Source organism: Salinivibrio sp. MA607 (genome assembly GCF_001996245.1).
Lineage (GTDB): Bacteria > Pseudomonadota > Gammaproteobacteria > Enterobacterales > Vibrionaceae > Salinivibrio > Salinivibrio costicola.
Window position 1 is genome coordinate 1 of the sequence record NZ_MUFJ01000005.1, and the last position, 115,343, is coordinate 115,343.

General features: G+C 49.2%; 108 protein-coding genes, 3 tRNA genes, 1 pseudogene and 1 riboswitch (1 of these 113 running past the window's edge). Of the genes and pseudogenes, 53 read left to right on the forward strand and 59 right to left on the reverse strand.

Translation table 11 applies throughout. The features are described 5' to 3' along the window. Positions 1–309 (reverse strand): hypothetical protein (locus BZG81_RS15755; protein WP_206744318.1); only part of this gene is annotated, 309 nt, incomplete at its 3' end. Positions 310–537: 228 nt separating this feature from the next. Here BZG81_RS15755 and BZG81_RS03585 point away from each other — a divergent pair. Beyond that, a complete protein-coding gene (locus BZG81_RS03585; protein ID WP_077676752.1) occupies positions 538–1,047 on the forward strand; it encodes a GNAT family N-acetyltransferase in 510 nt (169 codons plus the stop codon). A gap of 13 nt (positions 1,048–1,060) precedes the next feature. Here the strand turns inward: BZG81_RS03585 and BZG81_RS03590 are convergent, their stop codons facing one another. From BZG81_RS03590 to BZG81_RS03605, 4 genes are all read right to left on the reverse strand, one after another. Further along, positions 1,061–1,888, reverse strand: a complete 828-nt coding sequence (locus BZG81_RS03590; RefSeq protein WP_077676753.1) for a TauD/TfdA dioxygenase family protein — start codon at positions 1,886–1,888, stop codon at positions 1,061–1,063. Further along, positions 1,885–2,136 (reverse strand): hypothetical protein, encoded by a 252-nt coding sequence (locus BZG81_RS03595; protein WP_077461101.1) that lies wholly within the window; start codon positions 2,134–2,136, stop codon positions 1,885–1,887. Before BZG81_RS03595 ends, BZG81_RS03590 begins: the two co-directional genes overlap by 4 nt. A gap of 198 nt (positions 2,137–2,334) precedes the next feature. Further along, positions 2,335–2,571 (reverse strand): RNA recognition motif domain-containing protein, encoded by a 237-nt coding sequence (locus BZG81_RS03600; protein ID WP_021023687.1) that lies wholly within the window; start codon positions 2,569–2,571, stop codon positions 2,335–2,337. 117 nt (positions 2,572–2,688) lie between these two features. Then, positions 2,689–3,132 carry a MarR family winged helix-turn-helix transcriptional regulator gene (locus tag BZG81_RS03605; protein ID WP_077669911.1) on the reverse strand — a complete coding sequence of 148 codons (444 nt, stop codon included), beginning with the start codon at positions 3,130–3,132 and terminating at the stop codon, positions 2,689–2,691. Between the two features lie 181 nt (positions 3,133–3,313). Between BZG81_RS03605 and BZG81_RS03610 the strand changes: the two genes are divergently transcribed. The 7 genes from BZG81_RS03610 to BZG81_RS03640 all read left to right on the forward strand — a co-directional run bounded on the left by BZG81_RS03610 (position 3,314) and on the right by BZG81_RS03640 (position 7,358). Continuing rightward, a complete protein-coding gene (locus BZG81_RS03610; RefSeq protein ID WP_021023689.1) occupies positions 3,314–3,742 on the forward strand; it encodes an organic hydroperoxide resistance protein in 429 nt (142 codons plus the stop codon). A 184-nt stretch (positions 3,743–3,926) separates the two neighbouring features. Continuing rightward, complete coding sequence (locus tag BZG81_RS03615) at positions 3,927–4,451, forward strand: GNAT family N-acetyltransferase (protein WP_108743396.1); 525 nt, start codon at positions 3,927–3,929, stop codon at positions 4,449–4,451. A 92-nt stretch (positions 4,452–4,543) separates the two neighbouring features. Beyond that, positions 4,544–5,266: a hypothetical protein gene (locus tag BZG81_RS03620; protein ID WP_131826425.1), complete on the forward strand. Its 723-nt coding sequence runs from the start codon at positions 4,544–4,546 to the stop codon at positions 5,264–5,266. A 14-nt stretch (positions 5,267–5,280) separates the two neighbouring features. Further along, on the forward strand, positions 5,281–5,868 hold the full coding sequence (locus BZG81_RS03625) for a GNAT family N-acetyltransferase (protein WP_077676755.1): 588 nt from the start codon (positions 5,281–5,283) through the stop codon (positions 5,866–5,868). 80 nt (positions 5,869–5,948) lie between these two features. Beyond that, positions 5,949–6,470 (forward strand): GNAT family N-acetyltransferase, encoded by a 522-nt coding sequence (locus BZG81_RS03630; RefSeq protein WP_077676756.1) that lies wholly within the window; start codon positions 5,949–5,951, stop codon positions 6,468–6,470. After that, positions 6,463–7,035: a GNAT family N-acetyltransferase gene (locus tag BZG81_RS03635; RefSeq protein WP_241827345.1), complete on the forward strand. Its 573-nt coding sequence runs from the start codon at positions 6,463–6,465 to the stop codon at positions 7,033–7,035. Before BZG81_RS03630 ends, BZG81_RS03635 begins: the two co-directional genes overlap by 8 nt. A gap of 107 nt (positions 7,036–7,142) precedes the next feature. Further along, a complete protein-coding gene (locus tag BZG81_RS03640; protein ID WP_077676757.1) occupies positions 7,143–7,358 on the forward strand; it encodes a VF530 family DNA-binding protein in 216 nt (71 codons plus the stop codon). Positions 7,359–7,426: 68 nt separating this feature from the next. Here BZG81_RS03640 and BZG81_RS03645 read toward each other — a convergent pair whose 3' ends face one another. The 3 genes from BZG81_RS03645 to BZG81_RS03655 all read right to left on the reverse strand — a co-directional run bounded on the left by BZG81_RS03645 (position 7,427) and on the right by BZG81_RS03655 (position 11,194). Further along, positions 7,427–8,125 carry a gamma-glutamyl-gamma-aminobutyrate hydrolase family protein gene (locus tag BZG81_RS03645; protein ID WP_021023696.1) on the reverse strand — a complete coding sequence of 233 codons (699 nt, stop codon included), beginning with the start codon at positions 8,123–8,125 and terminating at the stop codon, positions 7,427–7,429. Then, positions 8,101–9,108 (reverse strand): amidoligase family protein, encoded by a 1,008-nt coding sequence (locus tag BZG81_RS03650; protein ID WP_077676758.1) that lies wholly within the window; start codon positions 9,106–9,108, stop codon positions 8,101–8,103. Before BZG81_RS03650 ends, BZG81_RS03645 begins: the two co-directional genes overlap by 25 nt. Before the next feature lie 133 nt (positions 9,109–9,241). Then, entirely contained in the window at positions 9,242–11,194 is a 1,953-nt protein-coding gene (locus tag BZG81_RS03655; RefSeq protein WP_077676759.1) for a hypothetical protein, read from the reverse strand. A gap of 270 nt (positions 11,195–11,464) precedes the next feature. On the opposite strand from BZG81_RS03655, the gene BZG81_RS03660 reads away from it, so the two are divergent. Together BZG81_RS03660 and BZG81_RS03665 are read left to right on the forward strand one after the other, a co-directional pair. Further along, positions 11,465–12,706 carry an NAD(P)/FAD-dependent oxidoreductase gene (locus BZG81_RS03660; protein ID WP_077676760.1) on the forward strand — a complete coding sequence of 414 codons (1,242 nt, stop codon included), beginning with the start codon at positions 11,465–11,467 and terminating at the stop codon, positions 12,704–12,706. Between the two features lie 193 nt (positions 12,707–12,899). Then, a complete protein-coding gene (locus BZG81_RS03665; RefSeq protein ID WP_077676761.1) occupies positions 12,900–13,592 on the forward strand; it encodes a winged helix-turn-helix transcriptional regulator in 693 nt (230 codons plus the stop codon). On the opposite strand, the gene BZG81_RS03670 is transcribed toward BZG81_RS03665, so the two are convergent. Then, positions 13,589–14,533, reverse strand: a complete 945-nt coding sequence (locus BZG81_RS03670) for a DMT family transporter (protein WP_077676762.1) — start codon at positions 14,531–14,533, stop codon at positions 13,589–13,591. The genes BZG81_RS03665 and BZG81_RS03670 overlap by 4 nt on opposite strands. A gap of 90 nt (positions 14,534–14,623) precedes the next feature. On the opposite strand from BZG81_RS03670, the gene BZG81_RS03675 reads away from it, so the two are divergent. Beyond that, positions 14,624–15,514, forward strand: a complete 891-nt coding sequence (locus BZG81_RS03675) for a LysR family transcriptional regulator (protein ID WP_077461120.1) — start codon at positions 14,624–14,626, stop codon at positions 15,512–15,514. Positions 15,515–15,560: 46 nt separating this feature from the next. Here the strand turns inward: BZG81_RS03675 and BZG81_RS03680 are convergent, their stop codons facing one another. Together BZG81_RS03680 and BZG81_RS03685 are read right to left on the reverse strand one after the other, a co-directional pair. Continuing rightward, positions 15,561–18,656 (reverse strand): efflux RND transporter permease subunit, encoded by a 3,096-nt coding sequence (locus tag BZG81_RS03680; protein ID WP_077676763.1) that lies wholly within the window; start codon positions 18,654–18,656, stop codon positions 15,561–15,563. A 10-nt stretch (positions 18,657–18,666) separates the two neighbouring features. Further along, complete coding sequence (locus BZG81_RS03685) at positions 18,667–19,788, reverse strand: efflux RND transporter periplasmic adaptor subunit (protein WP_077669922.1); 1,122 nt, start codon at positions 19,786–19,788, stop codon at positions 18,667–18,669. Positions 19,789–19,993: 205 nt separating this feature from the next. On the opposite strand from BZG81_RS03685, the gene BZG81_RS03690 reads away from it, so the two are divergent. Next, the gene (locus tag BZG81_RS03690) at positions 19,994–20,566 is read left to right on the forward strand and encodes a nucleoside deaminase (protein ID WP_108743465.1); all 573 of its coding nucleotides are present in this window, start codon (positions 19,994–19,996) and stop codon (positions 20,564–20,566) included. A gap of 142 nt (positions 20,567–20,708) precedes the next feature. Beyond that, positions 20,709–22,343 carry an acyl-CoA synthetase gene (locus tag BZG81_RS03695; protein ID WP_077669924.1) on the forward strand — a complete coding sequence of 545 codons (1,635 nt, stop codon included), beginning with the start codon at positions 20,709–20,711 and terminating at the stop codon, positions 22,341–22,343. A gap of 89 nt (positions 22,344–22,432) precedes the next feature. On the opposite strand, the gene BZG81_RS03700 is transcribed toward BZG81_RS03695, so the two are convergent. Then, positions 22,433–22,906, reverse strand: coding sequence for a peroxiredoxin (locus tag BZG81_RS03700; RefSeq protein ID WP_077676764.1), 474 nt, complete (start codon positions 22,904–22,906; stop codon positions 22,433–22,435). A 168-nt stretch (positions 22,907–23,074) separates the two neighbouring features. On the opposite strand from BZG81_RS03700, the gene BZG81_RS03705 reads away from it, so the two are divergent. From BZG81_RS03705 to BZG81_RS03725, 5 genes are read left to right on the forward strand one after another with little or no spacing between them, the layout of a single operon-like run. Then, complete coding sequence (locus BZG81_RS03705) at positions 23,075–23,437, forward strand: DOPA 4,5-dioxygenase family protein (RefSeq protein ID WP_077676765.1); 363 nt, start codon at positions 23,075–23,077, stop codon at positions 23,435–23,437. Beyond that, the gene (locus tag BZG81_RS03710; protein ID WP_077576047.1) at positions 23,434–23,751 is read left to right on the forward strand and encodes a DUF4144 family protein; all 318 of its coding nucleotides are present in this window, start codon (positions 23,434–23,436) and stop codon (positions 23,749–23,751) included. Before BZG81_RS03705 ends, BZG81_RS03710 begins: the two co-directional genes overlap by 4 nt. Before the next feature lie 28 nt (positions 23,752–23,779). After that, on the forward strand, positions 23,780–24,331 hold the full coding sequence (locus tag BZG81_RS03715) for a lipocalin family protein (protein ID WP_077676766.1): 552 nt from the start codon (positions 23,780–23,782) through the stop codon (positions 24,329–24,331). Between the two features lie 55 nt (positions 24,332–24,386). Then, the gene (locus tag BZG81_RS03720; protein WP_077676767.1) at positions 24,387–24,680 is read left to right on the forward strand and encodes a hypothetical protein; all 294 of its coding nucleotides are present in this window, start codon (positions 24,387–24,389) and stop codon (positions 24,678–24,680) included. Between the two features lie 42 nt (positions 24,681–24,722). Then, complete coding sequence (locus BZG81_RS03725; protein WP_077669925.1) at positions 24,723–25,151, forward strand: VOC family protein; 429 nt, start codon at positions 24,723–24,725, stop codon at positions 25,149–25,151. Positions 25,152–25,303: 152 nt separating this feature from the next. On the opposite strand, the gene punC is transcribed toward BZG81_RS03725, so the two are convergent. Then, positions 25,304–26,509 (reverse strand): purine nucleoside transporter PunC, encoded by a 1,206-nt coding sequence (gene punC, locus BZG81_RS03730; RefSeq protein ID WP_077676768.1) that lies wholly within the window; start codon positions 26,507–26,509, stop codon positions 25,304–25,306. Positions 26,510–26,615: 106 nt separating this feature from the next. On the opposite strand from punC, the gene punR reads away from it, so the two are divergent. After that, positions 26,616–27,515 carry a DNA-binding transcriptional activator PunR gene (gene punR / locus BZG81_RS03735; RefSeq protein ID WP_077676769.1) on the forward strand — a complete coding sequence of 300 codons (900 nt, stop codon included), beginning with the start codon at positions 26,616–26,618 and terminating at the stop codon, positions 27,513–27,515. Between the two features lie 25 nt (positions 27,516–27,540). Here punR and BZG81_RS03740 read toward each other — a convergent pair whose 3' ends face one another. From BZG81_RS03740 to BZG81_RS03785, 10 genes are all read right to left on the reverse strand, one after another. Next, positions 27,541–28,161, reverse strand: a complete 621-nt coding sequence (locus tag BZG81_RS03740) for a CDP-alcohol phosphatidyltransferase family protein (RefSeq protein ID WP_077461132.1) — start codon at positions 28,159–28,161, stop codon at positions 27,541–27,543. After that, positions 28,154–28,825 carry an ATP-binding cassette domain-containing protein gene (locus tag BZG81_RS03745; RefSeq protein WP_077676770.1) on the reverse strand — a complete coding sequence of 224 codons (672 nt, stop codon included), beginning with the start codon at positions 28,823–28,825 and terminating at the stop codon, positions 28,154–28,156. Before BZG81_RS03745 ends, BZG81_RS03740 begins: the two co-directional genes overlap by 8 nt. Continuing rightward, complete coding sequence (locus BZG81_RS03750; protein ID WP_077676771.1) at positions 28,785–30,500, reverse strand: ABC transporter permease; 1,716 nt, start codon at positions 30,498–30,500, stop codon at positions 28,785–28,787. Before BZG81_RS03750 ends, BZG81_RS03745 begins: the two co-directional genes overlap by 41 nt. Before the next feature lie 11 nt (positions 30,501–30,511). Then, a complete protein-coding gene (locus BZG81_RS03755) occupies positions 30,512–31,651 on the reverse strand; it encodes an ABC transporter substrate-binding protein (RefSeq protein ID WP_077676772.1) in 1,140 nt (379 codons plus the stop codon). A gap of 16 nt (positions 31,652–31,667) precedes the next feature. After that, positions 31,668–33,803: a dihydrolipoyl dehydrogenase gene (gene lpdA / locus BZG81_RS03760; RefSeq protein ID WP_077661008.1), complete on the reverse strand. Its 2,136-nt coding sequence runs from the start codon at positions 33,801–33,803 to the stop codon at positions 31,668–31,670. 381 nt (positions 33,804–34,184) lie between these two features. Then, positions 34,185–34,778, reverse strand: coding sequence for a TfoX/Sxy family DNA transformation protein (locus tag BZG81_RS03765; protein WP_077676773.1), 594 nt, complete (start codon positions 34,776–34,778; stop codon positions 34,185–34,187). 145 nt (positions 34,779–34,923) lie between these two features. After that, positions 34,924–35,025: riboswitch (cyclic di-GMP riboswitch) on the reverse strand. 178 nt (positions 35,026–35,203) lie between these two features. Further along, positions 35,204–36,208, reverse strand: a complete 1,005-nt coding sequence (locus BZG81_RS03770; protein WP_077461138.1) for a substrate-binding domain-containing protein — start codon at positions 36,206–36,208, stop codon at positions 35,204–35,206. Between the two features lie 315 nt (positions 36,209–36,523). Then, on the reverse strand, positions 36,524–37,300 hold the full coding sequence (locus BZG81_RS03775; protein ID WP_158011794.1) for a heme ABC transporter ATP-binding protein: 777 nt from the start codon (positions 37,298–37,300) through the stop codon (positions 36,524–36,526). Continuing rightward, a complete protein-coding gene (locus BZG81_RS03780) occupies positions 37,300–38,334 on the reverse strand; it encodes a FecCD family ABC transporter permease (protein ID WP_077676774.1) in 1,035 nt (344 codons plus the stop codon). Before BZG81_RS03780 ends, BZG81_RS03775 begins: the two co-directional genes overlap by 1 nt. 2 nt (positions 38,335–38,336) lie before the next feature. Further along, on the reverse strand, positions 38,337–39,191 hold the full coding sequence (locus tag BZG81_RS03785; RefSeq protein WP_077676775.1) for a heme/hemin ABC transporter substrate-binding protein: 855 nt from the start codon (positions 39,189–39,191) through the stop codon (positions 38,337–38,339). A 209-nt stretch (positions 39,192–39,400) separates the two neighbouring features. On the opposite strand from BZG81_RS03785, the gene BZG81_RS03790 reads away from it, so the two are divergent. From BZG81_RS03790 to BZG81_RS03810, 5 genes are all read left to right on the forward strand, one after another. Beyond that, complete coding sequence (locus BZG81_RS03790) at positions 39,401–41,458, forward strand: TonB-dependent hemoglobin/transferrin/lactoferrin family receptor (protein ID WP_077676776.1); 2,058 nt, start codon at positions 39,401–39,403, stop codon at positions 41,456–41,458. A 95-nt stretch (positions 41,459–41,553) separates the two neighbouring features. Beyond that, positions 41,554–42,090, forward strand: coding sequence for a heme utilization cystosolic carrier protein HutX (gene hutX, locus BZG81_RS03795; protein WP_077676777.1), 537 nt, complete (start codon positions 41,554–41,556; stop codon positions 42,088–42,090). A 2-nt stretch (positions 42,091–42,092) separates the two neighbouring features. Then, the gene (hutZ, locus tag BZG81_RS03800) at positions 42,093–42,662 is read left to right on the forward strand and encodes a heme utilization protein HutZ (RefSeq protein WP_077461144.1); all 570 of its coding nucleotides are present in this window, start codon (positions 42,093–42,095) and stop codon (positions 42,660–42,662) included. Positions 42,663–42,799: 137 nt separating this feature from the next. Further along, positions 42,800–43,270 (forward strand): DUF2947 domain-containing protein, encoded by a 471-nt coding sequence (locus BZG81_RS03805; RefSeq protein ID WP_077461145.1) that lies wholly within the window; start codon positions 42,800–42,802, stop codon positions 43,268–43,270. 83 nt (positions 43,271–43,353) lie between these two features. Then, complete coding sequence (locus BZG81_RS03810; RefSeq protein ID WP_021023734.1) at positions 43,354–43,797, forward strand: hypothetical protein; 444 nt, start codon at positions 43,354–43,356, stop codon at positions 43,795–43,797. 47 nt (positions 43,798–43,844) lie between these two features. Here the strand turns inward: BZG81_RS03810 and panP are convergent, their stop codons facing one another. The 7 genes from panP to ugpB all read right to left on the reverse strand — a co-directional run bounded on the left by panP (position 43,845) and on the right by ugpB (position 51,492). Continuing rightward, positions 43,845–45,491, reverse strand: coding sequence for a pyridoxal-dependent aspartate 1-decarboxylase PanP (gene panP, locus BZG81_RS03815; protein WP_077676778.1), 1,647 nt, complete (start codon positions 45,489–45,491; stop codon positions 43,845–43,847). Positions 45,492–45,711: 220 nt separating this feature from the next. Next, a complete protein-coding gene (locus BZG81_RS03820) occupies positions 45,712–46,233 on the reverse strand; it encodes a hypothetical protein (RefSeq protein ID WP_077676779.1) in 522 nt (173 codons plus the stop codon). 233 nt (positions 46,234–46,466) lie between these two features. Beyond that, a complete protein-coding gene (locus BZG81_RS03825) occupies positions 46,467–47,264 on the reverse strand; it encodes an HAD family hydrolase (RefSeq protein ID WP_077676780.1) in 798 nt (265 codons plus the stop codon). A gap of 32 nt (positions 47,265–47,296) precedes the next feature. Next, on the reverse strand, positions 47,297–48,400 hold the full coding sequence (locus BZG81_RS03830) for a sn-glycerol-3-phosphate import ATP-binding protein UgpC (RefSeq protein WP_077676781.1): 1,104 nt from the start codon (positions 48,398–48,400) through the stop codon (positions 47,297–47,299). Further along, complete coding sequence (ugpE, locus tag BZG81_RS03835) at positions 48,401–49,249, reverse strand: sn-glycerol-3-phosphate ABC transporter permease UgpE (protein ID WP_077670077.1); 849 nt, start codon at positions 49,247–49,249, stop codon at positions 48,401–48,403. Then, complete coding sequence (ugpA, locus tag BZG81_RS03840) at positions 49,249–50,130, reverse strand: sn-glycerol-3-phosphate ABC transporter permease UgpA (RefSeq protein ID WP_077646739.1); 882 nt, start codon at positions 50,128–50,130, stop codon at positions 49,249–49,251. The genes ugpE and ugpA overlap by 1 nt, the downstream gene beginning before the upstream one ends. Before the next feature lie 57 nt (positions 50,131–50,187). Further along, complete coding sequence (gene ugpB / locus BZG81_RS03845) at positions 50,188–51,492, reverse strand: sn-glycerol-3-phosphate ABC transporter substrate-binding protein UgpB (protein ID WP_077576035.1); 1,305 nt, start codon at positions 51,490–51,492, stop codon at positions 50,188–50,190. Between the two features lie 277 nt (positions 51,493–51,769). On the opposite strand from ugpB, the gene BZG81_RS03850 reads away from it, so the two are divergent. Both BZG81_RS03850 and BZG81_RS03855 read left to right on the forward strand, forming a co-directional pair. Further along, entirely contained in the window at positions 51,770–52,537 is a 768-nt protein-coding gene (locus tag BZG81_RS03850) for a glycerophosphodiester phosphodiesterase family protein (RefSeq protein WP_077676782.1), read from the forward strand. A 47-nt stretch (positions 52,538–52,584) separates the two neighbouring features. Next, positions 52,585–53,325, forward strand: a complete 741-nt coding sequence (locus tag BZG81_RS03855) for a DeoR/GlpR family DNA-binding transcription regulator (RefSeq protein ID WP_077676815.1) — start codon at positions 52,585–52,587, stop codon at positions 53,323–53,325. 28 nt (positions 53,326–53,353) lie between these two features. Here the strand turns inward: BZG81_RS03855 and BZG81_RS03860 are convergent, their stop codons facing one another. From BZG81_RS03860 to BZG81_RS03875, 5 genes are all read right to left on the reverse strand, one after another. Continuing rightward, positions 53,354–54,619: an ABC transporter substrate-binding protein gene (locus BZG81_RS03860; protein WP_077676783.1), complete on the reverse strand. Its 1,266-nt coding sequence runs from the start codon at positions 54,617–54,619 to the stop codon at positions 53,354–53,356. Continuing rightward, positions 54,619–56,067, reverse strand: a complete 1,449-nt coding sequence (locus BZG81_RS03865) for an ATP-binding protein (protein WP_077676784.1) — start codon at positions 56,065–56,067, stop codon at positions 54,619–54,621. The genes BZG81_RS03860 and BZG81_RS03865 overlap by 1 nt, the downstream gene beginning before the upstream one ends. Then, on the reverse strand, positions 56,057–56,776 hold the full coding sequence (locus BZG81_RS03870) for a response regulator (protein ID WP_021023747.1): 720 nt from the start codon (positions 56,774–56,776) through the stop codon (positions 56,057–56,059). The genes BZG81_RS03865 and BZG81_RS03870 overlap by 11 nt, the downstream gene beginning before the upstream one ends. Positions 56,777–56,972: 196 nt before the next feature. Beyond that, positions 56,973–57,074, reverse strand: a complete 102-nt coding sequence (locus BZG81_RS15455) for a MetS family NSS transporter small subunit (protein WP_021023748.1) — start codon at positions 57,072–57,074, stop codon at positions 56,973–56,975. Next, on the reverse strand, positions 57,071–58,558 hold the full coding sequence (locus BZG81_RS03875; protein WP_077461155.1) for a sodium-dependent transporter: 1,488 nt from the start codon (positions 58,556–58,558) through the stop codon (positions 57,071–57,073). The genes BZG81_RS15455 and BZG81_RS03875 overlap by 4 nt, the downstream gene beginning before the upstream one ends. A gap of 798 nt (positions 58,559–59,356) precedes the next feature. Between BZG81_RS03875 and BZG81_RS03880 the strand changes: the two genes are divergently transcribed. From BZG81_RS03880 to emrD, 5 genes are all read left to right on the forward strand, one after another. Then, on the forward strand, positions 59,357–60,631 hold the full coding sequence (locus BZG81_RS03880; RefSeq protein WP_236719571.1) for a patatin-like phospholipase family protein: 1,275 nt from the start codon (positions 59,357–59,359) through the stop codon (positions 60,629–60,631). 4 nt (positions 60,632–60,635) lie between these two features. Continuing rightward, complete coding sequence (locus BZG81_RS03885) at positions 60,636–61,193, forward strand: sugar O-acetyltransferase (protein ID WP_077670086.1); 558 nt, start codon at positions 60,636–60,638, stop codon at positions 61,191–61,193. Between the two features lie 141 nt (positions 61,194–61,334). Continuing rightward, positions 61,335–61,940 (forward strand): GTP cyclohydrolase II, encoded by a 606-nt coding sequence (locus tag BZG81_RS03890; protein WP_021023753.1) that lies wholly within the window; start codon positions 61,335–61,337, stop codon positions 61,938–61,940. A 105-nt stretch (positions 61,941–62,045) separates the two neighbouring features. Beyond that, complete coding sequence (locus BZG81_RS03895; protein WP_077461157.1) at positions 62,046–62,507, forward strand: methyltransferase family protein; 462 nt, start codon at positions 62,046–62,048, stop codon at positions 62,505–62,507. Between the two features lie 191 nt (positions 62,508–62,698). Next, entirely contained in the window at positions 62,699–63,910 is a 1,212-nt protein-coding gene (emrD, locus tag BZG81_RS03900; protein WP_021023755.1) for a multidrug efflux MFS transporter EmrD, read from the forward strand. A gap of 111 nt (positions 63,911–64,021) precedes the next feature. Here emrD and BZG81_RS03905 read toward each other — a convergent pair whose 3' ends face one another. Next, positions 64,022–64,357: an HI1450 family dsDNA-mimic protein gene (locus BZG81_RS03905; protein ID WP_077661023.1), complete on the reverse strand. Its 336-nt coding sequence runs from the start codon at positions 64,355–64,357 to the stop codon at positions 64,022–64,024. 250 nt (positions 64,358–64,607) lie between these two features. On the opposite strand from BZG81_RS03905, the gene BZG81_RS03910 reads away from it, so the two are divergent. The 3 genes from BZG81_RS03910 (at position 64,608) to BZG81_RS03920 (ending at position 67,848) form a co-directional block, all read left to right on the forward strand. Further along, entirely contained in the window at positions 64,608–65,402 is a 795-nt protein-coding gene (locus BZG81_RS03910; RefSeq protein WP_131826356.1) for a hypothetical protein, read from the forward strand. A 401-nt stretch (positions 65,403–65,803) separates the two neighbouring features. Beyond that, positions 65,804–67,120 carry a YjiH family protein gene (locus tag BZG81_RS03915; protein ID WP_077661025.1) on the forward strand — a complete coding sequence of 439 codons (1,317 nt, stop codon included), beginning with the start codon at positions 65,804–65,806 and terminating at the stop codon, positions 67,118–67,120. Between the two features lie 80 nt (positions 67,121–67,200). Then, positions 67,201–67,848, forward strand: coding sequence for an esterase/lipase family protein (locus tag BZG81_RS03920; RefSeq protein ID WP_077461160.1), 648 nt, complete (start codon positions 67,201–67,203; stop codon positions 67,846–67,848). A gap of 94 nt (positions 67,849–67,942) precedes the next feature. On the opposite strand, the gene BZG81_RS03925 is transcribed toward BZG81_RS03920, so the two are convergent. Then, the gene (locus tag BZG81_RS03925) at positions 67,943–69,214 is read right to left on the reverse strand and encodes a DASH family cryptochrome (protein ID WP_077676785.1); all 1,272 of its coding nucleotides are present in this window, start codon (positions 69,212–69,214) and stop codon (positions 67,943–67,945) included. Positions 69,215–69,354: 140 nt separating this feature from the next. After that, positions 69,355–69,687 (reverse strand): DUF3392 domain-containing protein, encoded by a 333-nt coding sequence (locus tag BZG81_RS03930; RefSeq protein ID WP_021024518.1) that lies wholly within the window; start codon positions 69,685–69,687, stop codon positions 69,355–69,357. A 135-nt stretch (positions 69,688–69,822) separates the two neighbouring features. Between BZG81_RS03930 and BZG81_RS03935 the strand changes: the two genes are divergently transcribed. Beyond that, positions 69,823–70,764 (forward strand): Gfo/Idh/MocA family protein, encoded by a 942-nt coding sequence (locus tag BZG81_RS03935; protein ID WP_077676786.1) that lies wholly within the window; start codon positions 69,823–69,825, stop codon positions 70,762–70,764. 32 nt (positions 70,765–70,796) lie between these two features. On the opposite strand, the gene BZG81_RS03940 is transcribed toward BZG81_RS03935, so the two are convergent. Together BZG81_RS03940 and BZG81_RS03945 are read right to left on the reverse strand one after the other, a co-directional pair. Continuing rightward, positions 70,797–72,137: an ABC1 kinase family protein gene (locus BZG81_RS03940; RefSeq protein WP_077676787.1), complete on the reverse strand. Its 1,341-nt coding sequence runs from the start codon at positions 72,135–72,137 to the stop codon at positions 70,797–70,799. Between the two features lie 61 nt (positions 72,138–72,198). After that, a complete protein-coding gene (locus BZG81_RS03945) occupies positions 72,199–74,664 on the reverse strand; it encodes a DEAD/DEAH box helicase family protein (protein ID WP_077676788.1) in 2,466 nt (821 codons plus the stop codon). A gap of 55 nt (positions 74,665–74,719) precedes the next feature. On the opposite strand from BZG81_RS03945, the gene BZG81_RS03950 reads away from it, so the two are divergent. The 5 genes from BZG81_RS03950 (at position 74,720) to BZG81_RS03970 (ending at position 79,514) form a co-directional block, all read left to right on the forward strand. Continuing rightward, positions 74,720–75,277: a class I SAM-dependent methyltransferase gene (locus tag BZG81_RS03950; RefSeq protein WP_241827347.1), complete on the forward strand. Its 558-nt coding sequence runs from the start codon at positions 74,720–74,722 to the stop codon at positions 75,275–75,277. Between the two features lie 200 nt (positions 75,278–75,477). Then, complete coding sequence (locus BZG81_RS03955) at positions 75,478–75,789, forward strand: hypothetical protein (RefSeq protein ID WP_131826426.1); 312 nt, start codon at positions 75,478–75,480, stop codon at positions 75,787–75,789. Positions 75,790–76,268: 479 nt separating this feature from the next. Continuing rightward, positions 76,269–78,017 (forward strand): formate--tetrahydrofolate ligase, encoded by a 1,749-nt coding sequence (locus BZG81_RS03960; protein WP_077676791.1) that lies wholly within the window; start codon positions 76,269–76,271, stop codon positions 78,015–78,017. Between the two features lie 138 nt (positions 78,018–78,155). Continuing rightward, a complete protein-coding gene (locus BZG81_RS03965; protein ID WP_077676792.1) occupies positions 78,156–78,629 on the forward strand; it encodes an NYN domain-containing protein in 474 nt (157 codons plus the stop codon). A gap of 60 nt (positions 78,630–78,689) precedes the next feature. Then, positions 78,690–79,514, forward strand: coding sequence for a Cof-type HAD-IIB family hydrolase (locus BZG81_RS03970; protein WP_077676793.1), 825 nt, complete (start codon positions 78,690–78,692; stop codon positions 79,512–79,514). 136 nt (positions 79,515–79,650) lie between these two features. On the opposite strand, the gene BZG81_RS03975 is transcribed toward BZG81_RS03970, so the two are convergent. From BZG81_RS03975 to hutC, 15 genes and pseudogenes are all read right to left on the reverse strand, one after another. Beyond that, positions 79,651–79,727: transfer RNA gene (locus BZG81_RS03975), tRNA-Val, on the reverse strand. Positions 79,728–79,740: 13 nt separating this feature from the next. Further along, positions 79,741–79,817 (reverse strand) — tRNA-Val (locus BZG81_RS03980). A gap of 64 nt (positions 79,818–79,881) precedes the next feature. Then, positions 79,882–79,958 (reverse strand) — tRNA-Val (locus BZG81_RS03985). Positions 79,959–80,105: 147 nt separating this feature from the next. Further along, positions 80,106–81,110, reverse strand: a complete 1,005-nt coding sequence (locus BZG81_RS03990) for a DUF3080 domain-containing protein (RefSeq protein ID WP_077676794.1) — start codon at positions 81,108–81,110, stop codon at positions 80,106–80,108. 107 nt (positions 81,111–81,217) lie between these two features. Beyond that, positions 81,218–82,006 (reverse strand): methyl-accepting chemotaxis protein, encoded by a 789-nt coding sequence (locus tag BZG81_RS15895; RefSeq protein WP_443216216.1) that lies wholly within the window; start codon positions 82,004–82,006, stop codon positions 81,218–81,220. 48 nt (positions 82,007–82,054) lie between these two features. Then, positions 82,055–83,251, reverse strand: a pseudogene (locus BZG81_RS15900) (FIST signal transduction protein); the annotation flags it as partial. 195 nt (positions 83,252–83,446) lie between these two features. Further along, the gene (locus BZG81_RS04000; protein WP_077676795.1) at positions 83,447–84,817 is read right to left on the reverse strand and encodes an MATE family efflux transporter; all 1,371 of its coding nucleotides are present in this window, start codon (positions 84,815–84,817) and stop codon (positions 83,447–83,449) included. 260 nt (positions 84,818–85,077) lie between these two features. Then, positions 85,078–85,281 carry a CPXCG motif-containing cysteine-rich protein gene (locus BZG81_RS04005; protein ID WP_021023665.1) on the reverse strand — a complete coding sequence of 68 codons (204 nt, stop codon included), beginning with the start codon at positions 85,279–85,281 and terminating at the stop codon, positions 85,078–85,080. 136 nt (positions 85,282–85,417) lie between these two features. Then, positions 85,418–86,071 carry a hexitol phosphatase HxpB gene (hxpB, locus tag BZG81_RS04010; RefSeq protein WP_021023666.1) on the reverse strand — a complete coding sequence of 218 codons (654 nt, stop codon included), beginning with the start codon at positions 86,069–86,071 and terminating at the stop codon, positions 85,418–85,420. 35 nt (positions 86,072–86,106) lie between these two features. Beyond that, positions 86,107–86,976 (reverse strand): fructosamine kinase family protein, encoded by an 870-nt coding sequence (locus tag BZG81_RS04015; RefSeq protein WP_077576020.1) that lies wholly within the window; start codon positions 86,974–86,976, stop codon positions 86,107–86,109. A 136-nt stretch (positions 86,977–87,112) separates the two neighbouring features. Continuing rightward, positions 87,113–88,645 carry a histidine ammonia-lyase gene (gene hutH, locus BZG81_RS04020; protein ID WP_077460498.1) on the reverse strand — a complete coding sequence of 511 codons (1,533 nt, stop codon included), beginning with the start codon at positions 88,643–88,645 and terminating at the stop codon, positions 87,113–87,115. A gap of 10 nt (positions 88,646–88,655) precedes the next feature. After that, positions 88,656–90,344 (reverse strand): urocanate hydratase, encoded by a 1,689-nt coding sequence (gene hutU, locus BZG81_RS04025; RefSeq protein WP_077576018.1) that lies wholly within the window; start codon positions 90,342–90,344, stop codon positions 88,656–88,658. A gap of 2 nt (positions 90,345–90,346) precedes the next feature. Continuing rightward, positions 90,347–91,399 (reverse strand): formimidoylglutamase, encoded by a 1,053-nt coding sequence (gene hutG, locus BZG81_RS04030; RefSeq protein WP_077676796.1) that lies wholly within the window; start codon positions 91,397–91,399, stop codon positions 90,347–90,349. Further along, a complete protein-coding gene (gene hutI / locus BZG81_RS04035; protein WP_077676797.1) occupies positions 91,396–92,646 on the reverse strand; it encodes an imidazolonepropionase in 1,251 nt (416 codons plus the stop codon). Before hutI ends, hutG begins: the two co-directional genes overlap by 4 nt. A gap of 119 nt (positions 92,647–92,765) precedes the next feature. Further along, entirely contained in the window at positions 92,766–93,470 is a 705-nt protein-coding gene (gene hutC / locus BZG81_RS04040) for a histidine utilization repressor (RefSeq protein WP_077676798.1), read from the reverse strand. A gap of 252 nt (positions 93,471–93,722) precedes the next feature. Here hutC and thrS point away from each other — a divergent pair, with 252 nt between their 5' ends. From thrS to rplT, 4 genes are all read left to right on the forward strand, one after another. Further along, on the forward strand, positions 93,723–95,651 hold the full coding sequence (gene thrS / locus BZG81_RS04045; protein WP_077576016.1) for a threonine--tRNA ligase: 1,929 nt from the start codon (positions 93,723–93,725) through the stop codon (positions 95,649–95,651). 3 nt (positions 95,652–95,654) lie between these two features. Next, positions 95,655–96,200: a translation initiation factor IF-3 gene (gene infC / locus BZG81_RS04050; RefSeq protein WP_077460504.1), complete on the forward strand. Its 546-nt coding sequence runs from the start codon at positions 95,655–95,657 to the stop codon at positions 96,198–96,200. 95 nt (positions 96,201–96,295) lie between these two features. Continuing rightward, positions 96,296–96,490 (forward strand): 50S ribosomal protein L35, encoded by a 195-nt coding sequence (gene rpmI, locus BZG81_RS04055; protein WP_025673304.1) that lies wholly within the window; start codon positions 96,296–96,298, stop codon positions 96,488–96,490. 36 nt (positions 96,491–96,526) lie between these two features. Next, positions 96,527–96,880: a 50S ribosomal protein L20 gene (gene rplT / locus BZG81_RS04060; protein WP_025673305.1), complete on the forward strand. Its 354-nt coding sequence runs from the start codon at positions 96,527–96,529 to the stop codon at positions 96,878–96,880. Positions 96,881–97,076: 196 nt separating this feature from the next. Here the strand turns inward: rplT and BZG81_RS04065 are convergent, their stop codons facing one another. Together BZG81_RS04065 and BZG81_RS04070 are read right to left on the reverse strand one after the other, a co-directional pair. After that, positions 97,077–98,465 carry a peptide MFS transporter gene (locus BZG81_RS04065; RefSeq protein WP_077676799.1) on the reverse strand — a complete coding sequence of 463 codons (1,389 nt, stop codon included), beginning with the start codon at positions 98,463–98,465 and terminating at the stop codon, positions 97,077–97,079. A gap of 323 nt (positions 98,466–98,788) precedes the next feature. Then, positions 98,789–99,817 (reverse strand): lipoate--protein ligase, encoded by a 1,029-nt coding sequence (locus tag BZG81_RS04070; protein ID WP_077676800.1) that lies wholly within the window; start codon positions 99,815–99,817, stop codon positions 98,789–98,791. Between the two features lie 310 nt (positions 99,818–100,127). On the opposite strand from BZG81_RS04070, the gene pheS reads away from it, so the two are divergent. The 6 genes from pheS to BZG81_RS04100 all read left to right on the forward strand — a co-directional run bounded on the left by pheS (position 100,128) and on the right by BZG81_RS04100 (position 107,341). Continuing rightward, entirely contained in the window at positions 100,128–101,111 is a 984-nt protein-coding gene (gene pheS / locus BZG81_RS04075; RefSeq protein ID WP_077676801.1) for a phenylalanine--tRNA ligase subunit alpha, read from the forward strand. A 19-nt stretch (positions 101,112–101,130) separates the two neighbouring features. After that, on the forward strand, positions 101,131–103,533 hold the full coding sequence (gene pheT / locus BZG81_RS04080) for a phenylalanine--tRNA ligase subunit beta (protein WP_077676802.1): 2,403 nt from the start codon (positions 101,131–101,133) through the stop codon (positions 103,531–103,533). A 403-nt stretch (positions 103,534–103,936) separates the two neighbouring features. Beyond that, positions 103,937–104,233, forward strand: coding sequence for an integration host factor subunit alpha (gene ihfA, locus BZG81_RS04085; RefSeq protein WP_077460508.1), 297 nt, complete (start codon positions 103,937–103,939; stop codon positions 104,231–104,233). A 170-nt stretch (positions 104,234–104,403) separates the two neighbouring features. Next, complete coding sequence (locus BZG81_RS04090) at positions 104,404–105,435, forward strand: succinylglutamate desuccinylase (RefSeq protein ID WP_077676803.1); 1,032 nt, start codon at positions 104,404–104,406, stop codon at positions 105,433–105,435. Between the two features lie 104 nt (positions 105,436–105,539). Next, a complete protein-coding gene (gene btuC, locus BZG81_RS04095; RefSeq protein ID WP_077676816.1) occupies positions 105,540–106,523 on the forward strand; it encodes a vitamin B12 ABC transporter permease BtuC in 984 nt (327 codons plus the stop codon). Further along, positions 106,523–107,341, forward strand: a complete 819-nt coding sequence (locus BZG81_RS04100; RefSeq protein ID WP_077676804.1) for an ATP-binding cassette domain-containing protein — start codon at positions 106,523–106,525, stop codon at positions 107,339–107,341. The genes btuC and BZG81_RS04100 overlap by 1 nt, the downstream gene beginning before the upstream one ends. A gap of 13 nt (positions 107,342–107,354) precedes the next feature. Here BZG81_RS04100 and BZG81_RS04105 read toward each other — a convergent pair whose 3' ends face one another. After that, positions 107,355–107,819: a tellurite resistance TerB family protein gene (locus tag BZG81_RS04105; RefSeq protein ID WP_077676805.1), complete on the reverse strand. Its 465-nt coding sequence runs from the start codon at positions 107,817–107,819 to the stop codon at positions 107,355–107,357. 228 nt (positions 107,820–108,047) lie between these two features. Here BZG81_RS04105 and hrpA point away from each other — a divergent pair, with 228 nt between their 5' ends. From hrpA to BZG81_RS04120, 3 genes are all read left to right on the forward strand, one after another. After that, positions 108,048–111,884 carry an ATP-dependent RNA helicase HrpA gene (gene hrpA, locus BZG81_RS04110; protein ID WP_077676817.1) on the forward strand — a complete coding sequence of 1,279 codons (3,837 nt, stop codon included), beginning with the start codon at positions 108,048–108,050 and terminating at the stop codon, positions 111,882–111,884. A 181-nt stretch (positions 111,885–112,065) separates the two neighbouring features. Continuing rightward, on the forward strand, positions 112,066–112,701 hold the full coding sequence (locus BZG81_RS04115; protein WP_236719505.1) for a murein L,D-transpeptidase catalytic domain family protein: 636 nt from the start codon (positions 112,066–112,068) through the stop codon (positions 112,699–112,701). 149 nt (positions 112,702–112,850) lie between these two features. Further along, positions 112,851–113,702: a DNA ligase gene (locus tag BZG81_RS04120; protein WP_198533624.1), complete on the forward strand. Its 852-nt coding sequence runs from the start codon at positions 112,851–112,853 to the stop codon at positions 113,700–113,702. A gap of 30 nt (positions 113,703–113,732) precedes the next feature. Here the strand turns inward: BZG81_RS04120 and dld are convergent, their stop codons facing one another. Continuing rightward, a protein-coding gene (dld, locus tag BZG81_RS04125; protein WP_077676807.1) for a D-lactate dehydrogenase crosses the window boundary here: on the reverse strand, positions 113,733–115,343 show its 3' portion. Its footprint extends 201 nt past the window's final position; the window shows 1,611 of its 1,812 coding nt (coding positions 202–1,812); the start codon falls outside the window, past its right edge; it ends in the stop codon at positions 113,733–113,735.

Below are 115,343 nucleotides of genomic sequence, written 5' to 3' on the forward strand. Positions count from 1 at the left end.
GTTATATATACTAATATTAATACCTGTGGATACTACTGATGCTGAACCCTCAATAATAACTGAACCATTTGCACTTCTTGATGCAAATAGTTGAAATAGTGGAACACCAGATAAGACTGCTTCAAGTACATGGGCAGTATCGATTATCCTGTTCATTTCCTTGATTCCATCAAAGCTATCTATTATTGCAAAAATCACCTTTAAAGCTTGATACTGGCATACCTGTTCCCTGTGAGTCATTATCTCGGTATTTAAAAGTAAATACTTACAATAGTCGCAGAAAGCCTTATGATATTGGAGCATCATCACGTAAATATCAATTTTTGGGATACACCCATGCACCTGACTTTCTGTCCCATCAATCTTGAAACCGATTTTGCTTATTGCGTGGCTGCACGTCGGGACGCTTTTGTGTGTAGCTTTGGCTCCGATGAGGGGGGGGGAAGATTTTTATCAGTGTTGGCTGCCAGCCTAAATACTTATTCGTGCCAATATGCGATTATGGCGCGATAGGATGTTTCAGTAGGTAGATGGTTTATGACACTGATATGCCGGTCAAAAAGGCTCAATGTGCGACAGTTTATACTCGACGATGCGCCGTTTATTGTGGAGCTGCTTAATGATGCGTCGTTTATACGCTATATCGCGGATAAAAAGGTGCGCACTGAACAAGATGCGATCGAGTATCTCCGTCACGGGCCGCTTGCGAGTTATCAAGTATATGGTTTTGGGTTAAATCTGGTAGAGCGGCGGGAAGATGGTGAGCCCATCGGTATGTGCGGTGTGCTCAAGCGCGATGAGTTGGCATATCCAGATTTAGGCTACGCGTTTTTATCGCGTTACACCGGGCAAGGATACGCCACAGAAGCCGCCGAGGCGGTGCTTGAGGCAACCTTATTAGCAAGCGGACTGAACACCGTTCAAGCAGTGACCTTACCGGACAACCAACCCTCCAACCGCTTGCTCGAAAAGCTAGGGTTTCAGCTACAACGCCAAATCATGCTTTATGGGCATAGCAACAATCTGTATGAAAATACCCGCGTCTGAGCGCCATAAGATGTTACTGAGCACTGTCACCCTGAACGGTGACGCGGTGCAATCGTCTGGGCGCGTCACCATAATCGGTTACTGCGTAGTGTTGGGTGGCGCGATTATCCCAGATCGCCACCGAATGCTTTTGCCAGCGAAAACGAACGTGATATTTCGATTGGCGTGCTTGACTAAACAGTGTCGCCAGCCGTTGTTGGCTATCAGCCTCTGGCCAGTCGGCAATCGCGCGAGTAAATTGCTCGTTAATAAATAGCACTTCTTGGCCGGTTTCTGGGTGGGTTTGCACCATGGCACGGCAAATAGGCGGGTAGTCTTGAGCGCGTTTCGAAACCACACTCTGGCCGTCGGCGTCTTGATGATCGTAACGGCTACCTTCAAAGGCGTGCAGTGCGTGAATGGTGTCGAGCTCGCGTAGCTCGGTTTTGTCTTCCTCGGTTAGATCGGCCCATACTGCTGCCATGTCACACCAAATCGTATCTCCGCCATGTTCTGGCACATATTGCGCGTGTAAAACCGAGCATTTGGGCGGCACCGCTTGCCATGTCATGTCGGTGTGCCAATAGCTTTGGCTGGGTGGATTGCCGCGGCTGGTTTCAATCACGACCACTTGGTCATTGTCGGGCAGATGTGGGAAAAACGGGTGAGGTGGCTCAAGCTCGCCGAAGCGTTTTGCCAGTGCGACATGGTTGTCGGTTGATAAAGGCTGATCGCAAAAGAAAAGCACTTTATAGCGTAAAAATGCTTGGTATAGCGCCGCAAACTCAGTGTCTGACAGCTGGGATAAATCGATATTATCGACTTGCGCCCCTAACGTATTGCCTAAAGGGGTTATCTTCATTTGAACCATACCTTACCGCCAATGAATTTGTAGGCTGGTGTGCCTCGCATTAGGGTGTCACGCGCAAAGGGCTGTTGGCACTGAGGGCAGTGACACGGCGTGGTGGTGGCATCCTCAACAATCCTTTCTTTAAAGCACTTTACCAAAGCGCCTTTACCGCCTTTGCGATATTTAAATAGTGGCGCATTACAGCGTTTACAGAAAATATCGATGGTTTTAGTGGGGCCTTTTTTATTCGGTTTTGCCATTTTGATTGCTCGAGCGTCACTACATGCCGAAAGCTTGATAGTGACGAGTCGGGCGTAGGCTGTCAATCAGCTATCGTTTAATGACGCTTTACGTTATTAACGCTTGGCAACCATAAACAAAAGCCAACACGGGTGATCGTGCTGGCTATCGTTCCCGCCTCACAGCCAATGAATGTAAGTGCAAAGGGCTTTTTTTGCTTAGTTCGCGATTTTCACGCGGATTTTGCTCTTTGCAACGCTGGCCAAGTTCAGTGCGGCAATTGCAGCGTTGGCCTGGGCATCGTCAGGCATAGTCACAAAAGCAAAGCCTTTGGATTCGCCAGTCTCTTGATCCAGCACCAGATTGCAGTCGGTGACGTCGCCGTGTTCAGAAAACAGCTGACGGAGTTCTTGTTCGGTGGTGGTGCGTGCAAGGTTGCGAGCTAAAAGTTTCATTGTTGTCCGTTAATATCGAGGTAACAACACCGATTGTCTCAGTAAAGGATGCCACGACCAAGTAATAGTTTGGCTTTCTTATCGATACGTTAGCCTTGAGTGCTGCTCAGCCGACGTTTATGCGTCACTTTCTCCTAAGTCATGATTGATTTTATCCAGCAGCGCAATAAGTTGCTGGGCTTGCTGATCATCAATGCTAGGAAACTTACAACGAATCTTTTCAGGAATTTCCGCTGCTTGGTGCTGCAGCTCAATGCCTTTGCCCGTCAATGTTACCCACCGCTTTCGCTTATCGTCTTCGTCTTTCACTATGGTGAGCAAGCCTTTATCGCTCATCTTTTTCAAAATCTGCGTCATCGCGCCACCATCAATGCCGGTTTTCTCAACCAGATTTGCGATCGCGAGTCGGTCAGTTTCCCACAGCGCCATCATCACTACATATTGCGGGTAGGTGAGATCAAGCTCGGTCAACCAGGTTCGGTAGGCGCGCGAAATACCGTTGGAGGCCTTGTATAAGCGGTGACAGATTTGGCTATTGAGCTTCAATTGGGGATAGGTCATGGGTTTTCATTTTCAATGTGTCTGAGCGCTATTTTATTTTGTGCGCAAAGTATTTGCAATGCTGGGTCATGCGATCTATTGTTTTGCATGCAAAATAAATAAACCTGATGCAAGCGGCTTCATCGCACCTGCTGAGTGCGAAGCAGTGAGCCGCACGCGGACTGAAACACAGGAGAGTGAAATGAAAGAGCTACAAAGTGTTGCCTATACAGCAAAAGCCACCGCTACCGGAGGCCGCGAAGGGTCTGCAAAATCCGATGACGGACGTTTAGATGTGGCGCTTTCCACGCCTAAAGGTTTGGGCGGAAACGATGGCGAAGGCACTAACCCTGAGCAGCTTTTTGCTGCCGGCTATGCGGCGTGTTTTATTGGTGCGCTGCGTTTGGTGGCCGGTAAAGCAGGCGTGACCTTGCCCGAAGACACCCACATTAACTCAGAAGTGTCGATTGGCCCCATTGATGGCGGTTTTGGCATTGCCGTGAAGTTGGCAGTATCTGTTGGCGATCTGGATAAAGACACCGCGCATTCATTGGTCGAGCAAGCGCACCAAGTCTGCCCGTATTCCAATGCCACGCGTGGCAATATTAAGGTCGAGCTGTCAGTGATTTAACATCGCTAGCACGCTATGATAGGGAGCGCTGTCAATCAGGGCTCCCTTTTTTATGTCCGTTCTTTAAGGGAGCAGCGCGTTGTTGGGGGCTCCCTGACTAGAAGTGCTCAGCATTGACCGCTCAGACTAACCACTAAAACTAGCGCACAGCCCTATACCAATAACAAGGATGATGAGAACTGGTATGTTAGAAACCACCACTAGTCAGCTTACCGAGATAAATGTCGCTCCACTAACGAATGCAGATATAGAGGGTGTTCGCCAGGTATCGTTACCTGACCAACAAGTGAAATTTGCGGGGACCGCAGACGAATTTCTTGCTGAGGACAGTGAGACTATTCACCGCCATGTGATCAAACGAGCGGGCGAGACGGTAGGCTTTTTTAAACTCGATACCGACTATACGTCTCAGTATGACTTTTGCCCGCCAAAGACGTTAGGCCTGCGCATGTTTGTAGTGGATGCGCGTTATCAAGGGCAAGGCCTAGGCACCGGTGCGGTTAAAGCCTTGCTTGAGTATTTGCCCGTTGATTATCATGATTTCAATTGGGTGTATCTCACTGTGAACTGTCAAAACCCGGCCGCTAAAGCCTGTTACCAAAAAGGCGGCTTTACTGATACAGGCGAGCTGTACTGGGGCGGCGCGGCAGGGCCTCAGCATATTATGTATGCTGCGATTGACGCTGATAATAAGGGCAAAGCGCAATGAGAAAGGGCAGAACCACAACGTTTGGTCATATGCGACAATGGCTTAGGGCAGGCTTAGACTTGCACACGATGTGCCAACAGACAGCTCGAATCATGAGTGTGTTGTTTGTCGGGGGGCTATCAACGGGGGCCTACGCGCAAGGGTTGGATTTTCGCGTTGAAACCGGCGGGGTGACGTTTAGCAAAAATGATGTCAGCATCCCCGGAGATACCGGCACTCGCTTTGATATGACCGATTTAACCGGCCGAACCGCAACGCCTTACTTGCGTTTGTATGGCACGTATCAGTTCAATCCCCAGCACGCGGTACGCCTAACCTTTGCGCCTCTCTCTGTCGATGGTCGTGGCACGCTGTCAAAAAGCATCCAGTTTCAGGATCAGCGCTTTGCCGATGGGCAAGCGATTGACGCGGATTATCAATTCAATACCTATCGTGCGACATACCGCTGGACGTTTTACGATCAAGGCCCTTGGCAGTGGGGCGTCGGTGCCGCCGCCTTGGTGAGAGATGCTGAAATCACCCTCGCGCAAGGTGAAACAAAAGCAACGAAGTCCAACGTTGGCGTGGTGCCCTTGTTGCATGGGTATGGTCAATATCGTCTATCCGATCGCGCGGCGTTGATCTTGGATGTGGAAGGCGCGTGGTCACCCATGGGACGAGCGGTTGATGCGGCGCTGATGTTGGAGTATCACCTTGGCGATGGCTGGTATGGCGCTCTGGGGTATCGCACCCTAGAAGGTGGGGCTGACAACGATGAAGTCTATAACTTTTCTTGGCTTCACTATGGCCTAGCCAGCCTCCGGTACCGGTTTTAACTGCGAGGGAAGAAATGGAGATAGCGATCCAGCAAGGATGGCCGCTTGAGCAAGCACAACACGTCGCAGAGTTATATGAGCAGGCGTTTGGAATGAAGTTCGCACGGGCAATCCCTAATCAGGCAGCGCGCGTGGCTGTGTTGTCTCAGTGTTTTGTCCCAGACTTTTCGTTTGCCGCTATGCAAAACGGCAAGGTGGTGGGGTTAGCTGGGTTTCAAACCCAAGCCGGCGCATTGACACAGGGCATGGGCGCGAAACAGTTGATCGATAGTTTGGGGACCATCAAAGGCATTTGGGCCTGCGCGATATTGGCGCTGTTTGAGCGTAAAGCGGCACACAATGAATTGGTGATGGATGGCATTGCTGTTGATAGCGCGATACGAGGTCAGGGGATTGGTTCCCAATTACTGGATGCCATTCTCGATTATGCCCAAGCACATGGCTTTGAAAGCGTTCGATTAGATGTCATTGATAGCAACCCCAGAGCCCGCAAGCTTTATCAAGCCAAAGGCTTTGTCGCTACCAAAGAAGAGCGCTTTCCGCACCTAAAATGGTTAGTCGGCTTTTCAGGCGCCACCACCATGGTCAAGGCGCTGAACTAAAACAACAAGAGAGACAAGGATGTTTATTTCTCAATATCAATGAGATAGCCTAGTTCTATGATAGGAATAGGAACAAGCACATGGAATTAGTCGTCCCCACACTCAATCACCAAGCAGCCTTTACGCGCTTTTATGATGATTTTGCTCAGTTTGATCCCGAGAATGCCGATTACTATCGGCCGGGAAAAGATGATTTCGCCACTTACGTGACTCGGTTAACGGATGAGTCATTGGGTAAAAACCTTCGTAAAGGTTATGTGCCGTGTAGTCATTTTTGGCTGCTTGATGCTGAGCAACAAATCATTGGCGCGATTCGGATCCGCCATCACATCAATACGCCATTTCTATCTCAAGAAGCCGGACACATTGGTTACGATATTGCGCCGTCATATCGTGGACGTGGATATGGCAAGCAAATGTTAGCCTTAGCGCTGCCCAAGGCGAGCGAGCTAGGGATCACTCGCGCCCTAATTACCGCGAATGAAGACAATATGGCATCGCGCAAAGTAATTGAAGCTAATGGCGGCACGTTGGAAAACATCATTAATGGCGAAGTGTTCAATGAATCATTGGCGCGGTACTGGGTGGACATTAATGGATGATTCCCCGCGCGTGGACCAACTGGACAGTGACCGTCTGTTGCTGGTGGCGCCTAATATGGCCCATCAGCCTTTAATTTTAGAAGCCGTGTTGGAAAGCCAGCACACCCTTGCTCCTTTTATGGATTGGCTTCCGCACGCGCTGACCGAATCGAGCTCGATTGAAAACACCCAACAAGCGATTGATGACTTCGACATGTTTATTAATGAGCTACGCTACTCGATTTTTGAAAAGTCGACGGGGCAACTGGTGGGTGTGATCAGCTTAATGATCCGTAATATCGCGATTCCTTACTTTGAAATAGGCTATTGGCTGCGGAGCTCTAAAGAAGGCCTTGGCTATATGAGCGAAGCGGTGAGGACGCTAGAGCGGTATGCGTTTAATGACCTTAATGCCAAGCGTGTCGAAATCAAAACCGCCTACGAAAACACCCGCAGCCGCGCGGTAGCCGAGCGTTGTGGGTATCATCAAGAAGCGATGCTTACCAACGACCGTATCCTACCTAGCGGCACGATTTCTAGTACTGTGGTATACGCCAAAGTGGCGGAATGCAATAAGACTGAGTGAGTCAGTTAATCTCGCCTTTTTTTTCATCGTCACGTAAAGTAGCGCTTTTATTGGCTAGCGAGGCTAGTCGTGTACGTTGTGCGCCCAACCAAAACGTGAGAACGAGTATGCAAGAACAACCGAATAACCCACTTCACGGACTTAGCTTACAAACCATTTTAACGCGACTGGTAGAACACTATAGCTGGTCCGGTCTTTATCAGCGTATTCGTGTGAATTGCTTTCAGAATGACCCATCTATTAAATCATCGCTTAAATTTTTGCGCAAAACGCAGTGGGCGCGAGATAAGGTCGAAGGCTTGTATATTGATACCTTTTGCTAAGGGTAAAATCGATAACGCCGAGCGAATGTGCCTCGGCGTTTTTGTTTTTCACAAGATAACAACCATGTTTACTGAGATGCCGCTTGTCGCTGCTGGAAGCGCGTTGCGTGCTCGACTAAGCCCTTAAACAGCGCACGCTGACAGCCAAGGTAAAGCAAAAATTCTGGATGCCACTGTACGCCCAGTGTATAAGGGCGGTTGGGCGACTCTATCGCTTGTACAATACCATCTAAATCACGTGCGCTTACCGTTAAATCCTCGCCTAACGCGTTAATCGCTTGGTTGTGTAGGCTGTTTATTTTGCGTCTGCCTTGCCCCAATCGTTGCTGTATATGGCCGTTAACATCACGCAATATACACAAGGTTTTCATCGGGAATATTGTCCAGCGATGAGAAGTTTTCTTGCGCTGTTCGCGTAAGCTTTGGTGCAAGGTGCCGCCTAAACAGATGTTGAGAAGTTGCGCACCACGGCAAATGCCCAACAGCGGCTTTTGACTGGCTAAGGCGCTTTTGATTACTGCGCTCTCTAGTTCATCACGTTCGGGATCGTAGTTTGGTTTCACTTCGGGCTCAGCAGCATACAGCACAGGTTCAACATCGTGGCCGCCTGTGATCACCACACCGTGATAATCATCAGGCTTAAATATTGAACCTGGCCGCAACTGTAGGGGCTGCCCGCCATAAAGACGCACCGCGGTGGCAACGAAAAAACGCGGTAAGAAGGCACCTTTGTCGGGGCCGGTTATTGCGATAACGGGTCTACCCATAGCGTATTCACTTTCTCCGCCCAGTTATTGGTAATGCGTGATAATGGATCGTTTAAGTGAGCAAGATAAGCATCACAGCAAGCTGTCAGTCGTTTTGGATCTGCGGCAAGTTTCTCTACTTCTACCCAATCATTCCATGCCTCATGGATCCCCCATTGTGGACGACTTACTTTGCTATCCGGTAAACGATAGTGAAACGTGGGGCGCGCTTTTGTCAGGCCATCATTGAGCGCCTGATTCACTTGTTTCTCATCGAGGTGAGTGAAGAGTGGCAGCATATCTAGCGCACGATTACGCGTCGGATTATCAGCAAGGTAATCTGCAATCAAGGTGTCGCGATCGGGCCAATAATCGTGCGCGAGAACACGCGTGATATACGCTTTTGGAAACGGATCGACATAGCTTGTGAGACGACGGGATAAATCAATATCGGCACGTTTAATTAGCCAATCATACAAGCATAAAAATGCTTTCAGATGCGCATTAATGGTGTGAGCGGATAAGTCGGGCAGTTCGGGATTAAGCTGCATCCCAAATGCATAGACAGGGCTGTCCTCTGTGCCTTCTGCACCTTGTTGTCGCAGAAACTCAATCAGTCTATCGACGTCTTGAAGTCGATCAAGCGGAAGCGGTGGGCTGACTATTTCGACCGGTACGACCATTTTAGCTGCCCAAGCTAAAACTTCTTCCGCGGATTGGTCAATTTGATTGGCGAGAGTCTTCTCACTTCGATCGTTCCGTCCAAGGCGTTTTAGCTTGGCGTAATCAAGCTCTATGATCCAATCACCCGCATTGTCACCGGTTAGTTTTCGGTCGTAACGGCCGCCATGCTCAACCGTCAGGGATAAATGTTTTGCAACGAGCTGTGCAATGGTGTCTAGCTCCATACCACTCAATTCAAGTTCAACACCGACGCAGCGCGTTTTTCCCTCTGCATTGGTGGTATGAGGGGGTGTTTTTAACGGTAAAGGGGACGCATTCATCAATGGAGCCTCACTTATCGGATAAACATATGAAATACATGGGGGTCACGATGCGCTGATTAAAGGGAAAGCGCCTCGATTTGTTCGGGAATTAGCCTAAACAAATCGCAAATATAATGCTCTTTGGCTTTCATCAGCCAATACGATCTGCCGCCCAGCTTGTTAAAGCCATTCGTTTTACATCGGCAATGGCTTCATCTGGCAGTGAGCTTTTTATCCCAACTTGAATGGTGTCGTCATGATAAAGATAAAGCCGAGAGAGAAACTGCTCAAAAGGTAGCGACGCTTCGCCGTATTGTTCGCCTTTTCCTTGGGTGGAAACAACCACTTCATTCCCCCAATCTTGGCCACTGTCGTTATTCGGGTTATAAAAATAGACCCGCATTACGTTGTCTTGGTCGAATGCGACACGAATCAAAGTGACAGCGTGCCATCCAATGAATCGCCCCTGACTGCTTGTCACTGCAATTCCAACGGGTTGAGGATGAATGACAGGAATGTTGCCATTGTATAAAGGATGATAGCTACGATAAAAACGCTCGATAAAGCAATCGAAATCTTTGAGTAGGCCTGTTTTAACGTCAACCGCAATCATAAATTCGCGCCCGACATACCAGCCGTGAAATTCGGGGTTTATCCATTTGTGGGGATCTTGCTCTCGACTGACGCAGCAACGGCCCATTTCAATATAAAGCTTGTCGAGATGAGGGACGAGGACCACGGACACGGGATCGGTGTCAAACGGCAATGCTGTGCTTAGGCCTTGTAGCAACGTGTGTGAGTCCAATGTTTTACCTTCAAAGTGCATGCGTAAGCTTGTATTACAGGCGACTTGAACGATGCAGTTGAGTAGATAATCGGGATCATTATAGGCCCACATTGAGATGGCTCGAGCAGATTGGCAAGTTGGATTGTTTCCTTGTGCCACACCAAGCGGTTGACCAAGCACTGACATCACGCCTGCAAGAAGATGTACCCGCGCCGGCAGTTGATCGCCAAACGCGAGGGTTWGGCTGGCGGCAACATCCGGATGTAAATTTAAATAAATTTGCCGCCATAGACTCGGTGCGACGGGCGCGTCAAACAATACCCCACGCTCAAGCAGCATCGCCAGCCCATAGACTGCTTGTGCGGTCTGCGGATAGACAGCTTCTTGAATCAATGTGTGGACCAATTGACGATAGGTCACGAGACAATCTACCCCTGTATTACTGAGCCCTAGCGCGGTGGGGAGTATGTCACTGCCTTGGTTGTCGAGTAGCCAGCGTAAGAAGGTGGCGTGATAGTCAGACGCCAAGCCGACATCGTGCATCGCGCGTGCAAAGCCCATCGCCTCCTGTTGGAGGGAGTTGTTATCCATGGCGTTTAGTCGTTGGCAATAGGCATCGAGCCCCGGATCGTCATAGCAACCTTGAGTCGGGCCATATAGGGCGCTTACCAGACGGTCAATCCCGAGTTTTGCTTCACCAAGGTTGACTTGCTCTTGAGACACGAGAATGGATATCTGGGTGATCATCGCTTTTATCGGATTGACCTGAATAGGGCGTTGGGCGAGAACGCGCCAGACTTCATCAACTAACTCACTAAGAATGGTTTCGTAGCCTAAATGCGTGAGAAGAAACCGGTATAGTGAACTGATAGCGGGTGCCATCTCACCAAGGCGGATACGATTAGTTTCGTCGGTGATCCCCATGATGAGTGACAAATTAAGACTGAGTACTTTGGCAAGAAACTGATGAGCCTCTTGGGCTGAGAAAGTCGAAGGGGGGCTCTTACCCTCAACAATAGCTAGCATTCTTAATTGGCTGAGGCAATCTAGTAGAACGGTGGCTTTGTCCGCATGTGCGAGTGTTGCCGGCACTAAATTGGGTAATAGGTATTCTGGGTGATCCCAGTCTGTACCTTCAAAGAGACCGGCTGCATTGAGCGTATGGATACGCGTATATAGAGCGCTAATGCCGTCCTCTTGCGTCAGGACTTGCTCACAGATATCAATCACGTGAAACTGGCAGCTTGGTTTATCAATTGAACTTGCCTGATCAAGCTGCACCACAGCATGATCAAGGTTTTTTAGTAAGCTCGACATATCAATGATGTTCTTTCCTGCGCTGTATCAGTGGCGCTTGCCAGCCCATGGATAGGCATGTGTTAACTACCTTCACCTGGGTTGGTCGTCAGCCTACAACGTCCTTTTGTGCCTGATTATAGTCAAACTACTATTACACACTTCAGAGAAAATAGTAACCATAAGCCCCCTTGACCACTATCGCTACTGGCGCAAAGCTTGTAACTTAAGGGTGAAAATTCAACAGTTTTAACAACAAAACAAAAAATAACATCATTCAGGGAGTGAAGTATGACGAAGCAGGTCGTGGTGTTAGGGGCCGGAATGGTCGGTGTATCCGTGGCTTGGCATTTACTTAAACGAGGGTATGCCGTCACCTTGATCGATCGCGTGCCTCCAGGGCAAGAAACATCGTTTGGCAATGCAGGCATTATTCAACGTGAAGCCGTTCGGCCCTATGCCTTTCCGCGTGATCTCACCACTTTGCTGCGGGTGTTGCCGAACCGTGCGGTGGATATTCGCTATCGTCCTAGCAGTGTGATTCGAGCGGCTCGCGCGTTATTGCAATATTGGCATTACTCCAGTGATAAGCATTATCGAAAGCTTGTCCCTGAATACGCAGCCTTGATAATGCAATCACTCGATACGCATGATGAGATGATACGGTCTGCGGGGGCGGAAGCGTTAATTCGCAAAGCCGGTTACCTTAAACTGTTCCGTACCCAAAAAGCGCTTGATGAAGAACTGACAAAAACAGCGTCTGACAGCACGCTATTCGGTGTTGAGTTTGATGTGTTAAACCGTCAACAGCTTGCACAGCGAGAGCCGAGTTTGTCTCCGTCTATGGTGGGGGCGATTCATTGGAAGCAGCCTTGGACCGTCACCGATCCCGGCGCCCTGGTCGAAGCTTACGCCGCGGATGTAAAATGCAAAGGAGGAGCCATTAAACATGCTTCGTTAACAGGCTTAACACGGCAAGGCTCGGGATGGCTCATTCAAACCATCAAAGAAAGCCTACACGCTGACCAGGTGGTGATGGCGATGGGGCCTTGGTCATCGTATTGGTTGGATCAACTGGGAATTCAGGTGCCTTTGTTTACTAAACGCGGCTACCACATGCACTATGCATGTAATAAAAAAGTACCACTGAATCATTGGCTTATGGATGCGGAAATCGGGTACCTCTTGGCGCCGATGCGCGCTGGTGTTCGCCTGACGACAGGCGCGGAACTGACAGCAGTGGATGCGCCGGTTAATGAGAGCCAACTTAATGCCGCTGAACAGGTCGCGCGTTCGCTTTATCCGCTTGGTGAACGTCTTGATGCATCCCCTTGGAAAGGTGGGCGTCCTTGTCTACCCGATATGAAGCCCATGATCGGCCCGGCGCCAGACCAAAAGGGGTTGTGGTTGGCATGCGGTCATGGTCATCAAGGTTTTACCTTGGGCCCTGTGACCGGAAAATTGTTGGGACAAATGATAGATGAGGAGCACACGGATATTGATATGCATCCGTATCGTGTCGATCGCTTTTAGTGGTCGGCTGCTGAGTTTGTCATCATTCCCACGCTATGAGGGATCGAAAACGCTTAAGTCGACGTAAACCCGTTTGCTTTACAGGCTGATACTGTAAGACAATGAATAGCTTGGCGAATCCTTTTTTGAGTGACAATGACGATAAATAGGGCTCAGCCATTGATGTGACGTGAACGTTTAGATAGGACCACTGATGCACCAGGCGTTTTTCTCCAAAACTAAGCCCGCCATTGTCGTGCGCGGCCCAGAAGACCAGTCATTTATCGCGCTACTCGAAGCTCGGCTGCGAGATCACGGCTGCGATGTGACTGTGATTGGCCCTGATGATCCAATGCCCGATTGGGATGCTGTGCAATTGATTAGCTGGGTGCCTGAGGGAGAGGCGCAAATGACAACCTTGCGCTGGTTGAGCGAGCAGTGCCCGTTTATTGCTTTAATGGCAAGTCAAGCGGCGGCTGATCGCGTGGCCGCGCTGAATGCCGGGGCGGAAGATGTGCTATCTGCCCCTATTGATATTGATGAGTGTATGCTGCGCACCGCGATTGCGATGCATCGCCGCCATGCGATGGTGGTGATCAAAGAGTCATCAGGCCAGCTGCAAGTTGATAATCTCTGGATGCACCAAGACACACACCAAGTCAGAGTGGATGACCAGTCGGTCAAATTAACACCCATACAATTCGAACTCTTGTGGCTTCTTGCGCAGCATAAAGATACTACGTTGAGTAAGTCACTCCTTTATCGTCAGGTGCTTAAAAAAACGTTTACGCCTGATGATCGCAGCCTCGATATGCATTTAAGCCGTGTTCGGAAAAAACTCGCTGACGCTGGACTGCCGCCTGAGCGCTTGCAAACCGACCACGGCAAAGGCTATTGCTTTATTTAATGGCGTTTAAGCTGAGCGTGAGACAGCGCAAGTCGCCAGCGACCAGGATGGGGTAAGCGAGGCAACAGCAAGCCGGCAACAACAATCGCAATCCCTAATACTTGGATTTGGCTGACCGCTTGTCCCATCAAGAACGCGGTGAGTACTGCAAACACCGGTACAAAGTTAAAGAATAGGGCAGCATTGGCTGAGCCAAGGTGGCGTACACCGTTAAGCCAGAGCAAATAGCCCGCGACGGTGCCTAGCACACCGATATAAAGTAACTCTGAAACCGTGATTGGGCTGGCGGTTATCACCTCACCAAAGGGATGTACATTAGGTGTCATCGCACACATCACGCCGATGACCGTGGCGCCACTGAGCATACCCAAAAAGGTATAGGGGATGACAGGCATCCAACGACCAATCCCTTGGCTGAAAAAGGTATAGGCACTCCACGCGAACATGCCGGTGAAAATCATCTGATCGCCTTGATTAAAGTTGAGGTTGCGTAAAACATCCCACTGTCCGTCGGTGATCACCAATAATACCCCCGATAAACTGACCACCAAACTGAAAACTTGCCCTTTGCGCGGAAGTGCGCGTATTGCTACGCAGGCAATGAAAGAGGTGACTAACGGGCTGAGCGCCATAATTAATGAGCCGTTGGTGGCTTGGGTATATTCAAGCCCGGTAAACAAGCAAAGATTTAACCCTCCAATGCCTACAGCACTGACGGTAGTTGCCCATAGCCATTGTTTGCCACTGAGAGGGGGGATCTTGGCTCGGGTTGCTTTGAGATACAGACCCAGACAAATGGCCGCGATCCCAAATCGCCAAAAAACAAGCGTGAGTGCACTGACCTCATTCAAAGCATCCTTACCGATGGGAAAGGTGCTGCCCCAAAAAAACGCACATAAAATGAGTAGGGCGATGGCTTTCCAAATCGACGTTGTATTCATATCAATACCTGACTTATTAAACGATGTGCGCTAGTGTATAAGTTTCAAAATTTGAATAAACCGGCAATATCAGAACGGTAAATGCCAATAATGAAACTTAACTATTCGCTAGACGATTTACGTTACTTTTGTACTGTTGCCCAGTTAGGCAGCTTTAAAGCCGCAGCGCAACAGCTGTCGATGCCTCAATCGACCTTAAGCCGGCGAATTCGTCAACTTGAGCAGGATCTGGCCTTGCGGTTACTCAACCGTGATGCCCATCGTATCTCGCTCACGCAAACGGGTCATCGCTATTTCGAACGCGCTGCGAGTCTTTTTGATGAACTGAACGCGGTCAGTGATGAACTCTTGAGCGAAAAGCAGCATCCTAAAGGTAAGATCCGTGTTAGCGCCCCTATTAATGCCGGTAAACAGTTTTTACGCGCTGTTTTGTTTGATTTTATGCGCGCCTACCCAGAGATTCAGCTTGATCTGAGTTTTTCTAACACACTGGTTGATATTGAAGGCGAAGGGATGGATGTGGTGTTTCGGGTCGGTAATCCGGTCGTGGAAGATTGGATCGCACGGCCATTAACCGATATTCACTTTATTGTCTGCGCGAGTCCAGGTAGTGATTATGGTCAGCTTCAATCACCAAAAGAGCTGGTGGGCAAACCTGTCGTGCTGTGTCACCCAATGACCGTTTGGCAGCTAGAGCACGACACAACCGGTGACGCTTATGACTATCAAGCCACGACGGGTATTCGGGCTGAAGTTGACGAAATTCAAATGCTGACCCATGCCGTGCAGGCAGGCTTTGGGATGGGCTACATTCCTGACTACTCCGCATTACCGTTGATTGAACAAGGAGCGCTACAACGGGTGTTGCCATCATGGCGGAGCCAAGCACGAACGCTGTTTTTGTTGTATCGCGATCGGGAGCACGTGCCGCTGCGGGTGCGGTTGCTGGTGGAGTTCGTGCTCGCGCGGTTTGTTGGATAATGAAATCAGGCCACAGTGTTTTGCGCTGTGGCCTGATGTGGGAAGGTTAGGCGTCGTGGTTTGTTTCCGTTGACACCATATGTTCAGTTGGCGTCGACGTAATCGCTTTGGCTAAGAACAAGTACATCGCGGGTACCACGAACAGGGTAAACAAGGTGCCCAGTGTCATCCCACTGGCAATCACTAACCCCATGGCAAAACGCGCGCCTGCACCGGCTCCTGAGGCAATCAAGAGCGGGATCATGGCGAGAACCGTCGCGGCCGTTGTCATCAAGATAGGGCGTAAACGGATCGCTGTCGCTTCTTCAATCGCCTCGCGTTTCGTGCGCCCATCTTGCTGTAACTGATTGGCGAACTCGACGATTAAGATACCATGTTTTGCAATTAGCCCCACCAAAGTGAGCAAACCGACCTGGGTATAGATATTCAGCGTGGTAAAACCAAGGCTGATAAATATCAATGCCCCACACACACTCATGGGGACCGTGACCAAAATAATGATCGCGTTTTTAAACGACTCAAACTGCGCCGCCAAGATTAAGAAAATCACCACCAGGGCAAAGAAGAAGGTGACGACCAGTTGTTGGCCTTCGCTCATAAATTGCCGCGATTGCCCTGCATAATCGACACTGAACCCAGCTGGTAATTCGGTTGCGGCGATCTCTTGTAATACACCTAGCGCTTCGCCTAAGGGGACACCTGGACGTGGGACGCCCGAGATTTTAACCGCATTGAGTTGTTGAAAGCCTCGCAGCGCTTGTGGCTGAACGCTTTCTTCCAAGGTCACTAAGGTCGAAAGTTGGATCAGCTCACCTTCTTGGTTGCGGGTATAAAACTGACGCAGTTGATCTGGCGTAAGACGCTCACTACGCGCGACTTGTGGGATTACACGGTATGAGCGGTTATCCAGTGAAAACCGTCCAGCGTCAGCGCCGGATAACAGTGAGCCCATGTCGGCCGCGAGCTGTTGCATGCTCACACCCATCAAGGCGGCCTTTTCACGGTCGATGTTGACCGTTTGCTTTGGACGGTCGATACTTAAATCGGTATCCACAAAGATAAATCGCCCACTTTGCATCGCTTTACCAACGATATTATTAGCGACTTCATTGATGGCTTCATAAGGCTGGGTTGAGCCAATAATAAACTCGACCGGAGTCCCTCCGCCTGGAGACGGTAATGAAGGTGGCACCAATGCAAAGCTACTTAAGCCTGGCTGGCTCTCCATAAAGGGCTGAATCTCGTTTTCTAAGATGGCTTGGGTACTGCGCTCACGCTCATCCCAAGGGGCAAGCACAATACCAGCAATGGCATTATTGGTGCCGCCTGAGCCATTAATAATAAAGACATTATCAATTTCTGGCACATCATCAATGAGCCGGTTTAACTCGTCTGTGCTGGCAGATAGCGCGTCCAGTGTGGTTTGGCTATCGGCCTCCAAAATAGAGAAGACGAACCCTTGATCCTCTGCCGGTTCTAATTCAGAGGGGCTGGTGATAAACAAAAAGTAGCAGGATACCAACACAATTGCGCCAAAAGTAAGCACAACGCCGTTAGTATTTAGCAAACTATGTAGGGTACGTTTATAGCGACGGTATAAACGATCAAATTGTTTATCTAACCAATGTTCAAGAGAATTCTCTTTCGCCGCTTTATCGGCTTGATAAGGTTTGAGTACATAGGCACACATCATCGGTGAAAGTGTTAGTGCGACCACTCCCGACAAAATCACCGAGGCGGCGAGGGTAAACGCAAATTCGACAAACAAGACACCGGTTAACCCCCCGACAAAGCCAATGGGCAAGAATACCGCGACGAGCGTCGTCGACATGGTAATAATCGGCCAAGCTAGCTCACGCGCCCCCTCAATAGCGGCCTCTGTTCGACTCTTTCCTTCTTCAATATGGCGGTGGACATTCTCCAGCATGATAATCGCATCATCGACCACCACGCCAATCGCGAGAACCATTGCCAACAAGGTGAGCAGGTTGATGGAAAAGCCTAATAGAAACATCAAGAAGAAGGTGCCGATTAATGACACCGGAATGGCGACCGCCGGAATAATCACCGAGCGCAATGATCCTAAAAAGCCATAAATAACGAAGACCACAATCGCTAGGGCGAGAATAATCGATATCACCACCTCATCAATGGCATTATCAATATACTCGGTGGAATCATAAGCGATATAGGCTGATAAGCCTTGCGGTAGTTGGGGGATAATATCCGCGTCCCAAACCTCATTGACTGATTCAATAACATCAAGGGCATTGGCATCCGGGGACACTTCAATGCCGATAAAGGTGGCATCTAATCCGTTAAAGTTAACGGACGTTTGATAACTTTCTGCACCTAATTCAACCGTCGCGACATCCTCTAAACGTACTACCGATTGGCCATCGCTGCTGATCACCAGATCTTCAAATTGTCTGACGTCATGAATGTCTGTGGCAGCGTTTAAATCTATCGCGACATCTTGGCCTTTGGTGCGTCCAAGCGTTGCCAGAACATTATTATTGCGCAGTGCAGCAACGACATCCGTGCCGGTAAGATCGTATGCAGCGAGCTTGACCGAATCGAGCCAAACCCGCATCGCAAAGCTGCTAGCACCGAGTACATTGGCGCGTTGTACGCCGGGAATCGTAGAAAGTTGCGGCTCAACCACACGCACCAAGTAGTCGGTAATTTGGTTATCACTGAGTACCTCAGAGTAAAAGGCGAGATACATCGCCGCCACGGTTTCACCGACTTGCAAGGTGACCACGGGTTCACGCGCATCTTCAGGCAGCTCAGACCGTACCTTGTTGACCTGTGCGGCAATTTGCGTGAGTGCTTCATTAGGGTCGTAATCAAGACGCAAATAGGCCTCGATAGTGCTGACGCCTGCCGTCGACGTCGAAACCAAGTAATCAATCCCTTCTGATGCGGCAATTTCACGCTCCAGCGGTGTGGTAATAAATCCTTGAATCAAATCGGCATCTGCACCGATATAGGTGGTCGACACGCTGATAACCGCATTCTTAATTTCCGGGAACTGGCGCACATTCATGTCGGTGATGGCGCGTAAACCTAGCAAGATAATGAACAGGCTAACGACGGACGCTAATACGGGTTTCCTGATAAATACGTCGGTAAATCGCATCGAATAGCTCCTATTGATTCACAACGTTGGGATCAAGATCTTCGCTGGGCTGAACACGCGGATTATCACTGATCTTCACGTTACTGCCGTTGCGCAGCTTGAGCAGTCCGGAAGTCACGATGCGATCGCCGCTTTCCAGGCCATCCTCTATCACAATCATGTCACCGCGGCGTGCGCCGGTTTGAACAAAACGCTGTTGCACCGTCAGTGCATCATCTTGTTCTTGGATCACGAAAACGGCGTTGCCATAGGGGTTAAATTGAATCGCGGTTTGTGGCGCGAGTAAAACATTTTGCGTTTCTTCACCTTGATCAAGACTCACGCGTGCAAACATGCCCGAGCGTAAAATGGCGTCTGGATTGTCAAAGGTGGCCTGAATGTCGACACTGCGGCTCGATTGGGTAACGACAGGAGAAATAGCGGTGACTGTGCCAGTAAACGTTTGTTCAGGTCGCGCCGTAATAGTCGCTGAGACTGTTTGGCCATCTTGCAGGGTACTAAGCTGTTGCTCGGGCAGGGTAAAATTAAGATGAATCGGATTCACTGAGGTCAGGGTTGCGACCACTGAACCTGGAGCAATTAATTGACCAAGACTGACTTTACGGATGCCAATAATGCCATCGAAAGGGGCGGTTAGCGACTTTTGTGCAATGCGCGCTTGTTGGCTATCAACTGCTGCATTTGCTTGTTTAGCCTCACTTTCTTTACGTTTGAGTTCCGACTCTGATACGTTTTTGTCTCTGTAAAGGCGTTGGTAACGTCGCATCTCTAATTGTGCTAGTTCAGCCACAGATTCGAGTCGGCGCAACTCTGCTTGATCAACACTGGCATCGAGTGTCAGCAGCCGTTGCCCTTTTTTTACTGGGGTCGCATTATCAAAGAAAATATCATCGACAATGCCGTTTGCTTCGGTGGTCAACTGGGTTTCATTAATCGCGGCAAAACTACCAATGGTAGTTTGTTGTTCACGCCATGGGTGCGTCGACACTGTGGTGGCTGTGACAGTCGCCGTCGGGGCAGGCATATTGTCAAAAAATTGATTCATAAAATGATCACCTACCATTTTGTAGGCAAAAATCCCACCAAATACGAGCGCACACGCGACTAACATCAGAATTAAACGCTTTGTCATAAAAAGTCCCTGAAAAAAATCCATCACCGACCGTGGTCAGCGCATAAAACGCAAACGCAAAAAGGTAGGCTTACCTTACAACGGTACGTCGAATTGACTAATACAAACCATATCACTGTTTGGTTCATTGGTTGGGAGTAAATTGATGATTTTGTGGAGCTGTTCAGGCTAGAGTCATAAACCTAAACGAATGAGGAGAAAGCGGATGCTACTCAACGCAAATAGCAACGTGGATGAAGCGACATTGCGTGCGATTGCCCATATGCCGACGCTTAGTCTACCTGTACTGATGGACGCTCATTTTTGCACTAAGTTAACAGATACTGATTTTATGAGGATCGCGGTACGCCTTGCAGAAAAAAGTGCACAAGAAGGCGGCTGTCCCATTGGCGCGGTGATTATTGATAATCACACGCGCCAAATTGTGGGTAAGGGATACAACACGCTGGTGCAAGAAAACCATCCTTATAATCACGGCGAAACAGCTGCAATGCGTGACGCTGGGAGAATCGATTTTAGCCAAACGACCTTATTCACCAGTTTAAGCCCTTGCGATGTTTGCGCCACATTAATCTTTATGCGTGGTTTCGCGCGAGTGGTGGTCGGCGATGTGACCAGTGCGAGCGGTAACGAGACGATGCTGCAAGAGAAAGGCGTGACGATCGATGTGCTAGAAGATCCGCTGGGCATTGCGCTGTATCAGCAATTTAGAACCGAGCACCCCGAACAAGAGTTAGAAGATTGGCAAGGTGTGAGTGCGGTGAACGCAAAGAAATAAGAATTTTGATAAGAGTAGCCTACGAGGATTGGCTGGGCCTTTTTGTGTTGTCGCCGCCATATCGACTTAAGTTGAATAGCGCATGCTCGATGACATGCTAACGTGATCTAGTTATCTAGACACAGTCAGCAAGGAGTGCGTTATGTCATCTAATAATATCTACGATCTTGGCTTGGACAAAAGTCCAGCCAATTATCAAACACTGAGCCCGCTTTCTTTCCTTGAGCGGGCCGCCAGCGTCTATCCAGATTATCCGGCCAGCGTTCATGGCCATTTATGTTGGAGTTGGCAGCAAGTCGATCAGCGTTGTCGTCAATTTGCGTCGGCATTGACTCAAGCCGGCATTGGGCTGGGTGATACGGTATCGGTGATGGCCCCCAATCTTCCCGAAGTCTTTGAGTTGCATTTTAGTGTGCCGATGACAGGCGCCGTACTCAATACCATTAATACTCGGTTAGAAGCGGAAACCGTCGCCTTTATCCTTGAACACGCGGAAAGCAAAGTGTTTATCGTCGACAAGGAAATGACGGAAGTGGCTAAGCGGGCGTTGAAGATGATTAAACACCGTCCGTTAGTGATTGCGATTGATGATCCCTTGTATCCGCATGGCGAATGCATCAGTGAAACTACCTACGAGACGTTTTTAGCAAAAGGGGATGGTGATTATCAGTACGCATTGCCAGACGATGAATGGCAAGCCATTTCTCTTAATTATACATCGGGCACCACGGGCAATCCCAAAGGGGTGGTGTATCATCACCGTGGCGCCCATCTGAATGCCGTGAGTAATGTGCTGTCTTGGAACATGGATTCCCATCCAGTGTATCTTTGGACGCTACCCATGTTCCACTGTAATGGTTGGTGTTTCCCATGGACGGTGGCCGCAACGGCGGGGGTGAGTGTCAGCCTACGGCATGTGCGGGCCGAGCCTATCTTTGATGCGATAAAAACCCATAAAGTCACCCATTTCTGCGGTGCGCCCATTGTCCTTAATATGATCAACAGTGCTGATCCGGCGTTAAAATCTGGCATTAAGCATACCATCAAGGTCATGACCGCAGGTGCCGCGCCACCGGCCTCTGTGATTGAGGGCATGGAAGCGATGGGCATTGCTGTGACCCATGTTTATGGGCTCACCGAAACCTACGGTCCTTGCGTGGTGTGTGATTGGCAGCATCATTGGGATCACCTCTCCCAACAAGAAAAAGCGCGGATGAAAGCGCGCCAAGGCGTACGCGCGCCGATGCAAGGGGATCTGATGGTCGCTGATCCGGTGACGTTTAAACCGGTTGCAAAAGATGGTGGCACACTCGGCGAGATTTTTGTCCGCGGTAACATCGTAATGAAAGGCTACTTAAAGAACCCCAGCGCGACGGAAGATGCCATGAGTAACGGCTGGTTTAGAACGGGCGATTTAGCGGTGTGGCATGCCGATAATTACATTGAAATCAAAGATAGACTGAAAGATATCATTATTAGTGGTGGAGAGAATATTTCCAGCATTGAAATTGAAGATGTCTTGTATCGTCACCCCGAGATTGATGAAGTCGCGGTGATAGCGATGCCCGATGAAAAATGGGGTGAGGTTCCCTGTGCGTTTGTCAAAACGACCGAAGCATCAGCCGTGACCGAAGCAGACATTATTGCTTTCTGTCGTGACCAAATGGCGCACTTTAAAGCGCCTAAAAAAGTGATCTTTACAACACTCCCAAAAACGTCGACAGGGAAAGTGCAAAAATATGTACTGCGTCGTAACGTGAGTGAAAAGTCAGTGTAATAAAAAAGCGGTGGCGTCATCCCGTCACCGCTTATTAAATCACGTTCAGGCCGTCAGTTGGGCGAGTTATCGCCTAACATCTGGCAAACCTATAGCTGCTTGAGTACGGCCTCAGCACTGGAAACGTCAAAGCTTTTCGGCGGCTCAACATTAAGCTGGGTGACGGTGCCATTTTCAATGATCATGGCATAGCGCTGTGAGCGAATACCGCCAAACTTACCTGAATCCATTTCTAGTCCTAGCGCCTTGGTAAAGCTTGCATCACCGTCGGCCAGCATATGAATCTGATTGGCATTTTGTGCCTCGCCCCAAGCCTGCATCACAAAGGCATCGTTAACGGATACGCAGGCAATCATATCCACACCTTTTTCTTTCATTTTATCGGCATTGACGACAAAACCCGGTAAATGGGATTCCGAACACGTCGGGGTAAACGCACCGGGTACCGCGAAAAGGACCACTTTTTTGTCGGCAAACAGAGCAGGAATGTCATGGGTTTGCATGCCATCAGCGGTGAGTTCGCTGAGCGTAGCGCTGGGTAGAGGTTGTCCTTGCTGAATCATGATGACTCCTTTAATCGTTGTATTATATTTCAATCACAGCATAACACGCGTAAACGTTAGCAAACACATCAGTGCCTATTCGAATTACCTTACAGACTGAGCCTGTTTATCACCGGATGCTTGGAGTAAACTATTCTCAATTCCATTGTATTCAATCAAATGATGCTTATGTCTTCTAATCACTCTTTTGCCAATGTTCACCAGGCTTACCACGCCCATGTCTACTACGAAGCCGACACCGAAGCGCAGGCGGATGTTATCTATCAATCGGCCGCTGCATCGTCACTGCCCATCGACCTTGGCCGTTTTCATCGCAAATGCGTCGGTCCACACCCAAAGTGGAGTTTTCAGATCGCCTTTGACAACGCCGCGTTCGATGAGGTGATGGCATGGCTTGAAGCGCATCGGGGCGATTTAACCGTCTTTTTGCATGGCGTGACGGGCGATGATTACATTGATCATACCGATCATGTGGGTTGGTTAGGGAAGTCAGTGGCACTCAACCTTGATATATTTAAGCCCAAGTCATGACCACGTATATCAACTATCCTGCGCTACTGATTTGGCAAGGGGATGACGAACTATCATACGCGCCAGACTCGGCGTCGCTCGGTCGACTGAGTGAAAACCTGATCACGGAAGACGATCGGTTGGTTGATAGCCAAGGCGTTTGCTGGTTGAGTCAAGACGGTGGTCAGCATTGGCAGCCAAGCGGGCAGACCATGCCGCTTGTTCAGCTCGTGACACATATCCAAGCGCATTATGCGCAGCTGGGTCAATGCTGTGTGGGAAAAATGCAATTTAAAGATAGGGCCGCCGCCATGGCTAGTTTGGCGGTGCACTAGATTCGTGCCATCCGGCAAGGAGTGATTGATGAGATTAAGATTAGGGTTCGTGTTTCTGTTATCGACGATGTTAACCGGCTGCCTTGGTATGCCTAAAGATGTGACGCCGGTAACCAATTTTGACCTCAACCGTTATTTGGGAACATGGCACGAAGTGGCAAGACTTGATCACTCGTTTGAGCGCGGCTTATCCGATGTGACGGCAACTTACTCGTTGCGTGAAGACGGTGGCGTCAAAGTAATCAACCGAGGCTTTAGCCGCGAAGAGGGCAAATGGCAAGAAGCAGAGGGTAAAGCGTACTTCGTTGAAAATGATAAGACGGCGTATCTGAAGGTTTCGTTCTTTGGGCCTTTCTATGGTTCTTATGTAGTGTTTGAGTTAGATGATGACTACCAGTATGCCTTTATTTCAGGTCCTGATCATGACTATCTTTGGCTGCTCTCTCGCACGCCGACCGTACCTGAGTCTGTCAAAGAACGTTTTATCTCTGAAGCCAAACAGCGAGGCTTTGCCACGGAAGAACTGATTTTTGTTGACCACGCCCGTACTGATCCTAAGCAGCCAGTTTCGAGTGATTAAACTGGATAATCTGATGGCGACAAACAATCTTCTGAAGACTAAAAAGAGATTAATAATGCGAAAAACCGATAAAAAATACGACAATGCTATCCGCGAAGCACTGACTGAGGTGTGTGAGCAGACCATGAAACAGGTCGATGGTTTTGAATGGCTAACGCATGAAGTGAATTATCAACGTTTTCCGCAAAGTGTGATGATCCGTTTGATGTTTACGGATCGGCAAAAGATCGCAGATTTTAAAAACAGTCATGAATACAATGTGGCGTTGGTGGCGATCCAATCACGCTTATCAGCGGCAGGGATCTTACTGAAAAATATAGCAAACCATGTGCAACTTAACACCGCGTAGTTACCCAAAGATGTAAGCTAGAATCAACACCACGGAGGAAGTATGGAAGCAAGGATTAGCATCATTACATTGGGAGTTGCCGATTTATCACGTTCGTATGAATTTTATCGCCAACTAGGGTTTCCGACCCATAATCACCCCGAAGAAGGGATAGTGTTTTTTAGTACAGCGGGAACGCGTTTAGCGTTATATGCAATCGACGCTTTAGCCGATGACATAAAGTCCGGAATGCCTGTTAGTGACGCTGGTTTCAGTGGGATCACGCTTGCGCATAACACGCGTTCAAAAGAAGAGGTCGATGAGGTGCTTGCGCTGGCTAAAGAATGCGGCGGTCGAATTGTCAAACCTGCTCAAGATGTTTTTTGGGGCGGCTATAGTGGTTACTTTGCTGACCCTGACAACTATTTGTGGGAAGTTGCCTATGGAGAGGCTTGGCAGTTTGATGACAATGGTAGCTTAGTGTTGGACTAAACATACTCTTAGTGTTGGACAAAACATACATTGTGATGCAAACGTTTGAACGAACACTGGCTCAGTTGATTGCAGCATCTGTGTGAGCGAAACTCAAAAAGAAAAAGGCGCTTTATGGCGCCTTTTTACGTTGTGAGAAGCGAGCGAGTCATTTATGCCGTTGCTAGCGTCTGCGCTTGACGGTTGGCATGCCAGACTAAACCAAAGCCGATAATCACCACCGCGCAGGTTGATAGCATCACGGTCGTGACCGCGAACAATCCTGAGGCGGCAAACGCAGAGACCAAGGCGCTCGCGACAAAGCAGATAATCATCTGTAAGAAGTTGAGCAGGCCCGCCGCTGTCGCGCTACATGATTTAAAATCTTCTAAGGCTCGGTTTACCACGAGTGGATAAATGGCACCATTGGCCGCTGCCAAAAAGCAGAATGGCCCCAAGATTGCCCAAATATTAGTGACATCAGTGCGCCAGCTAATTAAAAAGATCACCACCACACTGGCGACAAACAGTTTCAGTAACCAAGGAAGGATGCTGTGATCTTTGAGTTTATTCAGTGCATAACGACAGGCATATCCGCCGACAACAAACGCGATTGTTTGTGGAATATAGCTCAGGCCAATATCGGATTCTGTGTAGCCCATCGCTGACATGATAAACGGCGATCCAGTCAAATAGGCAAAGAAAGCGGCCGAGCAACCAGCAAAGATAAGCATATTTCCGATGAACTTTTTTGATTTAAAAACTTGCTGATAATCAGTCTTCAGTTTATCAATAATTTTAGTATCTTGTGCTGGCTTAGTTAAGCTTTCTTTCTCTCGTAGAGTCAGTGCAATAAAAACGACCCCTAGGGCAACTAAAACCACAAAAATACTGCGCCAATCAAAATGCTGAAGTAAATAGGCGCCCAGTAGAGGCGCTAATGCCGGCGATAGCGCAACGAGCGGCATAATGGTCGCGAACATTTTTTGCCCCAACTTGCCTTCGTAGCGATCAATCACCACCGCTTGCCAAATCACAATCGCGCTGCACGCGCCCAACGCTTGAACAAGGCGCGCACCGAGTAACAGATAAATATTATCTGCAAACAGACATACCACGGTCGCAACGCTATAGAGACTTAAGCCAATTAACAGTGCAGGTTTACGGCCAATGCGGTCGGAAAGGGGGCCATAAACGAGTTGACCACAGGCCATACCAAGCAAAAAGATACTCAAGGTTAAACCGATATTCGCCGACGATGTCGCAAAATCGATTTGCATGGCCTCAAAAGCGGGCAAATACATGTCGGTGGCTAAGAAACCCAGCATACTGAGCCCTGCAAGCCAAAACAGCGTGATAAATGGCACTTGTTTGTTCATTTTTTATCTCTTGATACAAAGATTAATGTAACGAGCAGTTTATGACTAACAATCCATGCTGTGAAACGGTATGATTTGAACATACCTTTCAAAAAATTTGATGTGAATGTTTTCTTACCAAGATTTTCAGGTGATTGAGGTGGTCGCGCGCCGAGGCAGCTTTTCAGGCGCGGCCGCAGAGCTCCATAAAGTACCTAGTGCGGTGAGCTATACAGTGCGGCAAATAGAGGACAAATTGGCGGTGGTACTGTTCGAACGTCTTCATCGCCAAGTAAAGCTGACGCCTGCTGGGGAATACTTTGTTGAACAATCACGCGAAATGCTGAAAGCGATGGCTAATATTCGTCAACAAACACAACGGGTTGCTAATGGATGGGCGCAAAGTGTCTCACTTGCACTCGACAATGTGGTGCGTGAAGACAGTGTCAACACACTCGTGCGCGACTTCTATGATGCGTTTCCTGATGTGGAACTGTTACTGACCATGGAAGTGTTCAATGGCGTATGGGATGCACTTGCCGATGATCGAGCAGATATCGCGATTGGTGCGACCGCCGCAGTCCCCGTCAGTGGTGCGTTTCGTTATCGAGAAATGGGCACCTTGCGTTGGCGGTTTGTTGTCAGTCCATCGCACCCACTCATGCAGTGCGAACAACCACTAGACAACGATCAGCTCGCAGCGTATCCCGCCATTTGTTTAGAGGACACCTCGCGCCGTTTGCCGCGCCGTACCACTTGGCTATTGGACAACCAGCGTCGTCTAACGGTGCCGAATTGGCACAGTGCCATGCAATGTTTTAAGGCCGGTTTGGGCATTGGTGTGATGCCTTCTCACATGGCCGAAGAGGCTATCGCTCGAGGTGAGCTGGTGGAGCTAACGCTTGCGAATCCGCTTTTAAGCAGCCCATGTTGTATTGCTTGGCGTTCAGATAAAGAGTCGCCACCGATAAGCTGGCTGCTCGATTATTTGGGTGATAAAGAGCAATTACAGCAGCAGTGGCTATAACGTGAGCGCGCATGAGATAGTGTTGCTAGCGTCCTTCAATGTCACGTAGCGTATGGTATCCAGCCCAGACGCGACTGGAAGCGGTGACCAAGCACGCGATGCCAAATACCCAAGCAATCCACGCCATGTAAGACGGGAAAAGACACATCAAGACAAAGCTGGCAATGGTCTCGGTGCCTTCGGTGATCCCCCCGATGTAATACAAGGATTTGTTTGCATACACGGGGTTGTCGATTTGATGCTTGCTCGCCATTGTCGCAAAAGCTAAAAAGCTGGCCCCGGTGCCCATAAAACAAAAAAGTAAAAAGCTTGCCGCTATCGCATTATTGGCTGGGTCCGCGAGCGCAAAGCCAAACGGAATGGATGCGTAGAAAATAAAATCAAGCGTGATGTCCAAAAAGCCTCCCGCATCACTGAGGCCCTGCTCGCGCGCGATCGCACCGTCAAGGCCATCGAAAAGCCGATTAATCACAATAAAGCTAAGCGCAAGCCCATAGGCTTGAAGCGCCAGAGCAGGCAGTGCCAGTAAGCCAATGAAAAACCCGCTCAAGGTCACCGTGTCAGGTTTGGCTCCCCACCGACTGAGTTGGACCGCCGCTTGTTTCAATGGCCAGCGGATCACGGCAATCGCATAACGATCAAGCATTTGCTGGGTACTCCTGTGGTGTGAGGGGCGTTTCTGGGATTGGCCAGTCTAGGCGATGATCAGGATGCGCAATATCTTCGCTATCGTGGGTCACAATCACCGCCGGGATTTGCCTTTGTTCAATTTGTCCAAACACAAAGGCGCGAAAATCACGGCGTAGCGGCTTATCAAGCTTACTGAACGGTTCATCCAACAAAATCGCATCGGGCTTAGCGAGTAACGCGCGTAGTACACTGATACGCGCACGTTGTCCTCCCGATAGTTGCGACGGTGCATAGTTAGCCAGTGCAGCGAGGTGGATTGCGTCGAGTGCTGCCAGGGTATGGTTGTATTTTTCTTTTTTATTCATCGATGAGGGCAGTGCAAAGGCCAAGTTCTGCCAGACGTTGAGATGCGGGAAGAGTAAATCATCTTGAAATAAAATCCCGATACGGCGCTGCTCCGGCGGTAAGTGATCAAAAGGCTCACCATTTAAGGTCAGTTGGCCGCTGTAATGCATTGGCGGTTGGATGTGTCCCGCCAATACGCTCAATAGACTGGATTTTCCGCAGCCACTCGGCCCCATCACGGTGAGGATCTCGCCAGGCGATACGCTGAAAGAGACATCGTGTAATAAACACTGATCAGGCGCGTTTATGCTGAGTTGATTGACACACAGCGTCATGATTATTTGCTCCTGGTTGCGTCGCAACCGATTGATGAGGTGTCAGTCGCCGTTGCATGACACGACTGAGAAACGTTGCCAGGACGAAAACCAGTAAGGGGATCAGCGCTTGCATCAGGCCGTATAGGCCGCTAATCCGTCGATCCAACCCACTGGATAAGCTCACTGCCTCGGTTGTTAGGGTATTGATCCGACCCGCCCCCAATAATTGCGTAGGAAGATATTGGGCTAAGCTCACACTGGCGCCCACTGCCCAGGCGAGAATAATCGCCGGTAACAGTAAGGGAAGTTTGATACGCAGCCAGGCTGCCATCGCACTGACGCCTAAACTGCGAGCCGTTTGGATAAGCCGTTGATCAAACTGTTGCCACGGGCCATCTAATGCTAAATAAACATAAGGAAAAGCAAAAAAGATATGCGCCCAAATAGTCGCGGGTACATGCCATTGTCCCGGTAGACTATACACAGCCACTTGGATCCCAAACAAAATAGACAGTTGAGGTACCAAAAGAGGAATGGCAATCACGGCTTTAGGCAGTGCTCCTTGACGAGGAGAAACCGCGCGCTCAAGGCAGCCCATGGCAAATATGACGGCGACTGTCGCACTGATCAACGCCAGTAAAACACTATTTCCAATTAACGCCCCAACGTAAGCAAGCTCTTGATTCCAAAAGCGCAGCCCATAACGGCTGGGGAGCCAATCGGGAAATGACCAGCGTAAGGCGAACGACCAAATGAACAAAGCCGGGATTACCAACAAGGGAACAATCACGACGGGCCACCAGAGGTGTCTCCCTGGTAACCAAGCACGACGTGTTCCTGTGAATTGCCAACGATTAAAGCGCTCACAAATCAACCATTCGAAAAGTCGATAACCAATGAGTACCAAGGCACACAGTAAAAACAGGACCAAAGCCCCTGCCGACGCTCGGGGGAGTAATGAAAGATCAGGGTCGTTAAACCACTGCCAAACTAACACAGCAAAGGTTGGTGGCGTGTTTGGACCTAAAATCATCGCTACGTCGACGACCGAGAGGCTATAGGCCACCACGGCAAAAATAGGAAAACGCATTTTGGCGAACCAAAGTGGAAAAATCACCTTGATCCAGGTACTGGTGCGATCATAGCCGAGGCTGGCAGAGACCATCGTTAAGCGATGCACATCAATTTGGCTTAGCACAGAAAGGCTCATTAAAAGCAAAAACGGCGTTTCTTTCAGGGTGAGGGCTAGGGTTAAGCCCAGCACATACGGATCCTGTATTAGTGACCAAGTCGGTGGCATGTCTCCGGTCAATGGGCTAGACAGGCGAAATAGCCACCCTGAAGGGGACAAAAACAACACCAGTCCAATAGCAAATGCAACATGGGGCAGGGCCAGTAAACCGGGTAAGCTACGCGCGATGCGTTGCCAAARGGGCGTCTGCCACGTGGCTTGCAAAATAGCGAAGCTCAACATCACTGCCAATAAGCTACTTGCTAGTCCAGAGAGCAGTGTGAGCCAGAGTGAGTGAGATAAGCCTGGCCAGGCAATGAGTTCACGCCAACCCGAGAGACTGGCTTCAGCCAGCCCCAAAGCAGGTAAAAACGCAAATGCACTGGTTAACAGGCCTCCCAGCCCAGGAAGTAAGGGCAGGCAGCACACCGCCAGCGTGATGGCAAACAACAAACGTGCCATGACGGTCTCTTTTATTGTCCGTAACGTTTAAGCCAAGCGCTTTCGAGAGCGGTTTGCCAACTGGGATGCGGCTCTGGCTGGGACTGAAAACGGCGCGTTTTAGCGGTGTCAGGCAGTTTAACCACCGGTGGGTCGCCCCAAATATCAGTCTGAGCTTTGCGCAATTGCGCCTTCTCACCCATCAAAAAGTTGATCGCTATCTTGGCGCCGGCTTTTGCATTGGCATTGTAGGGGATCGCCAGAAAATGGATATTAGATAAAGCCCCCTGCTCAAAAGCAAAGGCGCGTGCCGTTGGCGCTAACGTCCCTGAGGCGATGGCGGATTTTGCCGCATTGGGATTAAAAGCGATCCCGATTAAAAGCGCACCGTCATCGACAAGCTGCATGGTGTGTGCGCTGCCTGAGGGAAATTGCTCCCCATTACGCCAAGCGACTGGGTGCAGCGCATCAAGATAGTCCCATAGCGGTGCAGTTATGGTCTCAAAGTCTGCATCGTCGACAGGCTGATACAACGCCTGTTGATTGTTTGTCAGCTCAAGCAATGCCGCTTTTAAAAAGCTGGTGCCATGAAATTCGGGCGGTTTCGGATAACTGATCCGACCGGGATTAGCTTTTGCGAGCTGTAACAATTCAGCAAAAGAGCTTGGAGGATTGGCGAGTGTTTTTTTATCGTGAATAAACACCAGTTGCCCGACCCCCCATGGTGCTTCCAAGCCTTTGGTGGGTTCAGTAAAGTCCTCTGTCACGGRCAAGGTTTTATCAACGATTTGCCAGTTAGGCAGCGCCTCGACAAAGGGGCCTTCAAGTAACCCGTTTTCCTTCATCGATTTAAAGTTCTCGCCATTAATCCAGACCATATCGACACTGCCGCCGGTATCTTTTCCCGCCGTTTTTTCAGCCAATAAACGATTCACTGTTTCTGCAATATCAGCCACTTTAACGTGTTTGAGGGTCACACCGTATTCACGTTTGAGTTCACGCCCAGCCCAACGAAGATAAGCATTGATTTGCTGATTGCCGCCCCAGGCATTGAAATATACGATTTGCCCGTTTGCGTCTTGTTCGACTTGTGCCCAATCCTGCTCAGCGGGAGTGGCCAAGGCATAGCCACTGGTGATTGCGAGCGTTAGGGCCGCTATCCATTGTTTCATTGTTCTTCCTTATTGATTAGTGACGCATCCAGCGTTGATATTTTTCGACCCACTGTAGGAGTTTCTCCGGTGCATGCGCCTGTTTCCACATACCCGCCGTATATTTAACCGCTTCACTCATGGTGGGATAAGGATGAACGGTGCCGAGTATTTTGTTCAGCCCCAAGCCATGGCGCATCGCTAAGGTGAACTCGGCCAATAAATCGCCGGCATGTTCTCCCACTATGGTCACTCCCAGTATGGTATCTTTTCCCTTTGGTGTCAGCACTTTAATAAAGCCATGGTCATTGCCATCGGCGATGGCGCGATCCAGGTCATCAATGCCGTAATAGGTCACTTCGACGTCTTGTTGGTTGGCTTTGGCTTCTTTTTCATTAAGCCCAACACGTGCAACTTCTGGGGACGTGTATGTTGCCGCTGGCATCACCGAGTAATCCGCTTTAAAACGCTTAAATTGGCCAAATAACGCATTGACCGCGGCATACCACGCTTGATGGGCACTGGCATGGGTCAACTGAAAGGGCCCTGCCACATCACCCACTGCATAGATATTGGGGTAATTAGTTTGTAAATAGTCATTGACCTGAATGGTGCCACGCTCGGTCACTGGAATATCGAGCTTTTCGAGACCAAAGCCTTTGGTGTTGGCGCTGCGTCCTAACGCGACCAGCACCGCATCAAATGTGACGGTTTTCTCACCGTCAGGGCCGTCGAGTAAGGCGATTTGCTCATTGCCACGTTGTTCAAATGCTTTGACCTTGTGCTGTGTTAAAACCGTGACACCGTCACGTTCTAGTGCGCTTTCAACCAGTTGAGCAGCGTCTTTATCTTCACGGCTTAACAATTGATCCGCCATTTCAGCCAGCGTCACTTGGCTGCCTAAACACGCAAAACTTTGTGCCAATTCTGCGCCAATGGGACCCCCGCCCAAAACCAATAACCGTGGTGGCAGTTCAGGCAGGGACCAAATCGTATCCGAGGTGTAATGTGTTACCTCAGCCAAACCGGGAATGGGAGGGAGCATGGGGCGTGCGCCTGTGGCTATCACGATGTTGCGGGTAGTGAGGCGTTCGCCATTCACCTCGACTTCCCATGGCGAGACGATGTGTGCTTCGCCTTGCACGCACTCCACGCCGAGCTTGGTGTAACGCTCGACTGAATCATGGGGCTCAATGTGGGTAATCACCTGTTTTACCCGCGCCATCACCGCTGGAAAATCAACGACTGGCGCCTGGGTATGAATACCAAACGCCTTGGCCTTGCCGATTTCTCGCATGGTTTTCGCTGCGCGTATCAGCGCTTTAGAGGGAACACACCCGGTGTTTAGGCAATCACCTCCCATCGAACCTTTTTCAACTAGCGTGACTTTTGCTTTCACCACTGCCGCGATATAACTCGATACCAGTCCGCCTGCGCCGGCACCAATTACCACCATATTGCGATCAAACTGATGGGGTTTGCGCCAACCTTGATAGCGTTTACGACGCGTGACCCACGCCATGATCCATTTTGCTAGCAGCGGGAACAGGCCGAGTAATGCGAGCGATCCAAGCACCGAAGGCGACACCACATCGCCAAGTGCGTCGATTTGGGCGAGTTGAGTCCCTGCATTCACGTACACTGCTGTCCCCGGTAGCATGCCTAGCTGACTGACCCAGTAGAAGGTGCGCGTTTTTAAGGGCGTTAACCCCATCACTAGATTAATTAAGAAAAAGGGAAAAATGGGAATGAGGCGTAGCGTGAGCAGATAAAAGCGGCCATCTTTTTCAATGCCACGGTTAATGGCATCTAATTTTTGACCGAAGCGATTTTGTACCCAGTCTTGGAGCAAAAAACGACTGACTAAAAAGGCGAGTGTGGCACCAATAGAGCTGGCGAAAGAGATCAGAACCAGCCCCCACCAAAACCCAAATAATGCGGCGCCCAATAAGCTCGCCACTGCCGCTCCCGGTAAGGACAGGGCGGTCATCACCACATAGCCGACAAAAAACACCAGGCTTGCGGTGGTCGCGTTTTCGATAATGTAATCGTTCAATGCCGCTTGTTGTGCTTTGGCGTTTTCAAGCGTGAGCCATTGGCCGAGGTCGAAACTAAACCAGAGCACGACGATGGCGGCAATCACGAGGCCAACAAGAAGTTTTTTTACTGACATATTAGGTCTCGTCGCTAAATTAAAGAGGGCCAGCTATTACTTTAGAGTACTTTTGTGGACGGTTGGCAACTAACTGGCTGATTTATCGGTTGCATCAGCGAACTGTGCGGTCGATCTTACCTCTGACAAGACCGTATCGATCGCTAAAAACTTTCAGTTAAACGAAAAATCGCCAATTAAATCAAAAAAACGCCGATTAATCTCCACGAACTAGAGTCGACGGAAAGAAAAGCGCACTCGATAAGATGATGACGCAAAAGGAAGGGCATAGAGACATGTCAATGAGTTAATAGAATAAAGCGACACCGCCAGAAGGCGGTGTTGAACGCAAACATTGCTCACAGGAAAATTATCAAGTCATACAGAGGCGACTGTGAGAGATTATTTTTCTAAGTGTTGTAATAATTCCTGACGGCGTTGGGGTGGCACTACCGACCAGTGTTTACCAGTAATCGCCCCTTCTAACGACCACAAAAGCTCGAGACTCAATTGTGTTTCATGAGCAGACTTTAGTGCTTTGTAAGCGCCGACGGCACCGTGCTTTTGCAATGTTTCTGGCGAGTCTATGCCTGCCTTTTTAAGCATTCGTTCGGTGGCTAATCTTAGATTCGGGAGATCTTTAAGCCTTGACGGTGTCGCTGCCGATTTCACAGAACGATCCTGGATAGCAACGTCGAGGGCATTTTTCGCTTCGGCCAATAATCGTTCTGGATCGTCCCACCAGGCGTTAGGAATAGCAAAATATTTGGTGACGACCGGGAATCCACGTTTTTTGTACACATACGGCGTTAAGCCTTGTTGTTTGAGTAAGGCCTCGTTTTCTATACCGGCACGAAGGTGGAGGGTGTTATTGACCACGAGGGCGAACATGGTGTCTTCACAAAAAAGTCCAAATCCGCCGAACATGGATCGGGATTTGATATTGCCAAACTCGGCAAATAAACGCATCGCGTCTTTTAAAGCAGGTTTATCCATTTAATAACAATCTCGATGAATGTGAATGCCTAAAAATAAAGTCGCAGTCTAACAAGGCAAACAGACAAGATTGTCATCGAATTATCAAATTCTTAGGTTTGATAAATCCGATTGCTGATATTTCACTCAGCATTAAAACAACAGCGCTGGCAGCCCCGCTACCATTGAATCCCTGACAGTGACGCCAGATTCATTAGGCCGGAGGCTTTGCGTCCCATGCTTTCGCGATGGTTTGCCTTGTTCAAACGTTATCCAGGATATAATAATTGGACACAGATGTCGCCCTCTCTACGCATACAAAATGTGATATTGGTTCAATAAGTATGTAACTGATAATTTAAAGTAAAAGCTCTTATCCATAGGAAATCAAAAAAGCCACGACCGTCATAGGGGCGTGACTTTACATAAAAAAACGCGATAAACCATTAGGTTAGGTTTTTTACAGAGTCTCGACTGATTAATGATAAATCCATTTCAAACACTTGCTGCTGCGTATCGTTATCATTGATCCGGCTGAGTAAAAGTTTAACCGCAGTCTTGCCCAGTTGTCGTTTAGGTTGATGGACAGTCGTCAACGGTGGTGAGTAATATTCAGTCAGATCAATATTGTCATAACCGATGACAGAGATATCATCTGGCACCTGAATACCCGCCTGGTTGAAGGTGCTGATCGCCGCTAACGCCATGATATCATTAAAACAAAAAACTCCCGTAGGACGGTTTTCCATGGCAATAAACTGCTGAGCGGCGACTTTTGCTTGATTCGCTTCAAAGTCCGCTTCAATGATCCAGTCTTGATTTACGGGGATATCAGCTTCTTTCAGAGCCCGATAAAAGCCTGCAAGCCGTTGCTTACAGGTGTTCTTATCCATTTGCCCAGAGATACAACCAATTTGGGTATGCCCGTTGTCAATAAAATGTTTGGTTGCCAGATAGCCGCCTAGTTCCGCGTTATCTTCAATCCGATCGGTATCAATGTGGTGACTGCCCCAATCCATGACGACCATGGGCAGGTCACGCTTTTTCTCTAGCAGTAGCATGAGATCTTCATTGAGATCCGAGCACACCACAATTAAACCATCGACACGCTTTTCTGACAGCATACGCAAATAGTCGCGCTGCTTTTCAAGGTTGCCTTCGGTATTACACAAAACCAGCGTGTAGCCTTGCTCGTAGCAATAGTCTTCCACACCGTGCACGAGCTCGGCAAAAAATGGGTTGGTCGATTTAGTGACCAGCATTCCGAGCGTACGTGTCGTATTACATTTTAAACTACGAGCCACAGCACTCGGTGCATAGTTCAGGTCTTCAACGGCTTGCCAAACCTTTTCTGTTGTCTTTTCGGCGACAAAGCGGGTCTTATTGATAACGTGTGAGACCGTGGTGGTTGAAACACCCGCGAGACGCGCGACATCTTTAATCGTTGCCATCTTAATTCTTCTATATTGTGAAGCCTTGGGATCGTTACTCGCGACCTTACAGAAAAACGCCGCTGATACGCAGCGGCGCTGTCTTTCACAATCCCGGCCCATCAGACGGTTGCGAAGGTAACGAATCCGATTTCATCCATTCTCATAGCTAATCGGTTGCGGTCTCAGTTTACTTAGGTTACCGCCCAGTCGCAATTGGTCTGATGAGCGAACGATCATCAACAGACGGTTTTGTGACCCAGCTAGGCGGTTATCAATGCAAAAGTCTCATGGCGACGCTGGCAAGATCCCACCTTGATAGCAATAACTCAGGCACTAGGTCACGATCAATGGGCAGGCATGCTCTGGGTGCTCAATAACTTTAAGCGGATACTGATAAATCTTTGCGACCTGTTCACTCTCAAAACATTGCCATGGGGTACCCGTTAATACCATCTCTCCTTGTTTGAGAAAATACAGGCGATCCGCGTAGCGACTGGCAAGATTGAGGTCATGCAGCACCAAGACCACTGTCATCCCTTGATCGGCAAGCGATCGACAGCGTTGTAGCGTGTAATGCTGATGGGTAATATCGAGCGCCGATGTAGGCTCATCGAGTAGCATGATGGCCCGCGTTGGATCGGTTTGGATTAACTGCAAAGCAATGCGTGCCATATGGACTCGCTGTTTTTCACCGCCTGACAATATAGGATAAGGCCGGTTAGCAAGGTGGGTGATATCCCACTGCTGTAACTGCTCATCGGCGAGGGCGGCAATTTGCGCCTGATTCGCTTGTAACGGTGTCGCCCCCATTTGWACCACTTCTTTGACCGTAAACGCAAAGGTTAAGCCACTACTTTGGGGAAGAAAGGCGACCTGTTTAGCAAAGCGCTCACCATGCCATGCGGCTTTAGGCATGGCCCAAAAATCAACCTGGCCTGATGGATGACTGTCACTCATCACTTGTTTGAGTAAGGTGCTTTTCCCCGCGCCATTTGGCCCGAGCAACACATGTAATTGGCCTGCAGCAAAGGAAACATTGATGCGATTAAGTAGTTGGCGTCCGTTAAGCGAGTAACTTAAATCACGAACATTGAGGGCAATATCAGACATTAATGCACCACTGCTTGTCGTTGTTGGATCAAAAGCCATAAAAAGAAGGGTGCCCCCATAAGTGCGGTGATGATCCCCACTGGCAGCTCTGCCGGCGCAACAATGATTCGTGCGATAATATCAGCAAGCGTCAATAAAAGGGCGCCCAATATCGCCGATAAAGGGATCAGGGTGCGATGATCTGGCCCAGCCAATAGGCGGCCAATATGCGGAACAACCAAGCCGATAAAGCCAATTAATCCTGCGGCGCTGACCGACACCCCCATTCCAGCGGCTGTCGCAATGATCAATAAGCGCTTTAGGCGATGAACATTGATGCCAAGATACGCAGCTTCGTTCTCGCCAAGTAATAAGGCGTTGATATGCGGAGCGCAGCGATAGGCAAAAAGCGTGAGGGTAACGGCTGCAACGCCCGTTAACGCGATGAGTCCCCACGATGCGCCAGTGAGCGATCCCATTGACCACAAGGCGATATCACGCAATGTTTGGTTATCAGCAACGTAATTGATTAACCCGAGCGCCGCACCCGACAAGGCACTAATGGCAATACCGGCTAACAACATCACGGTAACCGATGTTCCCATCGATGTTGTGCCAATACGATAAACAAACAAGGTGGCGACCAGCGCACCCAAAAAGGCAAACAGCGACACCGAGAGGGTAAAACCGACGTTAAGGCTGCCCCAGGATAACAGCAACAATCCCAACGCGCCGCCTAAAGACGCCCCTCCAGAGACTCCAATGATCCCCGGATCCGCAAGCGGATTGCGAAATAGCCCTTGCATTAATGCGCCAGATACTGCCAGAAGTGCGCCAACGAACAAACACAATAAGGTGCGTGGTAAGCGGACTTGTTGCACGATGGTCAAGATATGCGGTGCGACATCACTTTGCCAAGGGCTCAAGCTTTGTAAACTGACGAGCCACCCAAGTTGCCACTGTCCCACGGCTATCGACATTACAGTGACGATGAACAAAACAGTGATCAACACAGGGAAGAGCCGCTGATGCGTTTCACGAAAGTAAGCGTGCATTACTATTGGTTTCCGGTTAAATGGGTTTGAATGCGCAGGGCCTCATCAAGAGTATTCAGACTTAATCCACCCACTAATACACGGCCATCCACAGCGATGATGCGATTGTTTTTATACGCTCTTGTGCTTGATAGCAACGGGACCGCCTCTGCCAATCCTTGCAGGCCGCCAAGCTGATCGAGTGAGCGTTGCATGACCAAAATAAAGTCAGGATTAAAGCCAAGCAGCGCCTCGGGTGAAAGTGGCTTATAGCTGGTGACGGATTCAGCCGCAGGGTTCGTGGCACCGAGCAATTCAATCAAGGTATTTGGAGTGGTATCAGCGCCGGCGACACTGGCAGGTCGTCCCTGGTGAACCAAGAGAAAAAGACCGTTGAGCGTGGATGTGTTTGATGCTGACGCAGACGCTCGGGTTTCTAGCTTGGCTAATTGGTCATCCATAGCGTTGATCAATGGTTCGGCATTCGCTTGTGTCGCCGTTAACTCCGCCAAGGTATGAATACGTTGCTTGAGGGCAGCGACCGTCGGGGTACTCGATAACGTCACCACCTTGACCCCGGCATCACTGAGTGTTGATAACACCGGTGCTGGGCCCATTTCTTCTGAACCAATTAAAAGATCGGGGGATAGCGAAAGTACACCTTCCGCCGCGAGCTGGCGATGATAGCCCACGCTCGGCATGTCTTTCTCTTGTAATTGGCTGGTGGCATCAATACCAACAATCTGTGATTGCGCGCCAAGCTCAACGAGCAAGTCAGTCACACTTGCGCCCGCACTGACGATGCGTGGCGAAGCATGAATCGATAGAGATATGAGGGTACTGAACAGAGCTATCACTCTTACTGCGGCGGTGGCCATGTTAAATCCTTATTTTCGCTTTATCAGTGGCTTATTGGTCAAAGGTAATGCGGTGTCATTGGCAGTGATTTATCGTTCACTGCACATTTGTAATTATTAGTTACATAACTAATTAAGATCAATTATCGTTTACATTGCTGTTCTCGATCAATACAATCTTGCAAAAATAATGATGATTCTCATTTGTAGTTGAACCAGAGAGCACTGAAATGACATTGAAAAAGGATATTTTGATACCACGTCCGAGCCACCTAAACCTCGCTATCGGACTTGCGCTTGGCACATTAAGCCTCACTTCACCCGTCATGGCCGCCGATGGCGGGCAACAAAATGGCAACCAAACAGAAACGGTGTCTGTGTATGCCAGTCGTATGGACGCGCAAAAAGCGAATCGCGCTGTTGCCGTCAGCACGGTGTCACAGGAAGAAATAGAGAAAAGACAAGGAAGTAACGTCACGGATTTAATTCGGCACTTACCCAATGTCTCTGTGCTTGGTGGCGGGCGCGATGCCGCTCAGTCTGTGACTATTCGTGGATTAAGCAGCGAAAACGGCCGCGTGGTGCAGCTTGTTGATGGTGCGCGTCAGAATTTTTCTGTTGGTCACCGCTCCAGTCTATTTATTGATCCTGAGTTACTTCGCTCGGTAGAGGTGGTCCGTGGCCCATCGAGTACCCTGTGGGGCTCCGGTGCTTTGGGAGGCGTGTTTGCCCAAAACACCAAATCAGCCAGCGACTTTCTTTCCGGTGATCAGGCCGTAGGTGGTTACCTTAAACAAGGATTCCACAGCAACAATAATGCCTCACGCACAAGCGGCGCGGTGTTTGGACGCACAGAGACGGTTGATTGGCTGGTACAAAGCTACTATCACGATAGTGATGATAACCAACTAGGCAACGGCAAAACCTTGTCTTATTCAGCGGATAGAGAAAAAGGTGGTTTTGCTAAAGTCCGTTACACACCATCTTTAGATCACCAATGGACGTTCACTGCTCGTCAAGGCGAACTTGATGATATGTCTCCATCAAATCCCTCAGTCAAAGAGCCGTCAGGTTCTTATCCGTTAGTATACCGGGAAACAAGGGACCAGAGCCTTTCCGTTGCCTACGATTATAGTCCCGCCAGTCATTGGGTCGATATTAACTCTCAGTTGTATTTCAATAATACTGAGATGAAAGAGCACCGTGTTGCACCGCAAGAACGTGACAATAATGAGACTCAAACCATAGGTTTCTCTATCACGAATACGTCCAACATAAAAAATATCGATTTAATTACAGGTCTGGATTTATATCGCGATAGTTATGAAACGAAACGTGATGACAGCAGTGCACCTGGAGAGCGTCCGGCAGGACAAGATGCAAATGCAGAAAGTATAGGGGCGTTTGGTCAAATAAATATTCCTGTATTCGACCAGATTCGTTGGCAAGCGGGTGTTCGATTTGACTCTTACAAAGGTGAAGATAATCGACCGACATCACTGGATAGTGAGAGCCGCGATCATGCGTGGTCCCCATCGACGGCATTGACATGGAACGCAACCGAACGGCTAGCATTGACTGCCAGCTATCGCGAAGCTTTTCGTGCACCGAGCTTAGAAGAAATGTATGCCAGTGGTACTCACTTTGTGGTTCCTATGGGGCCTACAAAGTTGATCAATCGATTTATACCGAACCCGGACTTGAAACCAGAGCACAGTGCCAACAAAGAATTAGCCATCACCTACCAATTTACTCCGACGAGTTATTTCGATAATGCCTATGTTGATGCGCGCCTGTTCCGCAACGATGTTGACGATTTTATTGATATGAACGTTGACTTCATGGGCGGCACTACAACGCGTGAAAACGTTAAAGATGCCAAACTGGAAGGCATAGAACTAAGCCTTCATCACCAACTCGGTGGCTTTACCAATAATCTAAGCTACAGCCAAACCGAAGGCAAGAATAAGAATGATGGTAGCTATCTCGATAACATCCCAGCTCACAAGTTTGTCGCAGAAACCGACTATGCGCTGGCGACGTTACCAGTGAGTGTCGGCGGTCGAGTTTCTCATTATGCCGATCAAAACGACACTAACGATGCCAACACTTATGATGGCTACACCCTGTGGGATGTTTATGCAAGCTACAGTCCCAATGGCGCTTGGGATGGCGTGAAGTTTGATTTAGCGATCGATAACTTAACCGACGAGCAATATACCCAAGCTTGGGCGCAAGTGGCTTCACCAGGGCGCGATATCAAATTTAATGTTCGTTACCAATTTTAGCTCGTTACCAAGTTTAACGACTCGTACAAAGGGCAGGTGAACGCCTGCCCACACTGATAGAACCTATCACAATAAAAATAGGCTGGGAGTGATCAATGACAACCACTACGTTAACGGAGCAGGTCAGTGCGCTACTGACCGAGAATGCCTCGATGCTGCCTGCCGATATGGCAGCAACGCTAGGTGTGAGTGAGGGGGAAGTGGTACGCGCCATGCCCGCAGATTATCAAACTTGGGTCGAGGGGCAGCATGCTGAAACCGTGCTCATGCAGGTGGCCGGATGGGACGGGCCTGTGACGGCGATTGTGCATTCCGGCGGCTCGATCTTTGAAGTAAAAGCGCCGTTCCCCAAAGGAAAAATCGCTTACGGCTATTACAACTTAATGGGTAAGCCCGGTGAGATGCATGGCCACTTAAAATTAGAACGCATGGCGGGCATTGCTTTTGTCAGCAAACCCTTTCGCGGCAAGACAACCCATTACATCGGCTTTTTTACCGAACAAGGCGATTCGATTTTTAAGATCTATCTCGGGCGTGATGAAAAACGTCAGCTTCTCGACAATCAGATTGATGCCTTTAACCAACTAAAAACGCAGTTAGCGACCTCACAACAAACAGAATCGGAGCAATAACTATGGATCAAGCGACTAAACAACAACGGCTACAAAACCGCCTTGGCCCTGAAATTAAAGAATTTCGTGCAAACTGCCGGACATTACAGCTTGCAACATTGGATACAAAAGGCAAACCCAATGTTAGTTATGCCCCCTTTGCTCAGCGTGAAGATGGCTTTTATATCCTGATCAGTGAAATTGCCCGTCACGCACGCAACCTGCAAGAAAACCCAAACTTGTCATTGATGATGATCGAAGATGAAGGGAGCGCGAAACAGATTTTTGCTCGTCAACGTCTTAGTTTTGATGCACGAGCTGAAATGGTGGAACGTAACACCGCGACTTGGCAAGTTGGCATTGATGCATTGAAAGCGCGGTTTGGCGATATTATCGATAATTTGAGTGGGTTAGAAGACTTTCGCCTCTTCCGTCTGGCGCCAGAAAACGGCCTGTATGTGAAAGGATTTGGCCAAGCGTTTCAGGTTGGCAGTGACGACTTTGTTGATATGGTGCACCTTGATCAAGGCCACCGTAAAATCGGCGAAGACAATGACATTAAAACTACCGATGAGCTCGTCATTAACGGCTAATCGAGTTGATGAAGGGTGAGACGGCAATGTGTTTCGCATTGCCGTTTTCTCTTTATTATCGGTATTGGGCTTGGTAACAACCTCGCTGCAATTATGGTAAAGTAAACGCCATTACCAAGCCGATAACCACGAGCAGCATGAATTACATCCCATTATCTGACTACAAAAGAAAGTGGATTTTCACCCATCAATCTCTCCCTATCCCAGAGCAAGATCTTGCTGAGATTAAACCCATGACAGAGACGCGTGCGGCGCAGTTGTGGCAAGAATTTATCAGTAAAGATAGCCCGACACCGGATCATTTTGGTAAGCAAGATTGGCCCACCCATCAAAACGTTTGGACTCAACGGCTGGTCTGGCAACATGCGTGGGACAACGATGATGATCTGCCTGAAGACTTTGTGTCCAATTTTCCTTGGGAAGACAATATTACGGTCTACTTTTGTTACGACAAACATAATATCGTCGAAACTCGCTGGGGCGTGTTCAAGCAATACTGGAAAAACTTTCTATTCTATGATGACAAACCCATCTTGATTGGTCGTCGTCGCAAAGAGGTTGCGATGTTTGAGCAATCAGGTGAAGTAGTGATCGGTCAACGTGACTGACGTTCAAGTCATCAACGACGTGGCCGTTAATAGAAAGATAAACCGCATGTCCAATCCATAGCGTCATCGTATAGGGATCAGAGATGATAAAAATAATCGCTGCCGTGTGTTTGTCGGTCTTACTGGTTGGGTGCTCGTTACCTAATATGTCGGATCTGTGGCGCAATTACAGTACCATTGGCTTAAACGAAGCATTACGGGGAGCCGAGCAAGATCTGATTCATTGTCGCTATGATAATACGCTGGATACCGCGCAGCGATACACAGTGATTGGAACCGCGCGAGAAAAAGCGCGTGCGTTCGAATTAATGGGGATCGCGTATAGCGAGCAAGAAAACACTGCTGAATTTGATCATACCTTGCAACGCTTTTTATTTTCAGAGCCAGGGCGCGCAATGACAGCGCCACAGGTGCAAATACAATGGCAACAAGCCCAGCTAGACATTGAGCATCAGCGTGAGACGGCGCTAAGCCAGACGCACTGTTTGCAGTCAACCAATATCCCCAAAACAGGACCGCTCAAATAATTAGGCAGCCACTGAATGTGACTGCCTGCGCACGCCGCAATGTTTGGCTAGCTCTTTAGAATACTGTCTGCCAAGGTGATCAGTCGCGGATAAGCGAACTCACTTTCTTGCGCAATCGCAGCTTGTTCAACTAACACCTCGTGCAGAATTTCTTGTGTGGTAAGTGGGTTAGCAAGTACCACCCTAAACACTGTGGTCGTCCGCCGCTGCCACTGCTCTGGCGTGAGACGCGTCCGTGAGACGAACGTTTGACCTGATTCACGCTGGCGTTTTTGCACAAATTTAGTCAGATCATTGAGCAAGTTATGAATCAAATCGACTTGCTCTTCATTAGACACCGCAAGGGCCGCTTGCACACGAGCAGGAACAAACCGATAGGTCAATAAACAAAGCTCTGGCTCTGAGATCAGCTCAAAATCCGGGTGTTGGCTAATCATCTTGGCAAACACAGCTGCTTTATCGATACTTTGATCAATCAACAGCTCATAGCCACGGCGAGAAATAATATTCATACAGGCAAATACCAACATCGCCATACCGCTGCGAGAGCCTTCAAGCGTATGACTTCCGAGGTCTTTTGCCCCTTTACGGAGAATATACTCGGCGTGGTGCTCGATGGATGCGACCACGGAAGGATCTTTAAACAGCACCATACCGGCGCCCATAGGGACATACAGCTGTTTATGGGCGTCAATGGTCACCGAATCAGCACGCTCAATACCGGCCAGCTTATGGCGCTGGTTATTCGACATTAACGTGGCACCACCCCAGGCGGCATCCACGTGAAAATGAATGCCTTCTCGCTCAGCAATATCAGCTAACGCATTGAGTGGATCGATACTGCCGGTTTCTGTCGTGCCAGCGACACCCACGATGGCCACCGGTTTGATATTATCGCGATTCAGTTGCGTAATAGTGTCTTCGAGTGCATCTATGCAAATGCGATTTTGGTTATCTGCGGGCACGGAGATCAATTGGTCGCGGCCAATCCCTAGCACATCGGCGGCTTTTCCTAATGAATAGTGGCCCCGTTCAGACACTAAAATGGCCAAATCGCGATAACCATAGTGACGCATTGCACCAAACAAGCCTGCTTTGTTAATGCCAGGAAATTCACCATCAGGCTTAAGGACGTTATTTCTCGCCACCCATAGCGCGGTAATGTTGGCGACTGTTCCCCCCGAGCAGAATGCGCCCAGCGAGTGGTTGGCGCTGTGCATCCAGCTTTGATAAAAGGCATCATCTTGCTGATAAATCAGATTATGCAGCATGCCAAGCACTTGACGCTCGAGCGGAGTAAACGCTTTCGAGGTTTCGATCTTGACCGTATTCTGGTTAAGGCCAATCATGATTTTTGATAACGGCATTAAAAAATACGGCAGGGCAGAGGTCATGTGGCCAATAAATCGCGGCGAGGCGGTGTGAACGGACTGGGCCACCAATTTATCGAGTAAAAACTGCGTGTGATCCGACACGAAGGCAGGATCTTCAGGAATTGCGGGATTACTAAAATCACTTTCGATATCTGCCAGCGAACGCTCGGTAGCCGTAATGTGATTTTGTAAAAATCGATTAAGATTCTGCGAGATTTCTTGCTCAATTTGACTGAGCGTTGAGTCTGGCGCTTCGGGGACAGTGAAAATCCGGTGTAAGGTTTCGGGCGTCGCGTCCGCGGCTTTATTATGTATGGCCATGACGTTCTTCTTTTATCTGCTTAGCTGTTCAAACGGTGAAAACCCTGATCAAACAAAGGCTATGCACACGATCACTTGCTGAAAAATGGCCACAACATAGCAAAAAAATGCGCGGCAATCAGGCTTTTTTATCGTTTGATGACAGCAAAAGCCGCATAAGCAACGAATATGATGACGGTCAGAGCCGACAACTGCCGGCTCATTGTTGATTGATGCAGACTTACTGACATTGACGATCGTTAATGCTTACCATCTGATCGTTATATTGGTTCAATGGTTTGTCGATTTCTTTAGGGTGGCTGAGAAGGTCGGCGAGGGCACTACGTAACGCATAGTTACCTTCCATTGACTCTCCTTGACGAAAAGCAAACACGTCTTTCGCCAGTGACGACGGCGGCAGTGAGCTTTGCGACAGGGTTTTAACATCTTCTTGCGAGAGCATTAGCCATGATTCAACCGGCGCATCGAGATTGAGCTTGGCGCTGTCATTATTTAAATAATAGTCAAAGGCTTGTGCGTTCAGATTAAAGTGGTTGGTGCGGCCGCGTAAAAWCCAGTCGGCTACCTCATCCAAAGAGGCGTCTTTTTCAACGGTCATCTCCACTAATGCTTGATACCAGTTAATTGATGCATCAACGTAGTCATGGTATTTAGCTGAATAACAGTCTGCGTTTTCTACCGGTGCCGCGTGTGACATCATCGGCAACAAGGCTGCGACCAGTGCAAGGGCATAGCGTTTCATAGCATTTTCCTAATCGTTATCGTGTTTGCGCTTAATAATTATACGCACTAACCATGCGAGGTGCGCAAACAGTGAGGTTTGGGCATCATTATCATGATAAAACGCCCACATTGTAGAACGACCTACCGACAAAGTTAAATAACACATTGATATAAAAAGCCCTGTAGCAGAAAAGCTGTGAAGCTGCCCTCAGTTAGTCGTTGCCCTCAGTGACGAAAGTAAAAAAAATCGGCTTAGCGCACTAATGATAACCAGCAGGATGCAAATTCAGCGAAGCCCAGCCCGCCTGGTGCCTCTGTGATCCAGGTGGGTGGGGTATCGAGTGCAGCAAGGTGGGGGGCAATATTGGCGACCCCAACACTGAGCGGAAAGTAGGCAAACATGTCGTTATCGTTGCGTGAGTCACCAATAAAGGCAACCTGTTGAGGGGCGGCCTTTTCTGTGACACCGTAACGTAAAAGCCAATCCAGCGTCGCTTGTTGTTTATTATGGGTACCCAACCATGCGTTAATATGAATAGAGCTAGCCGTTGCTTTGGCACCATATGCGTGGAGTGCCTCAAGCAATGCATCGACTTCGGATTGTGGCGCACGTTGGGTATGCTGACCAATATCAATGGCCACTTCACAGTGGCGGTAGGCTTGATCGGCGCTGAGGGTACGATTTGGATACTGCTCGAGTAAGTGATCAATCCAATCGCGCAGCCCGGGTTGTGCTTGCTTGGCGGTGTAGCTGATTTTTGTCTGTCGTCGGCCATTTTCATGCCACATCACCACGCCACCATTTTCACCGATGACCGCATCGACAGGCCAAGCGTTAATGATGTGATCACACCAACCTGCACAGGCCCCTGTCACGGGTACTACACGGATCCCCGCGTCACGCAACTCGGTTAATGCCTTCAGTGTTTGCCACGGAAGTGCCCCTTGCCACGTCAAGGTGTCATCAACATCGGTAAACAGCCACTGAACATCGCGCCAGCGTTCGGCGTGTTGATGTATCGATGACAAAGGCAAACACTGAATTGGCATGACGCTATGCTCCTAAAGTATGTTCCTAAAGATTAAATCGCCACAACCCGCTCATCGCTAAGCGCTTTCACATCAAGCGTCAGCCGTTTACCGCTTTCAGCCGCAAAGACATGCAAATTGTGCGGGTCAATCGCTAACGGTAGTTGATCGCCCTCTATCACTTTACTATGGCCTTCTAAGCGCAAGGTGATCAGACTATCCGTGTCCGCGATGTGACCATAGACCAACAAATCGGCCCCTAACGCCTCCGTTAAGGTCACCGATAGCGTAAATTGCGCCTGGTCGTTAGGGACGATTTTTAAATGTTCAGGCCGTAGCCCAACACATACCGATGATGCGGTTGTGCCCTGGCAATAAGCCAGTGCGTGATGACCGATGGATAGGGTGTGGTTGTGGATTTGTCCGTCGACGATGTTCATCGCCGGAGAGCCAATAAAGGTGGCAACAAAGAGGCTGGCGGGCGCATCATAGACTTCCAGCGGTGTACCAATTTGCTCGACGTTGCCGCCATTTAACACCACTAACCGGTCGGCTAGCGTCATCGCCTCAACCTGATCGTGGGTAACATAGACCGCTGTCGTCTTGAGTTTTCGTTGCAGGCTTTTTATTTCTAAACGCATCTGAACACGTAGCTTAGCATCCAGGTTGGATAAGGGTTCATCAAACAAGAACACCTTGGGACGACGAACAATTGCACGGCCCATTGCCACGCGCTGACGTTGGCCACCAGACAGTTGATTGGGGCGTCTATCTAGCAAGTGAGCAAGCTCCAACATGGTCGCGACTTCGTTGACCAATGTTTCAATCTCCGCTTTTGGGGTGCCGCGGTTTCTCAATCCGTAAGCCATGTTATTAAACACACTCATGTGCGGGTAAAGCGCATAATTTTGAAACACCATCGCGATATCACGCTCACCCGGCTCCAGATCATTCACTCGCTTGTTGTCGATAATTAAGTCGCCATCCGAGATGGCCTCCAGGCCCGCAATCATGCGCAGTAATGTGGATTTACCACAGCCACTTGGGCCGACCAAGACAATCATCTCGCCATCTTGTACGGCCAAGTCGACACCATGAATAGCTTTGAACCCATTCGGATAGGTTTTTTGAAGTTGATCGAGGGTTACCGTTGCCATTTACTTCTCCGTCTCCACTAAGCCTTTAACAAATAGTTTTTGCATGCCCAAAACCACCAATACAGGCGGTAGCATTGCCATTAATGTGGTTGCCATTACGCGGTTCCATTCCACTTCACCGTCGCCAACAGACAACATGCGCTGAATACTCATCACGATGGTGTAATACTCGTCATCCGTGGTGATCAGAATGGGCCATAAATACTGGTTCCACCCATAGATAAAAGTGATCACAAACAGCGCGGCAATATTGGTGCGCGATAAGGGTAATAAAATATCTTTAAAAAATTTAAACGGACCTGCACCGTCCATGCGGGCGGCTTCCAGCATTTCCCCCGGCACGGTCATAAAGAACTGCCGGAATAAAAAGGTCGCGGTGGCGCTGGCGATCAGTGGAATCGTTAGGCCCGACATGGAATTCAACATATTGAGGTCGGCAATGACCTGGAATGTCGGCATAATTCGTACTTCAACAGGAAGCATTAAGGTCATAAAAATGATCCAAAATGCCAGCATGCGGCCAGGAAAACGGAAATAGACCACCGCATAGGCCGACAAAATTGAAATAGCCAGTTTGCCGATGGATATGCCCATCGCCATTAAAAATGAATTCCATAACATGCCTGCTACGGTGATATTTAACTCACGCGATGTCCCTTCGGTGAGTACTTCTGTAAACACAGATAAGCCTTTGTCACCAAACCATAATGGGGTGACACCACTCACAAACGCGCTGCTATCATGAGTGGCGGCGGTGAGCGCAAGCCACACGGGCAACGCAACAGAGGCCACACCCAGAATCAACACCAGATGCGAGAACACAGTAAGCCAAGGGCGACGTTCAACCATTAGTAGGCCACCTTCTTTTCAACATATTTAAACTGAATCACGGTTAATGCACCGACCAAGATCATCAGCACCACCGACTGGGCCGCGGATGAGCCCATATCGAGCCCAACAAAGCCATCGGCGTAAACTTTATAAACCAGCGTGGTTGTCGATTGACCTGGCCCGCCTTGGGTCATAGCGTGAATAACGCCGAACGTCTCGAAGAAGGCGTATACCAAGTTAACAACCAATAGAAAGAATGACGTGGGTGACAGCAGCGGAAAAATAATGGTCACAAACCGTTTCCCCGGTCCAGCCCCGTCAATCGCGGCCGCTTCAATCAATGATCGTGGGATCGACTGTAATCCTGCAAGAAAGAACAAAAAGTTATAGCTGATCTGCTTCCAGGTGGCGGCAATAATGACCATGGTCATGGCATCCCCAGAATGAATAAAGGGATTCCAATCGAGCCCAATGGCTTCAAGCGCATGGGCCAGTACACCCACGGTGGGGTTGAACATAAATAGCCAGAGCACCCCAGCGACAGCGGGAGCAACCGCATAAGGCCAAACCAATAAGGTTTTATAGCCCGTCGCGCCTTTGATCACACGATCGGCCATCACCGCGAGCACTAATGCCGAGAGAAGAGCAATAGCGGCGACTGAAAAACTAAAAAACAGCGTAGTGAAAAAGCTACTGTAATAGCTTGTATCACCAATGAGTGCGATAAAATTGTCAGCACCGACGAACTCGGTACTGAGCCCAAAGGGATCTTCAAGTAGCATCGACTGCCAGACCGCTTGTGCTGCTGGCCAAATAAAGAAAACAAACGTAATGAGCAGTTGCGGTGCGAGTAATAAAATGGGAAACGCACTGTGGTTAAATGTGGGTTTATTGGACATAGACTTTCTCAATAAAAAGAGCGGGCTCAGCGCACCGCTCCATAATACAAGGCGTAATTATTTGTTCGCTTTAGCAAACTTAGCGAGCAATCCGTTCGCACGTTCAACGGCCTCATCCAACGCTTCTTGCGCTGACTTATCACCCGACCAGACAGTTTCAAGCTCTTCGTTGATCACATCGCGAATTTGCACGAAGTTACCCAAACGAATACCTTTCGATGCAGGGGTGGGCTCCACTTCTGTCATCTGATTAATCGCGACATCTGTCCCCGGGTTCTTAGCGTAAAAGCCTTGCTTTTTACTTAGCTCATACGCACCGTGAGTGATCGGCAGATAGCCAGTAAATTGGTGCCAATCAGCTTGGATCTCTGGTTTTGACAAGAACGAGAAGAACTGAGCAACGCCCTTGTACTCTTCTGATTCATGACCTTGCAGAACCCAAAGCGTGGCGCCGCCAATAATCGTATTTCTTGGCTGCTCAACGGCTTTATCCCAGTAAGGCAGCTTGGCAACACCAAACTCAAAGTCTTTCACGCTCTCACGCACGCCCGCATAGGACGCTGAAGAGTTCATATACATGGCACACTCACCACTATAAAAAAGTGGTGCACTGTCAGAGCGACGGCCGCCATACTCAAAGATCCCAGCTTGTTGCCAGTCTGCCATTTTGGCGATGTGATCAACGAAAGGTGATTGGTTAATCAGCATCTCGTTATCCACACTGCTAAAGCCGTTATCATTAGTGGCAATCGGGGTATTATGACGTGCGCCGAGGTTTTCGATTTGTACCCAAGACTGCCAGCCGGTGGTGAAGCCACACTGGGTGCCATTGGCGAGAAGCTTTTCTGATACTTGCTCGACCTCTTCCCAAGTCTTAGGTGGTGTCACTCCCGCTTTGGCGAACAAATCTTTGTTGTAATAAAGCACCGGTGTTGAGCTGTTAAACGGCATAGACAACATGTTGCCATTTTCGTCTGAGTAGTAGCCGGTCACAGAAGAGAGATAATCAGACTGGTCGAACGGTACTTTGGCGTCTTGCATTAACTCATACACTGGGTAAATGGCGCCTTTTGCAGACATCATGGTCGCCGTGCCTACCTCAAACACTTGCACGATATGAGGTTGTTTGTTGGCGCGGAAGGCAGAGACCGCCCCCGTCATGGTTTCAGTATAGTTGCCCTTATAAACGGGCTTCACTGTGTAGTCGTCCTGACTGGCATTGAACTTCTCGGCCATTTCATTCACTTTTTCACCGAGATTTCCGCCCATTGCGTGCCACCATTCAATTTCGGTTGCAGCGTTGGCGGAAAACGAGGCCAACAACAAGGCCGAAGAAAGCGCGGTTAAGCGTTGGGTTTTCATGCGTCACTCCTTTTGAGGATGGGGTAATGTTCATCTGGCAACTTAATGAACAAAAATGAACATAATATGAACCTCACCGAAAAGGGAGATGACAATTGTATGACTTTTGACCGCGATCTCGTTGTCTGTGAAAAAAATGTTAATTAAAGCGTGTTCTGTGAATGAAAAGCATGAAATAAAAGGTAATAGTGGTGTAACAAATCTGTCACCTTTAACGGGGAGAAATGAAGTCCTGGTTGGCTTACAATAGATTTATTTAAGATAAAGAGATGTTCATATGAAAATCGAGCCCGAAAAGTCAGTTTTATCATCTACTCCGGTATCACCTCAGAAATTATGTGGTCACCGGGGTGTCGCCGCTCAAGCGCCTGAAAATACTTTAGCGTCGATCGCCCGCGTGCGTGAACTCGGCTTAAGTTGGGTGGAAGTGGATGTGCAATTAACCCAAGACGGCATTCCTGTAGTCTTTCATGATCAAACGTTATCCCGGTGCACGAATGGGAAAGGGGCGTTGAAAGACACCGCCTTAGTCGATTTACAGCAATTGGATGCGGGAAGCCACTTTTCAGCTGACTTTGCTCAACAACGAGTGCCGACATTAGCGGCCGTATTGGCACAAGTTCATCACGATGAGCTGCACCTTAACCTTGAGATAAAAACCTATGCCGATACCGATATTGCTGCATTATGCGACGCGGTATTTGATTGTTTATCGACAAGCCCTGTGAATGAGCGGCAGGTCTTAATCTCGTCTTTCTCTTTGGATGCGTTGCGGTATTGTCGCGATCAAAAACCGAGCCTCGCCCGGGCGATCTTATGGGAAACCATCCCTGACAATTGGCATGAGTTTCGCGATTTAGCCACACTTAGCATTCACTGCAACTATCGCCACCTCACCCAAGAGAAAGCAAAATCCGTTAAAGATTCAGGTTTAGCATTGAAGTGTTACACCCCTAATGATCCGCACGCCGTGGCACCTTTATGGGAGTGGGGAGTGGACATGATGATCACCGACGCCCCTGAGCGTTATTTATCGATAAGTTGATATCGACAAATTGAAAAAATAAGGAGGGAGTGTTGGTGACTAACGATTTGGGATTAAACTGGCGACAGCGAGATATTCTCAGCCAATTAGCCGATGTCGAACATTTAGAAACTGACCACTTGGCCGCGCATTTTTCCGTGACTACGCAGACTATCCGTCGCGATATTAATCAGCTTTGTGCATTGGGGCTCGCCCGTCGTCATCATGGTGGGATCAATATGCCCTCCGCACAGGCAAACAGTGACTATCAGCGCCGGCTTGAACGCCATCGTGGGATTAAAACTGGGATTGCGCAGGCTGTCGCCGAGCGTATTCCTGACGGGGCCACCGTGATGTTAGGCATTGGCACGACCGTCTCGGCGATTGCCGAACAGTTACTCACCCGACGTGATCTTCGGGTGATAACCAACAACGTACAAATCGCCCACATTCTCGGCGCTAATTCTGACCTGGAAATTTGGCTGGCCGGCGGAAAGTTACGGGCCAACGATCAAGATATGGTGGGCCATTCGGTGATTCAGTTTTTATCCCGCTTTCAAGCCGATATTGCCATTATTGGTTGTGCGGCGGTGAGTGAAGAAGGGTGGGCCTGCGAGTTTTCCCCGGATGAAGCCGATGTCAGTGACACCATGTTGGAAGCCGCCACCGCGCGTTGGCTGGTGGCTGATGGTTCAAAATGGCAGCGCAGTGCGCCGGTGAAAGTGAAAACGCTCAAGCAATTTGACTATGTGTTCACCGATCATACTGAGCTTGCCAGTGACATAGCCTTTGTTCCTTGTGCGTTTTAATCATGGCGAGTTAGACCGCAAGGTGTGATCATGCTTGCGCCGATAAGATCGCCCGATAGAGTGCTTCTGCGGCCTCACGCGGGGTTTGCTTCGGGTCGTAGAAAAACTCGTCAATCACATCAAAAATGGCACTTTGCACATAGCGTGTGGTCGACAGTCCATGTGACATACTCGGGCTTAAGGTGCCGTGTTCTTGCGCATAAAGAAACGCATCGCGCGATGCGTGGGCGCAATGATCATCCTCAGGCAATGGCACATCAAATCGGATCGGCAAAGAGCCTTTATAACGATTAAAATCGCGTTGAAATTGCGGTGTCAATAAATACGACGCTATATCCGCCTGGCTTTGCCGCTCGTTTTCATTGTTGGGTTTAAAAAACACAAAGCTGTCGACGTTATAGCTAAACGCGTGTTTAGTGCCAGGGACGGCAACACAGGTAAACGCCTTGCCTTCTTGCTGATTAGCTGCGAAAAATTCACCTTTCGCCCAATCTCCCATTACTTGCATGCCTGCCTGATTATTAATCAGCAGCTGCGTGGTATCGCTCCAGTTTCGGCCTTGACCCTTGTCATCGACATATTTGCGCATTTTGGCGAGTAAACGGAACGCTTCAATGACGCCGTCACTCAGTAATGCGTTGCGTTCGAAATTAAGAAACGCCCGCTGATAAAGTTGTGGTCCCATGACGGACAGGGCCAAGCTGTCAAACAGCGTCGCCACTTGCCAGGGCTCTCCGCCTAGGGCAAGGGGAACATAGCCTGCCTGTTTAAGTTTATCTGCCGCAGTAAAAAAGCTATCAAAGTCGGTCGGGATATCAGCATCCGCGGCCTCAAACGCACGTAAGTTAATCCATAGCCAATTTACTCGGTGGATATTAATGGGCGCGGCGACGTAATTGCCTTGATACTGCATCACATCTCTAAGTGGCGCAGGGATCTTGGCTTCCCACTGCTCGGCATTAGCAATATTATTAAGATTACGCAAAAAACCGAGTCTCGCCCACTCCGTGATCTCTGGGCCTTTGATTTGTGCGGCCAAAGGTGGATTGCCACTAATCGCACGAATTCTCAGTGTATTCATCGCACTGATCCCAGCGCGACCTCCTACCGCAAAATCTTGCCATTGATAGCCTTGTCGCTCCATGCCCTGACGTAATACCGAGGCGGCTTTGGCCTCTCCGGCTGAGGTCCACCAGTGAAGCACTTCAACCTTGCTTGCAGCGGCGCTAACGCTGTAGGCTAACAAACTGTACGCAAGCAGCGCACCCGATAAAAATCGTGTTGTTCGACGCATTATTCTTCTACCCGCGGGAAACTGATATCAACTTGTAATCCACCCTCACGATGATTACTGAGCACCATATCACCACCATGGGCATGAATGATATCTCTGGCGATCCCAAGGCCTAAGCCCGAGCCGTCACTGTCATCATGCAAGCGCACATAGGGATCGAACACTGACGTGAGTGCTTCTTCTGGAATACCAGGGCCTTCATCGATCAAGGTGATATCTAAGGTGTGCGTCGCGTCCATAACATAAATGGTTACTTTTTCGCCATACTTAACCCCGTTATCAATTAAATTGGATAAGCAACGTTTAAACGCGAGCGGTTTACAGGTAAATGGCGGCACGGCATCGCTTTCAATTTGCACCCGCATTCTGGTTTGGTTGTGGGGTTCAACAATCATCGCTAAAAAGTCGATCACATCAATCGCGGCCATATTCTCGTGAATATCGGTATCACGCACGGTTTGAACCGCGCCTTTCACCATCATTTCAAGATCGTCCAAGTCTTTATTTAATTTTGCCGTTTGTACCTCATCGTCGATCAGTTCCGCGCGCAGGCGTAACCGCGTAATAGGGGTTTTTAAATCATGCGACATCGAGCGAAAAAGGGTTTCCCGCTCGCGTAGATGGCGTTGTAAGCGTCGTTGCATCCGGTTGAAGGCTCGGGTCACAATCGCAATTTCAGCCGCGCCTTCTTCTTTAAGCGGGGGTTGCTCAATGTCAGTACTGAATAAATTAGCGGCCTTTGCTAATCGCTTTAGCGGTCGAGCTTGTTGACGAATTAAGATGTAGGTAAAAAATAGCAGCAAAGCGGTAATGACCACGATAAAGACCACTTGATCGGCGGTGATCAGCGTATCATCGAGGGTCACATAAGGCGCAGGAAGTAGGGCAGCGATATAAACCCATTCACCGGTTTTAAGCTCCATTTGCACCACCAGAATAGGTGGATTGAGTGGCTCTAAGCTTAAGGTGTGATGTGCCCAAGACTTGGGTAAATCTTGCAATAAAATATCGTTATTCAGCACCCGCAATGTTTCAGGGCGAGAAAAATCAACCTCGATGGTGTTTAACCCCGGCAGTTGTTGATGAAGAATGCCTGATACGGTATCGATAGCAACCTGTTTGGCTTGCGTGTCTTCGATCGGCGTGATGTGAATTTTTTCTTTATTGAATGAAACAAAAAACCGCGTGCCACCCATATTACGCAACTGATTCAATGCGACATGACGATACGCCACGGGTAAAGACTGAAAAAAGGTGGTGGTTGATGCAAACATGTTGGCTAAACTCGCCGATGCGGATTCTAATCCCTCTAGCTGGGTTCGCTTCGACTGAGTATACCAGATTGATGTCGCAATCCCTTGTGCCAACACCACCGATAGTAGCGTTAACAGCAGTGTTCTGGAAAGCAGAGAGCGTGGGATCAGTTTTTCGAGCCATTCATGATTCATACTGGATCTCGGCAACAAACATATAACCTGCACCACGTACCGTTTTAATTAGGTTCGCTTTACTGGTATCGCGTAAGCGTTGACGCAGACGGCTGACTTGAACATCAATACCACGCTCTTGCGCTTGGGCATCTCGCCCGCGTGTTGCCTGACTAATGGCGTTACGATCCAGTAGCTGGTGCGGGTGGTCGATAAAGAGCATGAGCAGTGCGTAGTCAGAGGCAGACAGCTCGATTTCCATCCCAGTGACAACATGATGCAGCTGCTGCGTAGCTGGCTCAAGACGCCACTGACCAAAGCGGATTGCTTTTGGGCGTGACAAGGTTGTTTCTTGTAACTGTTGAGTACGGCGCAGTAACGCGCGAATACGTGCAATCAGTTGGCGAGGGCTAAAGGGTTTTGCAATGTAATCATCCGCGCCCAACTCAAGTCCGACAATTTGATCCGTCTCGTCCGACACCGCCGTGAGCATAATGATGGGGACACCCGAGTCTTTGCGGATACGTTTACATAAGGTAAAGCCGTCATCACCCGGAAGCATGACGTCTAAAAGAATTAAGTCGGGATACTGCACGGCCAGCTTAGATTGCATCTCATGACCATTTTGCGCGGTGACTACGTCATAACCGGCTTTCGCCAGATAAGCCTGAAGAAGTTCACGAATTTCAACATCGTCATCCACCACCAAGATGCGTTTGGCTGAAGCCATAGTGCTTTTGTCCTCGTTGCTATTTTGATCGGTCCATTATCGGTGCTTTGTGGCTAAGATGCTAGAAACAACCCCGCAGTTTGTGTAATTAATCAGCGACTAACAAAAAGCCCCCAAGCGATATCGAGCTTGAGGGCTGTTAGGCGTGTTTGTATTGTTAAAACAGCGCCTACTTGCAGTAGGCGCTTCACATATTTTATTCACTATTACTTTGCATCGCTTTACGAATACACAGAGCGGCACCGCCCCATGTTACCGCTAAACCGATAAGCATCATTACGATTGCACCTGTTGTCATGCGTCTGTCTCCATATCACGAGCGGGTGTGGTTGTGCTGTTAACAATAATGCCAACAACCAGCATGGCTGCCACCAAGCCCCAACCGAGGGTTAGTAGCTCGAACTGCGCATAGCCACCATAGCCGTCGTTAAAGGTATCAATCAGGTTTTTAACCAAGATCACGGCCAGCATAATCGGGCTGATAAAGCGGATACAAATTTCCATCCACTGTCCCACATTAAATTCAGATACGCGATTCACGTATTGACGGATGTCAGACAGTTTCACTAGCCAGCCTACGACAATTAGCTCAAGCAAGCAGCTGGTTAACAATGCAACGTTGTTGACAAAGTAGTCGACTAAATCAAGCAGCAACAAGCCACCGTTGGTAGCAAACGCCATTGAGACCACAAAGCCCACACCACAAACCGCGATTGCCGCTTTTTGACGTGTGACATTCAACTTATCCATGATCGATGATGTAACCGCCTCGATGATCGAGATATGCGAGCTTAAGCCTGCCACCACCAGCGCTAAGAAGAACAAGGGACCCAAAATATAAGGAATAGGCAACAGATTAATTGCGGCTGGCAAAGTGACAAAGGCCAAGCCGACACCGCCGCTGACGACGTCAGTGATGCCCTTACTCTGTTCGGCGGCCATGTAGCCGAGAATAGAGAAGATCAACACACCCGCGACAATCGAAAAGCCGCAGTTAATCAACACCGTCATTAAGGCGTTATTATTCACATCCGATTTCTCAGGTAAATAGCTTGAGTAAGCGAGCATGATGGCAAAGCCGACAGAGAGAGTGAAGAAAATCTGCCCGTAAGCAGCGGACCAAACACTGGCATCTGTCAGTTTGCTAAAGTCTGGCGAAAACAAGTAGTTCAGCCCATCAAGCGCGCCCGGTAACATCACCACACGGCCAATTAGCAGCAGCACCATGATAAACAACAGTGGCATCATGATTTTGCTCGCCTTTTCGATCCCGCCTTTTACGCCACGGAATACGGCAGCAAACGTGATTGCCCACGCAATGATCATTGGAATTGCAATATGCCATTGCCAATCACCCAAATTAGTGGGCGAGTTTTCACCCAGCTTTAGGTAATCTGAAAAGAAGAAGGCGTTGGTATCTGTGCCCCAATCTTGTCCAAATGAGAAGCCAAAGTACGAAATGGCCCAACCAATGACCGCGACGTAGTAGATCCCAATCGTTGCAGCAATCAAGACTTGGAACCAACCGAGCCACTCAAACTTGGTGTTGAGTTTTGAGAAAACCACGGGCGATGAGCCACGTAATTTTTTCCCTAAACCAAACTCCATGATCATAAATGGAATACCGGCAGTGAGCATGGCGAAAAGGTAAGGGATAAAAAAGGCACCGCCACCGTTCTCATACGCCATATAGGGGAATCGCCAAATATTCCCTAGGCCGACTGCTGACCCAACGGCAGCGAGGATAAACCCAGCCCGTGAGCCCCATTGTTCTCTTTGCATATCTACTTACTCCTTTGCGAATTGCCCTTCTTGCGCTTATCCAAGCCCGCAGTGTTGTGATGCTGCGTTTTTTGGCCGATATGAAAGAAATAGCACATTCCCGCAATATTGATTTTTAACGTCCTGTTGCCCGAATGTTGATTTTTTTATCTAAAGCGGGCAGTCATTGCACATTAAGCACAGCAAGAGACTAAATCAATAGCCTTAAAACCAATAAGTTAGCAAAAAGATGGGGGTTAACCTGCAATAATGACGCTTTGACAGTTGTTGATGATAAAATTTTGTTGTTCTCTAGTGAAAAGAACTATCTTTTTTATCAATAGGTGGTGATTCATGGTTATTTGGTGGTGCACGTTAATTGACGAAAAAAACAGCATTAACAAGCGCTTTTATTGTACCACAGCGTGATGAAACATGATCCTGATAGCAGAATTGCAGCCCATAAAGGCGCACACTTAACCAGGTTTTATACTGTTGGTGAGCTAACTAGCGAACCAGCTAACCCGGTAACAAAATTAAAAACGTAAACAGTAAGGAGTCAGGCGATGAACACCACATTGGGCTACGCGTTAATCACCGCAGCTTGTGCGCTAGGCATGATATTTACCTTCGCTGCGGTGGCAGTGATGGGGTAAAAGTGAACAATGTAGATAAGTGTCAGGTTAGATGCTTACTGAAACACGCTCACTCATCCGTAACGGGGTAAGCGCTAGCGCAGCGTTACACGACGCGTTAGACTATGCGGCATCGTTCAATAAAAACAGATGCATAACGTGAGTGTGCTCGTAAGGGGCGAGTGTGGTAGACAGCAAGCAAGCCGTACAACCTAAGATGTTTGCGGCCGATACGCAGGCTATCGGTTTAAATAAGAGCCAGCCTTCGCGACCGCAAAGAATTTCCTTGGTCCTGCAAGGAGGTGGGCAGCGCGGTATTTTTACGGCGGGTGTCATCGACGCATTTTTGACTCGCCACTTTGATCCGTTCGAGCACTATTATGGTACGTCCGCTGGGGCGCTCAATATGAGCGCGTATGTCTGCCAACAATACCAATATGGCTACCGATTTATTACCCAGCTGACGACCCAAGAACGCTTCTTCCACTTAATGAAGTATGTGCGGCGTCAGCATCATATGGATCTTGATTGGGCACTAGAGACCGCGCTACCCGGAAAAGAGACGGCATTGGACATGGAGACGGCACGTCGTCACCTGCAAAATCGATATGCCTATGCGTGTGCAACCGATGTCGATATCTTGAAACCTGCCTTTTTCTCGCTCACAGAAGATAATTGGCCTGATGCGCTTAAGGCAACCTGTGCCATTCCACTGTTGTATCCACACCCGGTTAATATCAACGAACACCGGTACGTCGATGGTGGCGTAACTGCTGCAATCCCAGCGAAAGAAGCGTTTGCGCGCGGCGCGGATATCATTGTGGTGATCCGTACAGAGCCTGATGTAGAACAGGAAAAACGCGTCGATGATAGCGGTCGCTTTCTTGAAACACTGCGAGCACGATTTGAAACCCACAAACCCCAATTTAAAATCGCGGATTACCTCACTAACTTTGAAGAAAAATATCGACTAGCCCGGTTTGAAACCTTTCAAAAAGAGCTGAGTAAGCAGTTAGGAGAGTTATCGGAACGCTATAAGTCGAGCCGAGAGCAGTGGGTCAGTCGAGTGAAAGACAGTATGAGAGAGAAGGCGATGCAAAATGGCGGACGCTGGCTGTTCGGTGGTGACACCATTTATCGGCTACAATCGCTATCGGGTAAGCCACTCAGTACCGACATGCTGAAAATGTTCACCACCCACTATCAAAGCTATCAAAGTGAGCTACAGTTTTTGGCCAACCCACCTGCGCGTGCGCAAGTGCTACAAATTGCGCCGAATGAGCCGCTGCAAAGCAGTGCGTTGTTGAGCAAATCTGAAGCCTTGGAGGCGGATTATCAATTGGGCCTAACATTGGGCAATCAGTTTCTAGATCAATATGGCGATGCGCTGGTGGCCTTGTCATCGGTCGATAACTCAGAGTTTGAGTCGACCTCGGCTCCCATGCCGCATCAAGGATAGGTGGATGACGGAATTTGAAAAAATGCAGCGAGGCTTGCCGTACTGTCCTGCCGATGAGGAACTGACGTTGTTTCGTTATGCGGCGCGCCGACTGTGCCAACAATTTAATCGACTGGATCCAGAGGATGCCTCCAGCTTAAATGTGGTCACCACTAAACTGTTTGCGCATATCGGTGACAACGTCGAAATCGATGCGCCCTTCTTTTGTCATTACGGTATGAATATTAGTATCGGCAGTAATGTCAGTGTCGGGCCCAATTGCACGATTCTAGATGGCGCGCATGTCAGCGTTGGCGATAATGTCAGCATTGGCCCGAACGTTGGGATCTATACCACCCGCCATCGCGTATTACCGCTAGATATTGCCCGTGGTGAGTGTGAGTCTTCTCAAGATGTGATTATTGGTAACAACGTCATTATTGAAGGCAATACGGTGATTAAAGCGGGCATTGCAATCGGTGAGGGGGTCGTGATTGAAGCAGGATCTGTCGTGGATACAGACATTGAGCCTTTCTCTATTGTCGCGGGTAATCCTGCCGTTGTGGTGCGCCGGTTACAATAAACACACTCAATATCTGAATATATAATGTTATAACATAACCCTTTTGTGTTATATTATAACATCTTCTCATTGGCATCCGATCGTGGGTGTAGTAATGTTAGCGCCCTGAATCGGGTATCAGCAGTAAGAGATAAACGCATAATGGTTAAAGTTAGGGCCCGAGTGCCGTTGAAAGTCGGGGTGGGAAGCGAGATCCCCGCAGAGATCCTTTCCTTCCATGGATTACAATCCGAACAAGAGCACGTCGCGCTGATCTTTAAGCAGGCCGATCACACGGCTAATCCACCGCTAGTACGTATGCACTCTGAGTGCCTAACCGGCGATGTCTTTCACTCCTCACGCTGTGATTGCGGCGAACAACTAGAAGAAACTATCCATAAAATGGGTGAAGATGGCGGGATTATTTTGTACCTCCGTCAAGAAGGACGAGGAATTGGTCTGTACAATAAGTTAGACGCCTATAAGTTACAAAGCGAAGGCATGACAACTTACGAAGCCAATAATCATCTTGGCTTTGCTGACGATCTGCGAGAGTTTACCGAAGCGGCGCAAATGCTCAAAGCGCTTAATATTGATTGCATCCGCTTAGTGACCAATAACCCGAAAAAAATCGAAGAATTACAAGCCGCAGGTATCACCTTAAAAGAAGTGATTGGCACCAAAGCCCACCTTAAAGATGGTAACCGTAATTATCTGAAAGCCAAGATCGAACACGGCAAGCATCGTCTCAATCTTGAGCAAGACTGAATATTAAGCGTTAACGCCTCGTAATTTGGCAAAAAGGCAGTGACAGTGGCTGCCTTTTTTGGTTAGAGTTTCGGTATTATATCAGTCATCACTCAAGGACGAGTTATGCGTGTACCGGCTTGGCGTTATCTCTTTCCCCCTTTACCTCCCGTTGCCATGTTAGCGGCAATTGGCGGCGGGCTTGCATTAACGTATTACTTTCCTTTTGATATTAAGCTAGGCAGCCCCAGCTGGGCGATTGCACCGTTTGTCGTTGCCTTAGGGCTATTGCTGGCGGCGAAATGGGCGTTTCATCGTCATCACACCACTGTCGATCCGCTACAAGCCCCCTCCGCGCTGGTCACTACAGGCATCTACGCTTATAGCCGTAACCCAATGTACTTGGCGATGATATTGATCATTGTTGCCGCCGGGTTCTACTTTAATGCGCTATGGTGCTGGGGGATGATCCCTGCTTTTATGGCTTACTTGTCTGCCACATTTATTCCTGCCGAAGAGTATCGCTTGTTGAGCCAATGGCCCGATGAATTTGAAGCCTACAAAGCACAGGTGCGTCGCTGGATTTAGGATTAGATAAACTAATCTTTAATATAACAAAGAATCGGGGTGGTGAGGCTAAACGTCGATTGCTTACCTTGCCTGCAAAGCCTATCATTCCCTCATCATAAACAAGGTGTTCTCGGAGGTTATGTCCTTAACCTCAATCTTGCTTCGTTTTTCAATGTTTATTTCGCATAATAATTTTCAGGAGTGTTGGTATGTCCTCGGCAATGCCTATGGGCAAGCTATTGCTATTGATCGTGATGTTGGCAGCGGTTGGGCAAATGACCCAAACCATGTATGTACCTTCTATTGGCGTGATGGCGACGGACTTTGCGGTGTCACCGTCACGGTTACAAGCAGTTATGGCCTGTTATTTGATTCCGTACGGATTATCGCAGTTCATTTATGGTGCCGTGTCTGACCGAGTAGGGCGTAAACCCGTGATATTGGCCGGCCTGGTACTATTTTTAGTGGGTACAGGCGTAACCTTACTGGTGAGCTCATTTAACGGTTTTTTGATTGGCAGCGTCGTTCAAGGTGCTGGCATTGGCTGTGGCGGCGCCATGGCGCGTACACTCCCGCGAGACTGTTTTTCTGGTGCTAAACTGCACCGCGCTAATAGCCTTGTCAGTATGGGACTGATTTTCTCTCCCTTACTTGCGCCGCTACTCGGGGGATTTTTAACCGAAGCATTAAACTGGCGCGCGAGCTACTTTTTCTTGCTCCTACTAGGCATTGCCGTGTATGCGATCATGACGCTGCGATTTACCGAAACATTGCCACGTGAGTCACGTCAACCCGGTCACTTTGGTACACGTTACCGCCATGTTATGGGCTCACGTCGCTTTAGAGGCTATCTGCTTTGCCTCGTGACTGTGTTTGCCGGTGTCTCTCTGTTTGAAGCAGCGGCAGGTGTAATTATGTCCGATACCATGGCGTTATCACCGCGTATGATTAGTTTGCTTTTTGTGGTACCACTTCCTGCTTACTTAGTGGGGGCGGGACTATCGAGCCGATTCGCCGACAGCCTGGGCTATTATGCCACGTTGGCACTGGGCAGCGTCCTCGCTCTGATGGGGGCAGGATTGATCACCTTACCTGGCCTAATGGGTGAGGTGTCACTTTATGCATTGATTGGTGGTGGCTGTGTTTACTTTGCCGGAGCAGGCATTCTGTTTCCCGCGGCAAGCACCGGTGCAATTAGCCCGTTCCCTCATCATGCAGGAACCGCCGGCGCGATTTTAGGCGGTACACAAAACCTTTTGGCAGGGGTAGTCACCTTGGTGGCAAGTCAGTTGGGCGTGGCAAGTCAACTCTCTCTGGGGGCAATCATGCTGATACTCGGCACACTCGCCACGATCGGGCTATTCATCAGCTATCACGCAGAAACTCATGGCGATGATCACGCTTCGCTCACCGCGCATTAATCGGTCATAATATCGTGATTACCCGCAAAACCGACAACAACGGCAGTGAAAGGGCTGCCGTTACGGCTAAGTTTGAATGCGCTTGAGAGCCTCAAGATAAGTGTAAGGACATTAATGCAACTGCTTTCCGTTTCGGTTCCACAGCATATGGCAGAATTTATTATCGATATCGCGGCTAATCAGCATGCGCGCGAATACAGGTTTAAGCACTTCGTCGCCGGCCAGTCCAATTTGCACTTCTGCACACTGAGATAAATCTATATCAGCGCCCACGTGTTCAGGCCAGTCACTGTTAACCTCGACCACAATCGCACCGCCTTCGTCTTCAAACCGAGATTCAAAAAGCAGCAAATCGTCATGCTCCAAGTTGTCGGGGGCCATTTCGGTAAAAATATCAAACGCGGTCTCGATCATATCCTCTAAGTTAAGCAGGTTGTGTTGCGTCATAATTATCTCTCGTTGGGGTGTGCATGGTCGCACTATAACATGCGCAAGGTGGCATCTCAGCTATCAAAAACGCCAAGAGTGGGGCATGGCTCTAGAGATTCGTATGGCACCCCCTAAATCATGCACAGAGAACCACTCTGGTGATTATCACAGAGACTGACTAAAATTGAAGCAGAACCGTTGTTAGAGCGTTGATTTGTTAATGCAGATGACCAACAATAGCGCGCCTGTTCAACCGTGTGTAAAAGTCGTGACTCAGTTGCAATCTCGAACCGCGTATTTACCCGAGCCCGATCGGCGTGCGCCATTCCAATCTGAATTTATTCCCGTGATGATCAAAGCGGTGAAACAGCTGCGTGCTCTGCTTGGCAAGCGGCTTCACGGTGTGTATATCAGTGGCGATATTGTCTGGCGCCGTGCGGTCGTCAAAGAAACGGTGTTATCACTGACCGTTGTGTGCCAACAGGCGTTAACGCTTGATCAATCTAATGCGTTAAATACCTTGTTGTGGCGATTGAAAACCAGCCATAGCAAAGTGATCAGTGATTGCCATATCGACATAGTGACAGTGTCACATGTTAGCGATCTGTCGCAAGTCTTCCATTGGGGCTTCTTTTTTAAGCACAGAGCGATTTGCCTGTATGGACAAGATCTCTCTCTTAGTTTTGGCTTGTTCGAAGCCAGTTGGGAAGTGGCAAAAGCCATGAATCCAGACGTATCGGAAAAGCTTGCGCGCGCCAAGCAAAAGGTGACCGCCGCGACAACTTGGAATACCCAGCTCAACGTCGCACAATCGATCGCCGATACCTTAATACGCGCCGCATTTGGGTTAGTTATGCATAAAGAAGCACGTTGGAGTGAGTCATTAGAAGAGTGTGCCGACGCATTTATCAAACATTATCCTGCTCAGAAAACCGCAATTGAGCGACTTTTTATACTACTAGAACGCAAACCTGTAAAAAAACGTGCTGTTATGACCCTCCTCAATGACTTTGGTGATTGGTTGATCAAAGAATATGCCCGTATTGACTTTAAAATTGGTTAACAGGCATTGAAGGCAAGTTTGCGCCTTATCGGTTGATTATATTTGGGCTTATTCTGTGAGCTAACCCACCTCATACCCTACAAATGAGTAACAGAATCTGATCTTGGTCAATAAAACAGTGTAACAAACTTTTCACAAAAGAGAGTTTGTTGAACTATGAAACCAGAAAATGGCATGGCGAATCGACTTTTACGATGTATTTATTCAGTATTTATGACTAAATAGTTATTTACATCCTATGTGTGATTCGATAATCTGCATGCCAGTCAGTCACAGTGAGTGAATAATTAATCGCCAAAGTGGTTGGTTTTCGCTGTGAGATAAATAAAAATTCAGGATYCAGACGTATGCAAAAAACTGACACACTCTCCAAGAAGGCACCTTCGACGAGAAATATTCTGATGTTCGCGATCCCATCGCTGCTTGGGTTGCTGTTTTTCATGACACCCATTACTTTCGGCGACAGTGTCACTATCCCTATTGCGGTGATGGCCAGCACTGTGTTGGACTTGTTAGGTAATAGTGCAACCGCGGTCGTCACTGCCTTAGTGGTGTTGAGTGCCGTTGTTTCAGTATTGGTTACCTTGACCAAACCTGCCGTGATCACACGTCATGGCTTCCTTAATGGCTTATTCAACGTAACCCCCATTTGGTTGGCAACTCGTATATTTGGCGCTGTTTTTGTCATCATGGCGTTTTATGGGATCGGTACGCCAGTGATCATGGGTGAAACCACCGGGGCGTTTGTGCTTAATGAATTGCTGCCTACCTTGCTTTCGGTATTCATTTTTGCCGGTTTATTGTTACCACTGCTAACCAGCTTTGGTTTATTGGAGTTATTGGGCGCGGTGTTCACCAAAGTCATGCGCCCACTGTTTGGTTTGCCGGGGCGCTCGGCCGTTGATTGTGCGGCGTCTTGGTTGGGCGACGGTAGTGTCGGCATTTTGATGACCAGCAAACAGTATGAGCAGGGCTTTTACACCCAGCGAGAAGCGGCGGTTGTCGGCACCACCTTCTCAGCGGTATCGATCAGTTTTAGCTTGGTGGTGATTGCACAAGTTAATTTGATGCATATGTTTACCTGGTTCTATCTCACTGTATGTTTAGCCGGGATTGCGGCGGCAATAGTGGTGCCACGTTTGCCTCCTTTATGCTGGAAAAAAGACGCGTTAATCGATAACTCAGAGCGACAAGGTGACGAGGAAACATTACCAGAAGGGTATTCTACGTTAAGCTATGGCCTGCATTGTGCCCTCAACCGTGCCGAGAAAATCCGCTCGGTGAACAGCGTGCTCAAAGAGGGCGCCCAAAACGCTGTCGACATGGTACTCGGTGTCTTGCCTGTGGTGATGGCAATCGGAACCGCGGCACTGATGGTCGCAGAATATACCGACGTCTTTAGTATTCTCGGCGCACCCTTTGTACCACTGCTTGAATTGCTGCACATTCCTGATGCGGTGAAGGCGTCCGAGACCATGGTGATCGGTTTTGCTGATATGTTTATCCCGGCTATTCTTGCGGCAGACATTGAAAGCGAAATGACCCGCTTTGTGATTGCAACCGTGTCGGTCACTCAGCTGATTTATATCTCCGAAGTAGGTGCACTCTTGCTCGGCAGTAAGATTCCAGTAAAACTGTGGGAGCTGTTTGTGATCTTTATTTTGCGTACCCTGGTGACGCTTCCCGTTGTTGCAGGTATCGCCCATTTGATTTTCTAACGGATGATAGAGCGCGAGTAAAACACAATGACGTCTCACTCGATGAAGGGTGAGGCGTTTTTTTTAAAAAGGGAGACGGGATGAAAATTGTGACATTGCACGGCTTATACATGCACGGCATCTTTTTGATCCCCCTGTGTGAGCGGCTGGAAAAACAGGGCCATCAGGTGCTGAATCTTTCGTATAACACCTTGAACCCAGACTTCGATGAGATAAACGCTAAAATTGATGCGTTTATTGGCCAAGCGCCCGCCATTCTTATTGGTCACTCAATGGGTGGGCTGATTATTCGACGCTACCTTGAGCGCCAAACCGAGCGCCTCTCGTCTGGCACGATAAACGTTCGTGCGGTGATCACCTTAGGGACTCCGCACCAAGGTGCTCAACTTGCTCGTTTATTTGGTGACCTTGGGTGGGGCGGCTGGTTATTTCAACGTAGTGAGCACCTGTTGATCCCAGATACCGTTACCCCTTGGGTCGACTTGCCACCGTTGCACAGCCTCGCCGGAGATTGTCCCTTCGGCCCCGCGGCTATGCTGTTAAAAAAACAAGTCTGTGATGGCACCGTGTTGGTTGAAGAAACAAAAATCGAAGGCATGACTAGTCACGATGTGTACCCGGTTACCCACATTGCCTTACTATTCTCACGCCGAGTGAGCGATAAAGTGAGCGCGATTATTGAGAGCTACCGACCCGCCTGCGAAAAAGCCGGCGAGCCGAGGGACTAAGCGAACGACGCTTTACTGGGTAAATAAATGGGTAACTTGGTAGATAAATGGGTAACTTGATAAATAAAGGGGTAGTATCGGATTATCCTCACCATCAATACAAGGGCTCTTCATTGGTTAGCCATTTGGCGACAAAGCTGCCATCAGGATCGTATTGCGCGGCTTGCTTGTCGAGATTAAATCGGCGGCTGCCGCGGGGATCAGCCCCTACACCCGCCAAATATTGCCAATTGCCATAGTTGGCCGCCACATCAAAATCAATCAGCTGCTGCTCAAAATACGCTGCGCCATAACGCCAATCGATCCCAAGCTCGTGAATTAAACAGCTGGCGACTAACTGGCGACTACGGTTAGAGATCCACCCAGTGTGTTTTAACTGACGCATGGCGGCATTCACAATCGGGAAATCGGTACTGCCTTCGCGCCATGCCATAAAGGCTTCAGCATAAAACGTGGTTAGAGGACGTTTATTGGCGATACCTTTAAAGCGGAAAAAGCGCGCACCGTAGTGATACAGCATCCACTGAAAATATTCGCGCCATAACAACTCAAAATACAACCAATAGGTCGATTCATTCTGCTCGACATTGCGCTCATAGCGGTCTAACTCCGCTGCCGCCCAACGTACCGACAAGCAACCGTTGCCCAGCCAAGCCGATAAACGCGAAGAAAACGCCCACCCATCAAGACCATTACGCGTTTCTTTATAACGCTGGACCCGGTGCGTATCCCATAAGAAATGATTCAACTGGGCGCGGCCGGCAATTTCACCGCCTTGATACGGGGAAATGCGACGGTCGGACAGTGGTGCCGGCTCAGATGTCATGCCAGCCAAGGGCGCGGGTAATAACTCAGGCACCGGCAAGGGTAATCGCGGTTGGATCCCTTTCTTTTCGACCGCTTTACGAAACTGCGTAAACGTTGGCGGGATATCAGGTAAATCAAACGGCAACTGGTGTTGTGTAAACAGCGTATGCGCATCGGACACCACCACCCGCTGCGGAAAGCGGCTGACTAAGGTGTCTACCTGATGGCGCTCACGCGTACCAGGGTGGTCGGTGACGCCAATCAGATCAAACTCATGATCCATACAAAGGTTCGCCACCACTTCCAGCGGGTTGCCCGTACGAATAATCAGCTTTTGCCCCATGGCATCTAAGGCGCGGTGCAGCTCCGTTAAGCTTTGCCACAAAAATGCCTCGCGCTGAGGGCCCAAATGCTTGCTTTGAAAATGATCTGCACGTGACCAGCTCGGATCAATCACAAACACGCAGGTCAGCGTGTCACAGCTTGAGGCCAAATTAGCGAGCGCAGGATTGTCGTGTATTCGAAGGTCGTGGCGAAACCACATGAGTCCACGTTGCATACAAATCTCCTTTTTCTCACCAATACGCTGTGATACCAGTATCGGATTGCTTACACAGTATGGCTGCTTAGTAATTAAACAGCCATACGAGAAAGTGGATGATTGGGCATCACAGGGAAGGGGGCTGGGCTATCGGGCGGTTAGATTTGGCGCTGACGCTGCGCCCACATCCCGATAAAGATAAAGGTCGCCACTAAGCCGGCAAACAGCCAATGATCAGGCCATCCACGCATTTTACCCGCAAGCCACGGCGACACCGCTATAATGAAAGCGCCGTAACCAAAAGCATTGATTGCCACAAATACCAGAGTACGAACAATAAAATGGTGTCCGGTTAATAAACGGCGTAGGGTACGGTTAATGTCATTACCAAACACCACCAAAAGCGACGCGACAATAGCCATCGCAATATCATTTAGCCAAGGCGTTAACCACGCACCGGCCTGAGAGAGCCAAGAGATTAAAATATTCATAATGATAAACACTGTGTAGAATGCGGCTAGGTTACTGATTTCTGCTGGCGACTTCCAGCGCTGACTGAGGCCGCACTCGGTTGGGCCGCATCCGGTTGGGCTACAGCTGGCTGCGCCACGACGTAAGGAGAAAGCATGAAGATCGCATCGATCGGGCTTGGCGACATTGCCCAGAAAGCGTATCTACCCTTATTGGCCAACTGGCCAGGATTAGATTGGGTCTTGTGTAGCCGTGATAGCCAAAAGTTGGCTGCGCTCGCATATCAATATCGGGTGACGAACACGGCCACCGACATCCATGAATGCTTGGCGCTTGGTGTGGATGGGGTGATGATCCATAGCGCGACCGACTCGCATGCGGCCTTGATTCGTCCCTGCCTCGAAGCTGGCGTGCCGGTATTTGTTGATAAACCCGTTGCCCCTTCAGGCGCAGACGTTGAAACCTTATTTAACTTGGCTGAGCAACACCAAACGCCGTTGTTTGTCGGGTTTAATCGCCGTTATTTGCCACTGTTAAACACCCATCTGAACGATCAGCGTCCGGAAGATGAGTTAGGCACACCGTTGTTATCGTTGCGCTGGGAAAAACACCGCCATGCGCTGCCTGATGCGCCACGCCGCTTTATTTTTGACGACTTTATTCATCCGCTCGACAGTATTAATGTACATGGCGACATGAGTATTGATGATTTAGACGTGTTCGCGCAATTTGGTGAAGGGTTTCTCGGCCGATTAGATGTGCGCTGGCACCGTGATAATAGCTTGTTTGAAGCCAGCATGAATCGCCAATACGGTGCCACCAAAGAAACCATTGCCGCTGCGTATCGTAATGAGTGCTATTTCTTTGATGGCTTTACCCGAGGCGAACGCATGCAAGACAACGTAATCACTCAACTTAGCCTCCCAGATTGGACCGGTATGCAGGCGAGCAAAGGATTTGAGGCAATGCTAACTCACTGGTTTGAGGTGGTCAGCGCAGGCTGGGTTGAAACCTCACTGACTCAGCGTAACGTCTCAACCCATTGGACCGCCGACGATCTTGTGGTGTACTGCGACGCATTGCGCGATAGTGACTAAATCGAACATGCCGTTCCCGGCGCGCAGCGGGATTAAACTTGCGCTGTCTCAGTTTGTGGTTCGCCGGTTAAATAGGGCATTAACAATGCACGCACATTTAAGGTGACATCCAACTTCGCGGCCAGTAAATACAAGCCCGCAATTTTACGATGCAAAAACAACGCATCGGCCGGCGGCGTATGCCAATAGCCTTGCTCCATACTCAAGGCGACGCCGCGATTACGTAAGCGCGTGGCTAAGTCTGCTTGCCCAAACGCAAATGGCGCATCGGCAGCAATGGGCTCACAAGCGGTGTTCACCAGCTCAAGCACGCTGGCCTTTTGCTCGGGTAAAATATGCTCAGCAAAAAAGCCAATCTGAGTCAGCGCCGCTTCAATCCCTGCATTATCTTTTTCTATCGCCGCCAAAAACAGCTTGCGATAGCCATCGGTAAACGTCGGTGCATACTGACGCGTGGCGCCAAAATCGAGCAATACCACGCGGCCCGTGTCTGGCTGATACAAGTAGTTAGCGAAGTTCGGATCGGTTTGCACCTCCCCAAACATAAACACCTCTTCAAACAGCAATTGGAACAAACGACTTACCACCCGCTGGCGTATCGCTTCTGAAGCACGGTCAAGCTGCTCAATGGGTTCACCCGCCATATAACTCATGGTTAGAATGCGATCCGAGGTAAGAGCTGAGTGTACCTTAGGCACCACTAAGCCGTCAGCGTCTTTTAAATGGGTACCAAACCGGATAAGCGACTGCGCTTCTTTCAGGTAATCGGCTTCGTCATGCAACTGTTGCTTGGCTTCATCGAGCAAAGCTTGGTAGTTCGCCTCTTTGGGGATAAGGCCACTCAAACGCAGCAGAGTGATGACATTGTCGACATCGCTATCAATGCTGTCTTTGATGCGTGGATATTGCACCTTCACTGCCACTTTGTCACCGGCATCGGTATACGCTTCGTGCACTTGACCAATGGAAGCTGACGCGATGGGAGAGAAGCGAAAATGGGTAAATTCTGCTTGCCAATTGTCGCCCCATTGTTCGTTAAGCACGGCTTTAAGCTGTGCTGGCGGCATGGGCGTGGCATGATTACGCAACCGCGCGAGCAGGTCGCTGAGCTCTGGCGGGATCAAATCGCCCGCATCCATCGACAACAGTTGACCCACCTTCATCGCCGCGCCGCGTAAATCTGCCAATTTATCGGCCACGTGGGCAATATTGGCCGGTGACATCACCAAATCTTTACGACTTGGCCGATTTCCCTGCGCAAACTGCTTCGTGCCTTCCCACGCAACATTCGACGCCACTCGCCCGGCTATTGAAGCCAACGCCCCAAAACGAGACCATTTACCATGCGGAACCTTGCTGCTTTTCATAACCATCTCCTTATCACCCACTAAGTGTACGGTATAAACCGAGGAATGGTTTGGTTGGGGGTTTTGGTTACTGCTTTCCACGCTGGCTATAAGCCGTAAGTAAGTAGTCAATAAGTTCTACTATCGCGTGACCTAGTACTTCGGTATCTTCCTGTCTAACTGGATGGCTGAGTACAAAGTGATCTTTTTCGATTCGAAACCATGCTGGTGCAGTTTTCGTCTCCTTAGTGAAAGCAGCTATCGGATTATTTTTCCAATAAGCTAACCAAGCGGCAGAATTTGCAGGCTCTTCTTTCACTTTCGCAAGGATGTCGCGCTCAGCAAGGTGAGGGTAATGCTGCAACAGAGACCGGCTTTTTTCTGCTAATTGTCTCAGGCTTGGGGGCGTACTTAGGCCATCGAGTGCTATAAAAGCCTGCAATGTTATCGCTTTAAAGCATTTGGTCATGCTTGTTTTTTGCACGCCCTGTCGCAGAAATTCAAAATATGGGATTAGCTTCTGCGTTTCTTTGTCATCTTTCTCGTGAGCCGCCACCAGTTCAAACCAGCTACCGTGCTGCTTATCTGCCTTCTTAAGGCTTTCGTACTCATGATAAAATTCTGCTGCGGTCGGTCTATGTCCCAGTTTTTGTTCCAGGTAAAGCAAGTCTTGTAAGGCTGTAGTGCGCTGTTGTTCTGCTAATTTATGCCAGAAATCGGTCACTTCAAGGTCGAAGTTGGTATAACAGCCTTTCGGAAGTTCAGGTGATTTAATCTTCTTAATGGCTTCCCGGATATTTGAGGTTCCGAGTAAAGCCATAGGCTTCAATAGGAAGCTGTGATGGTTACCGATAAAGTCCATAACAACCAGGTGAGTTTTATTATCTGCTAATCGTAAGCCACGACCTAGTTGCTGCAGAAAAACAATCTTAGACTCGCTGGGGCGCAACATCATTACAGTGTCAATGCCAGGTAAATCAACCCCTTCATTAAACAGGTCAACGGTGAACAAGACTTTCAGTTGTCCATCTTTTAGCATGGATAGTGCTTGATTTCGGCGCAAATGTGATTTGCTATGAACGGCGGCAGATGTGACGCCATGACGATTAAAATAAGCTGCCATATAATCGGCGTGCTTGGTGGAGATACAGAATGCTAGAGTACGTTCCTGAGTGTACTTCTTCCAGGTTTCAAAAGCATGTTTTGCTCGATTTTGACTGGCAAACTGATATTCCAAAGCTTCTGGATCAAACTTACCATTACGCCAAGGAATCGAGGTGTAATCGACATACCCATCCCAGATCCCATAGTAATAAAAAGGCACCAAAGCGCCACTATCTATGCCATGAACCAGATTACGCTCAAATACAAGGTTGTTATCACACAGACTCAGGATATCGGCTTGATCACTTCGCTCCGGTGTTGCGGTAAGGCCAAGCATAAATTGAGGTCTGAAGTAATCGAGTAAGGCGCGGTAGATTGGTGCACTCGCATGGTGAAACTCATCGACTACAACGTAATCAAAATGATGCGGATCAAACTGAACTAGATGTTCTTGTTTCCCGATGGTCTGAATGGATGCGAATAAACAGTCAGCATTTTCCTGACGTACTTTGCTGGCGTAAAGTCCCGTGCTGTAGTGGGGGAGTAGCTGAGAAAAGGTATCTTGAGCCTGTATTAAAATTTCCTCCCGATGAGCAACAAATAAGACGCGTTTAGCCTGTATTTGCTGCGCATCAAAAGCACTCAGCCACGTTTTGCCCATTCCTGTCGCTAAGACAACCAAACCCCGAAGATACCCCTGCTCTCTAGTGTCAGCCAAAGCCTTTAAAGCGACTTCTTGGTCTGGTCTTGGATAAAAAGCGTCCTTTTTCTCTGAAGGAAAAAAGTGAGTAATTTGAGGCGGTTCTCGTCGTGCAATATAGTGTTGCACCCATTCAAATGTGAGCTCGGCGGTTTGATGGTGATGGAAAATATGATCAAATGCCTCACGTATACGGTAAAACTGATTTTGACTATCGTTGTTGTCCGCAATGAGATCATAGCGTAAAGCCCACTCATGGGCGCTAGTCAATGCTTGTTGACTGAGGTTATTTGAGCCGATGAAAGCGCAGCCCTCTCTTTGTTCATTGCAGATAAAAATGTACGCTTTCATATGAAAGCCATCATTAGGTTGACACTGATAGATTCTTAACTCGCCCCCGGGCAGACTGAGTAACTGTTCTAGTGCTTTTGGATCGGTGATGTGTAGATAGTCAGATGTCAATATCTTGAGGCTTGCTCCTCGTTCAATCGCTTCATGGAGGGCATCGAAAATCAGGTTAAGACCGCTACGACGGATAAAGGATACCGTTATTTCTAATTCACTGGCATGGTTGATAGCATGGAGTAGTTGAGGTAATAAGGGCTGTTGCAGTCCGGTCGTGAGAACATCCGGATGTTGAGTTAGACTTGAAACTTTTTGTCCTTGCACTGAGCTATATCCTGTTAACGACGAGCTTATCAAAATGGATGACCGAATAATGACATACTGTAATACAGTTAAATCTTCCATTCACTACTATAACGAGCATGCCGACACTTTTATAATTACAACTCAAGAGGTTGACATGAGGAATCTCTATCAGCAGGTGATTCCATCGTTATCAGCTGGAGGTGCCATTCTTGATGCCGGTTGTGGTTCTGGACGTGATGCTCTGAATTTTAAAAAAATGGGGTTTGACGTTGAGGCATTTGATGCAAGCAAGGCCATGTCGGAAGCGGCATCGCAACTTGTTGGGCAGACTGTACATTGTTGTACATTCATGGAGTACACCACTCAAAGGCAGTTTGATGCTATCTGGGCCTGCGCAAGTTTGCTCCATGTCCCGTACAAAAAATTGCCAGCAACCTTTAATCATCTAAAACAATTTCTCTCACAAGAGGGAAAATTTATAGTGAGCTTTAAATACGGTGACTCCGAGCGTCAACAAGGAGAACGTCACTTTACGGATATGAATGAAGAGCGTTTTGACCAAACTATCCGAGATGCTGGTGGTTTAACTATAGAAAAAATCTGGCTTACATCAGATAATCGGCCGCAAAATGTAACGATGTGGTTCAATGCTATATTGGTTAAGTCCGAAGAGGCCACTATTCAATGCCATAGAATGATGCCGAAGATATAGTGCCCAGAAAATCGCCCTTCGATTGGGCGTTTTTTAGCTGTAAGCTTAAACGGCATCGATAGACAACAGAGCCGGCTCAATGGCATAGCGATTCGTCCAATCCAACCCCCATCACAGCTTTTGCAATAACCCTAATATTTTTGTTTCTAAAACAGCGGGTTAGATTTTATCCTGTCTAGCAAAGTATTATGGATAGCGCGGTGAAAACCATTGCTGAAAGCGATCAAGAATGTCAACGCATGGCAATCACCTCGGCTGACACTGGCAAGCGAATCACCGAAGTCAGAGACCATTTACCATGCGGAAGCTTGCTGCTTTTCATAACCATGTCAGGTGCGTTAGCGAGTATTGAAGCGGCTTTAATGACTAAAGCTGCTGATGTCTCAATTAGCGTAGTCGCTAGTCGAGCCGTAGGAACAACATTAGCAGGTGTCACAGCTTCTTTTTATGCTGGGGCGATTATTGGTTTCAGCGTTGAGAGCGTCAACAAGAGAGACGTCATACAGTGGTGAAGAGCTTAAAAAAGCTTTTCAAGAGCTTGGTTTTGCGGATAATGCTTTACGCCAACCAAACAGCCACAACTTGCTAAGGAATCAATAACCATGCGCCGACTAAAGGATCGATCGTTATTAATCCTCGTTGCATTGATCGCAGCGGTAGGTGCTTATGCCTTTTGGAACACGTTAGGGGAGTTCGCGTTAATAATCTTCCCACTTATCGCGCTATATGCCTACGTGGTGGAACGGCCGAAGTTCAAACAATGATTTTTCGTGTCAATAAATACCCTCATAGTAAACAATACAGCGACCCAAGTTGAGACAGCGAATATTGAACTTGTTCCCTCGCAGGAGCATGGGAACGAGCAGGAACATTCCTCTTCTCGATTCGCCTATTAGTTGTGATATTCTTTCGCTTTACAACGGTCATTTTAGCGGTATCATTTTCACGCAAACGTTTACGTGATTATTTTATACTCTATTGAGAGGGTTTCATGCTATCTGATGTCGAAATCTGTCGTAACACCACACTGACTTCCATTTCTACCATTGCCAAGCAAGCCGGTTTGCTTGAAGCAGAGTTTGAAACCCAAGGCAGCCACAAAGCCAAAGTCTCTCTCAATTGTTTGAAGCGCCTCGCGCCTAATCAAACTGGCAAGTTGGTCGTGGTTACCGCTATTACCCCAACGCCGCTGGGCGAGGGTAAAACGGTGACCACCATCGGCCTGGCGCAAGGGTTAGCGAAACTCAACCAATCCGTGACCGCTTGTATTCGTCAACCTTCGATGGGGCCGGTATTTGGGGTAAAAGGCGGCGCGGCTGGAGGCGGTTATTCACAAGTGGCCCCGATGGAAGAGCTAAACCTGCACTTAACCGGTGATATTCATGCCGTCACTGCTGCACACAATTTGGCCGCTGCCGCGATTGACGCGCGCATCTATCACGAGCAGCGCTTGGGCTATGACGACTTTGAAGCTCGAAGCGGACTAAAAGCGTTAAACATCGATCCGAATCGCGTGGTGTGGAAGCGGGTGATGGATCATAACGATCGCGCCTTGCGCATGGTTACTGTGGGCAAAAATGAGCCGGGAAAAACCATTAATGGCTATGAGCGAGAGGGCGGATTTGATATCTCAGCCGCTTCTGAGTTAATGGCGATTCTGGCGCTGGCAAGCGATCTTCGTGACTTACGTCAGCGCATTGGCCGCATTGTGTTGGCTTATAGTCATGCCGGTGAGCCGATCACGACCGAAGATTTGCAAGTGGCGGGGGCGATGTCGGTAAGCATGAAAGCGGCAATTGAACCCACGCTCATGCAAACCTTAGAGGGCGTGCCGACGCTAATTCATGCCGGCCCCTTTGCCAATATTGCCCATGGTAATTCGTCGATTATTGCCGATAACATTGCCCTTAAGCTGAGTGATTACACCGTCACCGAAGGGGGCTTTGGCTCAGACATGGGATTTGAGAAGGCATGCAACATCAAAGCGCAAGCATCCGGTAAAGCACCAGACTGCGCGGTGATTGTGGCCACATTACGTGGCTTAAAGGCCAACTCAACGCACTATAACTTTTTGCCTGGGCAACCACTACCAGAATCACTTTTTGTGGATGATCATGAAGCATTGGTGGCAGGGTTTGAAAACCTGAAGTGGCACATCAACAATGTAAATCAATATGGTGTGCCGGCGGTGGTCGCAATCAACCGTTTCCCGCAAGATAGCGATGCTGAGCTTGCGACATTAAAAGCCATGATCGAAGCGTTACCCAACCAGGTACAAGTTGCCGTCAGTGAGGGCTTTGCTCACGGCGGCGAGGGCACGCGTGAACTGGCAAAGAAAGTCATGGCTCAATGTGCCGCTCCTTCGACCTTTAGGCCTTTGTATTCAGCCGATCAATGCTTAGAAGAAAAGCTGATGGCCGTGGCTGAAGTCGGGTACGGTGCAGGGAGTGTCACGCTCAGTGATGTTGCTAAGCAGCAGCTGCAACAATTTAAGCAACAAGGCCTTGATGATTTAGCTGTGTGTTTGGCGAAAACGCCGCTGTCAATTTCAACGGATGGCACGATTAAAGGCGCGCCGCAAGGGTTTGATGTACCGATCCGCGAGTTGAAATTGTGTGCCGGTGCCGGATTTGTCTATGCCTTATGCGGCAATGTGATGACCATGCCCGGATTGCCGGAAAAACCGGCGTTTATGAAACTTGACCTCGATGATGAGGGTAATATTGTTGGGTTGAGTTAATGGTGCCCCTCGCGAGAGCCGCTGTTATCAGCGGCTTTTTTGTTTTTGCTAGACGCGGCCACGTTTGTGATTGTCGTCACGGTAGCGTGATGTGGTATCCTCTTTGGCTTCAATTCTCCCACCGACTGTGAGCCTGACTTGAAAAAAATCGCGGTTTTTGTCGACGTTCAAAATATCTACTACACCACACGCCAAGCCTACGGGCGCCAGTTTAACTATCGCCAGTTGTGGCATACGCTGAGCCAAATGGGTGAGGTGGTTACCGCGTATGCTTATGCCATTCGTCGTGATGATGATCAGCAAATCAAATTTCAAGATGCATTGCGGCACATTGGCTTTACCGTGAAGCTCAAACCTTATATTCAACGCGCCGATGGTAGCACCAAAGGCGATTGGGATGTGGGCATTGCCATTGATGTGATGGAAGCTGCGTCGGATGTCGATACCGTGGTTCTGCTCTCTGGTGATGGCGATTTTGATTTGCTGATGAACAAAATTCGCGAGCGCTATCATACCGAAGCCTTCGTGTTTGGAGTGCCTGCGTTAAGTGCCAACTCCCTCGTGAATAGCGTTGATCGCTTTATTCCCATTGACGATAGCTTATTGCTGTAGAGCCGATTAAGGCTGAGGGAATCCATTCCGTTTTGAATTTGATGTTGAGGTAAGTTGACGATGTACAAATTAATCGCCCTAGATATGGATGGCACCTTGTTAAACAGCGATAAAGAAATATCGGCTGAAAACAAACAGGCCATTGCCCGCGCGCGTGACAAAGGGGTGGCCGTGGTGTTGGCATCTGGCCGTCCGCTTGAAGGCATGCAACCTAAGCTGGATGAGTTGGATATTCATTCAGATAAAGACTTTGTGCTGTATTACAACGGCTCGATGGTGAAAAACGTGGGGACTGACGAGGTGATCTTGCAAAAGGGGCTAGACGGTAAAGCTGCCAAAGCGCTCGCTCGACATGCTGAAGCATTAGGTGCCTATGTGCATGCCTTTAGTACCGAGCACGGATTGATCACCCCTGCGCTCAACCCGTATACCGACATTGAGGCCAACATCAACGGGCTTGATATCACCGTGATGGATTTCGAGACTCTAAGCGATGATCACCCCATTATTAAAGTGTTGATGGTGGCGGAGCCAAGCAAGTTAAATGAAGTGATCAGTGCTTTACCCGCAGCGCTGCGCGAGGAGTTTACGGTGGTGCAAAGTGCGCCCTTCTTCCTTGAATTTCTAAACCCGGCAAGTCATAAAGGGGCGGGGGTCGCTGCAATTGCAGAACACTTAGGTATTCACCCCGACGAAGTGATCTGCATGGGCGATGCAGAAAATGACCATGCGATGTTGGAATATGCGGGTCTTGGAATTGCCATGGCCAATGCGATGGAAGCAACCAAGCAAATCGCGGATTATATTACCGAAAGTAACGATAACCACGGTGTCGCTAAAGCAATCAAAAAGTTTGTCTTAGCGGTAGATAGCTCAGTGGCATAATTGTAGGTTACAAGTTAAAAAGGCTTGTTAGAAAGCAGGCCTTTTATATCTACGTAAACATATACATGACGTTTATTTTTTATGCGTCGCAAGGGAATATATCAAGATACTAAAAAAAGAAGGGGATAATTTGAAGTGGTGCGTCCGGGCAGACTCGAACTGCCGACCCCCGCCATGTCAAGGCGGTACTCTAACCAACTGAGCTACGGACGCGTATTTCAAAATTTGGTGCGTCTGAGTGGACTCGAACCACCGACCCCCGCCATGTCAAGGCGATACTCTAACCAGCTGAGCTACAGACGCATACCATTTTTTTAGAACAGCCACCGCGATGTTGAAGCGATTGACCATTTGCTATCAAGCCAAGTGGTGCGTCCGAGTGGACTCGAACCACCGACCCCCGCCATGTCAAGGCGATACTCTAACCAGCTGAGCTACGGACGCACAGTGCTTGAAAGCGGGGTGAATAGTAGCGAGTTCATCTTTATCGCGCAAGCGCTTCAACGCATATTTTTGTACATTCGCGTTTGTTTGGCGATTTGATCATCAAAGTGGCGATATTTTCGCTTTTTCAGTCGCTTCGCTACGTCGCTATTGCCCCAGTTTGACGTCACAGCGTTGAAAAAGTTGCTGCCATACATCTGCATGGTGCTTGATCGCGTCTTTGTATTGGCGGTAAGCCTCTCCCTGCCAATAGGCGTTTTTATACGCGCTAAACGCATCCGGTGTTTGCAACGTAGCAAAACGGGTCAACGCTGGCGCAATATCACGATAAAGGCCATCGACACGGGCTAAATACGGCTGAACATCGCCGACGTAAAATTTATAAAACACGGTTTGTAGGCGCTCTAGGCGGGTCGTATCAAAATTGCCGCCACACAGGACTTTTTCTTGGTGATTGGCGATCAGTGCACTGGTTTGGTTAAGCCAAGCGGTGTGATAGCTCAAGCTAACAAATAGGGCGCCAAGAATGCGTTGCTTTTCAATGCTCTCTTGCCAGTCGGTGACCGATTCGTTGGCTACCGGGTGGTGGTTGAGTAAATGGCTAAACTGATCAATGGTGCTGACGGCATTACTATGTGCGGGAAGATCAATGGGGAGTGTATAGGCCGGTAAACTCAGCTGCCCGCGCCAGGCATCACTATCAGCCAAGGTATTCCAGATTACGGTGTCGCGCTGTTGGCGTTTCAGTGCCAGTGCCTGTTCTAACTCAGTGTGAATGCTCGGATCTTTGACTTGCGGTAAACACCGTTGGGCGGTGTCAATAAAATTGAGTTCGTAATCGAGTTGGCGAAAGCGATCGGCGACTTTGCCGAGGGATGAGTTGCGCTCGGCGATAAGATTAAACAAGCCACACTCACGCAGCTCGTAGGCATCAAGTACGCCCATTCGTAGTGCTTCAAGTGGCTGGACTAGATCGCGTTTGCGTGGCAACGGCGGCACTGCTGGAGTGGTAAAGTCGGGCGTCGGTGCATCAAGCACATTGCCTAAACGTTGGTAATAATCAGCCATCATGTCTTTGGCCGGATCGTCAGATTGGCACCCACCTAATCCGAGTAAGGTAACGAGCAGTAAGGTTGTTTTGAGTCCGCGCATGGTTTATCTCGTGGCTAAGCTCTTGACGTATCAATCATACCATTTACGCAGGCGATCGGATGAACGATCGCCTGGTTGAACGTTACCTGTGTGCATGCGTTAAGAGCTTACTCCGCGACTTGTTGGCTTTGGGTGAGCGATAAAATGGTAGAAAGCTCCTTATCAATGGCTGTCATGTCTTGCTGTACTTGTTCAATATTAGCAATGCTTGACTGAATACTTTCGGTCGCTTGTTCAGACAGGCTCAGTAGTCGTGTGACTTCATCGCTTAACCCATCAGCAGAGTACTGGACTTTATCCATTACCTCGAGGGTCAGCCCAATCACATGGCTGATCTGACCAATGGCGCTGTTGACATTTCTCACTGTCTCTCCAGTGGTACTAAGGCTATTTTGCGTATTTTGCGATAAGTTACGGACTTCATCAGCAACCACAGCAAAACCGCGCCCTTGCTCGCCTGCGCGTGCGGCCTCTATAGCGGCGTTTAATGCCAATAGATTGGTTTGCTCGGCAATGCCATCAATCACTTTTAAAATTTCTTCAATACGGCTGGCGTTCACACTCAGGGCGTCGGTGTGGGTTTGTAGATCTTGGCTTTGCCCGTGTTGTTGTTTGACCTCGTTAGCAAGTGTTGAAAACTGTTGTTGGACAGCTTGGAGAATGTCTGCGCTCTCGGTGGCGTAGTCGGCCACGCCGCTGTAACTGTCCAACAGTGATTGTAGTAGCGATTTGTAGCGCGAAAGACGATCGATGCTGTGCGATTGAAGCGCCGAAAGTTTTTGTAAGCTATTAATTTGTTTTTGGGCGTTGTAGCCACGGTAATCGGCATAGTGAATGGCAAATTGATCGGCAAAATCATCAGCAAAAGGCTCGTTGGGTGCGACGCTATAAAGCATGAGTGCGGTCAGTGTCTGGTTTTGATGTACTCCTAATAGCTCACCAAAGGTTGAAAACCCGCCAACGCTAGGGATGTTATCAAAGCAGGTGACGCGCGCTAACGAATGGCTATTGTTGACCCGGCGCAAGATACAGTCGTTGGCTAGCATAGCAAAAGGACGGCGTGGCTTGTCTTTTAGGTGTCGTTGATAATCTTGCGCGGTGGTTTGAGCGAAATCTTCCGCCTTCATTAGGTACAGGCTATCGCCAAAATCAAGATCACAAAAAAAGTGTAGGGCGCCCTGTTGGTGATCAATCGCAGCGATTGAGCGAATATAAATATGCTCGCCAATTTTTACGCCAAACGTGTAGCCGTTTAAGTGCGATTCCAGCTGATCAGCCTGGCAGTTAAAATAGTCGCATAACGCTTGTACCGGAGAGATTAATGCGGTGCTGTTAGGTGCAAATACATCGGTGACAACGCGGGTCGCAGGATCGCCCTTGGCAATATCGAGGTGGAAGTGAGTCGGTTTGAAGTTATGGCTATTCATGATGCCATAGCGGATACCGGGGGCCAACTTGATAAAAGCTAGCGCGGCATGGTTATCGAGTAGTTTACCGTTGAGTGCTAACTTGGCTGCATTGAAATCCAGGGTACCGCCGGCAGAGCCACCCATAAAGTAGCAAGGGAAACGGCGGGTGGCATAAAGGGCCTGCATAAAGAAGTTCTCTGAACCACTAAGACCATCAAAAAAGGTGAGTGCGACTGTGTCTTGGGCGTCGACAGGAAAAGGCACCCTGAGCTGTTGCAACGAACGTGTGATTTTTTCTATTCGTGCCTTGGGCGATAAGGTCGGTGTACCGCGTTTAATGTCTTCACAATGTAAGGGCACGGTCGCTGCGCTGACAGATTCAATGACATTGTCGCCATAACTTTGCAAAACAATGTTATCCCATTGCCCGTCTGTAGTGTGATACAGCGAAGAATGCCCACCACCCAGTTCGCCGGCTGTCATTATGGTGATCAGAGTTTGGCAAAAAGGCATCGCGGCTTGGAGTTTTTGGGTTGTTGCTTCAAAGGGTAAATGTGGCGAGATAAAAGCCAGTACCAAGGGTGTTTTACCATGAGGGCAAGATAAGGCCGATAGCGTGGTTTGATTGATAGCGCGGCTACTCATACACAATGAATGAACAAAAGGCATAGAGTTCGGCGATTGTGGCGAGGCTTTATCTGATAATGGGCGAGATTTTAGGAATTCAAACATAAACAACTCTACGATAATGTGACCGGTTGCCACGTATTTTGTCTGGGAATAAGGACAAACTATACGTGGTTTAGTGGTGCGTGCGTAGCGGTTGGGTTTGATCTATCACGCTGTTTTATATGTTTTTTATATCAAATTAATAAAGGCGTGACCGGTGTCACCCTGCCAGCGAGCGCCGACAGGGTGGCAAGGCATTCAGCGTTCTGACATGGCCAGTTGGAATTCAGGAGATTGCTGACGCAGCCAGCGTAGGCGTAACCCGAGCAGTACCGCAGCACTGGATAAGCCAATGATGATGCCTATCCAAAACCCATGCGCGCCCATGGCTGGGACGAGCCAATCTGTCATTCCGAGTACATAGCCAAGCGGCAAGCCCAAGCCCCAGTATGCGATCAGAGTGCGCTGGAAAATGGCACGCATATCTTTGTAGCCACGCAGGGCACCAGCCGCGACCACTTGAATGGCGTCGGTGATCTGATATACCGCGGCCAATAACATCAGTGATGACGCCAACGTTGCCACGTCTGGATTATCGGAATACAGGGCGATAATTGGATCGCGCAGCCAAACGGTCAGTAGCGCGGTAATAACGGCTGTGCTCACCCCCAGCCAAATCCCAATTTTGGCGGAGTTGCCTGCTCCCTCGGTGGTGCGCTTGCCCAGCAGGTGGCCGACACGAATACTGACGGCGACACCCAAACTCATGGGTAACATGAAAATCATGGTGGAGAAGTTAATGGCCACTTGGTGCGCTGCGACGGTAATCGAGCCAAGAGGTGCGATTAAAATGGCAATCGCCGCAAATAAGGTCACCTCAAAAAACAGCGAAGCAGCGACTGGGAACCCGAGTCGAAAGAGGCGGATTTGCTCTTTGAATGCTGGCGCGTAAAGCGAGGCAAAAAGCTGAAGACCACTGAGTTTTTTGCTCACTGCCACATATAACGCCATAAGGATAGCCATGATCCAATACACCAACGCGGTAGCGACACCGCACCCCACGCCGCCGAGCTCTGGCGCGCCGAGTTTGCCGTATACAAACATCCAGTTGAGTGGAATGTTTGCCGCAAGCCCGATAAAGCCAATGACCATTGCGGGAATGGTGAGCGACATTCCCTCGCATAAGTTACGAATGGATTGGAACACCAAGAAAGCCGGTACCGCCCAGATTACCGCATGTAAGTAACCGATGGTTTTTTCAGTTAGCGCTGCTTCCACATCCATGAGATTAATAATAAAACCGGCTTTATAAAGAATAAGCCCAGTGGGTATGCTCAACAGCAATGCCATATACAGACCTTGCTGAAATTGAAACGGGATCGCAGTGGCTTTGCTCGCCCCATTAAGTTGCGCAATCATAGGGACCATGGCCATTAGCAGGCCAATCCCAAACAAGATTGCAGGCATCCATATACTCGAGGCAACCGCTACGGCGGCCATATCGGTGGCGCTATATCCGCCCGCCATGACGGTATCGACAAACCCCATCGAGGTTTGCGCTATTTGGGCAATAAAAACAGGCACACTGAGCCGAATAATGGCTCTTGCTTCATCATGGTATTGCTGCACGTTGGCCTCAACATGTTTAAGTGAAAGGGAGGGAGGAATCGATTGCGCGCAATTATACGTGCCAGGAGGCGCGAAAAGGAAGCAAAAGCCGTGTCAATTTTGCATCCCGAACGAGAGCAAACAATGATGACACCAAGAATAGCCCACCAAGACAATGCGACCCTGATACGAGTCGCGTCGGTTAGCTTTGTGTTTGCACTTGGTGATAACGTTACACTGATTTATGGCGCTGCATTCAGTGGGCGTTATAGGGTGCGTGGCTAAAAAATTTGCTCGTCATCCGCATCGACAAATAAGTTAACGGTTTTATGTAACTCGTCGATTTGCATGTTGTAGTGCACCGCATTACAGCAGTTGGGACAATCTTCGTAAAACTCTTGATTGCCGCCACTGAGATCCAGTGTGAGATCAATACGGTGTCCACAGTGCGGGCAGCTTACTAGCCGGTCAGTTATATCATCCATCGTCACAGCCCTTCTTTTATGACAAAGCGGTTACTGCCAGTATAGATGAGGATCGTAAGATGGATAAATGATGGACGTTGTTCTAAGAGGTGGCATTAACTACTGTACGCGCTTAATGCCACCCAGGAGACGATCGCTACAGCGACGAAAGATTATCCGCACTAAAAGCTTTTAGGCTGGCAAGCTTTTGATCGGCAATCACAAAGCGAGGATCTTCCCACTCATGCGCGGCCGGCACCACAATGGTTTTCATCGAGGCGGCTTTAGCCGCAAGTAAGCCGGTAAAGGAATCTTCAAAGGCGACGCAAGCGTCGGGCTCGACGCCCAAGGCGTTAGCGGCATTAAGATACACTTTAGGATGGGGCTTACCGTATTTTAAATCCCCCGCCGACTCGACAATTTCAAATGCGTCGCTAAGCCCTAGCGCATCCAATGTCGGATGGATTAGGGTCAGTGGAGACGATGAGGCCAGACCGATTTTTAAGCCAGCTTGACGGCAAATTTGCAACGCGTCTTTAACGCCGGGCATCATGGGTTTTTCATCTTTAACCAGCTCAACCACGCGTGCGACGATTCGCGCTTGCACGTCAGCATTCGATGGCCCCTGCCAAGGCTGGGTACGTGCGTAGTGTTTCACAATTTCATCAATCCGCACGCCTGTGGTATCACGCGTATCTTGTAAACTGATAGAAACGCCGAGCTCGGTCAATACATCAATTTGCGCCCGTTGCCAGAACGGCTCTGAGTCGACCAATAGGCCATCCATATCAAATATTGCGGCAGATAACATCGCCAACCTCTATCTCAGTGTGTGTGTCTGGCATCCTACACCGTGAGTGTGAGTTTTGTCAGCAATTGTTCGGCTTGTGCAAGGTAGGGGCCGCCGAATAAATTGACATGGTTGAGCACATGATAAAGGTTATAAATATCTTTTCGTTGTTGATAACCCTCGTCTAATGGCCATTCAGCCTGGTAGCCGTTGTAAAAGCTTTGCGGGAAACCGCCGAATAGCTCTGTCATGGCGATATCGGCTTCGCGATCGCCCCAATAACAGGCCGGATCAAATAGTACTGGGCCGTTGACGGATAAACCGACATTGCCTGACCACAGATCGCCATGGAGAAGTGCAGGTTTGGGGCGATGGTTAGCCAGTTGCGCTTTGACGCCGTGAATGATGGTATCAATGTCGCCCAAATGCAGTGATTTTTCCGCTGCTAGTTGTAGTTGCCAGCCAATTCGTTGCTCAGCAAAGAAGTGACACCACTTGCGGTGCCAGCTGTTTCTTTGTTCGCTGGTGCCGATGAAGTTATCGTCATCGAATCCGTATTCGACTTGCTCCCCCCAGCGGTGATGACGCGCCAGTTGCTGACCGAATAAATAGGCTTGAGTATCGTCGAGCGATTTAATGGGTAGGAAATTGAGTACCAATGCTGCACTGTCTTTTACCGGCCCGACAAAATACACCCGCGGAACATGAATGTGCTCACTCATTGCCAGTTGGCGCAGGCCTTCGGCCTCGGCCTCAAACGCGGGCAGACATTCTCGCTGGTTGGTTTTAACGAAAAAGCGCTGCTCGCCCCCATCGCTAATGCAATAGGCGTCGTGGATGTCGCCACCGCCGATGGCGGTTTTTTCTCTGATCTCAAAATCAATATCGAGCTGTTCGGATAAATGTAGAGACAGTGCATGCCACATAAGCGACTCCGTTACATCGAGGTGAGGGGAGGTAACTGCCTACATATTAGTCTATTTTAGCTTTAGTGTTCTGTGGAGATGGCGGCAAATTGAATAAAAAACGGCTCATAAGGAGCCGTTTTTGCGGGTAAATACTTTACAGGCTAGGGAGTAAGCCAGAGGGCATTAGTCGGTTATAGGTACCGGTTTGCACCAGCGCATTGGCCTTTTCGATATCAGGCGCAAAGTAGCGGTCTTTATCGTAAAACGGCACCACGCCGCGTAACTCGGCTTTGGCTTGCTCTAAGCGCTGAGAGGTTTTATTGGGCGCGCGAAAATCAATCCCTTGGCTGGCCGAAAGTAGCTCAACGGCCAAAATGCCGCGGGTGTTGGCACTCATGTCATGCAAGCGACGCGCAGCGAAAGTCGCCATGGAGACATGATCTTCTTGGTTGGCAGACGTGGGCAAGCTATCGATAGATGCCGGGTGAGCCAAAGTCTTATTTTCGCTTGCCAGTGCAGCAGCGGTGACTTGGGCGATCATAAAGCCGGAGTTGACCCCGCCGTTGTTGACCAAAAATGGCGGGAGTTTACTCAAGTTGCTATCAATCAGTAAGGCCATGCGGCGCTCTGATAAGCTGCCGATTTCGGCAATTGCTAGGGCTAAGTTATCCGCTACCATTGCGACCGGCTCGGCGTGGAAGTTGCCGCCGGAAATAATATCGCCATCGTCTGGGAACACGAGCGGGTTGTCAGATACGGCATTTGCCTCGGTGGTGAGCACGTCAGCGGCATGGCGAATTTGTTGCAAGCACGCGCCCATCACTTGTGGTTGGCAACGTAATGAGTAGGGGTCTTGCACTTTTTCACAATTTTGATGGCTGTTGCCAATGTCGCTACTTTCGCCCAGCAAGTGACGATAAGCGGCAGCGGCATCCATTTGCGTCTGATGGCCACGCACGGCATGAATGCGTGGGTCAAACGGCCGGCGGCTACCAAGCGCTGCCTCTACCGATAATGCGCCACAGACAGTGGCCGCGGCGTATAAATCTTCGGCTTCAAACAAGCCTTCAAGCGCAAAAGCAGTAGAAGCCTGCGTGCCATTGAGCAGCGCGAGTCCTTCTTTTGGTCCAAGAGTGATGGGCGATAGGCCCGCAATTTTGAGTGCAGCCTCTCCAGAAATGACTTCCCCTTTGTACCGGGCTTGGCCTTCGCCGAGCAGTACTGTGCTCATATGCGCCAATGGTGCAAGATCGCCCGAGGCGCCGACTGAGCCTTTTTTGGGAATGCAAGGATACACCTGGTGATTAACCAGCGCTGCCAGTGCTTTTACGACTTCGAAGCGGATCCCGGAGTAGCCGCGCGCCAAGCTGGCTACTTTCAGTACGATCATAAGACGCACGGTGGCATCATCCATAAACTCGCCAATACCAGCGGCATGAGAGAGCACGATTGAGCGTTGCAGGGTTTCTAAATCGTCTAATTCAATCCGAGTATTAGCCAGCAAGCCAAACCCTGTGTTAATGCCATATACGACGCGGTCTTGAGCGAGGATGTCAGCGACGGTGTCGGTACTGGCTTTCATGGTGGCTTCAATGCCATCCGCAAAAGCAATCTGTACAGATTCACGGCTTACTTGCCGCAGTTGGGAAAGGGTGAGTTCGCCCGGTTGTAATGTCAGTGTGGTCATTTTGCTCTCCTTAGCGCAGCGGCTGGTTAGGTAAATCCAGCAGCGGCAGATCGAGTTGTTCTTCTTTGGCGCAATCAATGGCAATGTCATAGCCGGCATCGGCATGGCGCATCACCCCGGTGGCCGGATCGTTTCTGAGTACTCGCGCCACTCGTTGATGCGCATCGTCGGAGCCATCACACACAATCACCACGCCTGAGTGCTGAGAAAAGCCCATGCCGACACCGCCACCGTGGTGCAATGATACCCAGGTTGCACCGGATGCCGTGTTGAGCATGGCGTTTAGCAATGGCCAGTCTGACACGGCATCAGAGCCATCCAGCATGCCTTCGGTTTCACGGTTGGGACTTGCAACTGAGCCTGAGTCAAGATGATCACGGCCAATGACGACCGGCGCTTTGAGCTCGCCATTTTTTACCATATCGTTAAAGGCAAGCGCTAAGCGTGCACGATCTTTGACCCCAACCCAGCAGATACGGGCAGGTAAACCTTGAAATTGAATACGTTCTTTGGCCATATCAAGCCAGTTGTGAAGATGCGGATCATCAGGGATCAGCTCTTTCACTTTTTGGTCGGTTTTATAGATATCTTCTGGATCACCAGATAACGCCACCCAACGGAACGGACCAATGCCTTGACAGAATAACGGACGAATATATGCCGGTACAAATCCTGGAAAATCAAAAGCATTATTGACACCGACTTCTAGCGCCATTTGACGGATGTTATTGCCGTAATCCAAGGTTGCAGCGCCGCGTGTTTGCAGATCGAGCATCGCTTTAACTTGTACGGCCATCGAGGCTTTCGCGGTTTTGACTACCTCGGCTTCGTTGTCTTTACGCTGTGCCGCGGCTTGCTCCATGGTCCAGCCTTGCGGCAGATAACCGTTAAGGGGATCGTGGGCCGAGGTTTGGTCGGTGACCACATCGGGGGTGATATGACGTTCCACCAGCTCTGGGAAAATATCGGCTGCATTGGCCAATAAGCCAATCGACACGGGCTTGCCTTGTCGTTTTGCTTCTTCAATCATGCCGAGTGCTTGGTCCAAGGATGTCGCTTTGCGGTCGACGTACCCCGTACGTAAGCGGTAATCGATGCGGCTTTCATCGCATTCAACCGCAATCATAGAAAAGCCTGCCATGGTCGCGGCGAGTGGCTGCGCGCCCCCCATGCCCCCCAGACCGCCAGTTAAGATCCAGCGGCCTTTGGCGTCGCCATTAAAGTGTTGTTTCGCCACCGCGACAAACGTCTCGTAGGTGCCTTGCACAATGCCTTGCGAGCCAATGTAAATCCAGCTGCCTGCCGTCATCTGGCCGTACATCATCAGCCCTTGCTTATCGAGCTCGTTAAAATGTTCCCAGTTTGCCCAATGCGGGACCAAGTTGGAGTTGGCAATCAATACACGTGGCGCATCTTTGTGGGTGGGGAAGACACCCACCGGTTTGCCGGATTGCACCAGCAAGGTTTGATCGTCGTTCAGGCGTTTTAGTACCTCGACAATCTTGTCGAAACATTGCCAATTGCGGGCAGCTCGGCCAATGCCACCATAGACCACCAAACCATTAGGATGCTCGGCCACGTCAGGGTGTAGGTTATTCATCAGCATACGAAGCGGCGCTTCGGTTAACCAACTTTTTGCATTAAGCTCAGGCCCGGTAGGGGCTTTCACGGTGCGTGAATCGAAACGTGGGTCCGTCATGGTTATTCTCCTTGATCGTTGATGGGGTGCGAGCCTGCTTGCTGCGGACAAGATTGATGCGGACAAGCTGTGTGAATCATGGTCCACGCCATACGCGCGGCTAAGCGACTGGTTTGCTGGTCGCGGTCATAATGGGGGTTTACTTCTGTGATATCGCAAATAGGGACGGGAATGTGCTGCTTCTGCGCAACGGTGAACAGGTGCCGAATTAACGGCTCAATCACCGCGACTGGCACGCCGTAAGCTGCAGGGGCGCTCACTCCAGGCGCGACACTAGCGGGAAACACATCCATATCGACAGTAAGATAGAGATAATCACAGCCTTGAATAAACTGGGTTAATCGCGCTTTTAACGCCGGTAATGCGTCTACCTGCATATTGATATCTTCTTCTACCCAGCAATGGCGTTGCTCGGCTTTATCGAACAGCGCTTGGGTATTGCTGGTGCGGCTTACGCCAAGGCAGGCATAGTGGAATGGCCAACCTTTTTTGTCACAATATTGGGCGATTTGTGCGAAGGGTGTGCCTGAGCTGCCGGCGTGACTGCGCCCTTGTGGCGTGCGCAAATCAAAATGGGCATCAAAGTTAATAATACCAATCTTAGGCGGCTGCGCGGGGTCGTTGACACGGGAGTGTGTCAAATGACGGGATAAGCCCTGAAAGCTCGCCCATGCAGTTTCATGGCCGCCGCCTAGGGTTAAGACCCGGTGCTGTGGCAACGAACGATGGATTTGCTGACTTAATCCTTGCTGGGCCAATACCAGATCTGCGTCATCACATACTACGGTTCCGCCATCATAAAGCGGATGGCTGTTATGCCAGGCGAGGTTTGCCAGTGCTTGTCGCAGCGTTTCAGGGGCAAGGGCTGCACCGAGGCGGCCTTGATTACGCGCTACTCCTTCATCGCAGGCAAACCCATAGATCACGACACCTGGCGGCTGTTCGACGCTGTTATCGTAGGCGCTGATGGTTTGGTGCAAACGCAGACCGCGCTCCCCATCTTCTGGATCAATACGTCCTTGCCACACGGTCATATCAGCAGGAAGATGTTTCATTCTTGATTCTCCTGGTGGGGCGTGCTCTGCGGAGTCGGTGTTGCGGGATACCAGACCCCGTTGACCACTCTTCCGACTAAGGGCGCCGTGCCGACCATATAACTGAGCTCGGCTGGGGTGTCGCACTGCCAAACGGCAAAATCGGCATCAAACCCAACCGCGATTTGACCTTTGTTTGTTAAGCCCAGTGCTTGGGCGGCATGACGGGTGACGCCGTAAAGGTTCTCTTTTGGCGTGAGACCAAATAAGGTGGAAGCCATGTTCATCATGAGCGTCAATGAGGCAAAGGGCGAAGTGCCGGGGTTGAAGTCAGTGGCGAGCGCCATGGGGACATGATGTTCACGTAATGCTTCAATCGGTGGTATTTGGGTTTCACGTAAAAAGTAAAACGCGCCGGGAAGCAGGGTTGCCACAGTGCCAAATTCGGCCAAAATCTGGGTGTCAGCCTCTGACAAATACTCAATATGATCCACCGAGTAGGCCCCGGCTTTGGCCGCCGCCACACTGCCGCCCAGGTCGCTTAATTGCTCGGTATGGGCTTTAATGTTGAGTCCATGAGCATTGGCCGCCGCATAGATTTTTTCAGCTTGATCGACGCTAAAGGCAATGTTTTCACAGAACACATCCACGGCGTCAGCAAGCTGTTGCTCCGCCGCGGCCGGGATAATGGATTGACAGATATGCGCAATATAATGATCCGCATCGTGTTGATATTCCGGCGGTATAGCATGAGCGGCGAGCAAGGTCGTAGAGACATTCACGGGTAAATGCTGCTCGATAGCTTTCGCCACCCGAAGCATTTTTAGCTCATCCTCGAGGGTTAACCCATAGCCTGATTTAATTTCAATTGTTGTGACACCGTCACGCATTAAAGCTTCGGCACGTGGCAAAGCGAGGGCAAGTAATTCTGCGTCACTCGCCGCCCGCGTCGCTTGCACTGTGGAGAGAATTCCGCCGCCTTGTTTAGCTATGGTTTGGTAAGGCACGCCATTGAGGCGCTGCTCAAACTCACCCGCGCGATTGCCCGCAAAAACAAGGTGAGTGTGGCTATCAATGAGTCCGGGTGTCACCAATCTTCCGTTTAACGACTGCTTCGGCCAGTCAAGCTGCTCGGCATCTTGGCCAAGTGCAACAATTTTGCCGTTTTCAACCGCAATCGCGCTTAGGTCTTGGCATTGGTAGCCGTCGCTATTGTGGATATCGCTGGCCATCGTGACCAGTTTTGCATCGGTATATAGGTGTCTCATGATGATGGCCTTACCGCTTATTAAATGTCTATACAAATGTATAGACAAATAAAGTGGCAGACACAAGAAGAAATGTAAAAGAACGGTAAAAAATTGTGACCGGTTCGATCTAAATGAAGTTATCTATCTGTTCTCGACGTGAGTTTGTAGCGCGATCCTGGATGGTACAGCAAGGCGGCACTGACGAGGGTTTGTTGGCTCCAGGTCCGACGGTGTAATAATAAACAGGGTTCGTCTGATCGCATCGCGAGGGCTTGCTGAATGGTCGAGCTCGCTTGAATGGCTTCGACTGTATGCTCAATGGTATTCACTGGGCAAACCGTTGATAAATACTCGTTTGGGGTAGTTTGATTAAAGTCTTGTGCTAAGTAGTCGGGCGCCAAAGCCGGATTGACCCAGCGCTGTTCAAGTTGCAACGCGATCGCATCACCGTAATGAACAATCTCACTATAAAAGACGGATGTACCCACCATAACGCCTAAGCGCATAGCAATATCAGCCGGTGCAGAAATGCGTTTCAATGTGCGAATATCACTGTGATAAGTTTGCCCGCGAGCGTTAACCTCATCGGCGATATTACGAATATCCATTAATGGGGATTCGGCTTTGGGCTCAGTGACAAACGTCCCCAATCTAGGTGTGCGCTCCAGTAAGCCTTCAGCGACTAAATCGCGCACGGCTTTGTTCACCGTCATGCGGCTGACGTCAAATTGATCGCATAATTCGTATTCGGTCGGAATACGTGTCCCCACAGGCCAAACCCGAGTTTCAATTTTCTCTTGAATAAAGGTTTTAATTTGTTGATAGCGGGGCGCATTGGCCATAGATTGTTCCTGTCATTATTGTGTATACAAATCAGCATTGCTGAAGTCTAGTGCAAAATCAAGCGGATGATAGGGCGATACTCGTGAATCATTCGTTGGACGGCGAAGAAATTCTTGACGGGATGACTTGCATCACAAATGTCGGATCTTCATAATCAAAACCCTACTCACACTGTGCGGTTACTTACTAATCGCAAAATACACGTTCATGTGCCACTTGGTGTGTGGCACCACTGAGAAGGATTGTTATCAATGCCTCTAATTACTCTCCCTGACGGCAGTCAGCGTTCTTTTGACCACCCAGTTTCAACCTACGACGTTGCCAATGACATTGGTCCTGGCCTCGCTAAAGCTTGTATTGCGGGCCGTGTTGACGGCAAACGCGTTGATGCGTGTGACTTGATTGAGCACGATGCTCAGCTCGAAATTATCACCGCAAAAGACGATGATGGGCTTGAGATTATTCGCCACTCGTGTGCGCACCTTTTAGGGCATGCGATTAAGCAACTTTTCCCTGATACCAAGATGGCGATTGGCCCAACCATAGATAGTGGTTTCTATTACGATATCGATATGGATCGCTCGCTCACCCAGGATGACCTGGATGCAATTGAAAAACGCATGAAAGAGCTGGTGAAAACCAAGTATCAGGTTGTGAAGAAAACGGTCAGCTGGCAAGAAGCACGTGATACCTTTGAGTCACGTGGTGAACCGTACAAGATTGAAATCTTGGACGAGAATGTCTCTCGCGATGACCGTCCGGGCTTGTATCACCACGAAGAATACATCGACATGTGTCGTGGTCCACATGTACCGAACATGAGCTTTTGTCAAAACTTTAAAATTTTGAACGTGGCTGGCGCGTATTGGCGTGGTAACAGCGACAACAAGATGCTGCAACGAATCTACGGCACCGCCTTTCCCGATAAAAAGCAACTGAAAGCACACCTGGTGCGTTTAGAAGAAGCGGCGAAGCGTGATCACCGTAAACTGGGTAAGCAGCTTGATTTGTATCATATGCAGCAAGAAGCGCCTGGGATGGTATTCTGGCACCACAATGGCTGGACGATTTTCCGTGAGCTTGAGCAATTTATCCGTGCGAAGTTGACCGAATACGACTACCAAGAAGTGAAAGGTCCGTTGATCATGGACCGCGTGTTGTGGGAGCGCTCTGGCCACTGGGACAAATATGCTGATTACATGTTTACCACCCAGTCAGAAAGCCGTGAGTATGCACTTAAGCCAATGAACTGCCCAGGTCACGTACAGATTTTTAACCAAGGGTTAAAGTCTTACCGTGATTTACCGCTGCGTATGGCAGAATTTGGTAGTTGTCACCGTAATGAGCCATCCGGTGCGCTGCATGGTTTAATGCGTGTGCGTGGCTTTACCCAAGACGATGCGCATATCTTCTGTACCCCAGAACAGGTACAAAAAGAAGTCAGTGCGTGTATCGAAATGGTCTACGAGACTTACCAAACCTTTGGTTTCAACAACATCGAAGTCAAACTTTCTACACGTCCAGAAACGCGTGTTGGCTCTGACGAAATGTGGGATCGTGCAGAAAAAGCCTTGCACGAAGCCTTAACGGCGATGGATATTCCGTTTGAAATTCAAGAAGGTGAGGGGGCGTTTTACGGGCCTAAGATTGAGTTTACGTTACATGATTGCCTGGATCGTGCTTGGCAATGTGGTACAGTACAACTAGATTTCGCGCTTCCTGAGCGCTTAAGTGCCACGTATGTAGGCGAAGACAACGAACGTCACACACCTGTGATGATTCACCGTGCTATCCTCGGTTCGTTGGAACGTTTCATCGGTATTCTGATTGAAGAATACGCTGGACACTTCCCAACGTGGCTATCACCGCAGCAAGCTGTGGTGATGAATATCACGGATAAACAAGCAGATTATGCGCAAGAGATTGCGAAAAAACTGCAAAAAGCTGGATTTAGAGCCTCTGCGGACTTGAGAAACGAGAAGATTGGCTTTAAAATCCGCGAACACACTTTGAAGCGTGTACCGTATATGCTCGTTTGTGGTGACCAGGAAATGGAAGCTGGCGAAGTAGCAATACGTACCCGTAAAGGTAAAGATTTGGGTAAAATTAAGATTGATGACTTCCTTGCTCAATTGCAGCAAGAAGTGCAAGATCGAACACTCAATATTGTGGAGGAATAAGGTATTAAAGGCGCAAGAAAAGCCCCGGCAAAGAAAAACGCTCATCGTCTAAACAACGAAATTCGTGGTGTCAAAGAAGTTCGATTGTCTGATGACAGCGGCGAACAACTCGGTATCGTCCCTTTTGATGAAGCACTCGCCAAAGCAGAAGAGGCGACTCTTGACTTGGTTGAGATCAGTCCGAACGCTGAGCCGCCGGTTTGTCGTATCATGGATTACGGCAAATTCCTTTACGAGAAGAGTAAAGCTGCGAAAGAGCAGAAGAAAAAGCAAAAGACTATTCAGGTTAAGGAAGTTAAATTCCGTCCTGGTACAGATGTAGGCGACTATCAGGTAAAACTACGCAACCTGGTTCGCTTCATTGAAGAGGGCAACAAGGTCAAGGTCACTATCCGATTCCGCGGGCGCGAAATGGCGCACCAAAGCATCGGTGTTGACGTGCTGAACCGCTTGAAGGAAGACACTGCTGAAATCGCTTCAGTAGAAAGTTTCCCGACTCGCATCGAAGGCCGTCAAATGATCATGGTCCTGGCCCCAAAGAAGAAGTAATTCTGGCTTCCAAGTAACAAGCGGCTGCGCCTGTTAGGTGCAGCCGCTTTGTTCGCCAAATTGCTATATTATTAACACAATGCGGAGTTATCATCATGTCTAAGATGAAATCCAACAAAGGTGCTGCTAAGCGTTTCAAGAAAACTGCTGGTGGCTTTAAGTACAAGCGTGCAACCAAGCGTCATATCTTGACTAAACGTACTACTAAGAACAAGCGTCAGCTGCGTCCAAATGCTGTTCTGCCTGCGTGCGAAAACGCGCAAGTAGCTCGCATGCTGCCATACGCATAAGTTTTTAGTTTTATAATTTAGTTTAGGAGAGAGATAATGGCTCGCGTAAAACGTGGTGTACAAGCTCGTGCACGTCACAAGAGTGTAATGAAGCAGGCGAAAGGTTACTATGGTGCGCGTTCACGCGTCTACCGCGTAGCTTTTCAGGCGGTAACGAAAGCAGGTCAATATGCTTATCGTGACCGTCGCAACAAGAAACGTCAATTCCGTCAACTGTGGATCGCGCGTATTAACGCAGCGGCTCGCCAAAACGGTATGTCATACAGCCGTCTGATTAACGGTCTTAAAAAGGCATCTATCGAAATCGATCGTAAGATCCTTGCCGATATCGCGGTATATGACAAAGCAGCATTCTCTGTGCTGGTAGAAAAAGCGAAAGCTTCACTGTAAGTTTTACAGTAAAGAATTGCTAAAAAAGGAGAGCTTCGGCTCTCCTTTTTGCTATTCATGCCTGCCTATATAATTGAACCCCCAACTACCTTACTGAAAAAAAGCATTGTTAGAGCAGGGATTGAGCATCGAAGGGGATGTGATATTAAAAAAGAGGCCAATCGGCCTCTTTTTGATTTAACTATCACCATAGGGGTTAGGCAATTTGTACTTGTTGTTGCTCGATTTCTTCACTGGGCGTAGCATTGGATTCAGCGCCGTGCATCCAGCGGATCAGCGTACCGGATAGAGTCAGCAAGATCAGACCTGAAATCGCTGCTGTCGCGGCAATGCCACCGAAGATCGCCATGGCTCCATAGTCACCCACATGCGAACCAATAATACCTGCAACATAGTTAGCAATCGCGTTAAAGCCAAACCAGGCGCCCATCATTAGAGAGGCCAAACGCAGTGGTGCGAGTTTGGTGACCAGCGATAAGCCAATTGGAGAGAGGCAAAGTTCGCCTAACGTGTGGAAGAAGAACGCGCCCACTAGCCAGAACATCGAGGTTTTCACCGTGGTGTCGCCGCCTTGCTCTAACACGGCCCCGATCATGCACAAAAAGCCAAGCGCCAGCATGAATAACGCCATGGCAAATTTGACCGGTGAGCTAGGCTCTTTAGAACCCAGACGCACCCACAATGATGCCGCTATAGGCGCACAGACAATGATGAAGAAAGGATTGAGTGACTGGAACCAAGCCGCTGGGATTTCAAACCCACCCACCATGCGATCCGTGTACTCCTGGGTGTAAATATTCATCAACCCGCCAGCCTGTTCAAAGCCAGCCCAGAAAATGATCACGAACAAACCCATCAATAAGATGACTTTAAGGCGATCGATTTCTTGCTTGGTCAATGGTGCATTGGTCTTAGAATGATTGGCATCTCGTGCTTGTTGTGCCGCGGGAACACGACCGATATTACCTAGCCAAGCGTTGGCCATGGTTAGCTGGATGATCAAGCTAATCACCATACCAATACCGGCAGCAAAAAAGCCATATTGCCAGCCGTAAGCGCTGCTCACTGTGCCCGCAACAAAGCCGGCTAATAATGAACCAATATTGATGCCCATATAAAAGATGGTAAACGCACCATCACGACGATGATCGCCTTCATGATAAAGGTCACCCACCATCGTCGAGATGTTGGGTTTAAATAGGCCAGAGCCCGCAATCAGTATGGCTAAGCCAGCATATAAAGTGTGTACCGTATCTAAGCCATATTGGTGAGCAGGGAAGGCCAGAGTAAATTGACCGATGGCCATTAAGGCACCACCTAGAATCACGGCTCGACGCTGACCGACAAAGTTATCGGCAAACCAACCGCCGATGAGTGGCGTGATATAAACGAGGCCGGTGTAATAGCCATACAGCTCTAGCGCGTCTTTGGTGGACCAGCCTAAACCGCCATTGATGGTTTGATCGGTGAGGTAAAGCACCAAAATCGCACGCATGGCGTAGTAGGAAAAGCGCTCCCACAGTTCCGTGCCGAAGAGTAAAAAAAGTCCCCGAGGGTGACCGAGTATTGTTTTTTGGTTTTCCATAACTATCTAATTATTCGTGAGTTTTGTTGGGCCTGCATTTCTTCAATCGGCGTGCAGTACATTGCCGAAACGTTTGTTGGAAAGATCACCTCGCTACAGTTTGTAACAAAATATGTAAAACTAGATTAATGCTTTTTTATCAAAATTAAAAACTATTATTCAAGCAATAATGCCGTCATTAATGATGGGTTTTATCCGAATGATGAAATTTTGTCGCACTGAACAGCTGCCACCTATAGTGACGTGACAGCTGCTTGCGTCTTTGCGTGGGATCAAAAACAGAGGGAATTATGTGATGGGAGTCACTATTAATATGTTAGCTATCAAGCGAGGGCGTGGCGCAGCCAAAGGGCTATATCCTGATACATGGCCTGGTGGCTTGGATTTGCCTCTGCCTGGCTGGTGACAAATTGATAGAGTGTTTCCGAGTGATAGGTTTGCCCGATCAACTGGCTTGCCAGTATTTCTATCGGCCCTGGCGTTAAGCTATCGGTGAATAGCTGACAGTCGGCTATTTCGCCATTTTTCACATCTAAATGCAGCTCAACGCCCCCCCATTCGAAGCGTTCATCAAACGTATGCATAAATTGTGGGCTCTTGCCAAAATTCCATTCCCAACTGCACTGTTTTTCATAGATGGCGTTAAAGCCTTCGACATCGGGTTTGACCTCAGGAGAAATGTATTCAATCTCAGCGGTATTGCCATAGTGGTTAAAGAATGCAGCTTTGATCGCATCACACAGAGCTTGGTGGGTGATCTCCGGGACATAATCGGAAATATTCGCTACCCGCGCGCGTACAGAGGTAATGCCCTTGGCTTKCAGCTTTTTGGGATCAGGGTTGAGGTAATCGCCCAGTCGCGACAAGTTGGCATTAATCAATAGGGTGCCGTGGTGAAAGCCGCGATCTTTGTTTTCTTTATAGGCAGAGCCCGATATTTTTCTTGGGCCTTCGGGCGTCTTCATGGTGAGGTCATTACGTCCACTGGCATCGGCATCTATTCCCAGGTTTTTCAGCGCGTCGAGTACAATTTGTGTTGATACCGACTTGTCGTAACCGGGCTTGCCGGCCATAAAGGTAAAATTAGTATTGCCGAGATCATGAAACACGGCGCCACCACCGCTTTGGCGTCGGGCTAACACAACGCCGTCTTGTTCCATTTTACGAGTGTTGCATTCGCGCCATGCATTTTGACCACGCCCGATCACCACCGTATTGTCGTTACGCCAAAGAAAGAGCACATTTTGCGCTGATGACATGGTACGGAAAATCGTATCTTCCACCGCCAAATTAAACCAAGGGTGGGTCGAGGTGGATACAAACACGCGTAAAGGATGATTGTTGTCTTGCATAGTGGCTCCAAATTCGTCGAGATCTCGGCTCGTAGCATAGCAAACTCTTCATCTATGCCAACAAAATGGATAAACCGGTAGCTGATGGCGAGGAAAAATGGCTTAAATGCCGTTTAGCGTTTGGCATTAGTCGTGGCATTAATTAGTATGTAAGGTCAATTTATTACCTGTTCTCTCAGTCAATTGGCATTGAGGCGTATAACAAGACGACTCTGTCAGTTTGCTCAGACAATGGGTGAAACCATGATGTCAGCAGGTATTGTCATACACCTACCTGGTTTGGACTGCCCAACGGGTCGACGAGGAAACAATGCAACAATTAGAAGAAATTCTTGCGAATGCAACCAATGCGGTGGCCAATGCTGCCTCTGTGGCTGCATTGGATGAAGTCCGGGTAAAATACCTAGGAAAGAAGGGTGAGCTAACCGCACAGCTTCAGGCTTTAGGCAAATTGCCTCCTGAAGAACGCCGCGAAGCGGGTCAGAAGATAAATCAGGCTAAGCAAACCGTACAGCAGACGATTGCTGAACGTAAGCAAGCACTAGAACGTGCTGAGCTAGAAGCCAAACTGGCCGCCGAAACCATTGATGTGAGCCTGCCAGGCCGCCGGATTGAAAACGGTGGATTGCATCCGGTAACGCGCACCATTGAGCGTATTGAGCAATTTTTTGGTGAGCTTGGTTTTTCGGTGGAAGCTGGACCGGAAGTGGAAGATGGCTTCCATAACTTTGATGCATTGAACATCGCAGCCGATCATCCCGCGCGTACCGATCATGACACCTTCTTCTTTAACCCTGATTTGATGTTGCGTACCCATACCTCGGGCGTTCAGATCCGGACCATGGAAGCCGGCAAGCCGCCATTCCGTATTATTGCGCCAGGCCGTGTTTATCGAAACGATTACGACCAAACGCACACGCCCATGTTCCACCAAGTAGAAGGCTTACTGGTCGATAAAGACATTACCTTTGCCGATCTAAAAGGTATTTTGAACGACTTCCTTCGCAACTTTTTTGAGGAAGATCTCGAAGTACGTTTCCGTCCTTCCTATTTCCCGTTTACCGAGCCCTCAGCGGAAGTCGATGTGCGCCGTAAAGGTGGCAAATGGCTAGAGATCTTAGGTTGTGGCATGGTTCACCCCAATGTCCTGCGGTCGGTGAACATTGACCCAGAGGAATATCAAGGTTTTGCCTTTGGTATTGGGGTTGAGCGCCTAACCATGTTGCGCTATGGCGTGAATGATCTTCGTGCGTTCTTTGAGAACGATCTGCGCTTTTTGAAACAATTTAAGTAATCAGTGGGGCAAGGTAATAATGAAATTCAGTGAATCTTGGTTGAGAGAGTGGGTAAATCCAGCAAACGACACCAACGCGCTTGCCCACCAGATCACCATGGCCGGTCTTGAAGTTGACGAGATTGCCCCCGTGGCTGGCGAGTTTAGCGGTGTGGTTGTGGGTGAAGTGGTGGAATGTGGTCAACACCCTGACGCAGACAAACTGCGGGTCACTAAAATTAATGTAGGTAACGATGAGTTACTGGATATTGTCTGTGGTGCGCCGAATTGTCGCCAAGGCTTAAAAGTGGCGGTAGCCATGGTTGGAGCGGTATTGCCGGGTGATTTTAAAATCAAAAAGGCTAAGCTACGCGGTCAGCCATCATTCGGTATGTTGTGCTCGTTCACCGAGCTGGGTATCGATGTGGAATCGGATGGGATTATCGAATTGCCCGCTGACGCGCCGATTGGTACTGACATCCGTGATTATCTTGCACTCAACGATGTCACCATCGATGTGGATTTGACCCCAAACCGCGCTGATTGTTTGAGCCTACGTGGCTTGGCGCGTGAAGTGGGCGTATTAAACCGCACCGATGTAACAGAGCCTACCATTACGCCTGTTGCTGCCAGCATTGAAGACAAAGTATCGGTGCGCATCGATGCGCCACAAGCGTGCCCACGTTATCTGGGCCGTGTAGTAAAAAACGTTGATCTTAATGCGCAGAGCCCGTTGTGGATGCAAGAAAAACTGCGTCGCAGTGGTATTCGTTCTATCGATCCTGTGGTGGATGTCACCAACTATGTGATGCTTGAGCAAGGTCAGCCAATGCATGCGTTTGATCTTGGCAAGATTGAAGGTGGCATCGTGGTGCGTTTAGCCGAAGAAGGCGAAGCACTGACCTTACTTGATGGCAATGAAGCCAAACTAAATACGCAAACGCTCGTTATTGCGGATGAGAAAAAAGCGTTGGCGATGGCAGGCATTTTTGGCGGCCAAGAGTCAGGTGTGACCACAGAAACCCAAGATATTCTGTTAGAGTCAGCCTTTTTTGCCCCGGAAGCGATTCGTGGTCGCGCACGTAGCTATGGTCTACACACAGATTCATCTCACCGCTTTGAGCGCGGGGTTGATCCGGCACTGCAAGCCGCAGCGATGGAGCGAGCCACTGAATTATTGCTGGCTATCTGTGGCGGCGAAGCGGGCGAGATTGTGACGGCTGAGTCCACTAACACCTTGCCAGCTCGTGACACTGTCACACTTCGTCGTATCAAGCTCGATGGTTTACTCGGGCATGCTATTGACAACAAGGATGTCGATGCCATTTTGACCCGCTTAGGCTGTGCGGTGACGACCACCGATCAAGGTTGGGAAGCAACGGCACCAAGCTGGCGTTTTGATATTGCCATCGAGCAAGATTTGATTGAGGAAGTGGGTCGTATCTATGGCTACGACAATATTCCGACCCGTGCGCCGAAAGCTGCGCTCACCATGCGCGAATATAAAGAAGCGGCGATGCCACTCAAGCGTGTGCGTGATCTTCTGGTTGACCGTGGTTTCCATGAAGCGATCACTTATAGCTTTGTTGAGCCCAAGCAACAGGCGTTGATTGTGCCGAATGTGGCGCCGTTAATCCTGCCAAGCCCCATCTCGGCGGATATGTCCGCGATGCGCTTAAGCTTATTACCTGGTTTGCTCAATACGGTGGCCTATAATCAAAAGCGTCAACAACCGCGCGTACGTTTGTTTGAGTTTGGTTTACGCTTCACGCCTGAAGGCGATATGAGCGGTAACATACGTCAAGATAATATTCGCCAAGAGCGGATGCTTGCCGGGGTTATTGCCGGACCAAGTAGCGAAGAGCATTGGGGTCTGACCAGCGCAACGGTTGATTTCTTTGACTTAAAAGGGGATCTGGAAGCGGTGCTTGAGCTAACCGGTCAGTTGAATGATTTCCGCTTTGTGTCAGCCTCTCATCCCGCGATGCACCCAGGCCAAACTGCAGCGATTGAGTTTGATGGCAATGTTGTCGGCCATATTGGTACGCTACATCCAGAGCTAGAACGCGAGTTTGGCTTAAATGGGCGTACCGTGGTGTTTGAGCTGGAATGGCAAGCGATTGATACGCGCTTTATTCCTGAAGCGGCCGGTCTGTCCAAGTTCCCTGCAAACCGTCGTGATATTGCGGTGATTGCCGATGAGTCGCTCGCATCAGGTGATGTAGTCGCTGCGTGTTTGCAAAGTGGTAATGCGCTGATTAAAGATGCACAACTTTTCGACCTGTATACCGGTAAAGGGGTAGAAGACGGGAAGAAGAGCTTAGCGATAGCACTTATTTTGCAATCGGATGAGCGCACCCTAGAAGAGGCCGATATCAGTGACGCGGTGTCGGGTGTCGTGCACAACCTCTCAGAAAAACTGGGCGTGGTCTTGCGAGATTAGCCCCATTTAAGTGAAAAAAGCAGCGGTAACGCTGCTTTTTTATGCCTAAATGGCCTAACATCTATGCGTTTGAAAAACTGAATAAATTCGCTATATTTGTTTATTAATTGTTCAATTATTGATAAAAGCGTCTAATATCGACCACAGAGGTTGTCCATTTATAGACGTACCGGCAGATAAACGTGTAACGTATTGGTTTAAAAGGTCAATTTTTTGGACATGGCGCTATTTTTTTTCATGTAAAAAAGTTGGCGCAAATCAGCCAGTTGGCATACACTTGTTTTTAAGTGGTTTTCGAATGTTCCTAAAATACAAGGGCTAAAGACGCGTAGACCACGTGTAGAATGGCGGTGTCGATACTGCGGTATTGCCAATGTGTTAAACAATTCTTGAGGGAAAACCTATGGCGCTCACGAAAGCCGATTTGGCTGAGAACCTGTTTGAAAATATCGGGATTAGCAAACGGGACGCCAAGGATACAGTCGAAGTGTTTTTTGAAGAAGTACGAAAAGCGCTTGAAAGTGGCGAGCAAGTCAAACTGTCCGGTTTTGGTAATTTTGATTTGCGAGACAAGAATCAACGCCCCGGTCGAAACCCTAAAACAGGGGAAGATATTCCGATCACGGCGCGTCGTGTTGTCACTTTTCGACCCGGCCAAAAACTTAAAGCACGAGTTGAAAATGCAGAAGTTGAAAAGTAAGCCTACATCAACTTGTCGGTGGTGATAGCACCACAATAGAAAGCCGTGTGCCTTTGGTTCACGGCTTTTTAATTTGTCTATACATGATCACATTGTCAGGATAAAACACTGGGGTTATTGGTTATCTCGTTGTAACGTTTTGTTGTCTAGTTGTAATAAAAGGAAGCATTATGCTGACAGCACGCCCAGGCGCCTTTATTGATGCCGCCCTGACCGCGCCTCACGCGTTCCAAGCCGACCAATGGCATCAGTCGTCTCTGACCTTCACACACCACATGCCCGGTGTGGTGCGCATCCAACCTGACAACCCCACGGTATCGCGTTGCGTGGTCTTATCTGCGGGGATCCATGGCGATGAAACCGCACCGATTGAGCTGATTGACGGGTTGCTGGCCGATATTCTCAGTGGCGCATTGATTCCGACGGTGCCGTTACTGCTCATTATTGGTCATGCAGAAGCCATTAAAGCCCATACCCGGTTTATTGAAGATAACTTGAACCGTCTTTTTGGTGGCTGGAATCAAGAAAAAAACGAAGAACACCACTTGGCCAACCAGCTACAGCAAGCAGTCAGTGACTTTTTTGCGGCGCAGCCCGCGTCAATGCAGCGTTGGCACTTGGATTTACACAGCGCTATTCGCGACTCTTTCCACTATATGTTTGGCGTGATCCCCAAGACGTCTAAAGCGACGGATGTACGCCCACTGGCGGCCTTGCTCAACGATGCGCAAATGGATGCGAGTGTTCTGTCACAATCGCCATCCCCCACATTCAGCTGGTACAGCGCCAACCATCATGATGCCTTGGCGGCGACCTTAGAAATGGGGCGTGTTGCGCCACTGTATGAGAACGACATGCGTGAGTATGCACCGCTTAATCAGACATTACGCACGCTCCTTAGCGAGACTGCGTTGCCCTCGACACTGACACCCATGCGTTTTTATCGAGTAACACGCACGTTGACGAAACACACCGAGCAGTTTGCGCTGACGTTTTCATCCTCGGCGAAGAACTTTACGCCGTTTCAGCAAGGTGAATGCTTAGCCACGGATGAAGGTATGAGCATTCATGCTGAGCAAGACGGTGAGGTCGTGATCTTCCCCAATGCGAATGTGCCGGTTGGCCATCGTGCTGGATTATTAGCCACGCCTTTTCGCCCTGATGCCGACCAGCCCTTGTATGTGAATACAACATCAGCGTAATTGCGTACTCTTGCCACACGCTGGGCGTTAGCGCTTTTCAACCGTTGATTCAGTCGGTAAAGTACATTGCATTATTATGTGCTAAATAGATGGTCGAACGACCCATGCAAGTGTCATCACTCACCGCCCGCCAACATATCCGTTGGCGGCGCGCGTTATGTCTTTTTTCCTGTCTTTTGTTGTTAGCCAGTGGCGTGGCGCTAAGTGTGGGAGAGCTCTGGATTAATCCGCTCGCGCCCGATTCGCCATTGGCGCAACAACTGCTGATCCAGCTGCGTTTGCCTCGGGTGTTAGCTGCATTATTGATAGGAGCGTCGCTGGCGATGGCGGGAGCCAGCTTGCAAGTATTGCTGGGTAATCCTTTGGCTGAGCCGGGTGTGCTTGGGATCTCCGGTGGGGCGAGCATTGCGGTCGTCTTATTATTACTGCTTGCGCCTACGTGGGCATCAAGCTCGCATATGGCGATTGCTGCGATGCTAGGCGCCAGTGCCTTTACCTTGATATTGGTGATGTTGGCACGCCGGGCATTAGCCACGTCCCGAATTTTATTGGTGGGGGTTGCCCTGAGCATCTTAGCCGGCTCGGGAGTGACATTGGCATTTTATTTCAGCACCGACTTTAACCTACGCCAATTAATGGTTTGGTTAATGGGATCCCTATCGGGCATGCGTTTAGAGCATGTTGCGATATTGTCGATAACGTTACCTTGTATTGCGCTATTATGGCGCTTCGGGCAAAAACTCGATCAACTCATGCTTGGCGACCAACAAGCACAGCAATTGGGACTTGATACTCATCGGCTGCGTTGGCAGTTGATTGTGCTCGTGAGCATACTGGTTGGGGTATCGGTTGCGACGGCCGGTGTGATCGGCTTTATTGGTCTAATTGTGCCGCATTATTTGCGCTTATGGTTGGGCAGCCGTAATAGCTACTTGTTGCCAATGTCGGCGCTTGCCGGCGCATTATTGCTCGTCTGTGCGGATACCATTGGACGGCTTATTATTCCCTCGGCGGAGTTACCTGTCGGCGTGGTAACCAGTGTGATTGGTGCACCTTTGTTTATTTGGATGTTAGTGAGGGCAGGGTAATGGTGGTTCATGCGCAAGATGTGAGTTTGCCGCCGAGGCTTTTTCCCCTTTCCCTATCCGTTGAAGCCGGGCAGGTGGTGCATTTAATTGGGCCTAATGGCAGTGGCAAAAGTACCTTGTTACAGCTTCTCTCGGGATTAGAGATGCCAGAAGCTGGTCACATCGCGATCAATAGCCAACGTCTCGGCGGTCAAACCCGGCAAACATTGGCGCAGTGGCGCGGCTACCTGATGCAGCATCAACGTCCGGCGTTCGTCATGGCGGTGTTTGAATACCTTAATCTGGTGCTTGATAGCTTACCAAGACCAAGCTTACAAGGACAAAGCTTACCAAGACAAAGCTTACAGCAAATGGCTGGCAGCGCACGTGATGAGGCGGTGAATCATATCGCCTCGCGTTTAGCTGTTTCCGATAAACTCCATCGGCGCATTGATAGCTTGTCCGGAGGAGAGTGGCAACGTGTTCGTCTCGCCGGCGCTTTGTTGCAAGTGTTGCCGTCACTTAACCCTCATGCGTGTCTGCTATTACTGGATGAACCGGCAACTGGGCTTGATGTGGCACAACAAGAAATCATCTACCAAGAAATTAGCATGATGGCAGCAACTTATGGCATTGCGATTGTGATGGCGAATCACGATCTCAACCGGACATTGGTACATGCCGATAAGGTATTATTGCTTAACCAGGGACGCCTTGTTGCCACTGGGCGCCCTGGGCAGGTGTTAACCGATCGCCAACTTTCAGAGGTGTTTGCGACCCCGCTTGAGCAAGTCTCCACGGTAAATGGCCCCGTGATTATGCGTGCGCGAACGAGTTAACTACCACGCGTTGCTAGTCACGTTCATCGTTGTCGATAACCGTTAATTTGGCGCGAATAAAGTCAGCATGATCGACATAAAGTAGCTCGGCCGTTTTTCGAATCACGGCTTCCTCTAAGGGGTCGATGTTTTCATCGGCGTAAGCCACCGACCACATGGCTTCGATAAGCAAAATCCGTGTGTGCGGGTCGAGATCGCGTAATTTATCGGTATATTCATAGAGTGACGTTGCATGCTCACTGTGTTGTTGTGCTTGCTCAAGTAACGATTCAGCTTGCGTGCTCTCAAGCGATAAAAGTTGGCAGATCCGTGCTTTCTTGGTCTCCTTCTCCCTTTCATCAATATCATGATCCGCCATGGCGACTTCACTGAGCAGGCCAGCCATCGCTTGATGCCGTGATAAGCCTGCCTGATCGCCCTGTTGCCCCAGATCGGCCGCAAAGGCAGATTCTAATTTACTAAATAGCTGTTTAAGCATGGCGCTTCTCCCTACTGCGAAGTCATTTCGGTCTGTCATAGAATACGGCGCGAATCCTATGCAGGTTTGATTCTTTTTACTTTGTGATAGGATGCGACACCAATCAACCTTATTTATCGGCTGTGACACTGATAAACGCCTTAAAAGATTAAGCAGTAAGCAGGAATCGCCTTGAGTTCACGTCATCACAACACGCCAGACACGCTATTTGCAGCCTTAAACGATTGTATGCTGCAAGACCGTTTTCGCTTTAAAAAACGCATTTACGGTGCGCAGAAAATCAATAAAAACGATGCCAAACAGGCCGTTTACGATCAAATCGCCGCGGATATGGCGCAAAGCATGCAGCGCGTCTTATCGCGACAAACGAGCACGCCCACCATTAGTTATCCTGAGGCATTGCCCGTTAGTCAGAAAAAAGACGATATTGCCGAGGCTATTGCCAACCATCAGGTAGTGATTATTGCCGGTGAAACGGGATCGGGTAAAACCACTCAGCTACCCAAGATTTGTATGGAATTAGGGCTGGGTGTTGCAGGGACCATTGGTCATACGCAGCCACGTCGCTTGGCGGCGCGCTCTGTTGCTTCTCGCATTGCCGATGAGCTTGATGTCGAGCTTGGCCGTAGTATCGGCTATAAAGTGCGTTTTAACGACAAGGTGTCAGATGCGACTCAAGTAAAGCTGATGACTGACGGGATCTTGTTGGCAGAAATTCAGCATGATCGTTATCTCAATCAGTATGACTGCATCATCATCGATGAAGCGCACGAACGTAGCCTCAATATCGACTTTATTCTCGGCTATTTGCGCGAGTTGCTGCCAAAGCGTCCCGACTTAAAAGTCATCATCACCTCGGCGACCATCGACCCAGAACGTTTTTCTAAGCATTTCAACAATGCCCCCATGATTGAGGTGTCTGGCCGCACTTATCCGGTTGACGTGCGCTATCGTCCGTTGGCTGAAGACGATGAAAGCGACCGCGATCAGCTTGAAGCGATTAGCGAAGCCGTCGATGAGCTTTGCACCGAAGGGCCAGGCGACATTCTGATCTTTATGAATGGTGAGCGAGAAATTCGTGACACGGCCGATCACTTGCAACGTCGCCAGTTACGGGATACCGAGATTTTACCGCTCTATGCTCGGCTTTCTGCCGGCGAACAAAATCGTGTTTTTCAATCTCATTCTGGGCGACGGATTGTACTGGCTACCAACGTCGCAGAAACCTCGTTGACGGTCCCGGGGATCAAGTATGTGATTGATCCGGGTACGGCGCGCATTTCACGCTATAGCTACCGCACCAAGGTACAGCGGTTGCCCATTGAGCCAATTTCGCAAGCCAGTGCCAACCAGCGTAAGGGCCGTTGCGGGCGTGTGTCAGAAGGGATTTGTATTCGCCTTTATAGCGAAGACGATTTTTTAGGTCGACCTGAGTTTACCGATCCGGAAATTCTTCGAACCAATCTGGCGTCGGTGATTTTGCAAATGACGGCGCTTGGTCTGGGTGATATTCAAGCCTTTCCGTTTGTTCAGCCACCTGATAGCCGTCACATTAAAGACGGTGTGCGCTTACTCGAAGAGCTGGGGGCAATTAAATCCGGACAAGTGGCCTCCAAGCGTCAGCTGACGGGAGTGGGCAAAACCCTGGCCAAGCTTCCGATTGATCCGCGTTTAGCGCGCATGGTGATTGAAGCGCCTAAGTATGGGGCACTCAATGAAGTGATGGTGATTGCTGCCGCGCTGGCGATTCAAGATCCGCGTGAGCGTCCGGCGGACAAACAGCAACAAGCCGATGAGCAGCACCGCCGGTTTGCCGATAAAGAATCCGACTTTTTAGCGTATGTCAATCTGTGGGGCTACGTGAAAGAGCAGCAACAATTGCTGTCGAATAACCAGTTCCGCAAGCAGTGTAAAAAAGACTACCTCAACTACCTGCGTGTACGAGAGTGGCAAGATGTCCACTACCAAATTACCCAGGTAATGAAAGAGCAAAACAGCGCATTTAACCAAGAGCCGGCAAACTATCAGGCTATGCATATGGCTTTACTCGCCGGCATGTTGAGTCATATTGGTTTAAAAGACCAAGAGAAGAACGATTACCAAGGTGCCCGCAATGCACGTTTCCATATTTTTCCTGGATCGGGCTTATTTAAAAAACAGCCTAAATGGGTGATGGTGGCCGAGCTGGTCGAAACCTCCAAATTATGGGGGCGAATTGCCGCGCGGATCCAACCCGAGTGGGTCGAACCCTTGGCGCAGCATCTGATTAAGCGCACCTACAGTGAGCCGCATTGGTCTCGGAAGCAGGCGGCGGTCATGGCAAGCGAAAAAGTGACCTTATACGGGATCCCGATTGTTGCCAGCCGCAAAGTAAACTATGGCCCGATTGATCCTGTGCTCAGCCGCGAACTATTTATTCGCTCGGCGCTGGTTGAAGGCGACTGGCAGACTAAGCACGCCTTTTTCCGTCAAAATCAAAAGCTGCTTGCGGAGGTGGAAGAGCTAGAGCTTAAATCGCGTCGCCGCGATATTTTGGCAGACGATGACACCTTGTTTGATTTTTATGACCAGCGTCTCGATCACAGTGTGGTCAGTGGTCGTCACTTTGATAGCTGGTGGAAAAAAGCCCGTCAGGACGATCCCGATTTACTGAATTTCGAAAAAGCCATGCTGCTGCAAGGTGATGCGAGCCATGTCACCGAGTTAGATTATCCCAACGTTTGGTATCAAGATAACGTCAAACTCAAGCTCAGTTATCAGTTTGAACCCGGGCAAGATCATGATGGGGTCACGGTGCATATTCCGTTACCGATTCTCAACCAGGTATCTGAAGAGGGCTTTGATTGGCATGTGCCGGGTCTGCGTCATGAGCTGATTGTCGCATTGATCAAATCCTTGCCTAAGCCGTTACGTCGTAACTTTGTCCCGGCCCCCAACTATGCCGATGCCATCTTACAGCGCGTGACGCCACTAGAGGCGCCTTTGCTAGATAGTATGGAAAAAGCCCTTAAGCAGATGTCAGGGGTGACGATTGCGCGTGAAAGCTGGAACTTCAGCCAACTGCCAGAGCATTTGCGGATGCAGTTCCGCGTCGTCGATGATAAAAATCGAACCCTCGCGGAAAGCGAAGATCTGAACGCGCTCAAGGTGTCACTCAAAGATCAGGTTCAGGCCACCTTGTCGGACGTGGCAGATGATGACATTGAGCAGCAAGGGATCACGCAATGGCACTTTGGCCGTTTGCCATCGCGTTATCAGCAAAAAAAACATGGCTTTGAAGTCAAGGCTTACCCGGCACTGGTGGATGAAAAAGACAGCGTCGCGATTCGCTTATTTGAAACGGAAGATCAGCAACTAAAAGCGATGCAGGCCGGACAGCGCCGGTTGATTTTACTCAATGTGCCATCGCCGATTAAGTATCTTCATGCACATTTACCCAACAAATCAAAGCTGGGGCTGTACTTTAACCCCTATGGGCGTGTGCTGGATTTAATCGATGATTGTATTGCTTGTGGCGTCGATAAATTAATTGCTCAGCACGGCGGCCTTACTTGGGAAGAGGCCGAGTTTGAGTCGTTAAAAGAAACCGTGCGTGCAGAGCTAGGCGATACAGTGGTCGACATTGCTCAGCACGTTGAGCAAATCCTGACGCATGCGTTTACTATCAACAAAAAACTGAAAGGCAAAGTAGATTTGTCGATGGCATTTGCTATGTCTGATATTAAAGCGCAATTGGAAGGCTTGATATACAAAGGGTTTGCCACCGACTGTGGTTGGGAGCGGCTGCCGGATATTTTGCGCTATATGAAGGCGATAGAGCGTCGACTAGAAAAATTACCCGTCGATCCGACGCGCGATCGTAACCATATGCTCAAGATAGAGTCGGTCATGAACGACTATAAAACGCTGTATAACAAGCTGCCAAAAGGAAAGCCGGTGCCTGATGAGGTGAAGGCGATTCGTTGGATGATTGAAGAGCTACGCGTGAGTTACTTTGCTCAGCAACTGGGTACCCCGTACCCGGTGTCTGATAAGCGGATCAAAAACGCAATGGCTGCGCTTTAATTGTGGCAACCTTCTGCCACCGTCGACTTGCGCGTGTACGTCGGTCTGCGGTGAGCTGATGAAATTACTTAACTATCAATAGCTAATGAAACCGTGTCTTGATGGCACGGTTTTTGTTTTTGTCAATACAGGCACGCTAACTAGATAGCCTGTATTGCAGTGGCAAAACAAGGAGCACATCATGATGCGATTCATTCTTCCCTCTTGGGGACTTGGGCTGTTGGGCTTACTTACATTGAGCATCTCTCATCCCGTATTGGCCAGCTTTAAAGATGACGTCAGTGGGCTATATCAATCCCTTCACCTTGAAGGAGAGGTATCTTATCACGCTTTTGCCGATGCCTACCGTCACTTTTCCCAGCATCACAGTGCCAAACCTGTGATGACGTTGATTGATTATGGTAAGCCGTCGACCGAGAAACGCTTTTGGGTGATTAATGTCAAAACGCGTAATGTCCTTTTTCGTTCGTACGTCTCGCATGGCAAGAACAGCGGGAATCTGTATGCCAAGACGTTTTCTAATCGCGTCAATTCGCGACAAACATCCCTCGGCATTTATCGTGCAGCGGAAACGTATCACGGCAAACACGGCTATTCGCTGCGCTTAGATGGCCTCTCTGAAGGTTTGAATGATAAGGCGCGTGAACGGGCAATTGTGATTCACGGTGCTGACTACGCCAATCCCGCCATGATTGAGCAAAGCGGTCGTCTTGGACGAAGCTGGGGGTGCCCGGCATTACCCACTGATTTATCATCTCGTGTGATTGATGTGATCAAAAATGGCACCTTCATCTATGCCTTTTCCCACCAGGCATAAAAAAGCCCGCGAGTCAGTTATCACGATGCATTGCAAACCTCACTACCGAACAATAACTGTTGCTAGCTTACTGCCAAAATCATCTTCCTTTTACCGCTTAGGCTTAGATTCTGGTTAGCCTTTAGCCTTATGCGATAAGGAGGACAATGATGCGATATATTAACCGGCTCAGTATTGGTTTGCTTTCTGCTTGTGTGCTATCCCCGGCCATATCATTGAGTGCTCCATCGGCACCGGCATTGATGCACGGCGTGGATGGGCAGTTAGCGTCACAAAGCTATCAAGGCTTTTGGGCGAGTGAGAAGCTAGACGGCATTCGGGCCTACTGGACCGGCACGGAATTGTTGACGCGCCAGGGGAATCCCATTCATGCACCGCAATCGTTTCTGGCTGCCTTGCCTAATGTGCCCCTTGATGGGGAGTTATGGGCTGGGCGCGGTGAATTTCAAACCGTATTGCGAACGGTGCTTGATAAGACGCCAAATGACAGTGACTGGCAACGTATTGGTTTTTACGTGTTCGATCTTCCACAACATCCAGGCCCCTTTGCTGAGCGCTATCTGGCATTAAAACGTCTGGCCGAGCAAGGAGGCGACGTGATCCAGTGGGTTGAGCAGCAGCCGGTGGCCAATGACCAAGCACTGGCCGATCGCTTGGCTCAAATCACCGACGCGGGTGGCGAAGGGCTGATGCTGCATCATCCAGAGAGTTTATACCTTGGCGCGCGCGTTGATAGCTTGGTCAAGCTTAAGGCGTACCAAGAAGTCGATGTGTCTGTGGTGGGAATGAATCCGGGGCAGGGACGTTTGACCGGAATGATGGGATCACTCCAAGTGCAGATGGCGGATGGCACTGTGTTTAACGTTGGCTCTGGTTTTACCGATCAACAGCGTCAACGCCCGCCTGAGAAGGGGCAGACCATTGTCGTACGTTATAACGGCGTGACGGATAAAGGGATCCCACGTTTTGCCCGCTTTATACGAGAAAAAGTCGCACTCTAGGCGCGACTTGACTCGCTTGTTGTTCGGCGGCTAGTGAGATGCGGTTGTCGATGAGCCTGACGTTGCTGTCTTGGTCACGGTATCCGAGGTTGGGTGCCGCAATTGATGGTCAAGACATTGGCAATCGGTGCTGTACTTTTTCTTGCCGGTTTTTCCGATCCCAGGGTTGAAGCTGTTGGTTGGATCAAGCTGATGATAAAAGTTGGCTAAATCGGGCTCTGCCGCATAAAGGTGTCCCACATTATGCTCTGCCGGATATTTCGCGCCGCGGGTTTCTAATTGCGCCAGCATCTTAGCTTTGATTGCTGCCACGTCTGCGCCTTTTTTGATCACATAGTCTTGGTGAAACACATGACAGAAGAAATGGCCGTAATAGAGCTTTGTCACTATGTTTTGTTCAATCTCTTCGGGCAAGTGTTCTTGCCATTCGGTTTCATTACGTTTTAGTGCAATGTCGAGAGCCAAAATGTCTTCACTATCCCGGTGGTGCATAATGTGATAGCGGATCGCTGCACCGGCGGCGGCAAAACGATGCAACATCGCTTTTTTGGCTTCATCCGCATTACAGGCAAAATAGTCACTGTCTGGGTGCTCGGCAAAAAAGCGGCTTAAAAAGGCGGATATCTCATTAATGCCCTCGTCAGAGGCTTTCACGATCAAGTAATGCTCATATCGATCGCGAAATGCCAACATGCGTTTGGGTAAATGCTGAGGAAATAATTGACTGGCATACTGCATCACTTTGTCGGGTAAGGACTTAGGCAGCAGCGGTACTTTGTCTAACCAGGCGGTGATCTGGGCTTTTAAGGCAAACATCTTGGGGATTGAATCGGTACCCAGTTGCCCAATCGCGAGAAACACGTCTTTTCCGTAACGCTCGGCGATATTAAAGGCATCACGGTGCATGTATTCACCGACCTCTGGCAAATGCGACAATTCAGACAGTACACGTCGACGCAGCGTATTGAAGACATCTGGATCATTGGTACCCAGATAAAAAACTTGCTCGCGCTCAGGGATAGGATAGGTGTCTAGTCGCACAGCGAACACAGCGAGTTTACCGGCACACCCGCTTACTTCATGCAGGCGACGTTTATCTGCGTTATAACGAGCAGGGCTGTCGGCATCGACATCACGCAAGATGTGCTCATAGTCATGGGCGGAGGCTTTACGGTCGTCAAACACAACGTCTTCGCGACGGTAATCCCCTTTTTCAACGCGAGAGAGTATGGTTTCTGGGTCGTCACCCAGGGCAATACCTAAATGGTTGACCAGTACTAATTCACCGTGTTCAGTCAGTTGCGCGAATAGCGAATATTCCGTATAAGCTGGGCCACGCTTCACTAGCGCTCCCCCTGAGTTGTTCGCCACGCCGCCGACAATTGAGGCGCCAATACACGACGAGCCGATGACCGAGTGAGGCGCTCGATGGTGGGGACGCAACGTTTTCTCTAAGTGATGCAGTGTGGTGCCAGGGAAACTGATCACTTGCTTGCCATCATCAATCAATTGTAATCCGTCGAGGCGGGTGGTGTTGATAATAACGACATCACGATCATAGTCATCCCCTTTGGGCGTAGAGCCCTCGGTTAACCCCGTGTTAGCCGCTTGCATAATCATGACCACATCGGCTGCAACACA

Excerpts from the sequence above, each read along its gene's own strand:
- BZG81_RS03715 (WP_077676766.1), top strand. The coding sequence starts at position 23,780 with ATGAGATTAAGATTAGGGTTCGTGTTTCTGTTATCGACGATGTTAACC.
- BZG81_RS03660 (WP_077676760.1), top strand. The coding sequence starts at position 11,465 with ATGACGAAGCAGGTCGTGGTGTTAGGGGCCGGAATGGTCGGTGTATCC.
- BZG81_RS03810 (WP_021023734.1), top strand. The coding sequence starts at position 43,354 with ATGATAAAAATAATCGCTGCCGTGTGTTTGTCGGTCTTACTGGTTGGG.
- BZG81_RS03595 (WP_077461101.1), bottom strand. The coding sequence starts at position 2,136 with ATGGCAAAACCGAATAAAAAAGGCCCCACTAAAACCATCGATATTTTC.
- BZG81_RS03920 (WP_077461160.1), top strand. The coding sequence starts at position 67,201 with ATGAAAATTGTGACATTGCACGGCTTATACATGCACGGCATCTTTTTG.
- BZG81_RS03725 (WP_077669925.1), top strand. The coding sequence starts at position 24,723 with ATGGAAGCAAGGATTAGCATCATTACATTGGGAGTTGCCGATTTATCA.
- ugpA (WP_077646739.1), bottom strand. The coding sequence starts at position 50,130 with ATGTCCAATAAACCCACATTTAACCACAGTGCGTTTCCCATTTTATTA.
- BZG81_RS03615 (WP_108743396.1), top strand. The coding sequence starts at position 3,927 with ATGTTAGAAACCACCACTAGTCAGCTTACCGAGATAAATGTCGCTCCA.
- BZG81_RS03915 (WP_077661025.1), top strand. The coding sequence starts at position 65,804 with ATGTTCGCGATCCCATCGCTGCTTGGGTTGCTGTTTTTCATGACACCC.
- BZG81_RS03785 (WP_077676775.1), bottom strand. The coding sequence starts at position 39,191 with ATGGCCACCGCCGCAGTAAGAGTGATAGCTCTGTTCAGTACCCTCATA.
- BZG81_RS03935 (WP_077676786.1), top strand. The coding sequence starts at position 69,823 with ATGAAGATCGCATCGATCGGGCTTGGCGACATTGCCCAGAAAGCGTAT.
- BZG81_RS03950 (WP_241827347.1), top strand. The coding sequence starts at position 74,720 with ATGAGGAATCTCTATCAGCAGGTGATTCCATCGTTATCAGCTGGAGGT.
- BZG81_RS03970 (WP_077676793.1), top strand. The coding sequence starts at position 78,690 with ATGTACAAATTAATCGCCCTAGATATGGATGGCACCTTGTTAAACAGC.
- BZG81_RS03790 (WP_077676776.1), top strand. The coding sequence starts at position 39,401 with ATGACATTGAAAAAGGATATTTTGATACCACGTCCGAGCCACCTAAAC.
- BZG81_RS15455 (WP_021023748.1), bottom strand. The coding sequence starts at position 57,074 with ATGACAACAGGTGCAATCGTAATGATGCTTATCGGTTTAGCGGTAACA.
- BZG81_RS04120 (WP_198533624.1), top strand. The coding sequence starts at position 112,851 with ATGCGATATATTAACCGGCTCAGTATTGGTTTGCTTTCTGCTTGTGTG.
- BZG81_RS03670 (WP_077676762.1), bottom strand. The coding sequence starts at position 14,533 with ATGAATACAACGTCGATTTGGAAAGCCATCGCCCTACTCATTTTATGT.
- BZG81_RS04115 (WP_236719505.1), top strand. The coding sequence starts at position 112,066 with ATGATGCGATTCATTCTTCCCTCTTGGGGACTTGGGCTGTTGGGCTTA.
- pheS (WP_077676801.1), top strand. The coding sequence starts at position 100,128 with ATGCAACAATTAGAAGAAATTCTTGCGAATGCAACCAATGCGGTGGCC.
- rpmI (WP_025673304.1), top strand. The coding sequence starts at position 96,296 with ATGTCTAAGATGAAATCCAACAAAGGTGCTGCTAAGCGTTTCAAGAAA.
- BZG81_RS04090 (WP_077676803.1), top strand. The coding sequence starts at position 104,404 with ATGCTGACAGCACGCCCAGGCGCCTTTATTGATGCCGCCCTGACCGCG.
- BZG81_RS03625 (WP_077676755.1), top strand. The coding sequence starts at position 5,281 with ATGGAGATAGCGATCCAGCAAGGATGGCCGCTTGAGCAAGCACAACAC.
- ugpE (WP_077670077.1), bottom strand. The coding sequence starts at position 49,249 with ATGGTTGAACGTCGCCCTTGGCTTACTGTGTTCTCGCATCTGGTGTTG.
- BZG81_RS03640 (WP_077676757.1), top strand. The coding sequence starts at position 7,143 with ATGCAAGAACAACCGAATAACCCACTTCACGGACTTAGCTTACAAACC.
- BZG81_RS03690 (WP_108743465.1), top strand. The coding sequence starts at position 19,994 with ATGCTACTCAACGCAAATAGCAACGTGGATGAAGCGACATTGCGTGCG.
- BZG81_RS15895 (WP_443216216.1), bottom strand. The coding sequence starts at position 82,006 with ATGCTTTATAGCGTCGCACCCAACGAGCCTTTTGCTGATGATTTTGCC.
- punR (WP_077676769.1), top strand. The coding sequence starts at position 26,616 with ATGTTTTCTTACCAAGATTTTCAGGTGATTGAGGTGGTCGCGCGCCGA.
- BZG81_RS03770 (WP_077461138.1), bottom strand. The coding sequence starts at position 36,208 with ATGGCAACGATTAAAGATGTCGCGCGTCTCGCGGGTGTTTCAACCACC.
- hutC (WP_077676798.1), bottom strand. The coding sequence starts at position 93,470 with ATGGCCAATGCGCCCCGCTATCAACAAATTAAAACCTTTATTCAAGAG.
- BZG81_RS03765 (WP_077676773.1), bottom strand. The coding sequence starts at position 34,778 with ATGGATAAACCTGCTTTAAAAGACGCGATGCGTTTATTTGCCGAGTTT.
- BZG81_RS03830 (WP_077676781.1), bottom strand. The coding sequence starts at position 48,400 with ATGGCAACGGTAACCCTCGATCAACTTCAAAAAACCTATCCGAATGGG.
- BZG81_RS03860 (WP_077676783.1), bottom strand. The coding sequence starts at position 54,619 with ATGCGTCGAACAACACGATTTTTATCGGGTGCGCTGCTTGCGTACAGT.
- BZG81_RS03635 (WP_241827345.1), top strand. The coding sequence starts at position 6,463 with ATGGATGATTCCCCGCGCGTGGACCAACTGGACAGTGACCGTCTGTTG.
- lpdA (WP_077661008.1), bottom strand. The coding sequence starts at position 33,803 with ATGTCAGTAAAAAAACTTCTTGTTGGCCTCGTGATTGCCGCCATCGTC.
- emrD (WP_021023755.1), top strand. The coding sequence starts at position 62,699 with ATGTCCTCGGCAATGCCTATGGGCAAGCTATTGCTATTGATCGTGATG.
- punC (WP_077676768.1), bottom strand. The coding sequence starts at position 26,509 with ATGAACAAACAAGTGCCATTTATCACGCTGTTTTGGCTTGCAGGGCTC.
- ihfA (WP_077460508.1), top strand. The coding sequence starts at position 103,937 with ATGGCGCTCACGAAAGCCGATTTGGCTGAGAACCTGTTTGAAAATATC.
- BZG81_RS03590 (WP_077676753.1), bottom strand. The coding sequence starts at position 1,888 with ATGAAGATAACCCCTTTAGGCAATACGTTAGGGGCGCAAGTCGATAAT.
- BZG81_RS03960 (WP_077676791.1), top strand. The coding sequence starts at position 76,269 with ATGCTATCTGATGTCGAAATCTGTCGTAACACCACACTGACTTCCATT.
- BZG81_RS03870 (WP_021023747.1), bottom strand. The coding sequence starts at position 56,776 with ATGGCTTCAGCCAAACGCATCTTGGTGGTGGATGACGATGTTGAAATT.
- BZG81_RS04005 (WP_021023665.1), bottom strand. The coding sequence starts at position 85,281 with ATGGATGATATAACTGACCGGCTAGTAAGCTGCCCGCACTGTGGACAC.
- hutU (WP_077576018.1), bottom strand. The coding sequence starts at position 90,344 with ATGACGGACCCACGTTTCGATTCACGCACCGTGAAAGCCCCTACCGGG.
- panP (WP_077676778.1), bottom strand. The coding sequence starts at position 45,491 with ATGGCCATACATAATAAAGCCGCGGACGCGACGCCCGAAACCTTACAC.
- rplT (WP_025673305.1), top strand. The coding sequence starts at position 96,527 with ATGGCTCGCGTAAAACGTGGTGTACAAGCTCGTGCACGTCACAAGAGT.
- BZG81_RS03925 (WP_077676785.1), bottom strand. The coding sequence starts at position 69,214 with ATGCAACGTGGACTCATGTGGTTTCGCCACGACCTTCGAATACACGAC.
- BZG81_RS03650 (WP_077676758.1), bottom strand. The coding sequence starts at position 9,108 with ATGAATGCGTCCCCTTTACCGTTAAAAACACCCCCTCATACCACCAAT.
- BZG81_RS03865 (WP_077676784.1), bottom strand. The coding sequence starts at position 56,067 with ATGAATCATGAATGGCTCGAAAAACTGATCCCACGCTCTCTGCTTTCC.
- BZG81_RS03805 (WP_077461145.1), top strand. The coding sequence starts at position 42,800 with ATGAATTACATCCCATTATCTGACTACAAAAGAAAGTGGATTTTCACC.
- BZG81_RS03850 (WP_077676782.1), top strand. The coding sequence starts at position 51,770 with ATGAAAATCGAGCCCGAAAAGTCAGTTTTATCATCTACTCCGGTATCA.
- pheT (WP_077676802.1), top strand. The coding sequence starts at position 101,131 with ATGAAATTCAGTGAATCTTGGTTGAGAGAGTGGGTAAATCCAGCAAAC.
- BZG81_RS03665 (WP_077676761.1), top strand. The coding sequence starts at position 12,900 with ATGCACCAGGCGTTTTTCTCCAAAACTAAGCCCGCCATTGTCGTGCGC.
- BZG81_RS03875 (WP_077461155.1), bottom strand. The coding sequence starts at position 58,558 with ATGCAAAGAGAACAATGGGGCTCACGGGCTGGGTTTATCCTCGCTGCC.
- hutI (WP_077676797.1), bottom strand. The coding sequence starts at position 92,646 with ATGAGACACCTATATACCGATGCAAAACTGGTCACGATGGCCAGCGAT.
- BZG81_RS03620 (WP_131826425.1), top strand. The coding sequence starts at position 4,544 with ATGAGTGTGTTGTTTGTCGGGGGGCTATCAACGGGGGCCTACGCGCAA.
- BZG81_RS03905 (WP_077661023.1), bottom strand. The coding sequence starts at position 64,357 with ATGACGCAACACAACCTGCTTAACTTAGAGGATATGATCGAGACCGCG.
- BZG81_RS03890 (WP_021023753.1), top strand. The coding sequence starts at position 61,335 with ATGGTTAAAGTTAGGGCCCGAGTGCCGTTGAAAGTCGGGGTGGGAAGC.
- thrS (WP_077576016.1), top strand. The coding sequence starts at position 93,723 with ATGCCTCTAATTACTCTCCCTGACGGCAGTCAGCGTTCTTTTGACCAC.
- BZG81_RS03895 (WP_077461157.1), top strand. The coding sequence starts at position 62,046 with ATGCGTGTACCGGCTTGGCGTTATCTCTTTCCCCCTTTACCTCCCGTT.
- hutG (WP_077676796.1), bottom strand. The coding sequence starts at position 91,399 with ATGAAACATCTTCCTGCTGATATGACCGTGTGGCAAGGACGTATTGAT.
- BZG81_RS03610 (WP_021023689.1), top strand. The coding sequence starts at position 3,314 with ATGAAAGAGCTACAAAGTGTTGCCTATACAGCAAAAGCCACCGCTACC.
- BZG81_RS03990 (WP_077676794.1), bottom strand. The coding sequence starts at position 81,110 with ATGCGCGGACTCAAAACAACCTTACTGCTCGTTACCTTACTCGGATTA.
- BZG81_RS03930 (WP_021024518.1), bottom strand. The coding sequence starts at position 69,687 with ATGAATATTTTAATCTCTTGGCTCTCTCAGGCCGGTGCGTGGTTAACG.
- BZG81_RS03630 (WP_077676756.1), top strand. The coding sequence starts at position 5,949 with ATGGAATTAGTCGTCCCCACACTCAATCACCAAGCAGCCTTTACGCGC.
- BZG81_RS03720 (WP_077676767.1), top strand. The coding sequence starts at position 24,387 with ATGCGAAAAACCGATAAAAAATACGACAATGCTATCCGCGAAGCACTG.
- hutH (WP_077460498.1), bottom strand. The coding sequence starts at position 88,645 with ATGACCACACTGACATTACAACCGGGCGAACTCACCCTTTCCCAACTG.
- BZG81_RS04100 (WP_077676804.1), top strand. The coding sequence starts at position 106,523 with ATGGTGGTTCATGCGCAAGATGTGAGTTTGCCGCCGAGGCTTTTTCCC.
- BZG81_RS03945 (WP_077676788.1), bottom strand. The coding sequence starts at position 74,664 with ATGGAAGATTTAACTGTATTACAGTATGTCATTATTCGGTCATCCATT.
- hutX (WP_077676777.1), top strand. The coding sequence starts at position 41,554 with ATGACAACCACTACGTTAACGGAGCAGGTCAGTGCGCTACTGACCGAG.
- btuC (WP_077676816.1), top strand. The coding sequence starts at position 105,540 with ATGCAAGTGTCATCACTCACCGCCCGCCAACATATCCGTTGGCGGCGC.
- BZG81_RS03710 (WP_077576047.1), top strand. The coding sequence starts at position 23,434 with ATGACCACGTATATCAACTATCCTGCGCTACTGATTTGGCAAGGGGAT.
- BZG81_RS04015 (WP_077576020.1), bottom strand. The coding sequence starts at position 86,976 with ATGTGGCATGCACTGTCTCTACATTTATCCGAACAGCTCGATATTGAT.
- BZG81_RS03700 (WP_077676764.1), bottom strand. The coding sequence starts at position 22,906 with ATGATTCAGCAAGGACAACCTCTACCCAGCGCTACGCTCAGCGAACTC.
- BZG81_RS03825 (WP_077676780.1), bottom strand. The coding sequence starts at position 47,264 with ATGCCAATTCAGTGTTTGCCTTTGTCATCGATACATCAACACGCCGAA.
- BZG81_RS03695 (WP_077669924.1), top strand. The coding sequence starts at position 20,709 with ATGTCATCTAATAATATCTACGATCTTGGCTTGGACAAAAGTCCAGCC.
- BZG81_RS03675 (WP_077461120.1), top strand. The coding sequence starts at position 14,624 with ATGAAACTTAACTATTCGCTAGACGATTTACGTTACTTTTGTACTGTT.
- BZG81_RS03645 (WP_021023696.1), bottom strand. The coding sequence starts at position 8,125 with ATGGGTAGACCCGTTATCGCAATAACCGGCCCCGACAAAGGTGCCTTC.
- BZG81_RS03780 (WP_077676774.1), bottom strand. The coding sequence starts at position 38,334 with ATGCACGCTTACTTTCGTGAAACGCATCAGCGGCTCTTCCCTGTGTTG.
- BZG81_RS03885 (WP_077670086.1), top strand. The coding sequence starts at position 60,636 with ATGACGGAATTTGAAAAAATGCAGCGAGGCTTGCCGTACTGTCCTGCC.
- BZG81_RS04065 (WP_077676799.1), bottom strand. The coding sequence starts at position 98,465 with ATGGAAAACCAAAAAACAATACTCGGTCACCCTCGGGGACTTTTTTTA.
- BZG81_RS04105 (WP_077676805.1), bottom strand. The coding sequence starts at position 107,819 with ATGCTTAAACAGCTATTTAGTAAATTAGAATCTGCCTTTGCGGCCGAT.
- BZG81_RS03600 (WP_021023687.1), bottom strand. The coding sequence starts at position 2,571 with ATGAAACTTTTAGCTCGCAACCTTGCACGCACCACCACCGAACAAGAA.
- BZG81_RS03685 (WP_077669922.1), bottom strand. The coding sequence starts at position 19,788 with ATGACAAAGCGTTTAATTCTGATGTTAGTCGCGTGTGCGCTCGTATTT.
- BZG81_RS03745 (WP_077676770.1), bottom strand. The coding sequence starts at position 28,825 with ATGACGCTGTGTGTCAATCAACTCAGCATAAACGCGCCTGATCAGTGT.
- BZG81_RS03705 (WP_077676765.1), top strand. The coding sequence starts at position 23,075 with ATGTCTTCTAATCACTCTTTTGCCAATGTTCACCAGGCTTACCACGCC.
- BZG81_RS03585 (WP_077676752.1), top strand. The coding sequence starts at position 538 with ATGACACTGATATGCCGGTCAAAAAGGCTCAATGTGCGACAGTTTATA.
- hrpA (WP_077676817.1), top strand. The coding sequence starts at position 108,048 with ATGCTGCAAGACCGTTTTCGCTTTAAAAAACGCATTTACGGTGCGCAG.
- ugpB (WP_077576035.1), bottom strand. The coding sequence starts at position 51,492 with ATGAAAACCCAACGCTTAACCGCGCTTTCTTCGGCCTTGTTGTTGGCC.
- BZG81_RS03740 (WP_077461132.1), bottom strand. The coding sequence starts at position 28,161 with ATGCTTGATCGTTATGCGATTGCCGTGATCCGCTGGCCATTGAAACAA.
- BZG81_RS03605 (WP_077669911.1), bottom strand. The coding sequence starts at position 3,132 with ATGACCTATCCCCAATTGAAGCTCAATAGCCAAATCTGTCACCGCTTA.
- BZG81_RS03940 (WP_077676787.1), bottom strand. The coding sequence starts at position 72,137 with ATGGTTATGAAAAGCAGCAAGGTTCCGCATGGTAAATGGTCTCGTTTT.
- BZG81_RS03680 (WP_077676763.1), bottom strand. The coding sequence starts at position 18,656 with ATGCGATTTACCGACGTATTTATCAGGAAACCCGTATTAGCGTCCGTC.
- hutZ (WP_077461144.1), top strand. The coding sequence starts at position 42,093 with ATGGATCAAGCGACTAAACAACAACGGCTACAAAACCGCCTTGGCCCT.
- hxpB (WP_021023666.1), bottom strand. The coding sequence starts at position 86,071 with ATGTTATCTGCCGCAATATTTGATATGGATGGCCTATTGGTCGACTCA.